The sequence below is a fragment of the Sphaerisporangium sp. NPDC088356 genome (genome assembly GCF_040685555.1).
Lineage (GTDB): Bacteria > Actinomycetota > Actinomycetes > Streptosporangiales > Streptosporangiaceae > Sphaerisporangium.
Genome location: NZ_JBFBIK010000008.1, coordinates 1 through 114,634, shown reverse-complemented (window position 1 = coordinate 114,634; position 114,634 = coordinate 1). Strand labels below are relative to the sequence as shown.

Below are 114,634 nucleotides of genomic sequence, written 5' to 3'. Positions count from 1 at the left end.
ACCAGGAGGCCTCCTTCCGCGCGCACATCGAGATCGCGAAGCGCACGGGCAAGGCGCTGGTGATCCACGACCGCGAGGCCCATGACGACGTGCTCCGCGTCCTGGCCGAGGAGGGGGCGCCGGAGGTGGTGGTGTTCCACAGTTTCTCCGGCGATGCCGGCATGGCCCGCCAGTGCGTCGATGCCGGATATTTCATGTCCTTCTCCGGGCCGGTCACGTACAAGAACGCCGCCAACCTCCGCGAGGCCGCCCGGGTGGCGCCGCAGGAGCTGATCCTCGTCGAGACCGACGCCCCCTACCTGCCGCCCACCCCCCACCGGGGCAAGCCCAACGCGCCCTACCTGATCCCGCTCACGATGCGCTGCCTCGCCCAGGTCAAAGACGTGGACGTCGACGACCTGGCCCGCGCGATCAGCGCCAACGGGGAGCGCGTCTTCGGTGCCTGGTGAACGGCGCGGCTCGTCACGGTCATGGTGAAGCCGGTGACCCAAAGTGCCGGTCATGTAACAGACTGGTTTCGGTGATCCGGTTGAGGCATCCGTAAGGCGGCGCTAGCGTCGTCAGCCGGTCTACCCCGAAGGACGCGCAGTGGATTCAGCACCGGCCCCGAGACCCGCCGCCCGGCGTGCCGGGTCGCGTCGCGCCCCCCGCCGCCCCTCTCGCCTCCGCTCAGGCCTCGTGGCCGGCATCCGCTCGCCCTGGACCGGCGTGGTCTGCGCCGTCGCGGCGGGGGTCTCGTTCGGGCTGCTCACCGGGGTGGTGCTGACGAAGGAGGTGCGTCTCGCCGTCGACGGCGGCGAGACGACGGTCCGCACCTTCGGCGCCACCGTGCGCGACGTGCTCGCCGACGCGAAGGTCCCGGTCGGCCCGGCCGACAAGGTGTATCCCACCCGGTCGGCGGAGGTGCGCGACGGCACCGCGATCGTCGTACGGCACGCGAGGCCGCTGGTCCTCACCGTGGACGGCAGGAAGAGCACCCACACGGTCACCGCGCTCAACGTGGGCGAGGTCCTCCAGCAGTTCCACCTGACCGGCCGCCGGGCGACGCTGTCGGCGTCCAGGATGCGGCAGATCCCGGTGTCGGGCTTCTCGCTGGACGTCCGGACCCATCGCCGGGTGACCGTCGTCAGGGGCGGCGTACGGCTGGACGCGGTGACCACCGGCCGCACGGTGCGGGCCGTGCTCGCCCAGCAGAAGATCACCCTGGCCAAGGGTGACAAGGTGCGCCCGCCGATGGGCGCCTTCCCGGAGGACAGCGAGGTGATCCGCATCATCCCGGCCGCGCCTCCGGCCCCGGTCCACACGGTGGCGGTCAGCCCGTCCGTCGCCTCGCTCAACTGGACCGCGCTGGCGCGGTGCGAGACGCTCGCCAACCCCAAGTCGTTCAATCCGCGCGGGCCCTACTACGGCATGTACCAGTTCAGCCTGCCCATGTGGCAGGCCGTGGGTGGCAGCAAGACGCCGCTCGACTGGTCGGCGCCCGAGCAGACCTACCGGGCGCAGCTGCTCTACCAGAGGGTCGCCGGCCGGTGGCGCGGCCAGTGGCCCGGCTGCGGCGCCCGCCTGTTCACCCGCTGACGCGCCGGCCGCCACCCCCGGAAGGCCTCCTGCCGATCGCCTGAGCCGGCAGCCGCTGACGGACGCGGTCAGCCGCTGACGGACGCGGTCAGCCGCTGACCGAGGCGCCGAAGTCGGCCGGTGAACCTTCGGGCACGGCGGGCACTCCGCCGCGTCCGGGCACCAGCAGCCGGGTGGGGCTCCCTTCCCGCATCACCGCGACCGCGCCGCCGGGAGACGAGCGCTCGTCCGGCACCCCGGCCAGCAGGCCCGTACCGGCGGCGAACGGGTCGGTGGCGCCGAAGGAGGCGACGGACCAGCCGAGGTGGTCGTGGGCGTGCGGCTCGTCCAGCCGGGCCGCCAGGGCGTCCCCTTCGCCGCTCAGAAGCACCCCACTGATCGCGCCCGCCTCCGCCCCGCCACCGGAGTCGAACGGGCTGCCGATGGCCAGGTAGAGGGCCTTCGGCGCCGCGAGCATGGCCAGCGACCAGCCGAGGGCGGCCTTCGCCTCGGCGGGCCGGCCCTCCAGGCCCTTGGCGCCGAGCCGGATGGTCCTCGCCGGCTGGAGTTTCCCGGACTGGTCGGCCTGGAAGGTCTGCACCAGGCCGGAGTCCGCCACTCCTGCCACGTCGGCGAGGGGAGCGCTTGCCGCGAGGTACGGCTTGCCGCCGAACTCCGCGTAGGCGAGGGCGTAGCCGTACCGGTCACCCACGTGCTCCTTGACGTCCTTGACCGACTCCGGGATGCCCCACTTCACGCTGGTGTAGGTCTCGCCCGCCTCGGCGACGTCGAAGATGACCTCCACGGCTCCGGTGTCCGCCTTGCCGGAGTCCGCGCCCTGCTTGCCCACCCCGTCGTCGTTCTCGTACGGCGTGCCGATCGCGAGGTCGGCGGCGCGGGCCTGTCCGCCTAGGTGGCCTAACACCAGCGACCAGCCGAACATGTCGCCTTCCTCGCTGTTGCCCACGACGCCCTCGCCCTCCTGGGTGACGCGCTTGGGCGTGCGGGGCCCGATGTCCGCCCGAGCGGGGTACACGTAGACCGCGCCCGCGTCGCCGGTGCTGTCGGCGTCCTCGTACGGCGCTCCGACCGCGATCACGCCTCCCGGGCCGTCCTTCGGCCCGGCGGCCGCCAGGGCCCAGCCGAAGTGCGCGTTCACCTCCGGCTGCGGGGGCGGGAGCTTCTCGACGGCCTTGGGAGGCACCCGGCCGCCCTTGGCCCCGCCATGGATCACGTACACGGCTCCCGCGCCGGCCGTCCCGTCGGTCTCCGCGTAGGGGGCGCCCACGACGACGTCCAGGCATCCGTCGCCGTCGACGTGGGTCGTGCGGACCGTCCAGCCGAAGGCGGCACCGGCGCCCGCGTCGGGCGCGGTGACCACGAAGCCGCCGCCGCTCCCGTCGGCGGGCAGGATGTGGACGGCCCCGGCCCCCGGCACGCCGGCGGCGTCCGCCAGCGGGTCGCCCACGGCCACGTCGTCGCGGCCGTCGCCGTCGAAGTCGGCGGCGCCGGCCTTGGAGCAGTCGGCCGCCGCGTCGGCGCGCGAGGGGGCCGCCCCGGTCAGGGACGCCGCCAGGAGCCCGGCGACCAGCGGGGACACGAGAAGCGAGCGCCACGTCACAGCCGTACCTCGATCGTCTTTGTGTCGGAGACCCGCAGCTTGAGCACGGCCGCGTCGCGTGCCGGGGGCACGTCGTAGACGAACACCCCGTCGACCTTGTCGCCGGGGTAGAGGGTGTCGGGCACGGCCGTGGAGGACGGGTCCACCTCGTGCTCGCCGCCCCGGTCGTCCACCAGGACCGGCGGTTCGGTGGGGGGCGTGGCGGAGGCGCCGCCAGGGTTCATCAGGGTCCACCCGATCACGCAGAAGCGGCCCTTTGATGGCGTGGCATTCTCGTAGGAGGTCAGCCCGCACCTGGCGGGCCTCGGGATGACGAACTGCGCGTCCTCGATGAACGAACCCGTCGTGAAGCGCCTGCCCACGTCGGTCTCGGGCACGGCGGGGGTGGTGACGGCGGCCGCGCCGGTCGCGCGGACCTGTGAGCGGCCGTAGAGCACCATCGCCAGCACCCCGCCCGTGACGACGAGCCCCGCGAGCACGGTCAGCGCCGGCAGCAGCCACCTGCGGGACCTTCTCGGCGCCTCCTGCTGCGGGGCGGGCACGAGGGACGGCACCGTGGCGGCGGTCGTGCCGGCCTGAGGATGGGTGTCGTCCGCCCGCGCGCCCGGGAAGGGCGGGTCTTCGAGCACGGAGGTGGCCGGGACCCGGGTCTCCTGAACCGGAGCACCGGGCGGGGAAGCCTCGGGGGAGGATGCGACTTCGGGGCCTGAGGCCGTCCCGGCTTCGAGGCCGGAGGGGATCTTAAAGGTTTCAGGGGTTTCTGGGCGAGAGGGGGTCCCAGGGGCTTCGGGGTGGGGAGCGGTCCTGAGGTGGTAGGCGAGGCCGGGGAGCGACATACCCGGCTGGGTGTCGTCGGTGTCGGGCCCGCTGCCGGAGTCCCAGCCGGGGTCGTTTTCTGAGGCCCTGTTGGAGACAGCGTCGGAGGCCCTGTCGGAGGCTCTGTCGGAGGCCCTGTCGGGTGCGCTGTTGGACGCGCTGTTGGACGCGCTGCCGGGGGCCGTTTCTGTGAGGGCGGCGGCGACGTTCGCGGGGGGCTCCCACGACGCGCTCAGCATCTCGGTGGCCACGAGCGTCGGAGGATCCGCCGATGACACCGGCGAGGGAGCCGGGCCCGGCCGCGCGATGTCGCCGCCCACCAGCGCGATCAGCAGATCCTGCGCGGAGGGCCTGCGCCGGGGATCGGGATCGGTGGCCAGCCGCACCAGCCGGTCGAGTGGCGCGGGCAGGGTGCCGAGGTCGGGCTTGCCGGTCAGCACGCGTGATGCGAGGGTCATCATGTCGCCGCGCCCGTACGGATGCCGCCCGTTGCCGGCGTAGGCGACCAGGCACCCCCAGGCGAAGACGTCGGCCGCGGGGGAGATCTCCTCGCCGCGCACCTGCTCGGGGGCCCACCAGCCGGGACTGCCCAGCAGCTCGCCGGACTTCGTGACCCCCTGGGTCGCGTCCAGGGCGCGGGCGATGCCGAAGTCGATCACGCGGGGGCCCGACATCGAGAGGATCACGTTGGCGGGCTTGAGGTCGCGGTGCACCAGGCCCGCGACGTGGATGGCCGCGAGGGCCGCGGCCACGCCGAGGGCGACGCCGTGCAGTGTCCCGGCCTCCAGCGCGCCGTAGCGGGAGATCTGCGCCGACAGCGGCGTACCCGCGATGTACTCGGTCACCATGTACGGCCGGCCGTCGCCGGCGTTGCCGTTGTCGAGCACCTGCGCCGTGCAGAACGACGCGACCCGGCGGGCGTTGGACACCTCGGCGTGGAACCGCATGGCGAAACCCTCGTCCACCGTGAACTCGGCCTTGACCACCTTGACGGCGACCGGTCTCCCGGTGGGGGCCTCGGCGAGGTACACCGTGCCCATGCCGCCCTGACCGAGTCGGCCGAGTAATCGGTACGGCCCGATCCGTGGTGGATCAAACGGTTGTAACGGTTCCGTACCGGCACGGTCCACTGACGACGCCTCCTCGCTTCCGGGCCCGGCCAAACTACCCATGCCCACTTTCCTCCCGCTTGAAGATCGGTTACGGGTGGTAGGGCGCTTGAGGTGTTCAGTCACCTTCCGCTGGAGACCATTCGGTGCGGGACACTGGGTGGATGGGGAGTTCAATTGTTAGTCTGCTCGGTCCAGTAGAAATACGTAATCTGGCGGACAAGCTCGATCTTCGTCCGACCAAGCGGCTCGGGCAGAACTTCGTCATCGACGGCGGCACTGTGCGGCGCATCGTCAGGGTGGCCGAGGTGTCGTCCGAGGACGTGGTGATCGAGGTCGGTCCGGGGCTCGGGTCCCTCACTCTCGCACTTCTCCCCGAGGTCCGTCAGGTGATCGCGGTCGAGATCGACCCCGTCCTCGCCACCCAGCTCCCGCTGACGGTCGCCGACCGCGCCCCGTCGCTGGCCGACCGGCTCACCGTCGTCCAGGCCGACGCGATGCGCGTACGGCCCGGCCAGCTCGGACGGGCGCCGACGGCGCTGGTGGCCAACCTGCCGTACAACGTGGCCGTGCCCGTCGTGCTCCACCTGCTGGAGGTGCTGCCCTCGCTGAGCAGAGGGCTGGTGATGGTCCAGTCCGAGGTGGCCGACCGCATGGCCGCGGGCCCCGGCTCCAAGGTGTACGGCGTGCCGTCCGTCAAGGCGGCCTGGTACGCCGACGTGCGCCGCGCCGGCCCGGTCGGCCGCACCGTCTTCTGGCCGGCGCCCAACGTCGACTCCGGGCTCGTGGCGATGTCCCGCAGGGAGCCGCCGGAGACCACCGCCTCCCGCGAGGAGGTCTTCGCGGTGGTCGACGCGGCGTTCGCCCAGCGCCGCAAGACCCTCAGGGCCGCGCTGGCCTCGTGGGCGGGCTCGGCCGCCGCCGCGGAGGTGGCGCTGCGGGCGGCGGGCATCGACCCGTCGGAGCGGGGGGAGCAGTTGCGCGTCGAGGACTTCGCCAGGATCGCCGAGAACCGTCCCTGATCTCCGAGGGCGCTACCCGGCGACGGCGGCGCCGAAGTCGGCCCCCTGGACGCGGCCCGGGAACGGGGTGATCCTCCCGTCGCCCGGGCGCAGCATCCGGGCGTCGCCGCCTGCCTGCGGGGCGAGCGCGACCGCGCCGATCCTCTCCCTGTCGGGGACGCCGATGACCAGCCAGCCGCCGCCCGCGCCGCTGACCGACCAGCCGAAGTGGTCGTAGGTCTGCGGCGTCTTGGCCCTGATCAGGCGGCCGGGCGGCCAGGGCAAATCCTGGCCGCCGCTCGTGTCGGCGAGGTCGGGTTCCGCGAGGGGGATGACGTGGACCGCGCCGGTCTCCGGGTGCGTGCCATCGCCGTCGAACGGCACCCCCACGACCAGGTCACCTCCCGAGAACGCCAGCGAGAAGCCGAACGCGTCGTGCGGCTCGGAGACCTCCGCGACCCCGTGGACGCCCTGCCACAGCGTCCCGGCGGGCTGCGGATCCTGCCCCGGACGGCCCCGCCGGATGAGCTGGACGACCCCGGCGTCCCGGGTGGCGGCCGGGTCGGCGTGGGGAGCGCCGGCCGCGAGGAAGCCCACGCCGGTCTTCTCCCCGTAGGCGAGGGAGTACCCGAACAGGTCGCCCCCCTGGGCCGGCACCCGCTGGGTGAGCTCGGACAGGTTCCATCCTGTGCCCCGGTAGCCCGTCCCCGCCCCGGCGTCGTACAGGACCGTCACCGCTCCGGCGTCGGGCATGGCCGTGGCCGCGCTGTCGGTGTCCTCGTACGGCGCACCGACGGCGAGGTCCGGGGCGGGCCCGCCGCCGAGCGCGCCGAGGGCGACCGACCATCCGAACAGGTCACCGGCCTCGCCGTTGCCGGGAACGCCGGGCGACTGCTGGGTGACCCGGCGGGGCGCCTGCGGCCTGCGGCCGTCGGCGCCGCCGAAGCCGTACAGGTAGACCGCGCCGGAGTCGGGGACGCCGTCCGCGTCCTCGTACGGCGCGCCCACGGCGAGGAGGCCGGAGGCGACGGCCAGCGACCAGCCGAAGTGCGCGCCGTTGCGCTGCTCGGGCGCGCGCAGCTCGACGCGGCCCGCGTTCGTACGGCCGAAGCCGGGGCCGCCCCAGTAGACGTGGACATTGCCGGCCCCGGGAACCGAGGTGGCGCCGCCGCCCGCGCCCTCCGCGGCGGAGCCCGTCCAGTAGGGGCTCGCGACCACCAGGTCCAGGCAGCGGTCACCGTCGATGTGGCCCGCGCGGGCGACCCAGCCGGCCAGGCCGCCGCCGCCGAAGGGCGTGCCGCGCACGCCGGGGAATCCCTCGCGGGTGCCCCGCAGGAAGAACAGGTGCCCCCCTCCGGCCCACGTGCCGGGAGGGTCGCCGAGCGGATCGCCGACGACGACGTCGTTGAAGCCGTCGCCGTCGAAGTCCGCCGTGCCGGCGTTCGCGCAGCCATCGGCGGCCGAGCCGTACGCCGAGCCGTACGCGGGGGCGGCGCCCAGGGTGCCCAGCAGGAGGGCCAGTGCCAGCAGGAGCCGTCTCACACGCGTACCTCGATGCTCTCGCCGCCGCTGATGACCTGTCCCACGAGGGCTACGGCGAGCCGCCCTTCGGGGACGGCGTACTCCCCGCCGAAGGCGAGCACCTGCCCGGGCTGGATGTCCACGGCCCCACTCCCGGGCACCGGGCCGGCGCCCGGGGGAAAGTGGTCGTCGGCGCGGATGACGCGGGTGACCTTGTGCCGCCGGGCCTGGTCGTCGACGAGTTCGAGGAAGCCGGCGAGCTTGATCGGCGTCCCGCCCATGTTCATGACGAACCAGTAGGCGCGGCACGACCGCAGGTCCGCGATCCGCTCACCGTCCAGGTCGAGCGGCTTTCCGCAGTCGGGTGGCTGGTGGACGACGATCTGCAGGCCCTGGTCGCCGACGAGGATCCGCCGCCCGACGTCGTTCGCGCGGATGGGGGTGTCCGCCTCTCCGTTCCACGTCGCGGTGCCCGTGGCCGTAGGGTCCCACCGGGCCACCACCGCGGCGGCGGACACGGCCAGTACGGCGGCCAGCGCGACGAGCGCCCACGTCCTCCGCCTCCTGCGCGGCCCGCGCGGTCGCTCGCCGGGGGCTTCCGGACGGGCGCGCAGGTTGTCCGGAGGCTCCCACATCGCTTCCATGACGCGGGTCGAGGGGCCGTCCGAGGCGGTGTCGCCTCCGATGAGGGCGAGCAGGAGTTCCTGCGCCGTTGGACGGGCGGCGGGGTCGCGGTCCAGGGCGCGCGCGACCAGGCGGTCGAGCGGCTCGGGCAGGCCGCGCAGCTCGGGCTCCTGGTGCAGGATGCGGTAGGCCACCGTCATCGGGTCGGCCTCGCCGAAGGGGTGGCGCCCGCTGCTCGCGTAGGCGACCAGGCATGCCCAGGCGTAGACGTCCGTCGCCGGGGTGACCGGGCGTCCGTCGATCTGCTCGGGGGCCCACCATCCGGGCGTGCCGACGACCTCGCCCGTCAGGGTCGGGCCGGTGAGGCCGTCCAGAGCGCGGGCGATGCCGAAGTCGATGACGCGCGGCCCGGTCGTCGAGAGGATCACGTTGCCGGGCTTGAGGTCGCGGTGGACCAGCCCCGCCGCGTGGATCGCGGCGAGCGCGGCGCAGACGCCGAAGGCCAGGCCGACCAGCGGGGACTCCTCCAGCGGGCCGTACCTGGTCACCTGCGTGGACAGCGGGGTGCCGGCGATGTAGTCGGTGGCCATGTACGGGCGGCCGTCCTCGGCCACGCCGTCGTCGAGGACCCTGGCCGTGCAGAACGACGCCACCTTGCGCGCGCTGGCGACTTCCGAGTGAAACCGTGCCCTGAACCCGGTGTCCTCGGTGAACTGCCGCTTGACGACCTTGATCGCCACCTGCTGCCCCGTGGCGGACGTGCCCAGGTAGACCGTGCCCATGCCGCCCTCGCCGAGCCGTCCGGTCAGCGTGTACGGCCCGATCTCGGCGGGATCGCCCTTCTCCAGAGGGGAGGCGATGTTCTGGCCGTCGATGGATGCTCTCCTTCACGTCACCCCGAAGCCCCGCAAACGCTCACCGTATCGACCTTTGTCCTCGTATCGGGGACATGTCGCTTATCCAAGATGCTGAGCGGCGTTCGCCGGATCGGGCCGGGCAGAGCATTACGATCGGGTTCCGTGACTTCCGTGACCGTCCGCGTGCCCGCCAAGGTCAACCTCCAGCTCTCCGTGGGCCCGCCGCGCGACGACGGCTACCACGACCTGGTGAACGTCTTCCACGCCGTCTCCCTGTTCGACGAGGTCACCGCCTCGGACGACCTGTCGGTGCTCCCCGGCGACCTGGTCGGGGGCGTCGTCTCCGAGCGGGTCACGGTCATGGTGGGCGTCGAGGGCGAGTCCGCCGACCAGGTGCCCGTCGACGCCGAGAACCTCGCGGTGAAGGCCGCCTTCGCCCTGGCCGAGCGCGCGGGACGGCCGGTGAGCGCCCGCCTGCTGATCCGCAAGGCCATCCCCGTCGCGGGCGGCATGGCCGGGGGCAGCGCCGACGCCGCCGCCGCGCTGGTGGCCTGCGACGAGCTGTGGGGGCTCGGCCTGCCCCGGCAGGAGCTCATGGAGATCGCCGCCGGGCTCGGGAGCGACGTGCCCTTCGCCCTGCTCGGCGGCACGGCCGTGGGCACCGGCCGGGGCGAGATGCTCGTGCCCGCCCCGGTCACCGGGCGGTTCCACTGGGTCTTCGCGCTCGCGGAGGGCGGCCTGTCCACCGCCCGGGTGTACGCCGAGTGCGACCGGCTGCGCGAGGCCACAGGAGAGCAGGTCGGATGGCCCCAGGCCGACGAGGGGCTCATGGAGGCTCTGAGCGCGGGAGACGCCGCGACGCTCGGCAAGGTGCTCTCGAACGACCTGCAGCCCGCCGCGCTGATGCTGTCCCGCCCGCTCGCCCGCACCCTCGAAGCCGGACGGGAGCACGGCGCCCTTGGCGCGCTGGTCTCCGGATCCGGCCCCACCTGCGCCTTTCTGGCCGAGTCCGAGGCCCATGCGGCCAGCCTCGCGATGGTGCTGGAAGTGGCGGGCGTCTGCCGCTCGGCCGTCACGGCCCACGGTCCGGTACCCGGAGCGACGATCGTGGATCCCCGGCCCTGAGTTCCGCATGGCACGGCGCGCATGGGCGGCCGATAGGCTTTGAGTGCGATGAATCTGGTAAACCTCGAATCCGTCTCCCATGCCTACGGGCCGAAGCCCCTGCTCGGTGACGTCTCCCTCGGCATCGAGGCGGGCGACCGCATCGGCGTCGTCGGGCGCAACGGCGACGGCAAGACCACCCTCATCTCCGTGATCGCCGCCACGGTCAAGCCCCACGGCGGCCGGGTGACGCACACCCGGGGCCTGCGCATCGGGTTCCTCTCCCAGCGCGACGACCTCGACCCCGCGCACACCGTGCGGCAGGTCGTGCTCGGAGACCGCGCCGAGCACGAGTGGGCCGGCGACCAGGCCGTCAGGGAGATCCTGGCCAACCTCCTCGGCGACATCGAGCTGTCGGCGAGGGTCGGCGAGCTCTCCGGCGGCGAGCGGCGGCGCACGGCCCTCGCGCGCATCCTGATCGAGGAGCACGACCTGGTCATCCTCGACGAGCCGACCAACCACCTCGACATCGAGGCCATCGCCTGGCTGGCGGGCCACCTCTCGGCCCGCAGGTCCGCCCTGCTCGTCGTCACCCACGACCGGTGGTTCCTCGACGCGGTCTCCACGCGCACGTGGGAGGTCGTCGACGGCACCGTCCAGCGCTACGAGGGCGGCTACGCCGCGTACGTCCTGGCGAAGGCCGAGCGGGCGCGCGTCGCCCAGGCCACCGAGGAGCGCCGCCAGAACCTCATGCGCAAGGAGATCGCCTGGCTGCGCCGCGGCCCGCCCGCGCGCACGTCCAAGCCCAAGTTTCGCATCGAGGCGGCCCAGGCGCTGATCGCCGACGAGCCTCCCGCGCGCAACACCGTCGAGCTGGTGAAGTTCGCCTCCGCCCGGCTCGGCAAGACCGTCTACGATCTCGGCGACGTCACCCTGCACGCCGGTGGCCCCGGCCAGGGCCCGCTCGTGCTCGACCGGTGCACCTGGCAATTCGGCCCCGGCGACCGCGTCGGGCTGATCGGGGTCAACGGCTCGGGCAAGTCGTCGTTGCTGCGCCTGCTCGCCGACTCGGTGAAGCCCGACTCCGGCAAGGTCGTCAGGGGCAAGACGGTGCGGCTGGCACACCTGTCGCAGGAGCTGGCCGAGCTCGACCCCGGCCGGCGCGTGCTGGAGACCGTCGAGGAGATCCGCAAGTTCATCCAGGTCGGCAAGCGCGAGTGGACCGCCTCGCAGCTGCTGGAGCGGCTCGGCTTCCGCGGCGACGCCCAGTGGAAGGTCGTCGGCGACCTGTCGGGCGGCGAGCGGCGGCGCCTCCAGCTGCTGCGGCTGCTCATGGACGACCCCAACGTGCTGCTGCTGGACGAGCCCACCAACGACCTCGACATCGAGACTCTCAACGAGCTGGAGGATCTTCTCGACGCCTGGCCGGGCACGCTGATCCTCGTCAGTCACGACCGCTATTTCCTTGAGCGGGTGACCGACCGCTGCGTGGCCCTGCTGGGCGACGGCAGCCTGTCGCTCCTGCCCGGAGGCGTCGACGAGTACCTCCAGCGCCGCTCGTCGGGCGCGGCCCTCACGGCGCGTGCCGGCTCGTCGGCGTCGGGTGCGGCTCCCGCCGCCGAGGCGCGCGAGGCGGCGCCCTCGGGGCCGTCCGCCAAGGAGCTGCGCGAGTCCCAGAAGGAGCTGTCCAGGCTCGAGCGCCAGCTCGACAAGATCAGCGGGCGCGAGGCCACGCTGCACGCCGCCATGGCCGACTCGGCCTCCGACTACGGCAGGCTGGCCTCCCTCGACGCCGAGCTCAAGGATCTGCGGGCGCAGAAGGAGTCCATCGAGCTCGAATGGATGGAGCTCGCCGAGAGGCTCGGCGAATAGCTCCTCAAGGGCAGGAGCCGTTCGCGCGAGTGGGTCAGGCGCCGTTCTCGGCGGAGTCGAAGGGCACCAAGATCGTGCGGAGCAGCGCGGCCAGGGTGCGCTGGTCGCTCGGGTCGATGCCGGCGAGCAGGTCGCGCTCGCGCCGGAGCAGGTCGGCGAAGGCCTCGTCGACGCGCTCACGTCCAAGGTCGGTGAGCGACACCAGCACGCCGCGCCGGTCCTCCGGGTCGGGGCGCCTGCGCACCAGCCGGGCGGCGGCGAGCCGGTCGATGCGGTTGGTCATCGTGCCCGAGGTGACCAGGGTGGCGCGCAGCAGGGCCCCGGGGCTCAGCTCGTATGGCTCGCCGGAGCGGCGCAGCGTGGTCAGCACGTCGAACTCCCAGGGCTCCAGGCCGTGCTCGGCGAAGGACGCCCGGCGGGCGCGGTCGAGGTGCCGCGCGAGCCGGGACACCCGGCTCAACACCTGGAGAGGCGACACGTCGAGGTCGGGACGCTCCTGCCGCCAGGACATGACGAGCTGATCCACCTCGTCCCGCACGGAGTCTTCGGCGGCCCCATCGTTTCGGCGCGTCGTCATGCGGTCGAGTCTATCTCTCTTGACATCGAGACATCTCTGGTTATAAGACTTATCTTGATGTCAAGAGATATTTGGGACCCCACGGTATACGTCCGGTACGCCGACGAGCGTGCCCGCCCGTTCTTCGAGCTGGTCGGACGCGTCCGCGCCGAGAGCCCCGACTACGTCGTCGACCTCGGCTGCGGCACGGGCGAGCTGACCGCCGAGCTCGCCCGCCGCTGGCCGCGCGCTGCCGTCCACGGCGTCGACTCCTCGCCCGCGATGATCGCCAAGGCGCCCGAAGGGCCTGCCTTCAGCGTGGGCGATGTGCGTTCCTGGCGCCCCGAGCGCCCCGTCGACGTGATCGTCTCCAACGCGCTCCTGCAGTGGGTGCCCGAGCACCGCGAGCTGCTTCCGCGCTGGGTCGCCGATCTCGCCCCAGGAGGGTGGCTGGCCTTCCAGGTGCCGGGCAACTTCGACGCCCCGAGCCACAAGATCGTGAGACGGCTCTGCCGCACGGCCGCCTGGGAGGACGAGCTGGGCGACCTGGTGCGCCACGACCCCGTGGACGGCCCCGAGGGCTACCTCGCGTTGCTCGCCGGGGCCGGGTGCGAGGTCGACGCCTGGGAGACGACCTACGTCCACCTGCTCCAGGGTGAGAACGCCGTGCTCAACTGGATCATGGGCACGGCCCTGCGGCCGATGCTCGACCGTCTCGGGCCCGGCGACAGGCGCGAGGCGTTCCTGGCCGACTGCGCGCGGGAGCTGGGCGAGGCCTACCCGCGCGAGCCGTACGGCACGGCGTTCCCGTTCCGGCGCGTGTTCGTGGTGGCGCGCTCACCGCGGTGAGCGACGTGGTCACCTTCGTGCCGGCGCGGTCATCCCGGTGAGCGCGAAGGACTCACTTGAGGACGCGTAGCCAGAGGTTAGTCGCCCCCGGCGCCTCGCTCAGGCTGAGGCGTTCGAGCTTGATGTTGGTGCCGCCCGGGTGGTCGAACAGCCGGACGCCGTCGCCGAGCAGGACCGGCGCGATCAGCACGAGGATCTCGTCCAGCACCCCCGCTTCGATGCACTGCCGGGCGACGCCGGCCCCGAGGACGTTGACGTACTTGTCACCCGCGGCGGCCTTGGCGGCGGCGACGCCGCTGTCGAGGTCGCCGACGAAGGTGACGCCCGGCACCTTGATGTCAGGAGCGTGGTGAGTGAGCACGAACTGCGGTCCGTCCCAGCCCCCGCCGAACGGCTTGCCTTCCTTGTCGGTGCCCCTGTGGGGGTCGTCCCCGCCGAAGGTGCGGTTGCCGACGAGCAGGGAGCCGATCTGCTCGATGACCTCGCCCACCAGCGGATTGGGCCCGAGATGCTCGGTGAGCCACGACATGTCACCACCTGGGCCGGCGATGAAGCCGTCCAGCGACATGGTGACCGAATACATCAACTTACCCATGATCTGACCTCCGTCGAGGAGTGGTTTCCGGCTGACCCCGTTGAGACGGAGGATCGCGCGAAAACTCATCGGTGCGCCGGTGGCAACGCCGCGGCCAGGCCGAACGCCGGGAACAGGCCGGGATCGTGGAAGGCCGTGAGCTCCGCGACGCGGCCGTCCTCGACGCCCAGCACGACGATCGCGAAGGCGCGGTAGGCGGGGTCGCCGGGGCCCCGCACGTAGGACGCCACGGCCGGCTGCCGGTTGGCCCCCGTGGGCACCATCCGGAACCGGCCCACATAATGGGGCGAGCCCGGGTCCCAGCTCTCCGCCAGCGTGGCCACGACCGCCTCGCGCCCCTGGAACCACATCAGGTACGGCGGCATCGTCGCGCGCACGTCCTCGGCGAGCAAGGCCGCGACCCCGGCGACGTCGGCACGTTCGACCGCCTCCATGTACCGCCGCAGCACCGCCCGCTCCTGGTCGGTGGGTTCCGCCGACGGCGCCCACTCCAGGCGGCGCTCGGGCAGGTGCTCCCTCAGCGTCGCGCGGGCCCGTTGCAGTGCGCTGTTCACCGACGCCACGCTGCCGGAAAGCAGCGCCGCGGTCTGCTTCGCCGGCCAGCCGAGCACGTCGTGCAGGATCAGCACCGCCCGCTGCCTCGGCGGCAGATGCTGGATCGCCGCCAGGAACGCCAGCTCGATCGTCTCCCTGGCGACCGCGACCGTGTCCGGCCGCGCCTCGCTCGGCGCGGCCGGCTCCCACAACCGGTCGGGGAACGGCTGCAGCCAGGCGATCTCGGTGTCGGGCGGCAGCGGGACGTCCGGATCCGACGGCGCCGTCACGTGGTGCGGGAGCACCCGGCGTGCCCGGCCGTCCAGGGCGTCGAGGCACGCGTTGGTCGCGATGCGGTAAAGCCAGGTCCGCAGCGTCGAGCGGCCCTCGAAGCCGCCGATGCTCTTCCACGCGCGCAGGAACGTCTCCTGCACCAGATCCTCCGACTCTTCGAACGAGCCGAGCATCCGGTAGCAGTGCACCCTCAGCTCTCGGCGATGGCGCTCGACGAGCGCGGCGAACGCGGATTCGTCGCCCGCTCGCGCGGCGGCCACCACCACATCGTCCTCACCAACCGCCAACGATCACCCTCCGTCCGTGCCTGCACCATCCCTCGTTCAGCTGAAAGTGACATTATGGTCGAAAGTAGGCTGGCTGCGGGGTAAGCATGGCGATCGAGATCGAAGACAAGTTCGATGTGCCGGCGGAGTTCGAGACTCCAGAGCTCAGCGGGGTTCCGGGTTGCGCGGAAGCGGTCGATCTGGTGAGCCACCGGCTGACCGCCCTCTACTTCGACACGGCCGATCTCAGGCTCGCCGCGCGGGGGATCACCCTGCGCAGGCGGCGTGGCGGCGAGGACGCCGGCTGGCATCTCAAGCTGCCGAAGGCCAAGGGCGTCCGCGACGAGATCGCCCGCCCGCTGACCAGGAGTGCCAAGATCGTGCCACGGGAGCTGGCCGACCTGGTCCACGCGTACACCAGGGGCGAGCCGCTCGTCCCGGTCGCCGAGCTGGAGACCCTCCGCAAGGTGACCAGCCTGCGTGACGCCGACGGCCGTCCGCTGCTGGAGGTCGCGGACGACCACGTCAAGGGCACGGTGTTCGGCGAGGACCGCCACGTCGACCGCTGGCGCGAGGTGGAGGCCGAGATCATCGGCGGGGACGCCGACGTGCTCAAGCGGGTCGGCAAGATCCTGCGCAAGGCCGGCGCCACGCCGGCCGGTTCGGCGAACAAGCTCGCCCGCCTTCTCGGCCCCCGCATCCCGGTCACGGCGATCCCCGACCTCGACGAGGGTACGGCCGGCCGGGTCGTCGTCGACTATCTGAAGTCCCAGGTGACCGCCCTGGTCGCCCAGGATCCGCAGGTGCGGCGGGCCGCCCCCGACGCGGTCCACCAGATGCGGGTGGCGAGTCGCCGCCTGCGCAGCGCGCTGCAGTCCTTCTCCGGAGTGATCGCCGAGACCTCCGGCCTCCAGGACGAGCTGCGGTGGATCGCGAACGCCCTCGGCGAGGTGCGCGACCTGGAGGTCATCCGCTGGCGGTTCGCCGGGCACCTCGACACGCTCGACCCCGACCTGGTCGTCGGCAGGATCGGCACCCGCCTCGGCGACGACCTGGCCGAACGCGAGCGGGAGGCCCTCGCGCGCGTCACCGAGGTGATGAGCGGGGAGCGCTACTTCGCCCTGCTCGACAGGCTGGACGCGCTGGTCGCGAACCCGCCGCTCACCCCGCTGGCCATCAAGGACGCGGCCAAGACCCTCGCGAAGGTCGCCGGCAAGAGCTGGAAGCGCGTGGTCGGCAAGTACGACAAGGCCCAGGCCATCGAGGACGCCGAGCAGCGCGAGATCGCCATGCACGGCGTGCGCAAGGCGGCCAAGCGGGCCCGCTACACCGCCGACGCGCTCAAACCCCTGCTGGGAGACCAGGCCTTCGTGCTGGCCAATCGCGCCAAGGCCGTACAGGAGGTGCTCGGGCTGTACCAGGACGGCATCGTGGCCCAGCAGATCGTGCTGGAGGAGGCACAGAGGGCGCGGGAGGCGGGCGAGGACACCTTCACCTACGGGCTGCTCCTCGGCATCGAACGCGCCGAGGCCGATCGCTCCCACTCGGAGTTCCCCGCGGTCTGGGCCGACGTCACCGGCTCCTGAGGGACCGAGACTCCGGCCGACGTGGTCGCGGTGCTCAAGGAGGCCCGGGTCGACGTCCTGGCCGGCTAGGTGAGGTAGCGCTCCACGGCCACGATGTGCCCGCCGGTGTGGTGCAGCACCGCGATCGCGCCCTTGCGGAGGTGGGTGTCCTCAGCGTGGCCGTCGAAGCGGTGCTCGCAGATGCCGGTGATCAGCTCGGGCAGCACCTTGCCGTGGCCGCACACCGCCGTCGGCCTGCCCTCGTCCAGGATGGACAGCACCAGCGACAGCGACAGCGAGGTGTCGTACTCGGTCTCGGTCAGCAGCCGCTCCGTGCGGATCTTGAGGACCTCCCTGGCGGCGTACGGCAGGAGCGTCTGGACGCACCGCCTGCTCGGCGAGCTGACCAGCGACGTCGGCCGGTACCCGTACAGCAGGTCGGCGATGGTCCTGGCCTGCGCCTCGCCCGCCTCGTCCAGGGGGCGCAGGTCGTCGTCGCCGCTCCAGTCCTGCCGTGTGCCGGCGTAGCCGTGCCTGGCCACGACGAAGGGCGTCGTCTCCAGGGGCGCCGCGCCGAACGCCCGCAACAGCCCGGCGTCCCACTCGTACGTCAGCCGGGCGCGCGCCTCCTGGACGGGCAGCCAGACCATCGCGTCCACCTCGTCGGAAGGCTCCTGGGCCACCTCCTCGATGGCCCGCGCCACCCAGTAGTCGACCCGCTTGAGCCGCCCGCCCTTCATGTAGTGGACGGGGGGCAGGTGACGTCCGAGCGCGACGCTGAGCCCGGTCTCCTCGGCCACCTCGCGCAGGGCGCCCGCGATCACGTGCTCGCCGGGCTTCAGCTTGCCCTTCGGGAAGGACCAGTCGTCGTACTTCGGCCGGTGGACCACGGCGACCTCGGGGTCGCGGCTGTCGCCCCGCCACACCACCGCTCCACCGGCGCGGACGATGTCGGTCGGGTGCACATGGCATTCAGTCATCGATGGACCTCCACCGCCGGGTTCCGACCAGATGGGCCTGGAGGTCGATCAGGGGCTCGCCGTTCTCGCCGAGGTGGTGGCGCACCCACGTGCCGTCGCCGTTGAGCCACCAGCTGCTGGTGGTGTCGGCCATGGACAGGTCGAGGAGCTCTGAGAGGTACGTGCGATGCTGCGCGCTGCTGACCTTCACCAGTGACTCCACCCGGCGTTCGATGTTACGGCGCATCAGGTCGGCGCTCCCGATCCAGATCTCCGGGCGCCGGCCGCCGCCGAACTCGTAGATCCGGGAGTGTTCGAGAAATCGTCCCAGAATGCTCCTGACCCGGATGTTCTCCGACAAACCTGAAACGCCCGGCCGGAGCGTGCACACGCCTCGTACGACGAGGTCCACGGGCACGCCGGCCCTCGACGCCGCGTACAGGGCGTCGATCAGCGGCTCGTCCACCAGCGAGTTGGTCTTGATCCGGATCCGGGCGGGGCGGCCGGCCACGTGGTGGGCGATCTCCCGCTCGATCCTGGTCATCAGCCCGCCGCGCATGGAGTGCGGGGCGACCAGCAGCCGCCGGTAGGCCGAGTGGTGGGAGTAGCCGGTCAGGTGGATGAACAGGTCGGTGAGGTCCTCGCCCACCAGCGGGTCGGCCGTGAGCAGGCCGAAGTCCTCGTACTGCCGGGCTGTCTTCGGGTTGTAGTTGCCCGTGCCGATGTGGCAGTACTGGCGCAGCTCGCCGGAGGGCTCCTGCCGTACGACCAGCGCCAGCTTGGCGTGGGTCTTCAGGCCCAGCACGCCGTAGACGACGTGGCAGCCCGCGCGCTCCAGCTTGCGCGCCCAGGTGATGTTGGCGTGCTCGTCGAACCTCGCCTTGATCTCGACCACGACCACGACCTGCTTGCCGGCCTCGGCGGCGTCGATCAGCGCGTCCACGATGGGGGAGTCGCCGCTGGTGCGGTAGAGCGTCTGCTTGATGGCCAGTACGTTCGGGTCGGCCGCCGCCTGCTCGATGAACCGCTGCACGCTCGTCGAGAACGAGTCGTACGGGTGGTGGACCAGGATGTCGCGCTCACGCAGGACCGAGAAGATGTCGTCCTCGGCGTGGACGGCCTCCGCCGGGACGAAGGGCGTGAAGTTCAGCTCGCCCCGGTCGAGGTCGGCGATCGCGTGTAACCCCGTCAGGTCGAGCGGGCCCGGCAGCCGGTAGATCTCGTGGTCGGACACGTCCAGCTCGTCGACCAGGAGGTCCAGGACCGCCCGGCTGATCGTGTCCTCCACCTCCAGCCGGACGGGCGGCCCGAACCGCCTCATCAGCAGTTCCTTCTCCAGCGCCTGCATGAGGTTCTCGGTGACGTCCTCGTCCACGTCGAGGTCCTCGTTGCGGGTCACCCGGAAGACGTGGTGCTCGACCACCTCCATGCCCTTGAAGAGCTGGCCGAGGTGGGCGGCGATCACATCCTCCATCGGGACGAATCGCTCCCTGGAGGCGGAGACGAAACGGGGGAGCTGTGAGGGGACCTTGACGCGGGCGAACACGGTGTGCCCCGTGCTGGGGTTGCGCACCGTGACAGCGAGGTTGAGTGACAGGCCCGAAATGTAGGGGAACGGGTGGGCGGGGTCCACGGCCAGCGGGGTCAGCACCGGCCTGACCCGCTCGCGGAACAGCTTGCGCATCGCCGTGCGCTCGTCCCTGTCGAGGTCGTCCCAGCGCACCACCTCGATCCCCACGCTCGCGAGCTGGGGACAGACCTGCTTGTGGTAGGCGGCCGCGTGGCGCTGCGCGAGGTCGTCGGCGATGGCGGCGATCCTGGCCAGCTCCTCGCGTGGCTTGAGCCCGCTTTTGGTGCGAAGCAGCAGGCCAGTCGCCATGCGGCGTTTCAGTCCCGCGACGCGTACCCGGAAGAACTCGTCGAGGTTGCTGGCGAAGATGGCGAGGAAGCGCACCCGTTCCAGCAGTGGCACAGCAGGATCTTCGGCAAGCTCCAGGACCCGTTCGTTGAAGTGGAGCCAGCTCTCCTCACGATTGAGGAAGCGCTCCTGGGAAACAGGTAGGTCGTCGTGTCCTTCAGGGGTCGGCGGCACGATCTCGGCGGACATATGTCCAAAATGCCCTACTTAATTGAACGGCAAGTTAACTTTTTAGCAACGACGGTTTTACTTACTCGGGCTTGCCGAGTCGTCGCCCTGCCACCGTTCCCCGCCCTGCGCCTGCTCCGGCCCCGCCACCAGCTCGGCACGTTCCACCAGCGGGACGCGTTCAACCAGCTCGACGCGCTCGACCAGCTCCACCCGCTCGGCGCTCTCTGCGGCGAGCCGGGCCCTGCGCGCGGTCTCCCGCTCGGCCTGCTTGGCCTGCTGCTCCAGCAGCTTGAGCTCCTGTGCGCGGAGTTTCTCCTGGTCGCGGCGCCCCTCAGCCAGCAGCCGCTCGCGCTCGCGCTGCTCGCGTGCCCTGAGCTTCTCCTGCTCGCGAAGCAGCTTCTCCTGCTCGCGCTGCTCGCGCGCGCGGATCTTCTCCTGCTCCTTGAGCTCCTTCTCCCGGGCCTTCTCCTGCTCCTTCAGCTCCTTCTCGTGAGCCTTCTCCAGGTCCTTGAGCTCCTTCTCGGTGGGCCTGGTCAGGGTCCGGAGCTCGATGACGGGGGGAGCCTCGATGCGGCCGCCCCGCGTGGAGGCGGCGGTGAGGCCGGGATGCGGCTCCAGCCCCGTGAGACCGTTCCAGGCGAGGTTGACCAGGTGAGCGGCCACTTCCTCCCGGTCGGGCTTGCGGGCGTCCAGCCACCACTGGCCGGTGAGGGCCACCATGCCGACGAGCATCTGCGCGTACATCGGGGCGAGCGTGGGCGCGTACCCACGGTCGGCGAACTGGTCGGCGAGCACGTCCTCGACCTGGCTGGCGATGTCGCTGATGAGGCTCGCGAACGTGCCGGTGCCGGAGGCCGCGTGGGAGTCGCGCACCAGGATGCGGAAGCCCTCGCTGGACTCCTCGACGTACTGCAGCAGGGCCAGGGCGGCGCGTTCGAGGCGGATCCTCGGATGGCCGGCGTTGAGCGCGAGGCCCACCAGGCTGAGCAGCCGCTGCATCTCCCTGTCGACGACGACGGCGTAGATGCCCTCCTTGCCGCCGAAGTGCTCGTAGACGACCGGCTTGGAGACCTTCGCGCTGGCCGCGATCTCCTCGATGGAGGTGCCGTCGAACCCCTTCTCGGCGAACAGGGTGCGGCTGACGCGGATCAGTTGTTCCCTGCGCTCCTTACCGGTCATGCGTACGCGCGATCGCGGTTCGGTCATGGGTCTAATAATGGCTGGCGCGGTGGACACGGCAACCGCCAACGTCCCAGTTTGCCCAGCTATATCGAGATTTGAAGGGTCAAGCACGGCCGATATGGGGGTTCGGGCCGCCAGCCGGCGGCCCGACATTGGGGCGGAGTCACCCAAGCCGCTTCGCCGCCAGACGCTCAGGGGTCGGCCACCTGACGTCGGTCGCCCAGCCGGCCTGCTCGAACCACCGGATCACGCGGGCGCTCGGGTCGAGCTGTCCCTTGAGCGCGCCGTGACGGGCCGAGGTCGGGTCGCAGTGGTGCAGGTTGTGCCACGACTCGCCGAAGGACGGGATGGCCAGCCACCACACGTTGCGGGACTTGTCGCGGACCTCGAAGGCCTCGTCGCCGAACACGTGGCACACCGAGTTGATCGACCAGGTGACGTGGTGCAGCAGGGCGATGCGCACCAGGCTGGCCCAGAAGAACGCGGTCAGCGCGCCGGTGAACGACCAGGTCACCAGGCCGCCGATCACCGCGGGCAGCACCAGGGACGCGAACACCAGCTGCGGGAAGGCCTTGTGGATGCGGGCGACGTCCTTGTCGTTCATCAGGTCCTTGGCGAAACGCTCCTGGTTCGTGCGCTCGGAGGAGAACATCCAGCCGATGTGGGCGAACAGCAGGCCCTTGGTCAGCGCCTTCCAGTCGTTGCCGAAGCGCCACGGGGAGTGCGGGTCGCCCTCCTTGTCGGAGTACTTGTGGTGGCGCCGGTGGGTGGCGACCCAGTCGATGACGCCCATCTCCAGCGACATGCTGCCGGCGATGGCGAGCACGATCTTGAGCGGGCGGTTGGCTTTGAAGGACCCGTGCGTGAAGTAGCGGTGAAGACCGACGGTGACGCCGAGCCCGGTGAAGACGTAGAAGAACGCGGTGATCGCGACGTCGCTCCAGCTGAGGAAGTGTCCCCAGGCCATGGGCACGGCGGCGATCAGTGCGAGGAACGGGAGCGTGACGAAGATGACCAGGAGGACACGTTCGAAGTTGCTCTTGGGGTCGGGCTCGAGATCGGGCCGGGGGGGCGGCGGCGTCGAACGGTCTACGACGACGGTCATGGGCTACCTCACGTGATTCTCGACGAAAGTACTGACGATCTGTAGCTACGTAACCGTAACCTACGCCATCGTAAGTTAGGAATCCCTAAGCTTGAAATGTGGAGAAGATGACGCTTCGAGCGTCATCCGGTGGCGGTTCCATGCCTTGCGCATTCATGCCCGTATCTGTTAGAGGAACGCGCGCGGCAGGCCAAAAGGCTGGCCGAGATGTCCCAAGGATGCGTTCCCGGCAGGGCCGCGCACGTACGCTGACCAGGCGTCCGGCGGGCTCTGTGGTGAGGACGCCTGGCCGCGTGGGGGTCTCGCCCTGTGGGATGGCGGGAAATGCGTTGAGCGGCAAGAGGCTCTGGTGGGTATCCTTGTCACCGCGGTTTGGGAAGTTCCTCGAATCGATCCGGCGTGGGGTAATTGGCAGCCCACCTGCCTTTGGAGCAGGGTTGTCCTGGTTCGAGTCCAGGCGCCGGAACTTCTGTCCGCACATGGCGCGCGCCGCCCGCGCCCGAGAGAGTTCAGGCCTCTTCGCCGAGGGGGCTGGATCGGTCCGGGGAGGCGGCAGGTATTCTCACGGTGTCGGGCGGATGGCCGTGCGGTGCCTGGGTAGTGGCCGTGCGTCATATCCCGCACCGTCATGTCTCAGCCGCGACGCCGAGGGAGCCTCAGTCCGTGAGTGTGCCGCGCCCGGCAGCCGTCATCGTCCTCGCAGCCGGCGAGGGAACCCGGATGAAGTCCAGCAAACCCAAAGTCCTCCACGAGCTGTGCGGTCGCGCCCTTGTCGACCACATGCTCACCGCCGCGAGAGGCCTCGCGCCCGAGCGGCTGATCGTCGTGATCGGCCACGCGCGCGAACAGGTCCAGGCCTACCTCGCCGCAACCGGCCCCGATGCCCACGCGGTCGTCCAGACCGAGCAGAACGGCACGGGCCACGCCGTCCGCACCGTCCTTGAGTCGGTCGGCACGATCAACGGCACGATCCTCGTGACCTACGGCGACACGCCGCTGCTGCGCACCGAGACCTTGGCCGAGCTGCTCGCCACCCATGGGGCCGAGGGCAACGCCGTGACCGTGCTCACCGCCGAGGTGCCCGACCCCACGGGGTACGGCCGCATCATCCGCGACACCACGGGTGCCGTGCTGGCGATCGTCGAAGAGAAGGACGCCTCGCCAGAACAGCGGGTGATCAAGGAGATGAACTCCGGCGTCTACGCCTTCGACGGGCTGCTGCTGGCCGACGCGGTGAAGCGGGTGTCCACCGCCAACTCCCAGGGTGAGGAGTACCTCACCGACGTGCTGTCGATCCTGCGGGAGGACGGCCACCGGGTCGGCGCGTACGTCGCCGGCGACCACGTCGAGGTCGAGGGCGTCAACGACCGCGTCCAGCTCGCCTTCGCCCGCACCGTCCTCAACACCCGCATCCTCGAAACCCACATGCGCGCCGGGGTCACGATCGTCGACCCCGCGACGACCTGGGCCGACGTCGAGGTGACCATCGCGCCCGACGCGGTGATCCAGCCGGGCACCCAGCTGCACGGACGTACCGCCATCGCCTCGGAGGCCGTGGTCGGGCCCGCGACGACCCTCACCGACACGGTGGTGGGCGCGGGGGCCGTGGTGCGCAACTCCGTCTGCGAGGGGGCCGAGATCGGCGACGGGGCCTCGGTGGGCCCGTTCGCCTACCTCAGGCCCGGCACCGTGCTCGGCCGCAAGGCCAAGGCCGGCACCTATGTCGAGATGAAGAACGCCCGCGTCGGCGAGGGTTCCAAGGTGCCGCACCTCACTTATGTGGGCGACGCGACCATCGGCGAGGGCACCAACATCGGCGCCGCGAGCATCTTCGTCAACTACGACGGCGTCGAGAAGCATCACACGACCGTGGGCGACCACGTCAGGGTCGGCAGCGACAACATGCTGGTCGCCCCGATCACGATCGGCGACGGGGCCTACACGGCCGCCGGCTCGGTCATCACCAACGACGTTCCCCCGGGGGCGATGGCGGTGGGCCGGGCGCACCAGCGCAACATCGAAGGGTGGGTCGCGCGCAGGCGCGCGGGCACCGCTTCGGCGGAGGCCGCGCGGCGCGCGACGGTCCCGGTCGATCAGGCGGCACAGGCCGGCATGGCTCAACAGGGCAAGCGGGCCGATCAGGCCGCGCGGGCCGGGGAAGAACAGCGGGGGAGCACCGAATGAACCAGCGTGGCGAGCGAACCGAGAGGCACGGTGACTCGCGGGCGTGCCAGGCGAACCGCCAGGCGAGGAGGGGAGCATGAGCGGCAAGAAGACGACCGGCGAGAAGCACCTGATGTTCATCTCCGGCCGGGCGTATCCCGAGCTCGCGGAGGAGGTGGCGCAGCACCTCGGCATGGACATCACCCCTACCAAGTTGCACGACTTCGCCAACGGTGAGATCTACGCCCGCTACCTCGAATCCGTACGGGGCAGCGACGCGTTCGTCATGCAGAGCCACACCGAGCCGATCAACAAGTGGATCATGGAACAGCTGATCATGGTGGACGCCCTGAAGCGGGCGTCGGCCAAGCGGATCACCGTGGTCCTGCCGTTCTTCGGCTACTCCCGCCAGGACAAGAAGGGCCGTGGCCGCGAGCCGATCACGGCGCGGCTGATGGCCGACCTGTTCAAGACCGCGGGCGCCGACCGGCTGATGTCGGTCGACCTGCACACCCCGCAGATCCAGGGCTTCTTCGACGGGCCTGTGGACCACCTGTTCGCCCTGCCGGTGCTCCACCGCTATCTCAGCTGCAAGCTCGACCCGGCGACCACCACGATCGTGTCGCCCGACACCGGCCGTGTGCGCCTGGCCGAGCGCTGGGCCGACCAGCTCGGCACCGCGGTCGCGTTCATCCACAAGCGCCGCGACCTCGACGTGGCGAACCAGGTCAAGGTGCACGAGGTGGTCGGCCAGGTCAGGGGCCGCACCTGTGTGCTGATCGACGACATGATCGACACCGGCGGCTCGATCTGCAAGGCGGCCGACGCCCTGTACGAGCAGGGAGCCACGAACATCATCGTGGCGGCCACCCACGCGATCTTCTCCGACCCGGCCGTCGACCGCCTGAAGAACTCCCGCATCTCCGAGGTGGTCGTGACCAACACGCTGCCCATTCCCGAGGAGAAGCGGTTCGACAAGCTGACCGTGCTGTCGATCGCCCCGCTGATCGCCCGCGCCATCAGCGAGGTCTTCAACGACGGCTCCGTGACCAGCCTCTTCGAGGGCGACAGCTGACCGGGAGCCGAACATCTCGCCCGTACGGCCCGTGACCGCCCGGTCAGGGGCCGTACGGCTTTCAGTACAAGGGGCTCTCTTCGGGCGGGTAGTCTTTGAGGGTTGTTCGCGCTCGTAACGCCTTCCGCTAGGGCGGGTGAGGGTGAGCGCCTTCCATTCCTGAGCCTCCCTAGGAGATACGCCGTGTCCGAGGTAAAAATCGCCGCCGAGCCCCGCACCGAGTTCGGCAAGGGCGCCGCGCGCAAGATCCGCCGCGAGAGCAAGGTTCCCGCCGTCCTGTACGGCCACGGCATCGAGCCCAAGCACCTGACCCTTCCGGGTCACGAGCTGCTGCTCGCCCTTCGCACGCCCAACGTGCTGATCCGCCTCCAGGGTGAGGGCGTCAACGAGCTGGCGCTGCCCAAGGGCGTCCAGAGGGACCCGATCAAGGGGTTCTACGAGCACGTCGACCTGCTCCTCGTGAAGAGCGGCGAGAAGGTCACCGTCGACATCCCCGTCACCCTGACCGGTGACATCGCGCCGGGCGGCCTGCTCGACCAGCAGCTCGTCTCCGTCTCCGTCGAGTCGGAGGCCACGCACATCCCGACGGGTGTCGAGGTCGACATCGAGGGCCTGCAGATCGGCGACGTCGTGACCGCCGGCGACCTGAAGCTGCCGAAGGGCACCTCCCTCATCGCCGAGCCGGAGACCGTCGTCCTGCAGGTCATCAACGTCCCGACCTCCGCCGAGACCGAGGAGGCCGCGGAGGCCGAGTCCACCGGGTCGGCCGAGTAGTTTCCCGTATCGTCGGCAGGGCAGCCAGGAGGCCGGTCACCGGTCACCGGGCTGCCCTGTTCGGTCTGAAGGACATTCGAAGGCGCTGAATGTGGAACGGAGAGGTCTGTCGTGGACCGCTGGTTGATCGTCGGGCTCGGCAACCCCGGGCCGGAGTACGCCGGTAACCGGCACAACGCCGGGTTCATGGTGCTGGACGAGCTCGCGGCCCGGGTGGGCGGCCGGTTCAAGGCGCACAAGGCCCACGCCGAGGTCCTCGAAGGGCGCCTCGTGGGCGCTCCCGCCGTGCTGGCCAAGCCCCGGTCGTACATGAACCTCTCCGGCGGGCCCGTCAAGGCGCTGGCCGACTTCTACAAGGTCGCCCCGGCGAACGTCATCGTGGTCCACGACGAGCTGGACATCCCGTACGGGGCGCTGCGCGCCAAGCTCGGCGGGGGCGACAACGGGCACAACGGCCTGCGGTCGATCAGCAAGTCGCTGGCCACCAAGGACTACCTGCGGGTGCGCTTCGGCGTCGGCCGCCCGCCCGGCCGCATGGACGCGGCCGACTTCGTGCTGCGCGACTTCGCCACGGCCGAGCGCAAGGAGCTGCCGCTGCTGGTCGACCGCGCCGCCGACGTCGCCGAGTCGCTGATCGTCTCGGGTCTTGAGGCCACGCAGAACACCTTCCACCCCTCCGACCTGAAGCCGGTGAAGCCGCCGCGCTAGGCCCGCGCTTCGCGGAGTTTCTCGATTTCCCCAAGATTCTCTCATGGTGGCGCTAGCATCCCTCACGGACAGTGTCCGATCGGTTACGGGAGGGTGCCTGGTGGACGGCGAGCGGTCGGCGGTCACCGTCCAGAGGGCGCCTGCGGCTCCCGCCTCCACCGCCTTACCCGGACGGCCGTCCCTGCCAGGGTGGGCCCGGCGCTACCGCCTGCAGGCCATGGCCGCCGATCTCGGGTGCGGTCTGCTCGCCGGGGGAGCCGCCCTGGTCGTGCGCTTCGGTGAGGTCACCCCGTATGTCGCCCCGTACCTCCTGCTCAGCCTGGTCCTGCCGGTGCTGTGGGTCGCCATGGTGGGGCTCAACCGGGCGTACGAGGCGCGGCTCATCGGGGTCGGGTCCGAGGAGTTCCGGCGCATCACCCAGTGCGGGTTCTTCCTCATCGCCGGAGTGGCGATCACGGCGTATGTGACCAAGACCGATCTCGCCCGAGGGTACGTCGTGCTGGCGCTCCCGCTGATGACGGTCCTCACCCTCTCCTGCCGGTACGGGCTGCGCTGGAGGCTTCACGTGATGCGGGCCAGGGGGCAGTGCATGCGGCGGGTGGTGGCGGTGGGCCACCGGGCGTCCGTCGGCGATCTGGTCCGGCTGTTCCGGCGCGAGCCGTACCACGGCATGGAGATCGTGGGAGCGTGCCTGCCCCGCGAGGACGTCATGGAGGACGTGCAGGGCGTCCCCGCGCTGGGCGACTTCTCCGACATCCCCCTGGTGGTCTGCCAGGCCGCGGCCGACACCGTGGCCGTGCTCGCCTGTCCGGAGCTCGACGGCACCGCCCTGCGCCGCCTCGCCTGGCGGCTGGAGAAGACCCGCACCGACCTCGTGGTGGCCCCGGCGCTCATGGAGGTCGCCGGGCCGCGCACGACGATCAGGCCGGTGGCGGGGCTGCCGCTCCTGCACGTGGAGCATCCCGAGCTGTCCGGGGTCCGCCAGTTGCTCAAGAACCTTTTCGACCGCGTGGTCGCGGCTGTGGCGATCGCCGTCCTCGCGCCCGTCCTCACCGTGCTGGCGCTGGCCGTACGGGCCACGAGCCCCGGGCCGGCGCTGTTCCGGCAGACCCGGGTCGGCAGAGACGGGGTGGAGTTCACCATCCTGAAGCTGCGCACGATGAGCCGCGACGCCGAGCGCCACAAGATCCACCTCGTCAGCGACCGGGACGGCCTGCTGTTCAAGATCAGAGGCGACCCCCGCATCACCCCGCTGGGCGGCTGGCTGCGGCGCCACTCGCTGGACGAGCTGCCGCAGCTCCTCAACGTCCTGCTCGGCCACATGTCGCTGGTCGGGCCCCGGCCCCCCCTTCCCGACGAGGTGGCCGGGTACGGTGACGACGTCAGGCGGCGGCTGGTCGTCAGGCCGGGCATGACGGGTCTGTGGCAGGTGAACGGCAGATCCGATCTTTCCTGGGAGGAATCGGTACGGTTGGACCTGCGTTATGTCGAGAACTGGTCTCTCATGCTGGATCTTCAGATCCTGTGGAAGACCTGGTCCGCCGTGGCACGCGGCTCGGGTGCTTACTGACCCGGCCGCGGGAACTCGGGTTCGGCATCAGGAAGGGCAACGTGACGATACGCGACGACCACGCGCTGGCCAGGGATCTCGCGGCCGAGGCGGGTGAGAGGCTGCTCGCGCTGCGCTCCCGCCAGGGGTTCGACGATCCTGTGGCGCTGCGCGAGGCGGGTGACCGTGAGGCCCACGCCTATCTGGCCGAGTCGCTGTCGCGCCTGCGGCCGAGCGACTGCGTGCTCTCCGAGGAGGGCACCCGCGAGGAGCGGCTCGACCCGCGCCGCCAGTCCGCCGACCGCGTGTGGATCATCGATCCGCTCGACGGCACGCGGGAGTTCGGCGACAAGGGGCGCGCCGACTGGGCCGTCCACGTGGCCCTGTGGCAGCGCGCACCCCGTTCATCCGGGTCCGGTGGCGATACCGCCGCGTCCGCGCGGGGAGACCTCGTCGCGGGGGCCGTGGCGCTGCCCGCCCAGGGGGTGACGCTCTCCACCGTCCAGCCGCCCGCACTGCCCGCGCCGCCGTCCGGCGGCCGTGAGGGCAGGGTTCGCATCGCGGTCAGCCGCACCCGGCCGCCGGAGTTCGTCAGGAAGCTGGCCTACCTCGTCGGCGCCGACCTCGTGCCGATCGGCTCGGCGGGCGCGAAGATCGCGGCGGTGCTCACCGGGCAGGTGGAGGCGTACGTGCACGCCGGAGGCCAGTACGAATGGGACTCGGCCGCGCCCGTGGCCGTGGCCCAGGCGGCGGGAGCCCACGCGAGCAGGATCGACGGCTCCCCGCTGATCTACAACCAGGGCAACCCCTCGTTGCCGGATATCCTGGTCTCCCTACCGGATCTGGCGCCAACGTTGCTCGCCGGCATCCGCGACGTGCACCGTTAGGGCAAGACTCCCGGAGGAAGAGCAGATGCTTCAGAGCGACTACACGACGTCGCAGCTTGACGTACTCGAAGCCGAGGCCATTCACATCATGCGTGAGGTCGCGGCCGAGTTCGAGCGCCCCTGTCTTCTCTTCTCCGGCGGCAAGGACTCGATCGTCATGCTGCGGATCGCCGAGAAGGCGTTCTGGCCGGCGCCGATCCCCTTCCCGCTGATGCATGTGGACACCGGGCACAACTTCTCCGAGGTCATCGAGTTCCGTGACCGGCGTGCCGGCGAGCTGAACGCCCGCCTCGTCGTCGCGTCCGTCCAGGCGTCGATCGACGCGGGCCGGGTGGTCGAGGAGACCGGCCGCCGCGCGAGCCGCAACCGCCTCCAGACCACCACCCTGCTCGACGCGATCGAGGAGCACGAGTTCGACGCCGTCTTCGGCGGCGCGCGGCGCGACGAGGAGAAGGCCCGCGCCAAGGAGCGCGTGTTCTCCTTCCGCGACGACTTCGGCCAGTGGGACCCGAAGAACCAGCGTCCCGAGCTGTGGAACCTCTACAACGCGCGCATCCGCAAGGGCGAGCACATCCGCGTCTTCCCCCTGTCCAACTGGACCGAGCTGGACATCTGGGACTACATCCGGCGTGAGGACATCGAGATCCCGTCGATCTACTTCGCGCACACCCGCAAGGTGTTCGAGCGCGACGGCATGCTGCTCGCCGACGCCGACGTCGTCAACCGCGACGAGGATGAGCCGACCTTCGAGACCGTCGTGCGCTACCGCACCGTGGGCGACATGACGTGCACCGGCGCGGTGCAGTCCGACGCCGCCACGGTGGACGAGATCATCGCCGAGATCGCCGCCACCCGCATCACCGAGCGGGGCGCGACGCGGGCCGACGACCGCGCCTCCGAGGCCGCCATGGAGGACCGCAAGAAGGAGGGCTACTTCTGATGCCCCTTCTTGTTTCCGTCCCGGGTCCGTTCCCCCGCCGCGCCGGCCGTACAACCGATGGAGAGCAGTACTGATGGACATCCTGCGTTTCGCCACGGCGGGTTCGGTCGACGACGGCAAGTCGACCCTCATCGGACGCCTGCTCTTCGACTCCAAGGCGATCTTCGAGGACCAGTTGGAGGCCGTCGAGCGCACCAGCCGTGACCGCGGCACCGAGTACACCGACCTGTCGCTGCTCACCGACGGCCTGCGGGCCGAGCGCGAGCAGGGCATCACGATCGACGTGGCCTACCGCTACTTCGCCACGCCGAAGCGGAAGTTCATCATCGCCGACACCCCGGGCCACATCCAGTACACCCGGAACATGGTCACCGGCGCCTCCACGGCCGATCTCGCGGTCGTGCTGATCGACGCGCGCAAGGGCGTGGTCGAGCAGTCCCGCCGCCACGCCTTCCTCACCACGCTGCTGCGGGTGCCTCACCTGGTGCTCGCGGTCAACAAGATGGACCTGGTGGACTACTCCAAGGATCGCTTCGAGGAGATCCGCGAGGAGTTCACGGCGTTCGCGGCCAAGCTGAACGTCTCCGACCTGACCTTCATCCCGATCTCGGCGCTGCACGGCGACAACGTGGTGTCCCGCTCGGAGAACATGCCGTGGTACCAGGGCACGTCGCTGCTGCACCACCTGGAGAACCTCCACATCGCCTCCGACCGCAACCTCGTCGACGTGCGCTTCCCCGTGCAGTACGTCATCCGTCCCCAGCGGGCCACCGACCCGGCCTTCCACGACTACCGTGGGTACGCCGGCCAGGTCGCGGGGGGCGTGATCAAACCCGGTGACGAGGTGATGCACCTGCCGTCCGGCCTGTCGACGCGCGTGGCCGCGATCGACACCTTCGACGGGCCCGTCGAGGAGGCCTTCGCGCCGATGTCCGTCACCCTCCGCCTGGAGGACGACATCGACATCTCGCGCGGCGACATGATCTGCCGCCCCAACAACAGGCCGCAGGTCGCCCAGGACCTCCAGGCGATGGTCTGCTGGATGACGGACGGCCTCAAGCTGGGCCCGCGTTCCAAGCTGGTCATCAAGCACACCACGCGTACGGCTCGCGCGCTGGTGCGCGATCTGCACTACCGGCTCGACGTGAACACCCTGCACCGGGACGAGGCGGCCACATCCCTCGGGCTGAACGAGATCGGCCGGGTGTCGCTGCGGGTCACCCAGCCCCTGTTCGTCGACGACTACTCAAGGAACCGCCTCACCGGCGGTTTCATCCTGATCGACGAGACCACGAACGGCACCGTCGGCGCCGGCATGATCGTCGACGCCCGCTGAGAACCGCCGGTGCCGGGCATGGTCGTCTAAGCCCGCTGAGGACTGTCGGTGGCGGGTGGCAGACTCGCTCGGCATGACTGACGATGTGCGGCTGAGGGCCGTCGACGAAGCCGACCTGGAAGTGTTCCTGGAGCAGGAGCACGACCCGGAGGCCGTGCGGCGGTCCAAGTTCCCTCCCCGGGAGCGAGAAGCCTTCATGACCCACTGGACCACGAGGATCCTCGGCAATCCCACGGGACTGGTGCGGGCGGTCATCGTCAACGGCGAGCTCGCCGGCAACATCGCGTCCTGGTGGGAGCAGGAGCGGCGCTTCACCGGCTACTGGTACGGCCGCGCGTTCTGGGGCCGGGGCATCGGCAGCACGGCGATGATGCTCTTCCTAAAGGAGGAGAAGACCCGCCCGCTCTACGCCGATCCCTACGTCGGTAACACCGGCTCGGTGCGGCTGCTGGAGAAATGCGGTTTCCAGCGCACCGGCACGATCGAACACGGAGAGGACGAGCACATCATGCTCGTTCTGACCGAGAGCTAGGTCTGGCCGTACGGCGGGTCGCGAAGTCAGCGATTTCCGGACGTTTCAGAAAGCGGCCCGTCCAGGCACGGCATAGCGGACGCGTCGAGCAGGGGCTCACCGTTGAGCGGCGGGCTGGCTGGGATCTCGCACCAAACGGTCCATCCCGACCCCTCGGGGTTGGAACAGAAGTCCCACCGCCCACCCGAGAGCATGTCGACAATGGCAAGCCCTCGCCCACCCTCCGCAAGCAGAAACCCCGGCTCCGTACGGACGCGAGCGCTTCCGGCCGCGCGTTCGGTAGAGGCGAGCGGGGCCTTGGCTGTGCGTTCTGTGGGTTCGGCGGTGAGGGCCGTACGCACGCGCTCGGCTGCCGATTCGCTTTGAACGCGTGGGCTTTCGGTTGCCAAGCCCGTGTCCCGGACCTCGACGCGTAGACGGTCGTCGTACGCCGACAACCGCAGGACGAGTGGCTTGGACACCGCGCGCCCGTGGGCCCCTGCGACCTGGTGCCGGGCGTGCCTGAGGGCGTTGGTCACCAGCTCGGAGACGGCCAGCCGTACGGACTCGTACGCCGGATGCTCCGTCCCGAGCCAGTCGCGGACCTCGGCACGGGCGCGCGACGCGGATTCGGGGTTGCTGGGCAGGCAGAGCTCTCTGAGCGTATCCGGCGCCATTGGTATGCCTTTCCCGGTCGGTTCCGGTTGAATTCCTGTTTCGCCCCGGCCCGTTGACCGAGGCGCCGCCGTGACGTTGAGCGCGGCCCTCATACGGTCGCAAACAATCGGGGGAGTGAAAGGTTTATTCGTGTTCGCAATGTGTTCACAATCGCGTGAACCCTCTCGACCGGCTTTGTGAATGCCCAGCATGATGGCCGTGACGTGGTATCAGGCGGCACGAGAGGAGCCCGGAGGTGACCGTTACCCTGGAGTCGGATCCGTCCATATCCCCGCGTATTCAGTTCGGGACAGAACTACGTAAATTCCGACTTTCCGCAGGTTTCTCACAGCGGAAACTCTGTGATGCGATCCACATCCTGGACGAGAGCGTCCTCCACCGTCCCATCGCTGGGTCGGAGGTGATGAAGGGCCAGTTCGAGCACCTTCTGCATATCGGCGAAAACCCTCGTATATCCCTTCAGGTGCTTCCGTACAGCGCATGTAGCGTGGTTGGGTTGATGGGTGGTTTCGTCGTCGCGGACATGCCCAAGGGAGCGCCTCCTGCGGCCTACATTGAGTCTCAGAGCACGGAAGACCGAGTGAGCGAGCGGTCGGATGAAGTGAAAGGTCTAGCACTCAGGTACGACGTGATCCGAGTGGACGCCCTACCACGTTCTGAATCACTTAGCATGATCAAGAAGACGATGCGGAGATGGACGACGTGACTGAGGAACTTCGAGGCGCCGAGTGGCGCAAGTCGACTTTTTCCGGCGACGACGGAAGCAACTGTGTCGAGATCGCCCGCCTGTCCGGTGGGTGGCGGGGTGTGCGTGACAGCAAGGATCGCGGTCGTCCCGCGCTTGTCTTCAGCTCAGTGGAGTGGGCCACCTTCCTGGCCCACCTCAAGGCCGACCACTCCGCCTGACCCCGGCATCCCCTAACCGCTTCACCGAAGTCCTCCGAACACACATTCCCGGAGGGCTTCCCGTCACGGAGACGATGCGGACGGAGATGGACAACGTGACCCAGGAACTCGCCGAGGCCCGGTGGCGCAAGTCGGCTCATTCGGGAAGCGATGGAAGCAACTGCGTCGAGGTCGCCCACCTGCACGGCGGACGCCGGGCCGTACGTGACAGCAAGGACCGCAACGGTCCGGCCCTCGTCGTCACCCCCGAGGAGTGGACCACTTTCCTCACCCATGTGAAGACCGACCGTCCCGTCTGACCGACGGATCGCATAGATACATAAGCGGCCCTTCGGGTTACCCCGGAGGGTCTCTCCACTTCAGATCCGTTGGAGCGGGCTACCGTCCACGACGCCCGCCTGCGATCCATCGCACACCTCCTGTCGCGACCGGGAGGAAGTTATGCTGGCTCACGTACGCCCCGGGTATCGCCACTGCTGCGCATGCGACCCGGGGCAAGCTTTTCTCGGCAAGTGCCTGCTGCGCGCCCCTGATCCGGGCCTCGCCTCGGGGTTGTGGGCCACGGAATTCCCAGCAGCCTCACCGCTTCTCGCGCAGCCGCGAACGTACCGCGGTCGGTGCTCTGGGTGTCAGGGCCGCGGGTGCAGCACCGCGATCGGGATGACCCGGCCGGACTTCTCTTGGTATCTGCTGAAGAACGGTGCGCGGGCGAGTACCACGCCGGCCCACAGGTCGTCCCGCTCGGTCCCCTCGGTCACCCGGGCGTCGACGTCGTGCTCCTCGCCGCCGAGTTGGATCCGCGCCCATCCGGCCGCCCTGAGGTTCCCAATCCACTGCGGGTTGTTCTTCATGCCACCGGCGGACCCGATGACCACATAGCCGCCATCGTGCCGGAAGCACGCGACCGCAACGGTACGGGGCGTGCCCGTCTTGCGGCCGGGCACGGTCAGCAGCAGGAGCGGGAGACCTTTCGCGGTACCGCCGACGCGGCCGTTTGTTCGACGGTAGAGCCACACGGCGGCCGCCGTGCTCGTCCGCATGGCACTCTTCAGCGCCGGGTGCATAGCGCCGGGCGGTACGCCGCGGACCCGCCGGATGTAGCGGGCGTAGCGCCGTTGGCCCACCAGCCGCCACATCACGCGGGCGGGCGGCGGCAGTTTGCCGAAGAACAGGTCGCGGTCGGTCGCCGTCGCGACCTCCAGCATCTGGCCGACCATGATCGGCATCGCGCTGCGCGGGAACTTGTCGAAGGACTGCCGCCCGACTTCCTCCCACTCCGCGACGGTGAGATGGTCGCGTACCAGCGGGAGGATGTGTGCCTCCTCCTCGTCCAGGTGCTCGGCGAGCGCGTCGGACAGCCGGGTGAGCGTCGCGGCCAGTTCACGCCCTAGCGCCGCGGTCGGGTCGCTACGCCACTGTTGGAGCAGGCGCCGCGCGTGCTCACTGGACCCGGCGACGACCTCGTGCTGGCCCTGCATCCGGTGCACGAGCTCGGCCTGTGGTTGCGCGCGCTCCAGGAGCCTTGGCCACAGGTACTCGTCCTCGGTGCTGTGATGGTAGTGCAGGGCCGTGAGGGTGAACTCGAGGTGTTCGGCGATGTTCGCGGCCCGCGGGGTGTCGCCGGCCGGTGCACGCCGTACCAGGTCGGCGAGGAGCCGGAACTCTCGGCGGAAGATCCGGTGGATGACCACCATGTCGTGGGTGTCAGGTACGGCGTTGGTCATGGCGTCCTCGTTCGTGTGCGGTCGCCTGCGGGGGTGAGACACGGCATGATGCGGTCGAAGGTGAGCCCTGCCCGCCGGCACGCCTGCTCGACCGACGCCGGTGACCCGGCCGCGAAAAGGCAGAAGCCGACCTCGTCCCCGGGTACGAACACCGTCAGCAGGAGGTCGATCACGGTGCCTTCGGCCGTCATCTCGTCGATCGAGCGGCCGATCGTGTGTGCCGCCTGTTCCAGTAGCTCACCGGTTACGTCCGAGCGGTACCACTCGACGAGGTAGTGGGACAGGTCGGGCGTTGGCGGTCGGCGCATGGGTTCACGCTAGATCGACGATTAACGCGAAGAATCAGGTGTTTCCCTATGGGGCGCGGCGGCCATCCGGTGACCGAGTTCGGCGCGCGAGCGGATGCTCAGCTTGCGGTAGACGCGGGCAAGGTTGGCCTCGACGGTCTTCGCGCTGATGAACAGGGCTGCGGCGACATCGCGATTGGTCATGCCGGTCGCGGCCAACTCGGCGACCCGCCGTTCTGACGGGGTGAGCTCAGTGCCGCCGGAGTGGCCGGCGCCGACGCGTTCGAGGTCGGCCCGGGCGCGCGCGGCCCACAGCGGGGTACCGAGCTCATCGAAGACGCGTACCGCGTCCTGCAACGCCGTAGCGGCCGCCCGCTTGAGCCGGCGCCGTCGTTGGATTCGGCCCAGGACCAGCTGGGTACGGGCCCGCTCGAACGGCATCGGCAGCCGCTCGTGCTCGGCCAGGCTCCGCTCGGCCGCATCGGACGCCGCATCGAGGTCTCCTCGTGCGGCCAGCAGCAGGCTCCGGCAGCGGGCCCCGAGCGCCAGCGCCCAGGCGCGGTCAAGCCGGCGGCCGTTGCGTTCCAGTTGCTCCACCAGCGCCGCCGCCTCGTCCAGCCGTCCCACGGCGATGAGGGCCTCAGCGGCGTCGGGCGCGAACGGGGCGGCCGTCGGTTCCCCGTACCCCATAGCCGTCGCGGCGCCCACCAGCGGGCCCAGCGTCGCGGCCGCCGCCTCGTAGTTCCCGAGCGACACCTCCAGGAAGCCCAGGGTGATCGTCGGCCACACGGTGACCGCGAGACAGCTGCCCCGCTCAAAGATCACCAGCGCCTCGCGGGCCGCCCGGCGAGCCTCGTCGGTTCGGCCGGCGTAGGCGGCGACGGTGGCGTGGGTCGACAGTGCGACCGCGAACGGCAGGCCGGTGCCCAGTTGCCACGCCCGTTCCAGCGTGTCCTCAGCGATCAGGTGCGCCTCGGCCAGGTTTCCCCGCCAGCACTCGACGATCACGTGGTGGAAGGCGCCGAACATCAGGTCGCTTTCCTCGCCGCGGTCCAGGCAGCTCCGGCGCAGCGCGACCAACTGGTCCCGGGCCTGGTCGAGCCGGCCCGTCCAGCCGAGCAGCAGGCTGCTGATCAAGCTCGGACGCAACATGATCGGGGCGGGTACGTCGCGGTTCTCCAGTTCGAGGGCGCGCCTCAGGGTCGGCTCGTCGAGCCCGCCACCGCTCAGAAAGCGGATCATCACCGCTCCGGCGAGCGCATTGGCCAGCAGGCCGGGATCGCCCAGCCCTTCGGCGTCGGCCACCGTGCTGCCGGTCAGCTGGTTAGCGTCTGGAATGCGACCGAGGTTGACCAGGACGTAGAGCAGCTCGATCAGGATCCGGACGCGTAGCCACCGGTCCGTACCGGTCTCGTCGAGCGCTCGCTGCAGGTAGCTCGCCGCCTCGCGGTAGTCGTCATCGTGCAGCCGTAACGTGGCGAGCAGCCGCAGCGCCTCGGCCCGCAACCGACCCGGTGCCAGAGCCGCGACCACCTCCTCCAGCATGGTGCGGGCCCGCACAGGGTCGCCCGCGTCGAAGTGGTGCTGGGCCGACCGGATCCGGCGTTCGGGGGCGTCCGCTCCGAGCTCGACGGCCAGGTCGAGCAGTTCGGCGGCGGCGGCCGGCGCACCCCGTCGCCGAGCCCGGTCGGCGGCCTCGTCGAGCGCCGCCGCGGTCTCCTGGTCGGCCCGAACCGCTCCGAGCGCCAAGTGGCGGGCCCGCTCCTCAAGGTCGACCGGGCCGGCCGCGAGCCGGCGGTGCATCGCGCGTCGGTCGCCCGGCGACGCGGCCGCGTAGACGCCGGCGGCGAGCAACGCATGGGTGAATTGGACGCGATGGCCGTCGAGGCGGATCAGGCCGGCCCGCTCGGCGTTTTCGAGCAGCCGATCGACCTCGCCGGAATCGATACGCACCGCGAGTTGGACAGCCTCAACCGTCGGATCGGCGAGCGCCGCGACCGCGAGCAGCGCCTGCTGGACGCCGGCCGGTATCCGCCCGACACGGTCGCGGACGAGATGGGCCAGGTCGGTCGACAGCGGCCACACCGGACCGGACGCGCGGCCGTCCCCCACCGTCCGGGCGAGTTCGAGCGCGTAGAACGGGTTGCCGCCCGACACCTGCTGGACGCGAACCATCGCCGGCCGGGGCAGCGACTGCCCGAGCCGTGCCCGGATCACCCCGTGTAGCGCACCAAGGCTCAACGGCCCCACCCGCAGATGCCGCATGCGGTCGGGATCCGGTAGCCGGACGAGCGGACCCGGATCGTCGTGCTCCCCGATCCGTAGCGCCGCCAACACGCCGACCGGTGAGCGCAGGCGGCGCACCGCGAACCCGATCGCCTGGACACTGGAGGTGTCCATCCATTGCAGGTCGTCGATCGCCAGCAGAACCGGTCCGTCGTCGGCGAGCCGCTCCACGATGGACAGCAGCGCGGCGCCGGTGGCGCGGCGATCCGGGGAGGCGGCCTCGGGGTCGGACCGCAGCAGGACGACATCGATCGCCCGGCGTTGTGGATCCGGCAAGCTTCCCAGTACGGCGGCGGGCAGATCCCCAAGCAGGTCGGCCAGCGACGCGTACGACAGCTGCGTCTCCACCGCCGCAGGGCGGCACGCCAGGATGCGAAAGCCACGCCGCCGCGCCTGCCCAACCGCGCCGACCCACAGCGTCGTCTTGCCGATGCCGGGCTCCCCTTGGAGCACCAGCCCCGCCGGGCCGGTGGACAACGAGTCGAGGAAACGCGTGACGATCCCCAACTCGGCCTCCCGCCCGATGATCCCAACGCTCATCGCATCAGCGACGTTCTCTTCGGATACGTCAAACACCACCTCGAAGACAACGGCGACCGCCAACTGCGGGGCCGCATCTACCGGCAAACAGCGTCGTGTGCAAATTCTTAGCATCCTCGCTGAGCGGCCCGAATGCTACGGCTACTCTCGCCGACGAACTATTCGGGCTGAGTCCGCTCGGCGGCTTCAGCTCTTTGGTAATCGAGGCGAGGCGGAGCGGGGGACCTGCAGATCCACCCGATCACGCTACGACAGTTCGGGCATCAGCTCGCGAATCGGCTCTAAGTCGAGCTTCTCTGGGGGAGACGGAAGCAACTGTGTCGAGATTGCCCTGCTGTCCAGCGGGCGCCGCGCCGTGCCTGATAGCAAGGACCGCGGAGTGGGGCGCCTTCCTTGACCACCTGAAGGTCGATCATTTCTCCTGATGTCGGCACACCGCTCTGACCGCGTTTCCACTCTGGCTCGTACGGGGGCGGCGGTACTCCCGTGCGGGTTAGGCTGAGCCCATGACCGCTGAGCCGCTGCATGATGCCAGGGACGACCCGGCGGAGATCTTGCGCATCCTGCCCGAGATGTGGCATGAGCAGTTCCTCAGTGAATATCACAGAGCCTTGGACGCCGCCCATGAGGTCTGGCGGTTCCATCAGCTCCGTGACCTCTTGCATGTGTGGCGTCTGCGGGCGGCGGCCTTCTCCAACCCGGACTTCGAGAGTGCGGCTCAGGCCGCCCGCGAGCGGCGCTCAGAGGAGTTCGTCCCAGCGGAGAACGTCATCCCCGGCTGGAGCGAACGCCTGTGAGCTATCGCGTGGAGTTCCACGTGTCGGCTCTGGTGCAGCTCAAAGGTCTCCCTGGTGAAGCGTTCGACGCTTTGGTCAAGCGCGTTGCGGATCTGGTCGACGCGCCATGGGACGCTCAGGTGCTCTACCCAGATGAGCCGGAGTTCCGGCAGACGCTCTTCGGTGACTTCGGCGTGTTGTTCTTCCAGATCGACGAGAAGGTCGAGCTGATCCGGATCTTCAACGTGACCTGGGCCGGCTGACATCCGCCGGGTGGGTGCCTTCCGTCCGTAAGGGCTCGGCCTTGAAGCGACCGGCGGCGTCAGGCGGTGAGTTGGCGGATGGTGGTATGGATCTTGTACGTGCGCAAGTCACCGCGTACGCGCAGGAACCGGGTCGAGGTTGCCCACTTGCGTGGTGGCCGCCGGGCCGTACGCGACAGCAAGGACCGCAACGGCCCCGCCCTCGTCTTTACCCCTGTGGAGTGGACTACCTTCCTCGACCACCTGAAAACGGACTTAACCGCCTGACCATGGACATGTGATCCTTGAGAAGGGGGCGACTCAGGAGGCCGGATCGGCGAGAATCCTCCTGCGGAAGGCCCAAAAAAGGCGATGGGGAGCGGCCCGTACGGGCGACTCCCCTGCCTAAGTCTCACTGAGAGTAGTTCCCCGCCGGGCCTGATCACAACCGAACACGCGACATCCAAGTCTCAGGCTTTTGGGACTTGTCCATCACTGACCCCATCAGGAGAGCTGGCGGGTGATGGTGGGGTCGGTGATGGTGGTGTCGTTGGCCAGGAGGAAGGCCTTGGAGAGGATGACGGACAGCATGCCGCCGTCCTCTTCGAAGGGCAGGAACACCGTCTTCGCCGCGCGGTCGGCGCCGGGGACGATGCAGAGGTAGGCGTCGTTGGGCTCCATCAGGATGTTCCCGGAACCCAGGTGGATCTTGTACGTGCGCAGGTCTCCGCGTACGCGCAGGAACCGGTCGGTCAGCTCGGCCCGGTCGGCGATCTTCAGCCGTGGCAACAGGCGCGCGAGCGCGTCCCTGCGGGTGCGGGCGGTCTCGGTGAGCTCGCCGAAGCCGTAGGAGTGCCAGTACTCCTCGTGCCCGCCGATCGCCTGCTGGTCGAGCCCGGCCGAGGTGACCCCCACGGCGAGGTCGGCGTCGCGCAGCACCTCGGACAGCACCAGAGGCGGAACCTCGGTCAGCGGTATGCCGTCGCGGGGGAGGAGGTAGCCCGCCCGCTCGTTGTGGCCGCGCGCATCCTCTGGCCGGTGGTAGAAGTGGAGCTCCTCGCTGAGGCAGAACGACGCCGTGCCCCACTGGTCGGCCTCGGCGCCGGAGGTCACGCGCATCCCCCAGCGCGCCCGCCACCCGGACAGCTCCTTGAGCGCCTCGCCCTGGTCTCCGTTGCACTCGTAGTCCCAGTGGCCGATGGACAGGCCGGTCCAGCCGCGCTGGGACAGCAGCGCCTTGGCCTGGCCGTAGCGCAGCACATGGCCGGCGAACCGGTTGGAGTAGGTCGCGGTCCGCTCCTCGGCGGGGGTGAGCAGGTAGACCTCGCGGAAGGCCTGCTTGAACGGCTGGCGCACCCCGGCGTCCAGCAGGTGGTCACGCCAGGCGCGCACGTCCTCGGCGGTCTCCCGGATCGGGTGCCACAGTAGTACCGGGGTGTCCGGCCGGAGTTGGATGCGGCGGCCCAGGGGATCGGTGAGCTCCCACCCATTGCCCATCTTGACCGGGATGCCCGCCGGGCCCTGCAGGATCTGCCAGATCAGGGTGCGCGCGTACGGGCCCGTGACGGGGTGGTCGAGGAAGAACTCCTCGACCTGGCGCCAGCGCCACATCCGCCCCGTGATCAGGGCCCGCTCCAACCGGAACCGCTCGGCCGGAAGCGCCTGCTTCAGCTCCTTGAGCGTGGTCTTCAGCTCCGCCAGCGCCGGCTCCTTGCGGATCGACTGCGGCGCCGACTTGACCGCCTTGCCCGCAGCGTTGACGAACTGGAGGGCGGGACCGTCCACGCAGAGCCGTACGAGACAGTCACCGATCTTCTCCTCGCGCACTCCCTCCGGACCGAGCCCGAAGGCCGGCACCGTGCGGTCGAGCAACTGCTCCGGAGACAGCTTCGCCTGTTCCGCCACCACGTCCAGCGTGCGGTTCACGTTCGTGAGCACCGACTTCTTGCGGACCTTGGCCTGGACGCGGGCGAGCTGCGCCACGGTGTCGAGCCCGCCCCTGCGCGCCACGGTGCCCACGGCGGCATTGGCCAGCATCTCGCTCCGGGAGTTGGCCCCCGAACCGCCGATTCCCGTTCCGGTCGTGACGGCGATGTCTCCCAGGAGTGAGGTGACCCACGGCTCGTCGATCAGCTCGCACGTCCAGACCATGCCGCGCACGGGTATGGCCGTGCGTTCGTGCAGGAAGACGGTCTCCCGCCACTCGTAACCGTTGTCGGCCCGGCGCTCGATCGTCTTCTCCCGGCGCGCGGCGACGAGGCCGAGAAGCTCGCGGACAAGACCGGCCGCCTCGGCCGTCAGCAGCGTCTTCGCCGTCTTGAGCCACCTGACGCTGGGCCTTGCGGACCGTGCGGTGTTCCAGTGGCGCAGCAGAGGCAGCACGGCCGGATCTGCCAGCCTCGGGCCGTACTTCTCGGCCAGGAGACAGGCGAAGTCGTCGCAGTCCCACAGCACGTTACGCACCGCCCCGGCCGGGCCGTTCTCGGCCGGTTCGGTCAGGATGTCGTCGAGCTGGTCGTGCAGCGCCTCCCAGACCGGCTTGTGGTACCGGCGGAACCAGCCCGGCGTCCATTCGAGAGTCCGGCGGCGCTCGGAATAGCTCAGGCATCGGACGGCGGCCAGCGGGATGCGGTACAGCTCCGGGTAGTTCGTGTGCCGCCAGGTCATCAGCGCGTTGGCGGCTCCCCAGAGGAAGCCGACATCCTGGACGGTCCACGGAATATCGCTCTCCGCGACGAACCGCACTGCGCGCAGGACGCGCTCCTCGTAGTCGCCACCACCATCGAGGCCCTTGGCGAGCCGCAGCTGTGTCCAGCGGCCGAACACCCGCCGGTCGTGATCATCCGAGACATCGACCAGGTCGTGGAGGGAGGCATGCCCCGCCTCGAAGGCGCCGTCGAAGCGGCCGAAAGCGCCCAGGACCGATTCATCGAGATCGCGGACCCAATGGTCGTGAGCAGACGGGAAGTCGCTGATGACGCCCATGTCAGCCTCCGACCAACGGGACGAGCTTGATGAACGACACGACGGAATCGGTGATCAGATCGATCTCCTCGGAGAGGTCGACGATCTGGCGGTCCCCGATGAGCAGCAGGAACCCGTTGCGCTGGAACGCCTGATCGGCGATGTCGGCCTGCCGCTCCCAGTCGATCCAGCGTCCGGCGCCCATACGGTAGCCGTTCAGCTCCACCTCGGCGTCCACCGGGCGGACCAGGCCGTTGTACGTGGCGGTGGGCGCGGCGTTGTACCGGGCGACCTCCTCGCGCACGCGGAGTCGTACCAGCTCGCGTGCCGAGATGCTGTCTGGAAGATCGGGGAGCGCGAACTCCTCTAAAGGCCTGCCCGTGGCAGTCTCATCCCGGAAGGTGACCGTGGCCATCCCATGTCTCCATTGGTGAAGGATCATCGTGATGGGCCAATGAGTATCAACCTGCTCCGACAGAACGGCATCCTTCGATCGTGAGCCTGGCGGGAGTAGCGATGGACGACCTTTCGATGCTTCGCGACCTCGGCCGCGACCTGGAGCACGAGCCGCCCGCCACGCTGGCCCACCAGCGTCATGGCCTGCTCGGCATGACCGCGGGCGAGGGGTCCCGCCGGGGCCTGTCCGGGGCGAGTTCCCGCCGGGGCCTGTTCTTCCCTGGCAGCCGTATCGCGAGGACCCCAACCGCTTGGAATGGAAGCCACCCGAAGCAGCCCAGCTCTTCGCCAAGCTCAAGCATGACTGAGAGTGACCGACAGAGGCAGGGGTCCACTCCGGCCCTGCTCGGCCTATTGCCTGGATTATGACGATTCGTTTAGCCAGTGACGGGCAGGCGACCTTCCCGGCTACATGCCTGTCTTGAGTGGTCATGTCATCGGCAGGAAGCAACCCGGTGCCCCGGTCGCACGGGAGCGGGGAGGGAATGACGCGCCCGGCCCAGCCAGTCCACCGCCCAACGGGTGCCGGGTTGTTGGTAGATCCTTTGTGGTTCCAGCACCTGGCGATTACTCTCTGTGTTAGCTTCGGCACGTTTCGTGTTGGCTGTTCTCGGGGGTCCAGTGGCTGTTCGTGTGATCTTCCTAGGTGGGCTGGGGCGCAGCGGCACGACCCTGCTTGAGCGGCTGCTCGGTGAGGTCCCCGGCGTCGCGCCCCTTGGTGAGGTGGTTCACCTGTGGGAGCGTGGTGTCGGCGCCCACGAGCCGTGCGGGTGCGGGGAGCCGTTCACCGCCTGTCCCTTCTGGCGCAGGGTCGGCATCCGGGCGTTCGGGGGATGGTCGCCCGGCCTCGCCGACCGCGTGCTCACGCTGCGGCACAGGGTCGACCGCACCCGCCACATCCCCGCCATGGCGGCACGGCATTGCCGCGTCGGCCTCAGCGGTTACACCCGGGCGTACTCGCGGGTCTACGAGGCGGCGGCGCAGATCGCCGCGTGTCCCGTGGTGGTCGACTCCAGCAAGCACGCGTCCCTGGCCTTCTGCCTGAGCACCTCCCCGGTCGTCGACCTGAGCGTCGTCCACGTGGTCCGAGATCCCCGCGCGGTCGCGTACTCCTGGCGCCGGCAGGTCAGAAGACCCGAGGACGGCACCCCGATGACCCGCTGGCGGCCCTTCCGCACCTCCGTTCACTGGGTCGTGCAGAACCTCGCCTTCGAGCTGCTCGCCCGCAGAGGCGGCACCGTGATCCGCATCCGGTACGAAGACCTGCTGGCCGATCCCCGCGCGGTCCTGTCCACGTTGCTGGCCCGCCTGGGGTTCGGTGAGGCCGACGGGGGTGGCCTGGCGTTCCTCCGTCCCGGCCTGGCCGAGCTGTCGGTGGCGCACACCTGCGCCGGCAACCCGATGCGGTTCACCGCCGGGCCCCTGGAGCTCAGCAGGGACGATTCCTGGTGCGACCGCCTGTCCCGCCGCCACGGGTGGCTGGTCACCGCGCTGACCTGGCCCCTGATGATCCAGTACGGCTATCGCGTACGCGATCGGCAGGCACCGGAAGCGACCACCTCCCCATGGCTCGCAGCAGGGCTTCCCGCCTCGGAATGCAGATGAGCCCGACCGTCGGCGTGGTCGTTCCCACGCGGGGAGACCGTCCCCATCTGCTCCAGGCCGCGGTGCGCGCGGTGCTGGCCCAGCGTCATCCGGGCGGGGTCGACGTCGTCGTGGTGGTCGACGGTGACCAGGTGGAGCCGGTGGTGGTCCAGGTCGCCGATGTCGTCGCCGAGGCCCAGGGAAGGGTCCGCGTCCTGCCCAACCGTTTCAGCCCCGGGCTGCCCGGCGCTCGCAACACCGGCATCGCCGCGCTCGCCACCGACCTGGTGGCCTTCTGCGACGACGACGACATGTGGCTGCCTGGCAAGCTCGGCGCCCAGCTCGCCGCGCTCGCCGCCGACCCGGCCGCCGAGTTCGCGGGCTGCGCCATCGAGGTCGAGTACGACTCGCGGCGCGTCCCCCGGCTCGCCGGCACGAGCCAGGTCACAAGGCAGCACCTCACCCGCTCCCGCATGGTGATGGTGCACTCCTCGACGTTCCTGTTCAGGCGCGGGTCCATATGGCCCGACGAGAGCGCCCCGGCCGGGCAGAACGAAGACTGGGATCTCGCCCTTCGCGCCGCCGGTCGCCATCCCCTGGCGTACGTCGACCGGCCGCTGGTGCGGGTCCGCTGGGGAGCCTCCGTGTACGTGACGCGGTGGGCCGACCGCATCGCGGGCCTTGAGTGGATGCTCGCCCGGCACCCCTACCTGGCCGCCGACCCGCGCGGCGCCGCGCGGATCTACGGCCAGCTCGCCTTCCACCACGCCGCGCTGGGACGCCGCCGCGAGGCGGGCCGCTGGGCCGTTCGCGCGTTCGCCGCCCGCTGGGGGGAGCCCCGCGTCCCGCTCGCGCTGGCCGTCGCGCTGGGCGTGGTTTCCGCCCGCGCGGTGCTCAGCGCTCTGCACACCCGAGGGCATGGCATCTGATGGCACCTCGGACACAGACCCGTGAGGGCGCCGCGCTCGCGACCATCGGGAGCCGCCCCCGAGTGACGGTCGCGGGCGTCGAGGTCGACGCTCTCACGGAGGGGGAGGTGGTAGGCCACGTGATCGCCGCCCTCGCGCGGGGGGAAGGCGGGCACGTGGTCACCCCCAACGTCGACATCTGCCGCGCCTGCTCGCGCGACCCCGAGGTACGGGCGCTCGTCGCGGGCGCCGACCTCGCCGTTCCCGACGGCATGCCGCTGGTGTGGGCGTCCAGGCTGCTCGGCACGCCCGTGCCCGAGCGCATCACCGGTGCCGACCTGATCTGGTCGCTGTCGGAGGCGGCGGCGTCCAACGGCTTTCCGGTCTACCTGCTCGGCGGGCCGCCGGGTGTGGCCGTCCACGCGTCCGAGGTGCTGGCCGACCGCTATCCGGGCCTGTGCGTGGCGGGCGTCGTCTCCCCTCCGCAAGGGTTCGAGACCTCGGAGGAGGGCCTGATGGCCGTTCGTGAGGTGCTGCTCGCGGCGCGTCCCCGCCTGGTGTTCGTGGGGCTCGGCTTCCCCAAGCAGGACCGTCTGATCGCCGCCCTGCGCGCCGATCTGCCCGGGGCCTGGTTCGTCGGCTGCGGGTCGGCCATCGCCTTCACCGCCGGGTCGGTCCGCAGGGCTCCCGAGTGGATGCGACGCTCAGGCCTCGAATGGCTTTTCCGTCTGGCCGCCGAGCCCGGACGGCTCGCGCGGCGCTACCTCGTCGACGACCTTCCCTTCGCACTTCGCCTGCTCACCGTTTGCTTCCTGAAGCGTCTGATCACCGGCTATCGGGGGCGTGACAGCTCCCGGATCCGGGTGATCTCCTCCGGAGTGAGCCGGTCGCGGTGGCGGGTGAGGGCCCGGCGCGAGTCCATAGGCCGGTAGGCCGTACGCGACAGCCCCGTCCACAAGAACCCCGCGTCCCTCTCCGGGGCATTCCCCGCCGTGCAGGCGCGTTCGATTCGTCGTTCGGCCGCGGGTGACCAGGTGAGCCCGCACCACGCGTACAGGTCGCGGTAGCCCTTCACCGGGTCGGCGGCGAGGTCCTCGTACCCCGCCAGGCGGATGGACGGGTGCCGCCCGGCCAGGTCCTCCGCGACGGATCGCGCGACGTTCCACAGGGTGGCGGCCTTGGCGAGGCGGTCCTGCGAGCCGACGAGCGGGCGCAGCGCCTCGACGCATGGGTGGTCGCGCACGAGAAGCGGCTGTTCGAGCAGCTCGTGGAAGTAGACGGTCCACCCGAGCCGCTGCCAGCTCGCCACGAAGGACACCGGGTCACGCACCAGCAGGACGACGCGGCAGGCCAGGCGTTCGGCGAACCAGCCGGCCGAGAACAGCGCGAACGGGTCGTCGAGCAGCGCCCGGCGCCCTCGCAGCCTGCCCAGGGTGAACGCGGCGGCGTTCTTCGTCAGGCGTGCCAGGTCGCCGGGCGACCGGTTGCGGCGCAACTCGGCGGCGTAGCGGTAGCGAAGGGCCACGGTGTCGGCGAAGGCGCGCAGCCAGGGCCCCTCGTTGTCGCGGCAGATGTACTGGAACCGGTGGCCGACCGTGGCGTTCAGCACCCCGGGGGACCGGCCGGGCGGGCGCTCCGGGTTGAGCGGCTCGTTGACGTAGACCACCTCGCCACCCGCGGCGAGCATCTTGCCGGCCCAGCTCGTGCCGCTCCTCGGGAGCCCGGTGACCAGGATGGGCCCGTGGTTCACACGGCCTCTGACCAGGATGGGCCCCTCCTTCACGTGGTCTCCTCGACGCGTCATGTGGCCTCCTCGGCGAGCCAGGGCCGCAGGGAGGGCAGGCTGTGGACGCCGAACGGGCGCAGCTCGTACCGGCGGGCGATCTGGAACAGGGGAAGCAGGTTCTTGGCGAGGACCCCGCCGGACCAGCCGAGGACGGCGCCGAACGCGCCGTGGGCGGGCACCAGGACGACGTCCAGGGCCGTGGTCACCGCGATCGCACCGAGGATGTTGACCATGCTGGACGCGGTGTGCCCGGCGGCGATCAGCACGACGTCGGCCATGCCGCAGGCCGTCGCCAGCATCATGGTCGCGGCGAGCACGGCCGCCACGGCGGCTCCGTGCCGGTAGCCGTCGCCGAACACCCGCAGCAGCCATGGCGCGAGCGCGGCGTACCCGAGCCACAGGGGCCAGGTCAGGGCGATCAGCCACATGGTGGTGGTCTGGTAGAGCTTGCGGGCGAGGGAGAGATCGCCCTCCGCGAGCGCGCGTATGAGCCGGGGTTGCACGGCCTGGGTGAGCCCTTGGTTGACGAGCTGGCCGACCACCTTGAACCGCGTGGCGGCGGTGTACAGCGCGGCCTCCTCCGGCCCGGCGAGCACCGCCACGATCACGATGTCGAGCCGCTGGAACACCGCCTGCACCGCGCCCCCGAGTGCCCGAGGCCCCACATAACGCCAGAACTCCCCCGCCGTCCCCCCGACGTACGGTCCCGCCGTTCCGGGGATGTCCGGTCCCGTGGTTTCCCCGGCGTCGGATCCTCGGGTCCCCGTGACGTACGGCTCTGCGGGCATGCGACGGCGTAACCAGAGGGCGCTGAGGATCAGTACGGGCAGGGCGGGCACGGCCCAGGCGGCGGGGAGCGCCCAGCTGAGACCGGTGGCGGCGCCTGTCAGGGCCACGGCCCCCACGAGGACGAGCTGCGCCCCGGGCTGGAGCACCCCGCTCAGCAGTGCGGTCGGGCGCATCGACCCGAAGCCCCTGGTCGCGCAGACCAGGACGTCGGCACAGACGATCACCGGAAGCGCCACCCCGAGCACCCGAAGCGCCGAGCCCAGCACAGCCGTGACCGAGCCGGACGCGGCCGTGACCGCGCTGGACGCGGTGCCGGTCGCGGCGGAGCCGGACGCGGCCGTGGCATGGGTGGGGACCAGGGCTGCCGCGATCGTGTCGGCACATACGATCACGATGACCGCCGTGACGATGGACAGCACGATGACGGGCACCAATGCTGTACGGAAATATCGGGATATGTCCTGCTGGCCGTGTCTGCGTGACCGGGCGATGAAGTAGATCAGTCCGTTGCCCGAGTCGAGCCGGAGGATTCCCGCGACCATCAGGCAGAGCGTCGTCGCGGTGAAGAGGGCGCCCGCCGTGCCGGTGTGGAGTCCCCGGGTCAGGGCCACCACGATCAGGAACTGCGAAGCCGCATTGACCACCGCCCCGGCGAGCCCCGCCACACCCCCCTTGACCAGCGAACCGGCTCCGCCCACCAGTGCACTCGGACCGCCTGCCGGTGGAACGGCGTCGTCCGCCGGTGGCACCACGCTTCCTGGCGGGGAGGCGCCGTCTGTTGGGGGCATCGTGTCTTCGCCGGTCATCTGCGCCAGGAAGGTTCGCAGGCCAGCCATGGCTGAAGTCGCTGGTCCCAGGGGGTGAAGTGGTCGGACAGCGCGTCGCGCAGCGAGGCGGGCATGTCCGCGGGCCGGGGGCGGGCGTTGTGACGTTCGAAGACCGGGTCGCCGAGGCGGGGCAGTCCGAGGAACTCCAGCACCTCGTCGTACACGCACTCCGGCGAGGTGAAGAACCGCCCGCTGTCGACCACCAGGATCCGGCCCCGGCCGAACAGAGGCTCCAGCCGGTCGAGCTGCTCGGTGTACCGGCCTCGGGCGAGGTAGGCGTGGTGGCGGTGGGCATGGCTGATCGCGTACGGCTGCTCGCACAGCCGCTCCGCCTCTCCGGCCAGCCGGTGGGGCTCCAGGTCGATCGCACGCTCGAACGACGGCTCGGTCTCGAAGCCGCGCGCCACCTCGTGCGCGTGAGCCGAGTAGGCCCGCTCGACCGGGTCGCGTACCAGCACGATCAGCTTCGCGCCCGGCAGGTCACAGGCGATCCGGGAGGCGGCCAGCGGGTGGAACACGTAGTACGGCGAGGACTCGAAGGCGAGGGGGCGCATGCCGTACCTGCGCTCCAGGCGGTGGGCGGTGGCCTTCAGCGGGAAGTGCGCGCGGTACCACGACATCCCCTTGCCGTACGCCATGTCGAAGTAGTGGACGCCCTTGCGGAGCACCGGTTTGAGCATCAGCGGATGCTGGGCCAGGGCACGGTACAGGGACGTAGTGCCGCTGCGCTGCGCCCCCACGATCAGGAACGACGGCAGGAGGCGCCCGCTGACGGTCAGCCGCCCCGCCGTATGGGAGACGGCGTGGGCGGACAGCTTCACGGTGCGGTTCATGGCAGGACCTCCTGGTGATCGACGAGGGGATTGAGCCATTGGGAGGGAGGTCCGAGCGGCTGGTGGCCGTCCCGCTCATACCGGTCGGCCAGGGCGATCAGGTAGCGCACCGCCGCCTCCCGCGCCTCGCCCGCCGACAGCCCGAAGGGCGCGAGCGTCCGTACGGCCTGCGCCAGGCACGCCTCGGCGGCGACCGGGGGTGGCATCCGGCGCAGCGCCCGCTGGAAGAAGTGGTGAAGTGCGTCGAAGCCCAGGGGCACGCCGGTGGCGAAGCGCTCCCAGTCCCAGACGAACAGGCGGCCGTCGGGCGAGGGCGCCATGTTCCACGGCGAGAAGTCACCGTGCCAGGCATGGTCACCGCGCGCGCCGGGCTCCGGTGAAAGGCTCCCCGGGAGCGGGCGCGCGTCCCGCCGGTCGGCTCCCGCGTCCTGCCGTGCGGCCCCCGCGTGGTCCGCGAGCGCCGGTCCGAGCGTGGCGATCTCCGCGACCGCACTGTTGAGCAGGGACGGTGAGACCCGGCCCTTCCGCACCGACAGGGAGAGCGAAACACGGCGGCCCACGGGGAGGAATCGGTCGCGGCCCACGGGTAGGAACGAGGACACCCGGCCACGTCTCACCGGCAGGGGGGACAGGACCAGCACTTCCAGGCCGTTCCACACCCCGTGGTGCAGGACGGCGGGGCTCACCACGACCTTCAGGGGCGTGGCCGCCAGCTGGGCGAGCGTCGCGCTCTCATGCCGGACCAGCGCCCGCGAGCGGTCGGAGTCGCCGATCTTGACGAAGGCGAGCCGTTTCCCGGTGGCCCCGTGGATCTCCAGCACGGGTTTGCGGTTGACGCGCAGGGCCGGCCGTACGTGGGAGGTGGCCCTCACAGGCTCCCCGAGCACCTCGCTGAGGTAGCCCTCGATCGTGCCGGGCCCCTGGGGCAGGCGCCGTCGCCCTGGCAGCCAGCGCGACCGGGGCACGAGGCGGCGCGGCAGAAACCTGCTCGGCACCAGCGCGTACGCGGCGTGGGGGAGGCGGCCCGCCGGACCTGGAACGGGGCCGGGTGCGGGGACTCCAGCCAGGTTCACGTCCGAACCAGAGTCGAATGAGGACCCTGAGGGTTCGGAGGAAGCGTGGACGGATGTCGGGCCAGAGGCACCGTTAGAGGGCGGGGCCGAGGTGAGGGACGGCGCGGAGGGGTAGAGCAGGGGGATCACCTCGTTGAGGTAGTGGAGGCGGGCGCGGTAGTCCCTCATGGGCGTCCCTCCACCGCTGGGACGCCGCCGCTCTGCCCGTTGCGCCAGAGCAGCGCGAAGGAGATCAGGTAGAGGCTCAGCGCGGTCACCAGGCCGTCGTAGACGAACATGTAGAGCAGCACGAGGATCATCACGAGCGTGCCCGCCTGGCCGATCGGCGTGCGGTCGCGCCAGAAGCGGCGGATGGCCCCGGTGAAGAACGCGACGTACAGCGCCGCCCCGGTGAAGCCCTGAGTGATCAGCAGCAGCCAGATCTGCCCGTCGCTCCCGAGCGGCGGATGCCCGCACTCGGCGCACCAGCCGGTCCTGCCCGTCGTGATCGTCTGGTAGTTGCCGAAGGCGTTGCGGGTGTTGCCGTACCCGATGACGGGGGAGTGGGTGGCCGCCTCCAGCGTGCTCGCGACCGTGAACGCCCTGATGGCGTTGCTGTGCGGGCTCTCCAGGCGCTGGGCCACGATGGTGTTGAGCGGGCCGGCGACGAACACGAGCGCCGCCGCCGCGAGGGCCGCGCCGATCACCAGCCCGGTGCGGGGACGCGCGCGCATGAGGACGTACGCGACGGCGACGGCGAGGCCGATCCACAGGCCCCGGTTGAGCGAGTACACGATCGGGATCGTGGCGAGCCCGGCCACGACCACGCACAGGACCCGCCGCACCCGCCCGCCGTAGGTCCACCAGCCGACGACGAACCAGATCAGCAGCACCGAGACGTTGCTGCCCCAGGCGTTGGCCCACTCGAACGGCGCCTCCGGGCGCGGCGAGGCGTGCCCGAGCACGTGCTGGACCTGGGCCGCGGTCGGGTGGATCAGGTTGCGGACGAAGGAGTTGCCGCTGATCCACTCCGGCAGCAGCATCTCCAGGGGCGAGGTGAACTCGAAGCGGGGGGCGATGACGCCGAGCAGCCCTCCGGCCACGGTCGTGACGAACAGCACGCCGAGCATGCGCACCAGCGTGCGCTGCGGCAGCTCCCGCTCGGTGAGGTTGCCCAGGTAGAGCACCATGACCAGCAGGGCCACGTAGAGGGCGAGCCGCATCACGTAGCCGAGGACGCGGCCGGTGCCGAGCTCGCCGTACGTGCCGGGGGGCGTGTCGCCGAGCATCAGCGCGCTGACGAGGTAGCCCGCGAGAAGCAGCATCCACAGGCCCATGCCCTTGGGGATCACGATCGGCCGCCGCCGCCAGAGCACGTACGCCATGGGCAACGCGACGACGACGATCGACAGCCCGCCGAAGCCCAGGGCCCACCAGAGGGGGTACCCGACGAGCAGCGCGGCGATCGGCCAGGTGACGGGGGGCGGCATCCTCAGGGCCGCCGCGCCGTGGGGTCGTACGGGCGGCATCCTCAGGACGCCCGGGCCGCCGGGGCGTTCGGGTGGCGGCGGGGTGGGGAGGGGTGACAGTCGCACGATGCCCGTGCCGCGTGGTGGCGGGGTGGCGGCCGGGGGCCTCACGAGGCTCGGGCCGGGGGGTCGGTCGGGTGGCGGCGGCCGTGACCGTGGTGGGACTCGCCGCGCGGCAGCGCGGCGGGCGGGGACAGCAGGATCACGCCCAGCGCCGCGGTGTCGGTGCGCCGGAGCTGCCGCACGGCCTGGGCGAGCTGCTTTGAGCGGGCCGCGCGGCTCTCGACCACCAGCAGCGCGGCGTCGGCCCGTGCCGCCTGGTCGGTGCGCACCCAGATCGGCGCGAGGCCGGTCAGCGCCACGCGCAGGTCGTCGGCGATGGGCTCGGGGTCGGTGCCCGGCGACACGCTCCGTACGAGCAACTCGCCGCCGTCGCGCAGGTGCCGCGCGACGGCGATGGCGAGCTCGCGCAGCTCGCGGGCGTTCTCGCCCTCGCACAGGACGGGGAGCCCGCTGAGCCGCTCGACGTCGGCCGCCGTGCGTAGCCGCGTGTCGAAGCGGTCGCGGACCATGGCGGCCCCGGCCCCGGCGAGCAGGCCGAGGAACAGCCCGCTGCCGAGGTAGAGCGACGGGCTCGGCTGGGCGGGCGAGGTGGGCGGACGGGCGTCGCTGATGACGCTGCCCGGGGTGATCGCGACGGTCCTGAGGGTGTCGTACTTCACAGTGAGGTTGTAGACCTGCTTGCTCAGGACGTTCTGCCGCTGGGCGGCGATGGTGCGCGCCGCCGAGCCCGGCACCGTGCGGGGCAGCCCCGTGACGGTCGTGCCGAGCGCGGCGTCGACCTCGCGGAGCTTCCCCGCGAGCACCTTGAGCTGTGCGTTGAGCGCGTGCTTGGCCGTCGCCTCGCGGTTGGCGAGGTACGCCTTGGCGAACGCCTGGGCTCCGGCGGCGGCGGTGACCGGGTCACGGGCGGTGTACGACACGGCCAGCACCGCCGAGTTGGGCGGGACGGTCACGGTGACCTGGTCCCTCAGCGTGTCGGGGTCCTTGACCTTAAGGGCGCGCGCGGCGCGGGAGGCGACGACGGCCGAGCGGGCGACCTGGGCCTCCGTGTCGAGGTTGAGCGGCTCGCGCTGGCGCTGGCTCGTCTGGTTGGTCTGGTCCTGGACGCCGGTGGCGGACACCAGCACCTCGGCGGTCGCCGTGTAGGACGGCGGGGTCAGCGCGAGGGCGATGCCGCCACAGCAGAGGCCGGCGAGCAGGAACCCGGCGAGCGCGACCCGGCGCCGGAGCAGCATCGAGCCGAACTCGGCGAACTCGCGCCCGGTGGCCGGGCCGGGGACTGAGGACGCCGGGTGGCTCATGGAATCGGCAGGCCTCTCGGTGCGGGGTTGTTATGCATATCTGTCCCTATAAGTCGCATGTGTTTCTCGGAATCGTCGTCTATGGACGGCGATCCCCGGAACAGATCCAGTGAACTATAGGCACAACCCAAGATTCCTCGATCGCATACGGGAGTTTTTGGGGGTGGCGAATCCGCCAGGCTGGCGCGCAAAAGCGGATATTTCCATAATTAGGAAACCCCAGCTCGGTGGCGGCTCCCGAGTTTCCGGCGGCCCGGCTCCGATTAGTGGGAAGGTGAATACCAGCCTTCTGGGGTAATTGATTAGAAGGGGGTTTGACCGCCTTGCGCAGACTGACGGGAATGTGGGTTTTCGGGATGGGGATCGTCGCGGGCTGCGGGCTGATCGTTTACGCCGTGTCGTCGGTGCGGCCCCATCAGGAGGTCGCGACCGGAGACCGCGCGCCCGCCCTCGACATGACGGTCCCGAGCGGCGCCCCGGGCTGCGTCGCCACGGCCAAGCTCATCCCGAGCTGCGGCGCGTGGTGGGGCGTGGCCCCGGACGTCTTCGGCGGCCGGCCGCCGTCGCTGGCCATCGCCGCCGCCGAGGAGCGCATGGGCCGCAGGGCCGACATCGTGCACGTGTACCACCGGGGCGGCGACCCGTTCCCCACGCCCGAGGAGCGGCAGCTCGCCAAGAAGCGGCTGCTGCTGATCAACTGGAAGCCGTCCGTCCACGACACCTGGGCCGAGATCGCCGACGGCGCGATCGACGCCCGCATCGACCGGGTCGCCGAGCGGATCAGGCACAGGCTGCGCGTACGGTTCTTCCTCACCATCCACCACGAGCCCGAGAACGACGTACGCGCGAGCCCGGGGTCGGGGATGACCGCGGAGGACTACGCCGCGATGTACCGCCACGTGGTGCTGCGCCTGCGCGAGCGCGGCGTCAGGAACGCCGTCATGGTCATGACCTATATGGGCGCGCCCAACTGGGCGACCAAGCCGTGGTTCGAGCACCTCTACCCTGGCGACGACGTCGTCGACTGGATCGGCCTCGACCCGTACGCCGACCGCCGGGTGAGCGACTTCGCCAATCTGGTCGACAAGACCCGTGGTGACCACGCGAGCTGGCCCGGCTTCTACCGCTGGACACAGATGCGCTTCCCCGGCAAGCCGATCATGGTGGCCGAGTGGGGGGCGTTCGAGCGGCACGACGACCCGGGCTTCAAGGTCACGTTCTTCAACTCGGTACGCCGCCAGATCAGGGGATATCCGCAGATCAAGGCCTTGGTCTACTTCGACTCGCCGCGCGCGCCGCGGGGCGACACGCGCTTCGACTCGACCGTCCCGGCCGCGCGCGCCTTCACCGAGCTGGCACGCGCGCCGTACTTCAGCTCGACACCCGTCCCCGACCACTGACCGCCGGCGGGCGTACGCGCCGGCAGCCGTACGGTCAGCGGATCCAGCCGCCCGAGGTCAGCACGCCCAGCACGGAGTCGACGGTCCTCTCGACCGCCATGCCGGTCGTGTCGAGGGTCAGGTCGGCGTCGTCGGGCTCCTCGTACGGGTCGGAGATGCCGGTGAACTCCGGGATGAGCCCCGCCCGCGCCTTGGCGTACAGCCCCTTGCGGTCGCGGCGCTCGCACTCCTCCAGCGGCGTGGCCACGTGCACCAACACGAAGTCGGCGCCCACGGCCTCGACCATGTGGCGCACCTCGTCGCGCGTCGCCGCGTACGGGGCGATGGGCGCGCAGATGGCGAGGCCGCCGTGCCGGGCGACCTCGGCGGCGACGAAGCCGATGCGGCGGATGTTCAGGTCGCGGTCGTGCTTGGAGAACGTCAGCCCCGCCGAGAGCTGCCGCCGCACCACGTCGCCGTCCAGGTAGGTGACGGTGCGGCTGCCGCGTTCGAGCAGCGCGTCGTGCAGGCCGCGGGCGATCGTCGACTTGCCCGATCCGGACAGGCCGGTGAAGAAGACCACCAGGCCGCGCCGGTGCGGGGGCCCGGGCAGGGTGATGGGCTCGGGCCCCGCCAGGTGCTCGTCGGCGCCGTAGGCGGTGGCGATGTGCTCGCGGAGCTCCAGGTCGATCTCGGGCTCGCGGGGGGCGAGGGGGACCACGACGACCTGGGTGCCGGACGGGAGCCGGTCGCGTGCCTTGAGCGCCGCGCGCACGACCGCGGGGCCGCCCTCGCCGAAGGCCAGGGGGAGCAGCAGGATCGTCGCGTCCAGCTCGCGGGCCGTGGCGGTGATCTCGTCCAGGTCGTCCAGCGGGCCCCGCATGGTGACGCCGAGGACGGGACGGTCGCCCAGTTCGGCGCGGACCTGCGCCGGGGGACGCCGCAGCCGCGCGAAGGGGCCGTGCTCGGAGGCGCCCAGCGACTTCACCGGGCCGGCCACCAGGCCATCTGCCGTGCGCTCTGTCACGGTGACCGAGGCGATCGCGGCGCCCTCCGGGTCGCGCAGCGTGAGCTCCTGCCCGGCGGACACGGGGTGGTCGTGCGGCAGCATCAGCGTGACCGGATCCGGCCACGGCGTGCCGTCGGCCAGGCGGCCGTTCTCGACGACCGAGGCGACGTCGGCCGACCCGAGGAAGCCCGTGAGAGGGTCGAAGGCGCCGGAGAGCAGCAGCTCCAGATCGGCGAGCTCGCGGGCGTCGGGCACCCAGTCGGGGGTCCACTCGGGGTTCGCCGTCATCTGCTCCACATTTCCCACTGGGCCAGGATATTTACGGTTGGCGGGATGCCTGGCCTGGCTCGTCCCGCGCGGCACCCTACCTTTCCACTCTCTGCCCCGTCCCCGCGCGGGAAGCCGTACGCGCAAGCCGCACTTGCAAGCGGCATCGGAAAGCCGCTCGGGAAGCCCCTGAGGTCGGGAGGCATAGCCAAGCGGAGCCGACCGCGTCCTAGAGGCTGACATCGACCCTCTGGAGGTGATCGTGGACGTTGCCGAGGAGCGACGTTTCCGCGAGTTCGTGTCGGCGAGCTCGCCGGCGCTCATGAGGCTGGGGTTCCTGCTCACGGGCGGGGACCAGCATGCGGCCGAAGACCTGCTTCAGACGGTCCTGGCCAGGACCGCCGCCCGCTGGTCCCGTATCGGCGAGCCCGAGGCGTACGTGCGGCGCGCGATGTACCACCAGCAGGTGAGCTGGTGGCGCCTGGCCTCCCGGCGGCGGGAGACCGTGGTGGCGCGAACCCCTGACGTCGCGGGACGCGACGACACGCACACGGCCGACCTGAAGGTCGTCCTGCGCCACGCGCTGGGCCGGCTCACCGCGCGGCAGCGTGCCGTGCTGGTGCTCCGCTACTTCGAGGACCTCCCCGAGGTTGAGGTGGCGCACATCATGGGCTGCTCGGTCGGAACGGTCCGCAGCACGGCGCACCGTTCGCTCGCCCGGCTGCGCGCCGTCGCGCCCGAACTCGCAGATCTCCGCCTGCCCGACCACCCTTTTGAGGAGGCCAGCTCGTGAAGCTGGAAACCCTGCTGCCGGAGACGTTCCGGGACTGGGCCGAGGAGGTCCGGGTGCCCCATGATCTCGCCGACCGGGCCCTGCGGGGGCGGCCCCGGCGTCCGATGATCACTGTGTCGCTCGCCGCGGGGGCGACCGCCGCCGTCGTGGTCGCGGGCGTGCTCGTCCCCAGGCTGGTCCCCTCGGAAGCCCCGGGGGGCGGTGTGGCCGTCGCGGTGGATCCCTCACCGGGTGAGAACTCTGCCGCGTCCATCCCCGAGGACGTGCGGGCACCGGGCTCGGTGCTGGCGGACACCGAGAACCCCCTGCCGAAGAAGCTGATCGCGGCGGGAAGGGTCGCCGTGTCGGCGTACTTCGTGTGGTCGCGGGAGAAGATCGGCGACAGGAGCGACCGCCTTCGCTACACGTGGTACCTCTATAACCCCGGGACCGGGACGTACGGGCAGACCGACTGGGCCATGCTCGACGTGGCGCCGGGCATGAAGCTCGCGGCGGTGCTGGAGCGCGACCTGCCCGCCCGCCGGATCGGCCTGGTCGACATGGCGACTTCGGAGATCGTCAAGTGGGTCGACCTCGATCACCCCGTGGCCGACGTCTCCTGGTCGCCCGATGGCACCAAGCTGCTGGCCACGGCTTATGACCGGGATCCCACGATCCGCACCCACGTCTCCGCCGACGGGAACAGCTCTCAGATCCCAGACCCCGGGCGCACCGGCTTCCAGGTGGTCGACGTGGCGTCGGGCCGGGCGTCGTTCCACCCCGTGTCCGCGCAGAAGGACGCCGGCCGTTTCTGGATGTCGGGCTCCGCCTTCCAGTGGTCCGATGACGGCACGCTGGTCTGGGACCGCGACGAGCTGAAGGGGGGCCGGCTGTACTACGACCTGGACGGGCGGCGGCACGACGACGCGCCGAAGGACGTGCTCACCCTCGAGCGGGCGGGCGTCTCTCCCAACGGGGTGCTGTACGCCGATGTAGGCGCGCCGCCGGGCCCGGAGACGACGGTCAGGGATGTCGCCACCGGCAAGGTCGTCGGCAGGCAGAAGATGCTCCAGCTTCTCGCCTGGGCCGACGACCAGCACCTGATCGCCCTCGGCTGCGCGGGAGCCTGCGAGAACGAGTTCCACAACGGACTGGTGCTGGTCAGCATCGACGGGAAGACGAAGGTCCAGCTCTCAGGCAACCGCGAGAACACCCAACGCCCCGGAAGCTGGGAGCCCCTCTTCACCCGCCGCTGAACGACCGGCGGGTCACCCGCCGTAGTCCGGCGCCGGTATCGCCGTACCACGTCCCGCCGCCTCGGTGCCGTTGGCGGGGTGTGGGGTGGTGGAACGGGTCTTGGCGTCAGGGCGCTGGTGGGGGGTCTGGGGTGGAGGCTGGTGGGCGGTGGGTCAGATCAGGCGGGCGAAGTGGTTCTGGGGTTTGCGGATCACCAGGGTGACCTCGTCCCTGGTGGATGGGAGGCGGTCGCCCGACAGCTTCCCGACCACCTGGCAGACGCCGCGTACGAGCTTGGCGTGCGGGCCGCGCAGCGCGGGACCCGACGATCCGGAGTAGTCCTCGGCGATCATCAGCCCGCGCATCAGGCAGTACGAGTGGATGCCCTCGCGTGAGGCCACCTGCTCGTAGATCGCCGGGAGCGGGCCGACCGCGCCACGCGGGGCGAACCGTGACCACAGCAGCCGGCGCGGCCAGCCCGGCAGGAAGCGGTCGCAGAAGCCGTACGCCGAGGAGCGGTCGCGCATCCGGATCAGCAGGAGGCCGCCGGGGCGCAGGGCGTTGACCATGCGGTCGAGGACCAGCTCGGCGTGCCGCACGCGCTCGAGCAGGAAGGCGACGTGAACGACGTCGAACGTGCGGGGCAGCAACGGCGCGGCGCGCAGGTCGCCGAGGAACCTCGCGTCCAGGTCGCCGCGGCGCGTGACCGAGGCGCGCAGCACGGGGAGGTCCTCGTCGATGCCCGTGATGCGGGTCTCGACCCGCTCGACGTCGACGGTGTCGCCGCGCCCGCATCCGGCGACGAGGATGTCGAGCCGCCGGCCGAGCTGCTCGGTCCACAGCTCACGGATCCGGTGACTGAACACGTCGCCTTGGGTTGCGGGCCACCATCGAACCTCAGACATGTGACTCAGGGTAGTCATCAAAACTCCTTCGGTAGTGGATTTACTTTACGAAAGGGCCGTTCTTCACCGCCGGAGCCCCGCCATGACGAGGCCGGAGCCCCCTTCGTGTCGAACAGCGGGCGGGGGTACTTTCACCACAAGTCCGTGTCGATCGGTCGGAGGGGTGGTTCTCGGCATGGCGGGGCCGAGGGGGAAGTAGCCTTGTGGTAATCCCGGTGATTCGACGAACCCGGGATCGCGCGTGTCGCCGTACACATCGCCGTACGGAGTGATCATGGCCGTGTACCGGCGCGCGCGGTGGGTCGCCACGTGGGTGTCAGAAGCCGAGCAGGCGGTCCGCGAGGCGAATGAGAAGGCGTGCGTGACCATGTGGGGGCATTTCTAAAATGAGTCTTTCCGGACTGCTCGACCTTGTCGTCGCCGAACCACAGCTGGCCGGGGCCCTGGAACGCACAGGTGAGGACGTCAACCTGATCGCGCCGCCGGCGCTGCGGCCCTTCGCGGTCGCGGCCCTGGCACGCCACCGGCCCGTCCTCGCCGTCACGGCCACCGCGCGCGAGGCGGAGGATCTCGCGGCGGCGCTCACCGGCCTCGTCGGGGAGCACGCCGTCGCGGTCTTCCCGGCCTGGGAGACGCTGCCGCACGAGCGCCTGTCGCCCCGCAGCGACACGGTGGGCCAGCGCCTGGCCGTGCTGCGCAGGCTGGCCCACCCCGTCCAGGGCGACCCCGCCGCCGGCCCGCTGAGCGTCGTCGTGGCGCCGATCCGGGCGGTGCTGCAGCCGCTGGTCACCGGGCTCGGCGACCTGGAGCCCGTACGGCTGCGCTCGGGCGACGACGCCGACCTCGAAGAGGTGGTCGAGCGCCTGGTGGGCAACGGCTACCACCGGGTCGACATGGTGGAGAAGCGCGGCGAGGTCGCCGTGCGAGGCGGCCTGCTCGACGTGTTCCCGCCCACCGAGGAGCACCCCCTGCGCCTGGAGTTCTGGGGCGACACGATCGAGGAGATCCGCTGGTTCAAGGTCGCCGACCAGCGTTCGCTCGAAGTGGCCGAGGGCGGCCTGTTCGCCGCGCCCTGCCGCGAACTGCTGCTCACCGAGGAGGTCAGGGAGCGGGCGAGCGATCTCGGCGAGCTGCACCCGGCGCTCAAGGAGATCCTCGACCAGCTCGCCGACGGCATCCCGGTCGAGGGCATGGAGGCGTTCGCGCCCGTGCTGGTCGACGGCATGGATCTCCTGCTCGACCACCTTCCCGCCCGCGCCGCGGTGTTCGTCTGCGACCCCGAGCGGATCCGCGGCCGTGCGATCGAGCTGGTGCACACCAGCCAGGAGTTCCTCGAAGCGTCGTGGATCAACGCGGCGGCCGGGGGCGAGGCCCCGATCGACCTCGGGGCGGCGGCGTTCCGCAGCCTTCCCGAGGTGCGCCACCAGGCCCGCGAGCTGGGGCAGCCGTGGTGGACCATCGCGCCGTTCGCGACCACCGACCACGCCGAGCCGACGGGCCGCGTGGCAGCCTCCGGCAGGCCGGACGTCCCCGACGACGAGGTGTACGGCGAGAGCGAGATCGTCGAGCTGTCGGCCCGCGAGGCCGAGTCGTACCGTGGCGACACCCAGCGCGCACTCGGAGACATCAAGGGGTGGCTCGGCGACGGGCGCGCGGTCGTGCTGCTCAGCGAGGGGCATGGCCCCGCGGAGCGCATGGTCGAGCTGCTCAAGGGGGTGGACGTCGCCGCCAGGCTGGTTCCCGCTCTCGACAGCGCCCCCGGCAGGGACGTCGTCAACGTCACCACCGGCCGCGTCGAGCACGGCTTCGTCAGCGACACCGTGGCCGTCCTCACCCACCTCGACCTGGTCGGGCAGAAGGCCTCCACCAAGGACATGCGGCGCCTGCCGTCCCGCCGCAGGAACATGGTCGACCCGCTCCAGCTCAAGGTCGGCGACTTCGTGGTGCACGGCCAGCACGGCGTCGGCCGCTACATCGAGATGGTCCAGAGGGCCGTCCAGGGCGCGACGCGCGAGTACCTGGTGATCGAGTACGCCAAGGGCGACCGGCTGTACGTGCCGACCGACCAGCTCGACGAGGTCACGCGGTACGTCGGCGGCGAGTCCCCCACGCTCAACCGCATGGGCGGCGCCGACTGGGCCAAGGCCAAGTCGCGGGCGAAGAAGGCCGTCAAGGAGATCGCGGGCGAGCTGATCCGCCTGTACAGCGCCCGCATGGCCTCGCCCGGCCACGCCTTCGCCTCCGACACCCCGTGGCAGCGCGAGATGGAGGACGCCTTTCCCTACGCCGAGACCGGCGACCAGCTGGAGGCGATCGACGAGGTCAAGCGTGACATGGAGCGTCCGGTCCCGATGGACCGCCTGATCTGCGGCGACGTCGGCTACGGCAAGACCGAGATCGCCGTGCGGGCCGCGTTCAAGGCCGTTCAGGACGGCAAGCAGGTCGCCCTGCTCGTTCCGACCACGCTTCTCGTCCAGCAGCACCTGTCGACCTTGGGCGAGCGGTTCGCGAGCTTCCCCGTCGTGGTCAAGCCGGTGTCGCGGTTCCAGACCGACGCGGAGGTCAAGGCGACCCTCGAAGGGCTGAGGGACGGCGGCGTCGACATCGTGATCGGCACACACCGGCTGCTCAACCCGGACATCCGGTTCAAGCAGCTCGGCCTCATCATCGTCGACGAGGAGCAGCGCTTCGGCGTCGAGCACAAGGAGACCATGAAGCACATGCGTACGCAGGTGGACGTGCTCGCCATGTCGGCGACGCCCATCCCGCGCACGCTGGAGATGGGCCTCACCGGCATCCGCGAGATGTCGACCATCCTGACCCCGCCGGAGGAGCGGCACCCGATCCTCACCTTCGTCGGCCCGTACGACGAGAAGCAGATCGCGGCGGCCGTGCGGCGCGAGCTCATGCGCGACGGCCAGGTGTTCTTCGTGCACAACCGGGTGTCCTCGATCAACAAGGTGGCCGCCCGCATCCGCGAGCTGGTTCCCGAGGCACGGGTGGCGGTCGCGCACGGGCAGATGAACGAGCAGCAGCTCGAGAAGATCATGGTCGGCTTCTGGGAGCGCGAGTTCGACGTGCTCGTCAGCACCACCATCGTCGAGTCCGGCCTCGACATCCCCAACGCCAACACCCTGATCGTCGACCGCGCGGACAACTACGGCCTGTCGCAGCTCCACCAGCTCCGCGGCCGGGTCGGCCGTGGCCGCGAGCGCGGCTACGCCTACTTCCTGTACCCGCCGGAGGCGCCGCTCACCGAGACGGCCCACGAGCGCCTGGCGACGATCGCCCAGCACACCGAGATGGGCGCCGGCATGTACGTCGCGATGAAGGACCTGGAGATCCGCGGCGCGGGCAACATCCTCGGCGCCGAGCAGTCCGGCCACATCGCGGGCGTGGGCTTCGACCTTTACGTCCGGATGATGGCCGAGGCCGTGCAGGAGCAGAAGGCCAAGCTCGCCGGCGAGGAGGTCGTGGAGGACCGCGCGGACGTCAAGGTCGAGCTGCCGGTCAACGCGCACATCCCCCACAACTACGTCACATCCGAACGGCTGCGCCTTGAGGCTTACAAGCGCCTCGCCGCCGTTGGGTCCGGCGCCGACATCGTGGCCGTCCGCGAGGAGCTCGTCGACCGGTACGGGCGTCCGCCGCAGGAGGTGGACAACCTGCTGGAGGTGGCCCGCTTCCGGGTCCACGCGCGCAAGGCGGGGCTGAGCGACGTGGCCTTCCAGGGGCAGCACATCAGGTTCTCCCGGGTGTCGTTGCGGGAGTCGCAGCAGGTGCGCCTGGACCGGTTGTACCCCAAGGCGATCTACAAGGTGGCCGCCGAGACGCTGCTCGTGCCCGTGCCGAAGACCAAGCCGATCGGGGGCCAGCCGCTGCGCGACCTCGATCTGCTCAAATGGTGCACCGACCTGGTCGAGGCCATGTTCCTCGAACCCGCCAGGGCCGCGGGCACTCGATGACCGTTCTCCCGCGCGGTTTGAGTAGAGTAGCCCGCGTCTGTCGAAGGGACCGCTAGTGAAGTCGAATCGTGTGCGCGTGCTGCCGGCCGTCGCGGCCGCTGTGCTTGCCGGTGTCGCGCTGACCGCCTGTTCCTCGCCTGTGCAGGTCGGCACGGCGGCGACCGTCGGGAGCAGCCGCATCACCAGTGGCGAGCTGGACGCCGAGGTCACCGAGTACCAGTCGGCGCTGAAGCAGGCCAAGATCACCGAGGCGCAGCTCCAGATCCCGTCCATTCCGCGGGCCGTGCTGCTGCAGATGATCTCCATTCGCCAGTTCGAGCAGTTCGCGCAGCGCAACGGCGTCACGGTGACCGAGCGCGAGGTCGCCGACTTCCTCACCGAGCAGGGCGGCATCGAGAAGATCGGCCCCGCGGCGCTCACCAAGGGCGTGCCCCCCTCTGAGACCAACGACTGGGTCCGCACCGCGCTGATCTACCAGAAGTCGCTGAAGAAGTTCGGCGCCAACCTGGCCGACCAGGCGTCCGTCCAGACCGCCCAGGTGAAGCTGTTCGGGCAGATGGACACCATCCCGGTCAAGGTCTCCCACCGCTACGGCACCTGGGACCCGCAGCAGGGCCTCGTCGAGGAGGCCCGGTTCGGCAAGCCCGCCGCGGGCACCGAGGCGGCACCCCAGCCGGATCCCGCCGCCGGCCAGTGACATGACCCTCGTCGTCGTCACGACCTCGCCCAGAGTGGCCCCCGGCCTGCTGAGCGGGCGGGCGTGGGCGGTCCTCGGCTCCGGCCGGGTGCTCACCGGGTCCGGCGACCATCCGCTCCTGCCCTACCTGGCGGAGGAGGGGATCCCGGTCGAGGTGGTGACGCCAGACCCGGTCGCCATCGCGCGCGAGAGCCTCGACGGCACGATGGTCTGGCTCGCCGCGCAGGACGGCGATGAGCCGTTCATGCGCGCCGTCGGCCGCGCCGCGCTCGACATGGAGGACCCGCCGGTCATCGAGCTTGTCCCTGGCTCGTACGACCTGCCGGGCGCCCGCCTGCTCGACCTCGTCGCCGTGATGGACCGGTTGCGCCGCGACTGCCCGTGGGACGCCAAGCAGACCCACGAGTCCCTCGTGCCCTACCTGCTTGAGGAGTCGTACGAGGTCCTGGAAACCATCGAGGACGGCGACTACGCCGCCCTGCGCGAGGAGCTGGGCGACCTGCTCCTGCAGGTGATGTTCCACTCCCGCGTGGCCCGGGAGCGCTCGCCCGACGACGGCGGCTTCGACGTGGACGACGTCGCGGGCGGCATCGTCGACAAGCTGGTCCGGCGCCATCCCCACGTGTTCTCGGACACCGTGGTGAGCGGCGCCGAGGAGGTCAGCGACAACTGGGACACCATCAAGGCCGCCGAGCGGGCCGCCAAGGGCTGGGAGTCGCTGCTCGACGGCGTCCCCATGGGCCAGCCCGCGCTGTCCCTCGCCCACGGGCTGCAGAGCCGCGCGGAGCGCGCGGGAGCCCCCGACGCCCTCGCGCGTGCGGTCGGCCAGGGCATCGGCCGCGAGCTTTTCGACCTCGTACGGCGGGCGCGCGCCGCCGGCCTCGACCCCGAGGCCGAGCTCCGCGCCGCCGCCCGCGCCTACCGCGACCGCGTCCGCACCTGGGAGCGGTCGGATCAGAAGCCGTAGGGTCTCCGCCGGTTCCCGGGAGGGGGCCGCGTGTTTCCCGAGTGTGGACGGCGGCTGTTGGCGGCGTGTTCACGGGAGGCACAGCCGTACTGGCCGGTAGGGACCGATAGGCTCATGAGGCAAACCGTCCGCAACCGCATCGCGCACGACGGCGCGGTGGTGGGTTCCGGGGGCCCGTCCCCGGGCTGACAGATCTAGGAGCGCTTCGTGGCTGCCATCGAGGCCGTTACCGCCCGCGAGATTCTCGACTCCCGTGGGAACCCCACGGTCGAGGTAGAAATCCTGCTCGACGACTACAGCACCGGCCGCGCGGCGGTCCCGAGCGGTGCGTCCACCGGCCAGTTCGAGGCCGTGGAGCTGCGTGACGGCGACGAGCGCTATGGCGGCAAGGGCGTCCAGAAGGCCGTTCTCAACGTCACGGACGAGATCGCCGACGAGATCATCGGCTTCGACGCCGAGGAGCAGCGTCTGGTCGACCAGACCATGATCGACCTCGACGGCACGCCCAACAAGGGCAGGCTCGGCGCCAACGCCATCCTCGGCGTGTCCCTGGCCCTGGCCAAGGCGGCGGCCGACAGCGCCGACCTGCCGCTGTTCCGCTACGTCGGCGGCCCGAACGCCCACGTGCTGCCCGTGCCGATGATGAACATCCTCAACGGCGGCGCGCATGCCGACAGCAACGTCGACATCCAGGAGTTCATGATCGCGCCGATCGGCGCCGAGACGTTCTCCGACGCCCTCCGCATGGGCACCGAGACCTACCACGCGCTGAAGGGCGTGCTCAAGGAGAAGGGCTACGCCACCGGCCTCGGCGACGAGGGCGGCTTCGCGCCCAACCTGCCGAGCAACCGCGACGCGCTCGACCTGATCCTCGTCGCCATCGAGAAGGCCGGGTACGTCCCGGGCGAGGACATCGCGCTGGCGCTCGACGTGGCGGCGAGCGAGTTCCACTCCGGTGGCGTCTACACCCTCGACGGCAAGGGCCACAGCTCTGACGAGCTGATCTCCTTCTACGAGGACCTCGTCCGCTCCTACCCCCTGGTCTCGATCGAGGACCCGCTCGACGAGGAGGACTGGGAGGGCTGGAAGGCCCTGACCGCCTCCCTCGGCGACAAGGTCCAGATCGTGGGCGACGACCTGTTCGTCACCAACCCCGAGCGCCTGGAGCGCGGCATCCGCGAGGGCGCCGCGAACGCTCTGCTGGTGAAGGTCAACCAGATCGGCACGCTGTCGGAGACCCTCGACGCCGTCGACATGGCCCACCGCAGCGGCTACCGCTGCATGATGAGCCACCGCTCCGGCGAGACCGAGGACACCACGATCGCCGACCTCGCCGTCGCCACCAACTGCGGCCAGATCAAGACCGGCGCCCCCGCGCGGTCCGACCGCGTCGCCAAGTACAACCAGTTGCTCCGCATCGAGGAGCTGCTCGACGATGTCGCCCGCTACGCGGGTCGCGGAGCTTTTCCGCGTTTCCGGGGCTAGTTTTCTCCGTACGGCTTGCGCACTTTTGCGCGCAAGCCGTACGGACCGGGGAGGATCATGAAGAAACGACCGCAGCTGACGGGACGTGCCGCGATCCTCGCGGTGGTCGTGTGCGCGATCGCCATGAGCCTTGCCTATCCTGTGCGGGAGTACGTCGCACAGCGGCGCCAGATCGCCCAACTGGAGAAGCAGCAGGCTCAGGCGCTCAAGGACCTTCAGGAGCTCGGAGAGCGCAGTAAGCGGCTCGACGACCCCGCGTACATCAGGCAGCAGGCCAGGGCCCGGCTGCACTACTGCGGCGTCGGCGAGAAGTGCTACGTCGTGCTCGACCTCTCCAAGAAGGCGAAGCGGCCCAAGGCGGGGTCGCCGCCTCAGGCCAGAGCCCCGTGGTACCAGACGCTCTGGGAGTCGATCGAGGCCGCGGACCGCGGCACCGGCCAACGGGCCGAAGCGGGCCGGACCCCGGCTCCGTGACGTCTCAGCCGGTCGGCCTGAGGTTCGCTGTCCGTGGTGGGCCTCGGGCCGGTGGTCGGCTGGGCGTTGGTCCGTGATGGTTTTTCAAGGGGAGTGGACGACAGTGGAACCGGCTGACATGGCCGCGGTGGATCGCGCCGTAGTGGGCGCGGTGGATCCGGCCGACGTGGCGGCCGTGGAACGGCAGCTCGGCCGGCCGCCCAGGGGGCTGCGGGCCGTGGCGCACCGGTGCCCGTGCGGGCTGCCCGACGTCGTGGAGACGGCTCCGAGGCTCGCCGACGGCTCCCCGTTCCCGACCTTGTACTACCTGACGTGCCCGAAGGCCGCCTCCGCCATCGGCACACTGGAGTCCTCCGGGCTGATGAAGCGGATGCAGGCCAGGCTCGCGGAGGAGCCCGACCTTGCCGAGGCGTACGCGAGGGCCCACGCCGACTACGTCGAGCGGCGGGACAAGGTCGCGTCGGAGGACGGGCTGGAGCCGCTGCCCCGCGACATGCAGAGCGCGGGTGGCATGCCCAACCGGGTGAAGTGCCTGCACGCGCTGGTGGGGCACGAGCTCGCCGTACCGGGAGGCAACCCCCTGGGCCGTGAGGCTCTCGACGCGCTGCCCGAATGGTGGTGCGATGGCCCTTGCGTGGAGCCCGCCGACTCCGGTGTCCACGAACGCGGGGAGGCTCGGGATCAGGCCTCCGAGACCCCGGATGTCCCCGAGGTTCCAGAGGAGGACGTGTGACGATGCCGATCACGTTGGTGCCGGTGAAGGTCGGGCCCGTGGCATCGGTGCCGGCGAGCGTCGCGGGGGTGGGCGCATGACGCGCGTGGCCGCGATTGACTGTGGTACGAACTCCGTCCGTCTCCTCATCGCCGACATCTCCGGAAACGAGCTGTCCGAGGTCGAGCGGCGCATGGAGATCGTCCGCCTCGGCCAGGATGTCGACAGGACCGGGCTGCTCGCACCCGAGGCCCTGGAACGCACGTTCACCGCGATGCGCGGCTACGCCAAGCTGATCAGGGAGCACGGCGCCTCACGGGTGCGCGTGGTCGCCACCAGCGCCACCCGCGACGCTGCGAACCGCGCCGACTTCGTCCACGGAGTCCGGGAGATCTTCGGTGTCGAGCCAGAGGTGATCACCGGGTCCGAGGAGGCGCACCTTTCGTTCCTGGGTGCCACCACGGGGCTCACCGGTGTGGAGACCCCCGTCGTGGTCGTCGACATCGGCGGCGGGTCCACCGAGTTCGTGCTCGGCTCCACCGACGTCGAGAGCGCGATCTCCGTCGACATCGGCTGCGTGCGCCTGACCGAGCGCCACCTGTCGTCCGGCGCGACCTCGGACACCGTGGCGGCGGCCGCCGCCGACATCGAGGCCGCGCTCGACCGGGTGTCCGCCGAAGTGCCGGTGGCACGGGCGCGCACCATCATCGGCCTGGCGGGATCGGTCACCACGGTCGCCGGAATCGCCCTCGACCTGCCCGCGTACGACCCGGAGCGGATCCACGGCGCAAGGATCCCGTCCGCGCAGGTGCACCAGGTATCCCAGCGGCTGATCGCCATGACCCACGACGAGCGGGCCGCGATCCCTGTCATGCACCCCGGCCGGGTGGACGTCATCGGCGCCGGAGCGCTCATCCTCGACCGCATCCTCAGCCGGTACGGCTTCGCCGAAGTGGTCGTCAGCGAACACGACATCCTCGACGGCATCGCGCACAGCCTGTCGCCCGGTGGCGAGCTGTAGAACGTCCCGGGCACTGGCTCCGGCCTGGCACGATCGATGGTATGAGTTTCGTTCCCCCTGGTAGCGGATGGCCCGAGGATCCCGCGGAGCCGGGCACTCCTGTGGCGCACACCCCCGTCGAGGTCCGCGATCTCGCCCGGTCGAGCCGCACTCTCGCCGAGCTGACCGCCCGGCAGTCGGTGTGCCGGGCGTGCCCGCGTCTGGTGGAGTGGCGCGAGGAGGTCGCGGACGTCAAGCGGCGCTCGTTCATGGACCAGACGTACTGGGGCAGGCCCATCGCGGGCTGGGGTGAGGAAAAACCGCGCGTTCTTATCGTGGGGCTGGCCCCGGCGGCCCACGGGGGCAACCGTACCGGCCGGGTTTTCACGGGCGATCGTAGCGGTGACTGGCTGTTCGCGTCGCTGTACCGCACCGGGCTGGCGGCCCTTCCGACCAGCACGCACGCGGGTGACGGCCAGCGGTTGCTCGGCGCGCGCATGGTCGCGGCCGTGCGGTGCGCGCCGCCGGCGAACAAGCCGACCATCGAGGAGCGCGCCACCTGTTTCCCCTGGCTGGCCAGGGAGCTGGAGTTGGTCGCCGATCCTGTCCGCGTCATCGTCGCGCTGGGAGGGTACGCCTGGCAGGCGATCTGGCCGGCGCTGCGCGGGGCGGGGTACACGCTGCCGAAGAGCAGACCGCGCTTCGGCCACGGGGCCGAGGCAGAGATCTCGTACGGCTCGGCACCGGTCCGGCTGCTGGGCTGTTATCACCCGAGCCAGCAGAACACGTTCACCGGCAGGGTGACCGAGCCGATGCTCGACGCGATCTTCACGCGTGCGGTGGAGCTGGCCGGTTGAACCCGGCAAGCCGTCGAGTGAAGTCCGTCACTAGACGAAAGTTTCATGAAAATTTCCCGCGAAATCCACCCCCAAGATGAACAAAACCGGAAATAAGGTCATAGTTGCCAGTTGGAGGATTGGCGCTGATACCCTCTCGTGACGTACCCTTGTGAATGGTTTCACAAGCGACCATGCCACGAAGGGGCACCCAGGTGAACCAGCAGGCCAAGCACATCCTCATCGTCGGCGGAGGGTACGTCGGTCTCTACACGGGGCTGCGGCTCCAGCGCTCCCTGCGCCGCGAGCTGAAGTCCGGAAGTGTCCGGATCACGGTCATCGACCCGCAGTCCTACATGACCTACCAGCCCTTCCTCCCTGAGGCCGCGGCGGGCAACCTTTCCCCGCGCCACGTCGTCACGCCGCTGCGCCGGGTGCTGTCCAAGGTCCGGATCCTCAACGGCAAGGTCACCAAGGTCCATCACGCCAACAAGTCCGTGACGTTCCAGCCGGCCTCCGGCCCGAGCGAGGAGATCGCGTACGACGTCGTCGTCATGGCGGCCGGCTCCATATCGCGCACGCTGCCCATCCCGGGGCTCGCGGACGCCGCGATCGGGTTCAAGACGGTCGGTGAGGCCATCGCGCTCCGCAACCGCGTTCTCGCCCTCTTCGACCGGGCGGACTCCACCGACGACGAGCAGGTGCGCAGGCGGGCGCTCAACTTCGTCGTGGTCGGCGCCGGTTTCGCCGGCGTCGAGGCCCTGGCCGAACTGGAGGACATGGGCCGGGACGCGGTGAAGTACTACGACACCCTCGATGAGAAGGACCTTCGCTGGGTGCTCGTCGAGGCCAGCGACCGCATCCTTCCCGAGGTCGGCCCCGAGATGGGCAAGTGGACCCTGGATGAGCTGCGCAAGCGGGGCATCGAGGTCAAGATGCAGACCCTTCTGAAGTCCTGCGAAGGTGGCCACGTGGTCCTCTCGGACGGCGACACCTTCGAGTCGGCCACGATCGTGTGGACGGCCGGGGTCAAGGCCAGTCCCGTGGTCAACGCGGGTGACCTGCCCCTCGACGAGCGCGGCCGGATCAAGACGTCCACGAAGCTCACCGTCGTCGGCGTCACGGGCGCCTTCTCGGCCGGTGACGTGGCGGGCGTTCCCGACGTGACCAACCCGGGCCAGTACTGCGCGCCCAACGCGCAGCACGCCGTGAGGCAGGCCAAGGTGCTCGCCGACAACATCGTGCGTCACCTGCAGGGACGTCCCCTGGTCGAGTACCGGCACAAGTACGCGGGGTCGGTCGCGGGGCTCGGCCTCCACAAGGGCGTGGCCAACGTCTACGGCGTCAAGCTTCACGGATTCCCTGCGTGGTTCATGCACCGCACCTACCATCTGTCCCGGGTGCCTACGTTGAACCGCAAGGTTCGCGTGGTGGCCGACTGGACGCTCGCCCTGTTCTTCAAGCGGGAGACCGTCTCACTCGGTGAGATCGAGTCCCCCCGTGACGAGTTCAAGGCGGCGGCCGCCACAGGCTGATGGGTTAGGTACGGCTCGCGCCGCAATGCTTGGGCGCGGGCCGTACTGTTCTCTTAAGGCCTAACAGGGGTGACGTGGTGAATTTGGGCTACTTGAGCGGTCTGTTGTTCATTGCCCGAGTCACGGGGGCGCGTGACGTATACCGTTATCTTGCGTACTACGGAAGGAAGAGCAGAGACGTGGGCTCTGACCCGTTACGCAAGTGTGGTCCGTTACGTATGATTACGGCGCCCCCGTAGCCCAATGGCAGAGGCAAACCCCTTAAAAGGGTTCCAGTGTGGGTTCGAGTCCCACCGGGGGCACCTCTGCCGACTATATGAAACGGCCCCGCTGGCAGTAACGCACTCGCACACCTATATCCTTGTCGGTTCGCCTCCGGTCGCGAACGTTTATCGCTACGGTCCCGATCGGGTCAAGCACCGGGGTCGCTTCACCGCTTACGCGAATCGTTACCATTCCGTGCCACTTTCCCATCAAGGCCTAACCGGCTTCTTCCCTCATCGGTCCCGCGTGGCCGTCTCGGCGTACGAGGCGAGCATGGATGCCGTGTCGTGGTCCGCCGGCAGGAAGGCCTCCAGCTTCAGCTCCGCCAGCGTGACGTCCACGGCGGTGGCGAAGGTCGTGGCCACCATTCACGGGCGGCCGGCGGAGACCTTCTGAACCGGCCCTGTGGCCGGTAAAGGGGCCGTGGCAGTATCCGCCTCCACGCCCCGAAGGAAAGGGTTTACTTCTGGACACGGATGGAAAAAACCCTCCGGCGCCGGGTTATCGGGCAGGACGGAACCCGCCTCCCCCGATGGCCGGTCACGCCGCGCGGCACGTCGCAGGGGCGTCACCGCCTCCACAGGCCTCCCGGCAGGGATGATCCAAACGCGATCTGAGGGCGGAACTCGGACGCGTGCCTGGTCGTTGTATCCGTTGCCGCTGGATCTCGGTGTGCCGGGGTCTCACGGTGAAATACGGCAGGGCCATCCTGACCGCCAGAACAGATGTAAAGCTATGTGCTACAGGCGGCACTCCCTGTGAGGCTCGACCGAACAGGCTGATCGCAGGTCGCAGTGGAGGCAGTGATGCAGAGCAGGAACCCGGTCCTGAACAAACTGGGGCAGAACAATCGTCAGACCTGGGGCGGTCCGGCGGCCAGCCCCGAGTACTTGCAGAACATGTACAACGCCCCGTCGTACGCTCCGCCCACCGCGACGCGGCCGATGACGATCGACGATGTCGTCGTACGCGGGTTCATCACGCTCGGCACCCTCGTGGTGACCGCGGCTCTGGCGTGGTACTTGAACCTCGGCATGGCCATCGCCGTCCCCGCGGTGATCGTCGGCCTGGTGCTCGGCCTGATCGTCTCGTTCCGGCAGAGCACGAACCCCGCGCTGATCCTCGGCTACTCCGTGGCGTACGGCCTCGCCATCGGCGTGATCAGCAAGATGTACAACGACGTGTACTCCGGCATCGTCTTCCAGGCCGTCCTCGGCACGATGGTGGCGTTCGCGGGCGTGCTCTCGGTATACGCGCTGAAGATCTTCCGGCCGACGCCGAAGTTCACCAAGTTCGTCGTCGCCGCCGGCTTCGCCGCGGTCGGGCTGATGCTCCTCAACTGGATAGTCAGCATCTTCACCTCCGGCGGTCTCGGCCTGCGCAGCGACAGCCCCATGGGCTGGATCTTCAGCGTGGCGATGATCCTGCTCGGCTGCTTCTTCCTGCTGCTCGACTTCGACGCGGTGGAGAAGGGCGTGCGTGCCGGCGTCCCCGAGAAGTACTCCTGGCTGATGGCCTTCGGCCTCACAGTGAGCCTCGTCTGGCTCTACCTGGAGATCCTCCGGTTCATCAGCTACTTCTTCAACAACGACTAGATCCTCGGCAGGAGAACGCCGGATTTCGGTCCGCCGTTTCACTGTGGCATGGCCGTGGACCCGTTGGGTAAGCCCACACACAGCGACTAATGATCTACCTCGTGTAAGAGAAGGCTGGCCATTCAGGGCTTGCCATCACGGGGCTGGTGATGCAGTGTCAAGCAAAAGAGGCTTCACTCATGGAGGTGCCCATGTCGTTGAACCACTCACCGGAGACGCAGAACAAGCTGATTGCCAGGGTTCCGGACATCACCGGACGCGCACTCCCAGAGTGGTTCCAAGCCATCGACAACGGCCCGGCTTTCCTACGGTGCGACGAACGAGCCAACTGGCTCGCCGACGAGCACGGGCTGACCCACGGCTACGCCGCGGCGATCGTGATCGAGCACGAGCGGCAGCGCCGTTCCCGCATGGGCTTCATGTAAGCCCTGCACGTCCTAGCGCGCCCACGTCATCCAGGATGACGTGGGCGCGATCCTGTTGCCACGACATGGACCATGGAGATATGGATCTCGACAAGGCTCGTGAGTTCATCAGGAACAACCACCGCGCGGTGATGCTGACCTGGCATCCCAGCGGCCGCCCGCAGACCACGCCGGTGGGCGTCGGCATTGACGCTGACGGCCGCCCCCTCATCAGCACGAGTGAGACCGCGGTCAAGACCCGCAACCTTCGCGCCAACCCCAACCTCACGCTGTGCGTGACCACCGACGCCTTCATCGGCGAGTGGATCCAGATCGACGGAACCGCAGACATCCTGTCCGTCCCCGAGGCCGTAGAGCCCCTGGTCGACTACTACCGGAGCATCTCCGGCGAGCACCCCGACTGGGATGACTACCGCGCGGCCATGGTCCGGGACCGGCGCGTCCTCATCCGTGTCGACATCACCCGCGCCGGTCCCAACGCCCACGGCTAGTTCAGGCGCTCGAGCACCATGGCCATGCCCTGGCCGCCGCCGACGCACATCGTCTCCAGGCCGATCGCCTTGTCGTGGAAGCGCAGGCCGTTGATCAGCGTGGAGGTGATCCGGGCACCCGTCATGCCGAACGGGTGCCCGACGGCGATGGCGCCACCGTTGACGTTGAGCCGGTCGAGGTCGATGCCGAGCTCCTGGTACGAGGGGATGACCTGGGCGGCGAACGCCTCGTTGATCTCGACGAGGTCGACGTCGCCGATCGACATGCCGGCCCGGCGAAGCGCCTGACGGGACGCCTCCACCGGTCCGAGGCCCATGATCTCGGGGGACAGGCCGGTGACGCCGGTCGACACGATGCGGGCCAGCGGCGTGATGCCCAGCTCGGCCGCCTTCACGTCGCTCATCACGATCACCGCGGCGCCGCCGTCGTTCAGCGGGCAGCAGTTGCCGGCCGTGACCGTGCCGTCGGGCCGGAAGACCGGCTTGAGCTGGGAGACGGCCTCGTAGGTGGTGCCGGGCCTCGGCCCGTCGTCCTTGCTGACCACGGTGCCGTCCGGCAGGGTCACCGGCGTGATGTCCTGCTCCCAGAAGCCGTTGGCCAGGGCTTTCTCCGCGAGGTTCTGCGAGCGGACGCCGAACTCGTCCTGCTCCCTGCGGCTGACGCCCCTGATTCCGGCGACGTTCTCGGCGGTCTGGCCCATGGCGATGTAGACGTCGGGCAGCTGTCCCTCCTGGCGCGGGTCGTGCCACTCGGGGCCGCCGCCCTGGGCGCCCGCGTCGGTGCGGGTCTTGGCGTCCAGGAACAGAGGATTGGTGGTCTCGGGCAGCGAGTCGGAGCTGCCCTTGACGAAGCGGGAGACGGTCTCGACCCCCGCGGAGATGAACACGTCGCCCTCGCCGGCCTTGATGGCGTGGAACGCCATGCGGGTGGTCTGCAGCGACGAGGAGCAATAGCGGGTGACCGTGGTGCCGGGAACGCCGTCGAGGCCGAGCAGCACCGAGACCACGCGGGCCATGTTGAAGCCCTGCTCGCCGCCCGGCAGGCCGCAGCCCAGCATCAGGTCGTCGACGTCGTTGGGATCGAGCTGAGGGACCTTGTCCAGCGCGGCCTTGATCATCTGAGCGGTCAGGTCGTCGGGACGTATGTCCTTGATCGACCCCTTGAAGGCTCGGCCGATCGGCGAACGTGCGGTCGCGACGATTACTGCCTCGGGCATTTGGCTCTCCTGGGTTCGTGGCAGGGCTCCCTCAGCGGAGGTTACCGTGCGGTAGCGCGGATGCCACGCCCCGGGGCACCAAGAAACAGAACTATGTACGGCAAGGGCGGGCAGGGCCTCGCGAACGCGTCACGAGGCCCTGCCCGACGTCGGAGCGGCGTCAGCCGTACATGCCGGGAGCGGTGCCGGTGGTGTCCCGCACGCCGTGCAGGGCGCCCTTCTCGTCACGCCAGAGGCGCCAGCCGTCCTGGCTGCCGGTGAACCACGCGGGCGGGACGCCCGGAGCGCCGGGCACGCGCTTGCCGGTCGCCAGGTCGAACTCGCACAGGGAGGCCACCGAGTAGAAGCCCTGGGGCTGCCCGGCCAGCGGCAGCGGCTTCGGGTCGGTGACGCAGAACGACCAGCCGCGCTGGTCCTTCACCGGGGCGGCCCGCCCGGAGGGCAGGTCGAACGCGGAGCCGGAGCCGTTGGGTTTGAGGAAGTCGAGCCTGCCCATGTCCTTGGGGAAGGCGAGCCACCAGCCGGTGCCCGGCACCTGGTCGGCGGCGATCTGGCCGATCACGCGGCCGGACCCGGGGTCGAGCCGGGCGAAGCCGCCGTACTGGCCCCGCTCGTCGATGGGCCGCACCACGGGCGCGAAGCCGGGGCTCCCGCTCGGATAGACGCGTACGACCGAGGGGCGCAGCCAGTTGACCGTGCCGTTCGCGAGCTTGACCGAGAAGAGGCCGAAGGCCGAGGTCTTGTTCTTCTTCGGGTTGGTGTACGGGGCGACGTAGCCGACGAGGTTCTCCCCGGCCGTGCCGAAGGCCCAGCCGCCCGACAGGTCGATGCCGGTGCTGAGGGCCTGCTCGACCGGCAGCTGCCAGACCGGCGCCCCGGACTTCAGGTCGTGGGCCGACAGGACGGGGTGCTTGGCCATGCGGAGCATGACGACCCTGGACGGATCGGACCACTCCACCTCGCTGATGCCGGGAAGCTTCCACAGCAGCTTGCCGGTGAGCGGGTCGAGCACGACCATGCGGGCCGAGGCCAGTGCGGTGTTCTCCGACATGCACAGGTAGGGACCGCACCGCTGCGGGCCGAAGGTCGACTGGACGGGCCTAGACCACTTCCGCTGCCCGGTGCGCGCGTCACGGACGATCAGCGTCGCGTTCCACCTGCCCCGCTTGGCGGGGTCGATGGCGGCGATGACGCCCTGGCCCTGGCCGGTCTCGATCGCCGCGGGCGGCTGAACCCCCATGCCTGGCAGGCGCCCGGCGATCGTCGCGGGATGGGCCCACAGCCGTTTTCCGGCCGTCAGGTCGAGCGCGGCGGTCTCCAGCGTGCCGTCCGGCTTCAGCGAGGTCACGGCGGCCACGCCGGCGGCCACGGTGGCGCGGCTGACGGCGTTCACCTCGCCGTTGAGCCAGGTCGGATGGGTCTCCTCGATGGCCGCCTTGCTGCTGGAGCAACCAGCCAGGGCCAGGACCCCGGCAAGGGCCCCGGCAAGGGGCAGGGCCGGTTTCGCTAGAGGCCGGATCACGGGCATTCCACTCCAATGCGGACAGAGTGACGACCGCGTCGCGGAGGGTGGCCGGATTCAGGCGCTGCGAGGCATCGTCCCTGGCCGGCGGCGAAGTATCGTGGCCCACCTTCCCTGGGGGCCGGTCGCTCGGCCGGCGACGCGGGTCGCGGTGACCTCGGTGCCGGACTCCTCCGCGGCGATGGCCGCCGCGAGGTAAATCGATTGCGATCCCTCGCCACGCTCGGGTCCAGGCTCGGGCCACAACCCCAACGCAGCGCATACAGAAGGTAGCACTACGTAAGCGGACTGTTGGTAACCTCGCGCAGATGGGTGGTATCGATCAGGTCCGAACATTTCGCCCGGATATGAGGCGAATTCCGGGCCGAGGATGTCCGCGAACGCCACCGTGCGGCCGCCCTCCTCGATCACGGCGACCGTCTGCGCCGCGGCGAGCTGGCGACTCCACCGCCGCGTGACCCAGCGCAGCGGCTGGCCGATAGGCCTGATCGTGCCGAGGTCGGGGCACGTGCCCACGACGACCTCCGCGCCCGCCTCACGCAGGCGCCGCACCGCCTTCTGCAGGTGCCGCACGGCCTCGGCCGGTTTGGTCTTGGTGGTGACGTCGTTGGCGCCAACGAAGATCACGGCGATGTCGGGGCCCGTCTTGAGTGCCCGGTCGACCTGGAGGGTGAGGTCGGCCGACGCCGCGCCCGACCTGCCGAAGACGTCGAGCCGCACGGGGCGCTCGGCGATCGCGGCCAGGCCGTTGGCGAGCAGCACCGCGGGGGTGGTGGAAGGGTCGGTCATGCCGAGGCCCACGGAGGTGGAGTCGCCGAGCATGACCAGTTTGATGGGCTCCACCGGCCCGTCGCTGTTACTCGGCCACCTCCCGTAGATGCCGTCGGAAGCGGGTGCTTCCATGCCGTGCGGTTGGCCGACGATCCTTCTCGCGAGCATCGCCTCGGCCATGAGCAGGCCGTAGACGGCCGCACCGAGCGCGGTGACGCCCCCGCTGCCCAAGGCGGCCGCGGTCGCGATACGGCGGGCAGCCCGTGCGGTTCCCGGCGTCCACATCACTACAGTCGTCCTTCCTGATCTCTATACATTCGTCGTGGTTCCCGTCGTGGTTTCAGTGGTCATATGACTGGTTTGTAGCTGGATTCACGCTCTCATCACGGTGCTGAACCATATGATCGCGGCCGTTCTGATTCGCGGTGCCGCGACTCGCGGACGCCTGTCCCTTGAGGTGGTAGTCGTGACGGTACGGTGAGGAGTTGAACCCGCCGGACACCAGATCACCCATCGGATATCCGGCATCGACAAGCTGACAAAGCTTCGGCAAATGAGGTGTTATTCCCGGTGCGCGTACACGACTCGCTCATCGAGCTCATGGGCGACACCCCGCTCGTACGGCTCCGCAAGGTCACGGCCGGCGTTTCCGCGCAGGTCCTGGCGAAGGTCGAGTACTTCAACCCGGGCGGCTCGGTCAAGGACCGCATCGCGCTGCGCATGGTGGAGGCGGCCGAGCGCTCCGGTGAGCTGCGTCCCGGCGGCACGATCGTGGAGCCCACATCCGGCAACACGGGCATCGGGCTGGCGATCGTGGCCCAGGACAGGGGTTACCGCTGCCTGTTCGTCGTGCCCGACAAGGTGGCCCAGGACAAGATCTCCGTGCTGCGCGCGTACGGCGCCGAGGTGGTCGTGTGCCCGACCGCGGTCTCGCCCGATCACCCGGAGTCCTACTACTCGGTCTCCGACCGGCTGGCGCGCGAGATCCCGAACGCCTGGAAGCCCGATCAGTACTCCAACCCGGAGAACCCCGCCAGCCACTACCAGTCGACGGGGCCGGAGATCTGGGACCAGACCGACGGGCGGATCACCCACTTCGTCGCGGGGGTGGGCACCGGCGGCACGATCAGCGGCACCGGCCGCTACCTCAAGGACGTCTCCGGGGGCCGCGTCCAGGTCATCGGCGCCGACCCGGAGGGCTCGGTCTACTCCGGCGGCTCCGGGCGGCCGTATCTGGTCGAGGGCGTCGGCGAGGACATCTGGCCCGCCACGTACGACACCACGGTCGCCGACCGGATCATCGCGGTCTCCGACAAGGACTCCTTCGGGATGACCCGTCGCCTGGCGCGCGAGGAGGCCCTGCTCGTCGGGGGCTCCTGCGGCATGGCGGTCGTGGCGGCGCTGAAGGTGGCGGCCGAGGCCGGGCCCGACGCCATCGTGGTCGTCCTGCTGCCGGACGGCGGGCGTGGCTACCTGTCCAAGATCTTCAACGACGACTGGATGGCCGACTACGGCTTCCTGACCTCCTCCAGCGAGGAGGGGCTGGTCGGCGACGTGCTCGGCCGCAAGTCGCCCGGCCTTCCCGAGTTCGTGCACACCCACCCGCACGAGTCGGTGAGCACGGCCATCGCGATCATGCGCGAGTACAGCGTGTCGCAGCTCCCCGTCATGAAGGAGGAGCCCCCGGTCATGGCGGCCGAGGTGGTCGGCTCGATCGTCGAGCGCGACCTGCTGGAAGCCCTTTACCGCGGCAAGGTGCGCGGAGGCGACCCCATCGAGGAGCACATGTCGGCGCCGCTCCCCATGATCGGCTCGGGCGAGCCCGTCTCGGTGGCCATCGAGGCACTGGAGAAGGCCGACGCCACGGTCGTCCTCGACGACGGCAAGCCGATCGGCCTGATCACCAGGCAGGACCTGCTCGCCTTCCTCGCGAGCACGGCGAGCGCTTAGAACGACACAGCCTCGCGAGCGCGTAGAGGACACAGCGCTTAAGAACACACAGCCTGTGGACAACTTGTGAAGATCTGAGGCCGGGTGCGGAGCCGGAAGGCGTGGCACCCGGGTTCAGAGGCGGGCCGGCTCGTAGTCGGCGGGAAACCAGGCGCGGACCTCCCACGCCCCTTCCGGGGTGGGGCCCGCGACCAGGTCGCCGCCGAGGGCCTTGACCCGCTCGGACATCCCCACCAGCCCGAACCCGCCGCCCAGCCTGGCGACGCGCGGGTCCGAAGGCGATCTGTAGTTGCGCACGCGCAGCAGCACCCCTCGCTCCGCCTGCCTCAGGTCGGCCCGCACCCAGCCGGTGCCGGGCGCGTGCCGCCGTACGTTGGTCAGGGACTCTTGCAGGACGCGATGCAGGGTGGTGAGCACCTCGGGTGCCAGCGCGGACTCGCTGAGGCCCTGACCGACGTCGAACGCGACCTGGGGCCCGCCCGCCGAGAACCTCTCGACGAGCACCCACAGGTCGCTGAGCGTGGTGCCGGCGTTGCGGGACGCGTCGTCGCCGGCCCGGAGCACCCCGACCAGGCGGCGCATGGAGCCCGTCCGGCCGAAGAAGCCGGCGAACAGCGACACTCCGGCGGACATCGCCATGAGCAGGACCATGCCCTGGACGCGGAACCGGTCGCGCAGCAGATATGCCCCGATGCCGAGGAGCCCGCACAGCGGTGCGGCGAACTGCGCCTGGCCCATCGCGATCGCGATCGCCGTGTCGCCGAGAAGGAGCAGTACGAGCCAGCCGACCAGCGCTATCTCGCTGAGTCGCTGGATCCAGTACACGAGCCCATGGCTGTCCCTCACGGACATCGAGCGTAATCCGAGCGCCGCAGGACGGGGATCGGCCATTCGGACGAGCCACCAGCGGACGGACGTTCAAAGCCAGGTGCGCGTCCGGCCGGTGTACTCCCTCGTCTCGTCCTTCCGCCGTAGGCCCGAGGAGCGGTTTCGTCCTCCGGCAGGGGCGATAGCGTGGAGCCATGATTGAAGGCTTCGAGACTTTGGCCATTCACGCAGGCCAGGAGCCCGACCCGCACACCGGTGCGGTCGTGCCTCCCATCTACGCCGTGTCCACGTACAAGCAGGACGGCGTCGGCGGGCTGCGGGCCGGATATGAGTACAGCCGCTCGGCGAACCCCACCAGGAACTCGCTGGAGGAGTGCCTCGCGGCCATCGAGGGCGGGACGCGCGGGCTTGCCTTCGCGTCAGGCCTCGCCGCCGAGGACACCCTGCTCCGCACGGTGTGCAAGCCGGGCGACCACGTGATCATCCCGGACGACGCCTACGGCGGCACGTACCGGCTGTTCGCGAAGGTCCTCTCGCGGTGGGGTCTGCACTACGACCCGGTGCCGCTAGGCGACGTGGACGCGGTGCGCGCGGCCATCCGTCCCGACACCAAGGCGATCTGGGTGGAGACGCCCACCAACCCGCTGCTGGGGATCGCCGACATCGAGGCCCTCGCGTCCATCGCCCACCAGGGGGGCGCCCTGCTGCTGGTGGACAACACCTTCGCCTCGCCCTACCTCCAGCAGCCGCTGGCGCTGGGCGCCGACGTGGTGGTCCACTCCACCACCAAGTACATCGGGGGCCACTCCGACGTGGTCGGCGGGGCGCTGATCACCCGCGACCGCGACCTCGGCGACGAGCTGGCTTACCACCAGAACGCCATGGGAAGCGTCGCTGGCCCGTTCGACTCCTGGCTGACCATGCGCGGCATCAAGACGCTCGCCCTGCGCATGGAGCGCCACTGCGACAACGCCGAGCAGGTCGTCGACATGCTGCTCTCGCACCCCCGGGTCACCGAGGTGTTCTATCCGGGGCTGGCCGGTCACCCCGGCCACGAGGTGGCGGCCAAGCAGATGAGGCGGTTCGGCGGCATGGTGTCGTTCCGCGTCTCGGGCGGTGAGGCCGAGGCGCTGGAGATCTGCGACCGCACGAAGCTGTTCATCCTCGGCGAGTCGCTCGGAGGCGTCGAGTCGCTGATCGAGCACCCGGGCCGCATGACCCACGCCTCGGTCGCCGGATCGGCCCTGGAGGTGCCCTCCGACCTGATCCGCCTGTCGGTCGGCATCGAGACCGTCAGTGACCTGCTCGGCGACCTCAGGCAGGCTCTGGGCTCCTAGGGGGCCATCGGCGTGCTCAGGGGTTGAACCACACCATCAGCACCAGGATCACGAGCCAGATGAGGGCCATGACCGCCGCGAGGGTGGCGATGCGGCCGGTCTGCACCTTGGCGTCGTCTTCCGGCGTCTCGTTGGAGAGCACGCGAACGGCGGTGCTCTGGTCACGATCGATGATGACCAGCAGCACCGCCGCCACGATGAACAGCGTCATCGACACCGACAGGTATGGCTTGCTGATGTTCGCGCCGGCCAGAGCGAGGCCGAACAGGAACACGCCGAGGGTGAGGACGCCGAAGATGCGCGTGCTGCGGTGCAGGTAGCGCAGCACGCCGGCATCTCTGGCCCGGATGTATCGCGGGGTGAACATGGTGGCGGCGGTCAGCGGCCCGATCGCGAAGATCGCGAAGCCGATGTGCAGCCAGAGCAGAAGCTTGTCGAGAAACGACATGCGCTGAGGCTATCGTCTCCGTGATCGGCGGGGAACGATCCTCGGACGGCCGTACGAAATCATGAGCGCGGGCTCAGGGTTTCGGGACGTCCGTCGGCTCCTGTGCCGTCTCCGCGGGGGTCTCGGCGACGGGCGGCTTCGGGGGACGGTGCCGGTTGTTCACGGTGACCTCGAACATCGTCACCGTGAAGATCATGAGAAGGAGGAGAGCGACCGCCGCGAACATGGCACCCTCCTTCCGGGACGGGCGGGCCTCGCGGACCTTGGGTAAATCACCCTTTATGAATATCCTCCGAGATCGCATATGAATCGGCAACTGATTAACGCGCGGCTCGACAACCAGTATTGAATGTCCTTTACCGAAAAAGGCGCCGGAAGATGGACATACCCCCGCAAATCGCTATTCGGACCACGGTGTCTCAGCGGGTGCGGCGGGACCGCAGGAAGTCGCTGACGACGTACTCGCCGAGGCGGTCGGCGCTCGGGGAGAAGACCCGGCCGCCGTTGCGCCTGGCCACCTCGTCCACGAACTCCTTGAGCCGCTCGTCCGTGGCCAGCATGAACACGTTGATCGTCGCCCGCCGGCGGGTCATCTTGTCGACCTCCGCCAGCGTGAGCTCCAGCGTCTCGCGCGACGGCGGCCACTCGAACCAGTAACGGCCGTCCCGCATGAGGTGGGCGGTCGGCTCGCCGTCGGTGACGACGAGCACCACGGGCTCGAAGTCGGGGTGCCTGTCGAGGTGGCGGCCGGCGATCAGCAGCGCGTGGTGCAGGTTGGTTCCCTGGACCATGTCCCATTCGAGCCCGGCCAGCTCCTCCGCCTGCAGCACGCGGGCGTAGTTCGAGAAGCCGATGATCTGGACGGCGTCACCCGGGAACTTGGACGCGACCAGCGCCTGCAGGGCGAGCGCAGTCTGCTTGGCGGGGGCCCAGGTGCCCCGCAGGGCCATGGAGTACGACAGGTCGACCAGCAGGCACACGGCCGCCGCCGTCCGCCGCTCCGTTTCTGCCACCTCGAAGTCGTCCACCGAGAGCGACACCCGGCCGTCGCCGTTCGCGGGGCCGCCCCGCCGCACGCCGTTGACCAGGGTGCGGACCACGTCGAGGGGCTGCTCGTCGCCGAAGCGCCATGGGCGTGACGACCCGGTGAGCTCGCCGGCGGCTCCCGCGTCTCGCTGGTCGTGGTCGCCGCGGCGTCCGGCGTCCAGCGAGTCGAAGACCCTGCGCAGGGCGGTCTCGCCGAGCCGGCGCACGGCCTTCGGGGTGAGCTCCAGCTTGCCGCGCTGCCGCCGGAGGTATCCCTGCTCCTCCAGCTCGCGCTCGATCTGCTTCAGCGTCTCCAGGTCGTCGACCGCCGACCGGCCGAGGGCGCGGCGGATCGCGGCCTCGTCGATGTCGTCGAGCCGGGCTCCGGGATAGTCCTGGCGGAGCGCCTCCTCCAGCCGGCCGAGGTCGGCGAGCTCTTCCAGGGCGCTGACGGCGTCCCCCATGCCGAGGGGCTGGTCGCCGTTCATCCGCTCGGGAGTGTCCCACGCGAGGTCGGGGCGGCGGGCGTACAGGGCCTCGCCGAGGCGGGACATCTGCTCGCCCAGGCCCGCCTGCTCCAGCGTCTGGTTGATCAGGTTCTGCAGCTCCTCGCGCTGCTCCGGGGTCATGGAGGCGAGCATGCGCTGGGCCGCGGCGGACCTGCGGGCCAGGATGTCGACCAGCTCTTCGAGATTGCGGGGATTCTCCGGAAAGAATTCCCCATGCTTCTGCAGGAATTGGTCGAAGTCATCCTGAGTGTGCTGGCCTCGGGCGTCTTGGTCCAGCATGTCGTTCAGATCCGACATCATCTGCCGGACCCGTTCCATCGCCTCGGGATCGGGATTGGCGAGGGCCTCCCGCATGCCGCGGAACCGGCTGTCGAGGACCTCCCTGCGCAGCAGGTCGCGCAGTTCCTCGAACGTCTGGCGGGCGGCCGGGGAACGCCACTCGTACGAGCTCAGCTGCTGGACCGCGCCGGCGGTGTCGCTCGGCACCGCGTCGAGCTCCGACTCGCGTAGCCGCGCCTCGTCGGAGGGGTCGGGGAACAGCTCGGCCCGCTCCTGGCCGATGGCCTTGTCGAGAAGGGACCGTGCGCGTTCGAGCGTGCCGTCGAGGCTGCCGCGTTCGCGCAGCTCACGGCGGCGCTTGCGCACCTCGCGCAGCAGCTCGTCGAGGCCACGCCGGTTCTCGGCGCCGGGCAGGCCACGCCTGAGCAGATCGCGCAGGGAGTCCATCGGGCTGGTGCCGGAAAGGATCGCGTCGCCCATCTCGTCGAGCGCGGCGCGCACATCGTACGGCGGTGCCAGCGGATCGGGCCCGTCCTGGTACTCGCCGTATCGGTAGCCACTCATCTTTTGTGAGCCTAATCGTCGTGTGTCCGATGTGCGAGGGAACGCCAAGCCCCGCCTCCGCCGCGCGAGGCACGGCCGAAGGCGGCTGACCCGCAAGGGGAGGGCCGCCTTCGGCCTCGGCGGAGCGGGCGCTCAGGTGCGGTAGACGGCGCCTCCGTCGACCTCGTCCTTGGACAGGCGCCGCATGAGATAGAGCCCTTCGAGGGCGAACTCCAGCGCGGCGGCGGCGTGCCCGGGGGACTCGTCGCCCTCGCCCATGCCCACGGCGGACATGATCTTGGACAGGCCGTTGACGGGACCGATCTTGTGGAGCAGCTCGGTGGCCGGCGTCAGCTCCCCGGACTCGATCTGGACGCCCTCGGCGAACTTGTCCAGCAGCGCGGACAGGTCCATGCCGCCCAGGGTGCCCCGGAAGGTCTCCGCGGTGGCCCGGCGCAGCAGGTGGGCGAGCACCTCGACCTCGCGGCCCTCCTCGCTCACCTCGAACTCCACCTTGCCGCGCAGTGTCGGGACGATGCCGGGCAAATCGCACACCCTGGTCACCGGGCGCTCCTCGCCGGTCAGCGCCGCCCGGCGTACGGCCGAGGCGGCGGCCGACTCGGCGGCGGCGATGGCGAAGCGGGCCGAGACGCCGGAACGCGAGTCCACGGCCGTCGACTCGCGGACCAGGCGGGTGAACCTGGCGATGGTCTCCACGAGGTGCTCGGGCAGCTCGGCGCTCAGCCCGGCGGGCTCGCCGGCCACGCCGTCCGGGTCCAGGCCTCGCCAGTTGAGCCAGGCCTCCTGGCGGATCAGGTCGAGCTCGTCCTCAAGGGTCAGCGGATAGTGGGTGCGGATCTCGGCCCCGAACCGGTCCTTCAGCGGGGTGATGATCCGTCCCCGGTTGGTGTAGTCCTCGGGGTTCGCGCTGGCGATGAGCAGGAGATCCAGGGGCAGCCGCAGGTTGTAGCCGCGTACCTGGATGTCGCGCTCCTCCAGCACGTTGAGCAGCGACACCTGGATGCGCTCGGCCAGGTCGGGCAGCTCGTTGACCGAGAAGACGCCCCGGTTGGTGCGGGGCACCAGGCCGTAGTGGACGGTCTCCGGGTCGCCGAGCGTGCGGCCTTCGGCGATCTTGATCGGGTCCACGTCGCCGATCAGGTCGCCGACCGAGGTGTCCGGCGTGGCGAGCTTCTCGCCGTACCGGTCGTCGCGGTGCTTCCAGGCGATCTCCAGGTCCTCACCGCGCTCCGCCGCGAGCTTCACGCAGCGGACGCATACCGGGACGTATGGATGGTCGTTGATCTCGCAGCCGTCGACCACCGGAGTCCACTCGTCGAGCAGGCGGGTGATCGTACGGATGAGCCGGGTCTTGCCCTGGCCGCGCTCGCCCAGTAGCACCAGGTCGTGGCCCGCGAGCAGGGCCCGCTCGAGGTGAGGGAGCACGGTGTCGTCGAATCCGACGATGCCCGGGAATCTCGGCGTGCCTGAGCGTAATCTGTCGAGCAGGTTTTCGCGGATCTCCGCCTTGACCGTGCGATAGGTGTGTCCACTTTCGCGCAGGTCGCGGAGAGTGCGAGCTTGCGGCGTTTCACTTCGCGGTGTGGGCGATTCATGCACGGGAACGAGACTACGTCGCGCGGGGAGGATGCGGCAGCTTATACACATTTCGGATCTTGACCATTGCGTGACGCTATGCGCGCGTCGTTACTCCCGTAGTGGGGAGAATCCGGCCAAGAGGGGCAAATGGCCGACACGACGACTCGCGACGGAACAGAGGAGGCGAGGCGTGTGGCAGTGCTGACGAGCCGGTTCGCGGACGGTCTCGCCGTGGGCTCCGACCTGGTGGTGGCCGCGGAGACCGCCGTTCGCCAAGCCCTCTCCGGACTGTCGGGGCCGCCCGACCTGGTGTGCTTCTTCATCTGCGGCGAGGACCCCGAGGACGTCGCCCGCGCCGGGCTCCGCGCCATGCGCATGGCGCCGGGGGCACAGGTCATCGGGTGCAGCGCCACCGGGGTGATCGGCGACAGCCAGGGCGTCGAGCTGACCTCGGCGGTCAGCGCCTGGGCCGCGAGCCTCGGCGGCGCACGGGTCACGACCTTCGCGCTGGAGACCCTCCGCATGGAGGACCGCTTCGTGATCATCGGCCTGCCGGACCGAGGCGCCGACGACCAGGTGGCGATACTGCTGGCCGATCCGTACAGCTTCCCGACCGACGCCTTCGTGGAGCACTCGGCCGACGTCCTGGGCAACCTCCCGCTGGTGGGCGGGCTGGCCAACGGCATGCGGGGCCAGGGCTCGGTCCGCCTGTTCGCGGGCGGCGAGATGTACACAGAAGGGGCGATCGGCGTGATGCTGAGCGGCCCCCTCAACGTCAGCACCGTCGTCAGCCAGGGCTGCCGTCCCATCGGCCCCACCATGGTCGTCACCCGCTCCGAGGAGAACCTTCTGCTGGAGCTGGCCGGGCAGCCGGCGCTCGCCCGCCTGGAGGACATCGTCAGCGGCCTCGACGAGGAGGATCGGGAGCTGGTCGCCTCGGGCCTGCAGATCGGCATCGCGATGGACGAGTACGCCGAGAGCCACGAGCGAGGTGACTTCCTGATCCGCGGCATCCTCGGCATCGACCCCGAGCGCGAGGCCGTGGCCGTCGGCGACGTGCTCGACATCGGGCAGAGCGTCCGCTTCCAGGTCCGCGACGCCGCCACGGCCGACGAGGATCTGTACGAGGTGCTGGACGCCCACGTCGAGCAGCGCGGCCACATCGACGGCGCGTTGCTGTTCTCCTGCAACGGCAGGGGCTCGGCCATGTTCGGCAGCCCCGACCACGACGTGCTGGCGCTGCACGACACCCTGGGCCCGATCGGCATGGCGGGGTTCTTCGCCGCCGGCGAGGTCGGCCCCGTGGCGGGGCACAACCACGTGCACGGGTTCTCCGCCTCGATCCTCGTCTTCTCCAGCGGCGCGGGCCAGAAAGGCTCCGACGGAGGTCAGAAGGCCGCCCACGGGGTCTGAAACCCCCGCACGGCGATGATGCCCCATCCGCCCCGCATCGGGACGCGTGTGGCATGTGATCCTTGGAGGCGCGGCCGCCTCTCTCGGGCGCCCGCGTTCCTGTGATCGTTCGGGAAGACCTGGGAGGCGTGATCAGTGGCGCGTGACTCGGACGTCGTGGTGGCGGTCGACGTCGGTGGCACCAAGCTGGCCGCCGCGCTGGTCGACCGTGCCGGGGAGATCGTCGTCGCCGACCGCCTGGCCACCCCGCCCGGGGGCGACGCCCCCACGCTGTGGAAGGCCCTGGCCGGGCTGGTCGACTCCGTGCTCGAACGGGAGCCCGAACGTGAGGTGATCGGCGTCGGGGCCGGGTGCGGCGGCCCGATGGCCTGGCCCGAGGGCGTCGTCTCCCCGCTGAACATGCCGGGCTGGCGCGACTTCCCCCTGCGCGAGCGGCTGGCCGGGCGGTTCCCCGGCCTGCCCGCGCGCGTCCACAACGACGCGATCTGCGTGGCCGTGGCCGAGCACTGGCGTGGCGCCGGCCGGGGCAGCGGCGACATGCTCGGCATGGTCGTCTCGACGGGCGTCGGCGGCGGCCTGATCCTCGGCGGCCGGCTGATCGACGGCGGCACGGGCAACGCCGGGCACATCGGCCACGTCGTGGTGGACCCGGACGGCCCCGCGTGCGGGTGCGGGGGACGAGGATGCCTGGAGGCCGTCGCCCGGGGCCCCGGCCTCGCCGCCTGGGCACTCGAACAGGGCTGGATCCCCGGCAAGACCTCCGGCCGCCTCTCCGGTACGAAGGCTGAGGCCCCCACCACGGCCGCGAGGCCCTCCACCACGGGCGCGGAGAACTCTCGGACGGGCGCCCGCCCGGCAGGGACGTACGTCGAGGCCGCCGAGGCGACCGGGCGGCAACTGTCGGCGGACGCCGCCGCCGGGGACGAGATCGCCCTCGGCGCGATGACCCGCGCGGGCAGGGCGCTCGGCATCGCCATCGCGTCGGCCACCCACATGTGCGACCTCGACATCGTGACCATCGGCGGCGGCCTGTCGCAGGCGGGGCCGCTGCTGTTCGAGCCGCTCGAAGAGGCGCTGCGGGCGCACGCCCGAATGGACTTCGCCAAGCGTGTCCGCGTCGTCCCCGCCCACCTGGGTCAGGACGCCGGCCTCATCGGCGCCGCCGCCCTCGTCCTCGCCCCCGACCGCTACTGGACCGCTCTCTGAAGTCGCTGAAATCGCTCACAAGCGCAGCAAGCCCTGATGTAACGCTTTGTGGCTCTTCGTCCAAGCAGGAGGTAAGCACTCGGACGACGAAGGGAGCGAAGCAGGTGCGCCTCAGACAACCGGGGTTGGCGGAGATCGCCGACGATCCCGACGCCTTCGAAGCCTTCTACCGGCGCCACCGGGGAGCTGACGGGTCCCGGCCGAGCGCCGTGTCCATCGCCCGGTAGGGGCATCCCCAGCCGCTGGACTCATGGTGGGCCGGTGAGGGCGAGGGGAGGCGATGAGTGGGAGACTTCGGGCATGGCGCACCCTGAGGTGACCTATGACGACGTGGTCGCCGCCCGTGAACTGCTCAACGACGTGGTCATACGCACGCCGTTGCTGCATTCGCGGGTCCTGTCCGAGCTGATCGGCGGCCCGGTCTACCTCAAGTGCGAGAACCTCCAGCGGGCCGGCTCGTTCAAGGTCAGGGGCGCGTACGTCCGCATCGCCCGGCTGACCGACGAGGAACGTTCCCGGGGGGTGGTCGCGGCGAGCGCCGGCAACCACGCCCAGGGGGTGGCTCTGGCGTCGGGGCTGCTGGGCTGCAAGTCCACGGTGTTCATGCCCCACGGTGCGCCGCTGCCCAAGGTCGAGGCCACCCGCTCGTACGGCGCCGATGTGATCTTCGCGGGCACGACCGTCGACCACGCGCTGGCGGCGGCCAAGGAGCACGCCGAGGAGACCGGGGCCGTCTTCATCCACCCCTTCGACCACCCCGACGTCGTGGCAGGTCAGGGCACCCTCGGGCTGGAGATCCTCGACCAGCTCCCCGAGGTGGGCACGATCACGCTCGCGGTCGGCGGCGGCGGGCTCGCGGCGGGGGTCGCCCTGGCGGTGAAGTCCATGCGGCCGGGCGTCCGCATCGTGGGTGTGCAGGCCGAGCGGGCCGCCGCCTACCCCGCGTCACTCGCCGCCGGGCACCCGGTCGTGGTGGAGCCCGTGCCCACCATGGCCGACGGCATCGCGGTCGGGCGCCCCGGCGACATCACCTTTGAGATGATCCACTACCTGGTGGACAGCGTGGTCACGGTCTCCGAGGAGACGCTGTCGCGGGCGCTGCTGCTCTGCCTGGAGCGCACCAAGATGGTCGTGGAGCCCGCGGGGGTGGCCGGGGTCGCCGCGCTGCTCGACTGGCCGCACGCCTTCGAGCCGCCCGTGGTCGTGGTGCTCTCCGGGGGCAACATCGACCCGCTGTTGCTGTCGAAGGTGCTGCGGCACGGCCTGTCGGTCGCGGGACGCTACCTGGCCTTCCGGATCAGGCTCGCCGACCGCCCGGGAGCGCTCGCCACGCTCCTCAGCCGCCTGGCCGACCTCGGGGCCAACGTGCTCGACGTGGGCCACGAGCGCATGGACCCCCGGCTCCACCTCGACGAGGCGGAGGTGCTGATGCACCTGGAGACCAAGGGGCCCGTCCACTGCGAGGAGGTCCTCACCGGCCTCCGCCGCTACGGCTACAAGCTCATCTTCAGCTGAGCACCGGGCGCTGCGGCTTGTACAGCCAGGCGTCGAACAGGTCGCCCAGCTGCTTGCCGGAGAGCTTCTCGGCGAGCTGGACGAACTCGCCGGTGGTGGCGCCGCCGTACTTGTGCTGGTCGGTCCAGGTGCGCAGGAGCTTGAAGAACGTGTCGTCCCCGATGCGCTTGCGCAGGACGTGCAGCGTCATGGCGCCCCGGAGGTAGACCGAGTTGTTGAACAGGTCTTGCCGCTGGGCCACGCCGGGTGGGTACTTCCAGATGGGGGCGGTCTTGGCGGAGTAGTAGTCCTGGAAGGTCTTCTCGGCGCTGAGGCCGCCGTTGTGCTCGGTCCAGAGCCACTCGGCGTACGTCGCGAAGCCCTCGTTGAGCCACAGGTCCTTCCACCGGGTGATGCTCACGCTGTCGCCGAACCACTGGTGGGCGAGCTCGTGGGCGATGATGCTCTCGTCCGGTTCGAACCCTCCGTACATCGGCTTGGTCTGGTTCTCCAGGGCGTAACCGGTGGAGAAGTCGTCGATCACGCCGCCCGTGGAGGAGAAGGGGTACGGCCCGAAGACCTTCGACCAGTAGTCGGTCACCTTGGCGGAGGTGGAGTACAGGAAGTCGAGGTCGTGCCGGAACGCCGGGTCGGTCGCCGCGTACACCGGGATGCCATCGGGGGACTTGCCGGTCTTGACGTCGAACTTGCCGAGCGTGATCGTCGCGAGGTAGGTCGCCATCGGGTGGCCCTCGCGCCAGGCGAAGGTCGAGACGCCGCCGGAGGTCACCGGGTCGCCGCGCAGCTCGCCGTTCGCGATCACGGTGGTGCCGGCCGGGACCGTGATGTCGAAGTCGTACGTCGCCTTGTCGGACGGGTGGTCGTTGCACGGGAACCAGGTCTTGGCGCCGTTGGGCTCGCTGGTGACGAACGCCCCGTCCTTGGTGGGGATGAAGCCGTAGGTGCCGAGGTTCGAGGAGTTGCGGACGGGGTCCGGCTTGCCGGCGTAGTCGACGGCGACGTCGAACTCCGCGCCCTTGGCGATCACCGCGGCGGGGCTGATCGTGAGCTCGTCGCCTTCCCTGACGAACTTCGCGGGCTTGCCGTCGACGCTCACCGTTCGCACGGTGAACCCGTGCAGGTCGAGGTCGAACCGGGAAAGGTTCTGGACGGCCTTCGCCTTGACGCTCGCCGTGCCCGAGAGGTGCTTGGTAGGGGGGTCGTAGGCCAGCTTCAGCGCGTAGTGGCCGACGTCGTACCCCCCGTTGCCGTCAAGGGGGAAGTCGGGATCGCCGATGCCCGCCGCGCCGGGCGTGCCGGAGTCGGACTCGGCGTGCTGCGCGTTGCCGGCATCGGGCGCCGGGCTCTGCGTCGTCGCCCCGCTCGACGCGGTACAGGCGTTCAGTCCGAGGACGGTCGCGGACAGCATGGCGGCGGTCAGCCGCTTGGGCACCTTCAGCTGCATGTCGTGCAGCCTACGGGAGAAAGACCAGGTCATCAGGCATCTACGACAATGGTCGAGGCGGCTTTGTCATGCAAAGCCTGCTTCTTTCCGTCAAACAGGATCCACGCCACGTCGGCCAGACCCAGGCAACAGACCACGCTGAAGATCCCGTACACGGCCTCGCGGACCGCCGCCTGCCCCGGCGAGACGGGCTCCTGGGTGGGGTCCCGCACGACCCGAAGCCCGAACAGCTTCTTGCCCACGGTCTGGCCGCGCCAGAACGCCGTCAGCAGCCAGTAGTAAAGAAACCAGACGATCGCGACGGCGATGCCGTTGCTCGCACGGACCACCTCGTAGGCCCCGTCCGGCATCCGCTCGGCCACCGTGGAGGAGAACGGGGAGGTGATCAGTCCCACGATCAGAATGTCGAGGATGCCGGCGAACAGGCGCCTCCACCGGCCCGCGAGGGGCGCGGGTCCTGGTGATCCCATGCGTATGTGATCACCAGGATGTCCTCACCGCAAACAAGCGATCACAGGTTGCCGCGCCGGTCCTGCTCCCGCTCGATCGCCTCGAACAGGGCCTTGAAGTTGCCCTTGCCGAAGCCGAGCGAGCCGTGGCGCTCGATGAACTCGAAGAACACCGTCGGGCGGTCCTGCACGGGCTTGGTGAAGATCTGCAGCAGGTAGCCGTCCTCGTCGCGGTCCACGAGGATGTGCTGCCGCTTGAGCTCCTCGATGGGGGCGCGCACCTCGCCGATCCTCGCGCGCAGCGCCGGGTCGTCGTAGTACGAGTCGGGCGTGTCGAGGAACTCGACCCCGGCCGCGCGCATCTGCTCGACGGTCCTGATGATGTCGTTCGTGGCCAGCGCGATGTGCTGGACGCCGGGACCGCCGTAGAACTCCAGGTACTCGTCGATCTGCGACTTCTTGCGGCTGATCGCCGGCTCGTTGAGCGGGAACTTCACCTTGCGCGTGCCGTTCGCGACGACCTTGGACATGAGCGCGGAGTACTCGGTGGCGATGTCGTCGCCGATGAACTCCGCCATGTTGGTGAAGCCCATGACCCGCTTGTAGAACTCCACCCACTCGTCCATCTTGCCGAGCTCCACGTTGCCCACGCAGTGGTCCACGGCCTGGAAGTACCTCTTGGCCGGGGGCTCGACCAGCGGCGCCGCCGGCACGTAGCCGGGCAGGTAGGTGCCGCTGTAGTTCGACCTGTCGACGAGCGTGTGCCGCGTCTCGCCGTAGGCGGCGATGGCCGCCACGACGACCTTGCCCTGCTCGTCCTCGATCGTGTACGGCTCCGCCAGCCCGCGGGCGCCCGCGGCGATGGCGTGCGCGTAGGCGCCTTCCACGTCCGGGATGTCGAGGGCGAGGTCGATCACGCCGTCGCCGTGCTCGGCCACGTGGCGGGCGATCTCGGTGCCGGGCCGCACCGAGCCGCGCAGCTCGAAACGCGCGCTTCCGGAGGTCAGCACGTAGGCCACCTCGTCCCGGCTACCCGTCTCAGGCCCCTTGTACGCGACCAGGCGCATCCCGAAGGCCGAGGAGTAGTAGTGCGCCGCCTGCTTGGCGTTGCCTACCGCGAAGACCACCGAATCCATGCCGTGTACGGGAAATACATCGCTCATGAGGTCACTCTCAGACGAGGTGGCCTATATGTGCAAGTGTTACCCAAACAGGTAGGCAGATTGACTAGCGATCCTGCCGGACCAGGGGTAATCCTGTACAGCATGACGATTGACGAGCTGGACGTACGGCTCATCTCTCTCCTCGCCGCCGAGCCGCGCGTGGGCGTCCTGGAGGCGTCCCGGAGGCTGAGCGTGGCGCGGGGCACGATCCAGGCGAGGCTCGACCGGCTCGTGGAGAGCGGTGTGATCACCGGGTTCGGGCCCGACGTCGACCCGGCCGCCCTGGGGTACCAGGTGACCGCGTTCGTCACCCTGCAGATCCGGCAGGTCAGCGGCCACGAGCCGGTCGCGAGCCTGCTCGCGTCCATCCCGGAAGTGCTGGAGGTCCACACGATCACCGGTGGCGGTGACATGCTGTGCCGGGTGGTCGCGCGGAGCAACGCCGACCTTCAACGCGTCATCGACCTGATCGTGGAAGTCGAAGGGGTGGTGCGCACGTCCTCGGTGATCGCGCTGGACACACCGGTCGCCTACCGGGTGCTGCCCCTCGTGGCCGGCACTCCGCGTCACCGCGAGCGCTAGAGCCCGTATGCGGTTTCGTGCGAAGACGTGGCAATAAGCAGGTCTGTCCCGTACGCATAGCGGGAACCCGCGAGCATGTCCCATACGCGGACCTGGAAATCTGCGAGCCTGTGCAATGCGGAGATCGTGGGGCCACTAGATGAGCGGAGCACCGGTCTCTATCATCTAGTGTGGACGATCCGTCCAGCTTACGGGGGTTTGCTGGGCTGTAGATCGGGGGTTGGGCCGTGCGGGACGAAGAGAAGAAGCGCCGGTCGAGGCGTCGTCTTCTCCGCCGATTCCTCATCGCCGGTGGCATCGTCGTTCTCGGCATCGCCGCGATGGTGGCCGTGGTGTGGGTTCTGACGCCGATCCCCGACACCACCCAGAAGGACGCGACCGCGCAGGGCTCGCTCATCTACTACCGCGACGGCAAGACGGTGCTCGCCCGGCAGGGCGTGAACCGCAAGAACGTCCCGCTCGAAAAAGTGCCCAAGGTAGTGCGTGATGCGGTCATTTCCGTCGAGAACCGTACTTTCTACCAGGACCAGGGCGTGTCTTTGCAGGGCACCGCTCGCGCCATGTGGTCGACCGTGACCGGCAACCAGGTGCAGGGCGGTTCGACGATCACCCAGCAACTGGTGCGCAACTACTACAGCGGGCTCAGCCAGGAGCGGTCGGCGACGCGTAAGTTCAAAGAGATCATGATCTCGCTGAAGGTGGATCGCTCCAAGTCCAAGTCCTGGGTGCTGGAGCAGTACCTCAACACCATCTACTTCGGCCGGGGCGCCCACGGCATCCAGGCCGCCGCGCAGGCCTACTTCGGCAAGGACGTCAGCAAGCTGACCCCGTCGCAGGGCGCCTACCTCGCGGCCGTGATCCAGCAGCCGTCGCGCTTCGCCGCGCCCAAGGGCGCCGACCTGGACGCCGCCAGGGCCCGCTGGCAGGCCGTGGTCGACGCCATGGTGCAGACGCGCTCGCTCGACCCGTCCGAGGCCGCGACGCTGACCTTCCCCAAGCTCGCCAAGCTCAAGAACCCGCTCTCGCTCAACGGCCAGAAGGGCTACATCCTCGCCCAGGTACGGGCGGAGCTGAACCGCCGGGGCCTGTCCGACGAAGACATCCAGCAGGGTGGCCTCAAGATCACGACGACGTTCGACAAGGGGCTCATGGCCACCGCCGAGCGCGCCGTCGAGGAGACCCTGCCCTCGGACACCTCAGGCAAGGTGCGCACCGGCCTCGCCGCCGTCGACCCGAGCACCGGTGAGGTCGTCGCCTTCTACGGCGGCAAGGACTACACGGAGAACCAATACGACAACGCGTTCTCGGCGAAGGTCCAGGCCGGGTCCACGTTCAAGCCGTACACGCTGGCCGCCGCGCTGGAGAACGGGTTCGACCTGAACACGCGGGTCAACGGCAACTCGCCGATACGGGTCGCCTCGGCGAAGGACCCGATCCCCAACTCCGGCGGCACCTCGTACGGCGCGTCCATCGACCTGGTGGAGGCGACGCGCAACTCGGTCAACACCGCCTTCGTCGACCTTGCGCAGAAGGTCGGGCTCAAGAAGGTCGCCAAGGCGGCCGAGGCGGCGGGCATCCCGGCCGACCAGATCGCCAAGCAGAAGGACTACCCGACCTTCCCGCTCGGCACCGCGTCGGTCAGCGCCGTCCAGCAGGCCTCAGGATTCGCCACCTTCGCCGCCGACGGCATCCACAGGGAAGCGCACGTCATCCGCTCGGTCACCGACGCCAAGGGCCACACCAGCAAGTTCACCGCGACCGGCGTCCGCGCGTTCAGCGAGCAGACGGCCGCGGACGCGACGTACGCCATGCAGCAGGTGGTGGAGGGCGGCACCGGCACGGCCGCCCGGTTGTACGACCGCCCCGTGGCCGGCAAGACCGGCACCAGCGACTCCTCCAGCTCGGTGTGGTTCGTCGGGTACACCCCGCAGCTCTCGACCGCCGTGAACATGTTCCGCGACGACAACAAGACCGTGAGCGTCCCCGGGTACGGCGCGCTGTTCGGCGGCTCGCTGCCCGCGCAGGTCTGGCGCGCGTTCATGTCCGAGGCGATGTCGGGCAGGCCGGTCAAGGACTTCCCCGGCTCCACGTCGTACGACCCGTACTACAACGACTGGAACGGCGGCTTCAACGGCTGGGGTGACACCGGCAACAGGAACGGCTGGGGCGACAGGAACGACGGGACCCGCCAGGGTGACCCGCCTCCCGCGAGCCCGAACCCACGGCCGACCGACACCCCGTCCGCGCCGAACCCCGACCCCACCGGCAACCCCGACCCGAACCCCAACCCCAACGACCAACCCGACGGCACAGCCCCGCCACCCCCCGACACCCAACCCCTCGAACCCCCACCCCCACCCGGCTGACGCGAACCCACATCGTCGTCCCTCTCCATCGCTCTGCTGCTTCCTCGATCCTTGCGAGTGATTCGCCCGGACGATGTGCCTCTGTACGTAGTCCGTCATACCGGTCGGAGATCAGCTTAACGAGATCATTTTCCGCTGACACTTCACCTTTGCCGGCGCGCGCTGCGCACCCTGGGAGAAAACTCTGGACAGTCTCTCTGGCACATAGCAATTACGGTCGTGGCCCAATGGTAGCTGCATACGTTTCAGTCGCGGCCAAGCGGACTTATACCCCAAGAGGGCGGATAACCGTCGATGGTCTCTAGGAGCAGGCATAGCGGACGGCGAACCAAATGAACGAACTGGTGATTACTGCGCCCCGGCAGCAGTGAAGGTTTCTTGCCTCCACTCGAATCAGCAGCACCTCACGGCGCACGTGGATTCAGGCTGAGTCAGGTATTCGACTCATCGATGGAGCATGTGGAAGCGCGTTCGATCAGGATGGGCGGAAGCGCCAGGCGCACATTTGATGGCCCTTCTCCATCGATCTGGGCAAGCAACGCATCTACTCCCGCCACTCCGAGCTCCCAGAGGGGCATACGTATCGTGGTCAGCGGCACCGCGAGAAACTCGACGAGCGGGTCGTCGTCGCAGCACACCAGGGACATGTCCTCGGGCACACGCACTCCCGCCCTGGTGAGTGCCGCCAGGCCGCCGATGGCTTGATTAATGTTTGACACGAACACGCCGGTGGGGCGGTTCTTCTTCGCGAGGAGTTTTTTCATCGCATCGAAGGCGGCGCCTTCTTCGTACTCCGATCGCGTGGTTTCAACCGTAGTAACCCCCGCGGCCTTGATCGCCGTCATGAACCCGCGCGTGCGGCGACGCGCGGTGTCAAGTTTGTTCGGACCGGCCAAGTGGCCAAGTCGTCGGTGGCCGAGCTCTAACAGATGGTGTGCCGCGAGACGACCTGGCGCTTCCTCATCCATAACGACATTGCGGCCGCTTCTAGGGTGCGGGCGATTGACGAAGACGTGTGCGAGGTTTCTCTCTACCAGACGGGAGAGGAGCCCCTGGTCAAATTGTCCAGATGCAATCAGAAGGCCGTCGATTCGGCCAAACTCGACGAGCCGTTCGTATGCTTCTTGAGACTCGGACTGTCCCGTATCCTCAGCCAGCAGCACGACGACATTCCGTTCGAATGCGCGATGGAACGCGCCGCGAATTAATTCTGAGAAGGCCGGGTTTCGTAACGATGGCACGAGCAACCCGACGGCTCCAGTTGATGACAGTTTCAGGCCGCGCGCCAGCTGGTTCGGACGGTATTGCAGCTTCTCGGCCGCTTGGATGATTCTTCGTTGCGTGGAGAGGGGAACGCGCCCAAGCTCTCCGTTGAGCACCCTCGACGCCGTGGAAACGTGCACTCCAGCGACTTCTGCCACGTCTCGCAGGCGCGCAGGCGCGTTTCCGCTCACATCCACTCCTCTTAGACCATCTGCTGCATCACCCCGGACGAGCAGCGCCGGACGCCACAGGTTCCTGGCAAGCCGCCGCTCCACCTCATTCTTCCGCATGTTGCGGCAGAGATTCGAGCTTGCGACGCTCGGCGTCGCCGAAATCTTGCCATTGACCCTTTTCCAACCTGACGTCGCAGGTCACGGGTGCGTTGCAGATCGCCGGTCTGGATCCACATAAAAGTGAAGCCCCTGGTCGATGGGTTATCGACCTAGTACCAGGAGCTCCGGGTGCTGTTCTGTCGCGCTGCGCTGCCGTTGTCACGCCGGACCGTGACCTACCTGGCCGGAGTGATCCGCCGCCACCAGAATGCGATTTGGCTCCCGATCGCACAAGCTCAATCCCGGCCAATCGGCCATGCTGGTGCTAGTCCATCTGCGTAAGGGCGAGACGGTCCACCGGGGTCGCCGGCCGGGTTTGGCGTCGGCATCGCCAACGCTTGGCGGAATGACCGAAACCGTCACCCGCTTGCCAAGCGTTCACCCAAGCTGGACGAGGCCTTTGTCGCGCGCTCCGGGCGCGTCAGCATTTGAGGTCATGACTGGCCTCGATGAGTCATGCTTCGGCTGTCTCTGCCGTTGCGGTGTCGTCCGGTCCGGTGGCGAGAAATCTGTTCAACACGTTCGCCGTGATCGTCACGACACCCTTGTCGAGGTGACGCTCTGAGAGGCTTCCGGTCCATGCGATCGAGCCGACCGAAAACACGGCGCCGCCACTGGGCAGCTCGGCGAAGGTCACATCCGCATGGACTTCCGGATCCGTCTCCCCACCACCGAGACCCGGCAGTGTCATGGTCAACTCCTCGATGGAACGCTGGTACTGGTCGCTGTGGCCGAATGACGTCGCGAGAACCACCGTCTGAGGTGGCGCACCGAGCGTGGCGTCGAACCGGTCGATCTCGTCGCCGGCGGCGCCGCCGCGGACGGCGCCGACTGTGCCGAAGACCTCCCCGTCAACGCCGTCGAAGATCCAGCTGGTGGCCGGCTCGTAGCTCTGCTGCGTACGTCGGTAGGGAGACGACTTGTCCCATCCCTGAGCGCAGAACCCGACGCCTACCAGGGACTGAGGCGCCTGGCCACGGTGCCGCCAGAGTCCGCCAGGTCGCCCTGTACTGATGAGCACACCCTCGCCGGGAGCGGAGTCCCATGCTCGCACGCCCGCATTGCCCCGCCGAAGCTCGGTGATCAATGGGTCGTTCGAGTACACGCCCGTCACGTGATAGAAGCCATTGCCCCCGAGGTACATGAGCTTGCCGCCTTGGTCGAGATAACCACGGATCCCGTCAAGCATCTCCTGTGAGACGTACTCCGGGTGCGCCCCCGTGATCACGACGCGGTACTGCGACAGCATTTCCGACCCGCGCTGGTGAACTTCGAGGTCCGTTACGAGGTCGAACGAATATCCGTTATCGCGTAGCCACCGCAGGAGGTAAAGCTCTCCGGAATAACCACGTGCGGACTCGGTCAGCCACATCTCGTAGTCGGTCCGCATGGTCAGAATCGCTCGAGCGGCCGAACTGAAGAACACGCCGGATCCATCGGCGTGGGTATCGTACTGCGAACGACCGTACTCCGGATGGCCCGTGCGCAGCGGATCGCGGTCGTCGAGGGTGATGTCGGGCCGCAGTCCCGACACGTCGCCCTCGAACATGTGCTCATTCGCATAGGCGAGGTAGGTGAACACCGGCATGATCACCAGAATCGGCGCTGGCGGCTGAACAGGTACGACGGTGATCGGAATGACATCCGTGCTCTCGCCGTGACGCAGCCGGACCCCATACAGATTCGAGGCGAGTTGCGCAGGGAGCGTGGCGTCGAAGAGCGGCCGCCAGCCGACGTCCATCAGATCGTCGACGTGGAAGTGGGCGGCGGCGTACTCGTCTGGGGCCAGTTCGAAGTGGGTAACGTTCCCAGTCCACCTGACGCCGGTAACCCCTCGCGCAGGCAGGTTGACCGCAAGCGCCTCTGGGCTCCCCGCGAGTCCGGCCATGACGCTGTCGTTGCCCACGACGCCAAGTCCGAGCTGCCAGGCGCCGATGACCTCGGTGGGGTGCCGCAGCGGCATGCCGGTGTCTCCGGCGGCGCACTCGGCGATCTCTTGGTCGGATAGGACGCGGCGGATGAGGAACGGCGCCTCGATCTTTCCGTTGAATGTGTCACGCGCGCGCCCGCGCGGACCCGCACCGCTCGTTTCAACGAAGTCGATCTCACTCGCGGCGATAGCGAGACGGCGGGGGACGGCAAGGCTCCGTAGGCCTGGCTCTGCCGCGTTCGCCACCTCAACGGGTGCCGACCAGGAGTCGGCCTCCGACACCGACAATCTGGCGCTGTCACCCTGCACCTGCACCGCGACGAAGTACCAGGTCGCCCGTCGGACCGGAGTGTCCGCCGCACGGAGCTGGATGTCGAGCTCCTCGCCGTCGCGGGCGGTGAAGGTAAAGACCCCGTCGTCGATGGCCAGCCCCATCCCGGCGCCGTCTTCCCACCATCCCAAGATCGCCTGCGTGGTGCGGGACTCTGGACTTGTCGGGAAAACCCAGGCACCCCAGGTGAAGGCGCTCGGAAGTACGCCGTCGCCTACGCGGTCCGCCACCGCGAACGAACCGACGCAGTGCTTAGCCGGCGAGCACGTGTAGCTGCCGGCTGCATCCCATGGCACGCCGGCCCAGCCCTGCGATGTCAGTTCAACCAGGTCGACCTGAACAATCGCGTCGCCGGCAGGGCCGCCGGCCATCACCGTCATCCGATCACCTGGTGCGTACGACAACTTGTCCGTGTAGCCGAATACGCCGTCAATTGCCATTACTGACCTCGTCGCCTCTCTCTTCGATGACATGCTGTGGTGGCGCGGAGTGGTCTACTTGGTCACGAGACCGTCTTCGGCCGGGATCGGAGTGTTCTCCGCCTGCGGCGCGGCCGGCCGGACTTGCCGGTCCCGCACCAAGTCGAGCAGCGCCGTGAGACCACCTGCGGTGCCCTGCCGTTCGGCGGCAAAGTTCAACGCTGCGGCGACGACCAGCGCGAGCCCGTTTGCGATGTCCTGGTAGTAGTTCTGAACGTTCAGCAGAGTCAGGCCATTTTGGAGGATGACCAGGAAGAGCACGCCGAGTACCGCGCCGAACAGCGTTCCGCGTCCACCCTCGAACGCGACACCGCCGAGCAGTACGGCAGTGAGAACGGTGAGTTCGAAACCTACACCGAGCGTGCCGCCCGGGGCGGCGTCGAGGCGGGCCGCATCCAGCACGCCGCCGAGCGCCGCGGCACCGCCGGTGACGGCGAACGCGATCATCGGCAGCCGCCGGACGGCGACACCGGAAAGGAACGCCGCCTCACGGTTCACACCGATGGCATACGCATGACGTCCCCACGGCGTCCGATAGAGGAACACCGCGGCGACGACGAACGCGCCGGCTCCGAAGAACAGCGGGGCAGGGATGCCGAGGACATATCCCGCACCCAAGCTGCCGAAGCCAGCGGGAAAGCCGTTGGGGGTCTGCGGTGCGATAACCTGCGCGACGCCGCGTAGCGCCGTCAACATGCCGAGCGTGACGACGATCGGCGACCACCGTAGGAAGCCCACGAGCGTGCCGTTTGCCAGCCCGATCAGCACTCCCACAGCAACCGCCACCAGGACCGCTAGCAGCGGATTGACGTGGAACCTCACCATCAGCTCGCCGGCGACCACTCCGCCGACGCCCAACATCGAGCCAACCGAAAGATCGATCATGCCCATCAGCACGAGGATGGTCAGCGGGGCCGCCACCAGGGCGAGCACCGAACCCTCCAGCAGGATCTGGCGCAGATTATTCGGCGTGAGGAACAGCGGGCTCGCGACCGAGAAGCCGATGAGCATGACCACCACGCCGATCAGCAAGGCGGAGCCGACTAGCGCGCTCAGCAGCTTGGATCGCCCACGAGTCGCGGGCGCGGGACGATTCATCGATCGGTCTCCTTATTGGTTCGCAAGATTGAGCAGCTGGGCCTCAGTGAGGTCCGCGGCGGCGACTGTTCCCGTGATGGCACCATCGACGATCACGTAGGCGCGATCTGCGATGGCAACCACTTCCTCGACATCCGACGAGTTGACCAGGACCGCCATCCCCTCGTCCCGGGCCGCGCGCCGAAGTAGCGAGTAGATCTCCGCGCGGGCACCCACGTCGATTCCCTGGGTCGGCTCGTCGAGCAGTAGCACCCGCAGCTCTTCGCTGATAACAAGCCACCTGGCGAGTACGCACTTCTGCTGGTTGCCGCCGGACAGTAGCCCGGCGACGGCCCGGGGGTCGCGGGGAATTAGGTTGACATCGGCCGCGACGCGATCGAAAGCCTGACGCTCCCGTCTGGTGCTGCGCAGCCAGGCCCGGCTGACCCGCTGGGCCTTAGCGATGAGCACGTTTTCACTCATCGTCATCCCGGCGAACAGTGCGCGACTGCGCCGGTCGCTCGGCACCAGCGCGACACCCTTCCGGAGCGCATCCGACGGCGAGCGAGGCGCATACACGTTGCCGCCGAGAGCGATCTCTCCCGCCCAGTTGCGGCGCGCGCCCGCCAAGATGTCGAGGATCGCCGACCCGCCGGAGCCTAGCGGCCCGTAGAGGCCGACGATCTCGCCCGCTTTGACCTGCAGGTCGACTCCACGCAGGCCGTGACCGTCCAACCGCCGGACCTCGAGGCCGCCACTTGGCCGTGCTCCCGCCTGCGAGGCAGCGGCGGAATGCGCCTCGGCGGGGCCGTTCACCGCATGCGCGACGCCAGCGCCGCCCGATGTGGATCGCCCCGGCGCGATCGCCCGGAAGACGTCATCACGGTGCAGGTTCGCGGTGGGCTGTGACAGCACCACCTCGCCGTTCTTGAGGACGGTGACGTGATCGGCGATCTGCTCGATCTCGGCCAACCTGTGTGTCACGTAGATGATGTGCAGTCCGCGCGCGCGCAGGGCGGCAACCTGCTCGAACAGCTTCTCGACCTCACCATGGGTGAGCGCGGCGGTCGGCTCATCCAGGATCAGCACGCGTGGGCTGTGACGTTCGAGGGCTTTGGCGATCTCGACAAGCTGCTGGGTCCCCATCGAGAGTGTCGCCACGCGACGGTTGTGGATGCCATCAAGGCCCAGCTGGCTCAACGTCTCTGCCGCCTGGTCTCGCTGTTGCCCGCGGCGAACGAACAGGCCACGACGCTTTTCGTTGCCGAGGAAGATGTTCTCGGCAACGGTGAGGGCACCGACCAGGCTCAGGTTCTGGTGAATGGTGGCGATCCCCGCGGCGATCGCCGACCGCGGACTCTCCAACTGGAGAACGTCTCCGTCGAGCTCGATGCGTCCCTCATCGAGAGTGGTCGCACCGCTGAGCGCGCGAATGAGTGTTGACTTCCCGGCGCCATTGTGCCCGAGCAGTGCGTGAACCGTGCCCTCCGCCACATCCAGTGTCACACCGCCGAGTGCCTGAACTCCGCCGTAGCGTTTCATGGCGTTGCTCACCTGCAACATGGTTCCTCGCTAGCGCGTGTAGTCGCTGAGGTAGTCAGCGAGTTCCGGCGACCCTGCGGTGATCGCTACAGGTGCGATGCTCGCCACCTTGGGGGCCGTGGCCTTCTTCTCCAGCAGGTCCGCGGGGACGTCAACGATGGCGTGGCCGATGTCCCGGATACGCACCGCCACCGTGCACCGGTAGATGCCGTTCTTGGCCACGGTCTGCAGGCTCTCCTGCGTACCGTCCTGGCTGCCGATGTAGACGTTCGGCGCGTCCGGGGCGATGCCGTGCTGCAGGAACGCCTGGTAGGCGCCGAGGGCGACGTCGTCGTCGTAGCCGAGCACGACATTGACGTCCGGGTTCGCGGACAGGACCTGGCTGGTGATCGAGAGACCCTCGGCCCGTGTCGTCGCATTCTGAGTGCTGACGATCTTCGCTCCGGGAGCGGCCTGCGGGAAGACCGACATCAGGCCCTGGTTGCGCTGCTTGCCGACATCGAGGCTGTCGTTGCCGAGGATCAGCACCTTGGCCTTGCCATCGAGCTTCTGGTTCACGAAGTCGCTGGCGTTCTTCCCCAGCACCTTCCCGCTGTCGACGCCGGGGAACAGCACGGCTCCGTCAGAGTTCTTGAGCTGAACCGAGTAGGAGACGAAGATCTGGCCCTGCTCACGCGCACGCTTGCCGATGGACTCCATGGCCGTCGGCTCGAGCGGGAAGGCGACAATCGCCGGGAGCTGCTGCGCGACCCACGCCGAGACGCCGGAGGTCTGCTTGGCGAGATCACCGTTGTCGTTCGTGTAGCGCATTTCGTAGCCACGCTCCTTGGCGCGCTCCTCTGCGAACTTCTTCAGGTTGCCGTACACGGCAATGGTCGTGAACGGGAAGTCGAACCCGATGATTTTGCCCTTAGGGGCATCCGAGTTTCCGCTCGCGCCCCCGGAGTTGCTCGAGCAGGCGGCAAGCACACTCGGTACGGCGACCGCCGCACCGACGGCCCCGGCGGCGCGGAGGAACGAGCGTCGCGACAGATCGGTCGTCAACCCCGACACGATCCCACTCTGCTGAATGCGGTTCGGCACCTGGTACTCCTTGCTTGGTCACGCTAGTTATGGGTCGTGGTGTGACCCGATACAGGGGATTCCTGCCAGGCCGTATTAGATCCAGGCGTCGCAGCCCGTGAACAATCGTTTGCCCTCAAACGGACAAGCCGCCATCGCGCGGTCAGATGACTGTTGGTTTACTTGATCGTCATGGTCGGTCGCGGGACAGAATCCGCCGCGCGGTTGCCCACGTATCCGACTCCTCGAGTCGGATAGGTCGTGCGCGTCAGCGCGCGGGTACGTGGGCGATGACGTCGATTTCGACAAGGATGCCCATCAAGGCGCTCCCCACGGTTGTGCGTACCGGGCGGGGAGAATCGAAGAACGTCTTGTACACACGGTCGTACTCGTCGAAGTCGCTCAGATCAGCAAGGTGGACGGTGGCCTTCACGACATCGTTCAGCGTGGCACCCCCACTGGCCAGAATGGAGCTCAAGTTCTTCAGAGTCGCGGCGGTCTGCTCCGCGATGGTGACCCCCGTGACGACACCGGTTGCCGGATCAACCGGTCCCTGGCCCGAGACGAAGATGAGGTCGCCGACCCTGATGCCCTGGGAGTAGCCGCCGATCGGTTGCGGTGCGCCGTCGGTGCGAAGCTCTATCTTGTCCGTGCTCATACGTGTGACAACCTCGCAGTGACTCCACCGTCGACATACAGGGTGGTACCGGTGATGTAAGCGGACTCGTCCGACGCCAGGAAGAGGATGGCGTTCGCCACGTCCACCGGCAGCCCGACACGACCGAGTGGCTGAAGCTTCAGGACCTCGGCCACGGTGGACTCAACGTCTTCGACCTCGTCGAGCCACGCCTGCCACATCGCCGTCTCGATAATGCCGGGGCAGACCGCGTTGACCCGGACTCCCGCGGGTGCGAGATCGAGCGCCGAGCTCCTGGTAAGGCCGACTACGCCCGACTTGGCCGCCGCGTACGCGGCGAAGTTCTCGATCGTTGCGGAGGCGTGGAAAGACGCGACGTTAACGACGCTACCTGCGTCGCTCTCCCGCAGGTGCGGGGCCGCCGCCTTCATGAACAGATACACCGAGCGCAGGTTCACCGCCTGTACCCGATCCCACTCTTCGACAGCCGTCTCCTCGAGGCCCTTCGGTAGGGTCATTGCGGCGTTGTTCACCAGGACATCGAGGCGTCCGAAGGTATCGCGGGCCGCCTGGACGGCCTTCGTCACCGCCTTCTCATCGCTGACGTCCCCGCGGACGAACAACGCCGTGCCGCCGGCCGAGGTGATGTCGGCGGCAACGCGCTGTGCGCTCTCGTCGACATCAACGAGGAGGACGGAAGCCCCCTCCTCGGCGAGCCGCCGGGCGGTGGCCCTGCCAATCCCTTGTGCCGCACCGGTCACAATCGCGGCGCGTTGTGCGAGTCGCATGTACTTCCTTCCTGTATGCATCCCGACGACGTGCCGTCGGTGTACTGCTGAATTTCAGAACGCCAGAGCGTCCACGTCCCGGCGTAACTCGACGGCGCGCCGCGTGATCTCGGATGTGTCGAGCGGATGGGCCGCCGAACCGGTGAGGTCCGAGCCGAGTGATACCGCGTACGCGCCGGCCGCTAGGTCGGTCACATCGTCGTAGGAGTTTCGACGAATAACCGCGAGAAGGCGGTTTCCCCGCAGGAGGCCGCTCATCGCTCCGTGCTCTCCAGATAGGCCGCGAGATCACTCTCACGAGGGAACGTCTCGAAATCTCCGGTGCCCGCGCACACGGCGGCACCGCAGATCGCACCTACGCGTAGCGCCACCTGGGGATCATCACCGCGCTGACGGGCATGCAGGAATCCGGCGTTGAACGCGTCCCCTGCCCCGACTGCACTCTTCACCGTCGTGCGGAATACCGGCTGCTCGAAGAACGCACCCGTGGCATCAAGCATCGCGGCACCCTCCGCACCGCGCTTGAGCACGACCTCAACCGGTCCGGCTGCGGCCAGCTTCTCGACGAGCTCTCGGGTCGACCAGGATGCGTCGCCGTCCAGGAGCACCCTCGCCTCCCGCTCGCCGCCCAGGAAGATGTCGACGTACTCGAGCAGAGGACACAGCAGTTCGCGTGCGCGCTCACTGCCCCACAATCCGCTTCGCAGATTCGGGTCGAAGAGCGTCATGACCCCTGCCGAGCGGGCGATCTGCAACGCGTGTGTGACCGCACCATAGGCATTGTCACTCAGGAGCGCGGAGATACCGGTGACCAGCAGCGCCCTCGACTGTGCGATGTAGCCGGCGTCGATGTCGTCGGCGACCAGAGCCGAGGTAGCAGATCCTTCGCGGTAGTAGGTCGGATGAGCCTGGCCATCCAGCGCCAACTCTTCCTTGAAGTAGATGCCGGTCCGGCGCGTCGGATCCACGACGACGCGGCTTGTATCCACGGACGCTCCGCGCAGTGTCTCCAGCACGAAGGCGCCGAACTCGTCGTGGCCCACCCGCGAGATCAGGCCGGCACGTCCGCCGAGACGAGCCAGTCCCAGGAGGGCATTGCACTCTGCTCCAGCCATGGCGCGCTCGAAGCGCGGCGCGAATCGGAGCGGCCCGGGCCGGTCTGGGATCATCACAACGAGCGGTTCGCCAATGGCGACCAGGTCAAATTTTGTGGTCACGTCGTCCCCAGCGTGCCGTCGTAGGCGACCGCCCGCACCGGCGCGCCGTCAGCGCCGCTCAATCGAAGTGGAAGGGCCGAGAAAAAGACCTCGCGCTGCGTCAGACTGCGCAGGTTCGCCAGAGACTCAATGATCGCGATGTCGGCCGCGAGCATGACCTCGTGCATGTTCTTGAAATGCTCCTGGTGCAGACTGGGAATGTCGAGACCGACCAGCCACGCCCCGCCCTCGGCCAGCCACTCCGCGGCCTCGGGAGCGAGTGGTGGGTAGTCGACGAAGTAGTCCGGTTCGCCGAACCGTAGGTCCCAGTCGGTACGCAAGAGCACTCGGCACCCCTCGACCGCGGTCAGGCCCGCGTCACGCAGGTCAGCGACCGTTATCGGGTCCCGCGGCCGCTTGTATGACAGGTCGATCACCGTCGCGTCTCCGACGCACCGTTCGAGGGGCACCTCGTCGACCGTCCGACCGTTTGTCAAGAAGTGGGCGGGCGCATCCAGGTGCGTACCCGCATGGTTGCCCAGGACCACCGTGCACATGCGGAAGCCGGCCTCAGGCAACCGATGACTGTGCGCCACATAGACGGGGGGTGTTCCGTCGAAATGAGGCATGTCCGATTCGATGGGCAGCGACAGGTCTATCAACTGCATCGCTGTGAGAACCTCAGCCTTTCCTCTGTGGCGTGAGCGGTGGACGGCCCAGGGACGTCAGCTCGTCCGCCAACTGCCCGAGGTCCACGCCGATCACGCGCGGCGTGGTCACGCCGGCTGCTTCTATGTCCTTCAGTCCACTACCGGTGACGCAACAGACCACCGACTCACCGGCTGCGATGATGCCTTCACTTCGCGCCTGAGCCACTCCCGCCACCGCGATGGCGCCCGACGGCTCGCCGAATACCCCCACCTCGCGCGCAAGACGCCGGAGATACTCGATGGTCATGGCGTCATCGATGGCGACGCCCGATCCGCCGGATCGTCGGACCGCGGCCATAGTGATGTCGCCCTCGGCCTCGTATCCGTTGAGCGGGTCGGCCAGTCCCCCGACGATCGTCTCAGGTGTGCCCCAGGCGCTGACATGCTCCGCGCCGGTCCGGATCGCACGCACGATCGGCGCGCAGCCGCTCGGCTGGACTGCGAGCAGCCGCGGCGGCCGGACGTCGATGCCGAGCTGTGCGAGCTGCCGGTAGCCGGCCTCGATGCCGACCAGCAGTGGTCCCGCCCCGATCGGCACAACGATCCAGTCCGGCGTTCGGTCCGCGAACTCCTCCCACAGCTCGTAGGCGACCGTCTTGGAGCCTTCGACGGAGAACGGGCTGACGAACGTGGTGGTCACGTTCATGAAGCCCAGTTCAGCCGCCGCGGCCAGGGCGAGGCTGTACGCGTCGCTGTAGTCCCCGTCGACGCTGATCCAGGTCGCCCCGAAGACCTGGGCGGCCATGACCTTGTTCAGGGCGGCCTTGGCGGGGGCCAGGATCACCCCGGCGATACCGGCGCGGGCTGCGTATGCCGCAGCTGACGCGCCGGCGTTTCCCGTCGAGGCGCAGACCAGGCCGGCTGCGCCGTAGTCCACGGCGGCGCCAGTCGCAACCGCCAGGATGCGGTCCTTGAAGCTCCCGGTCGGATTCCGCGTCTCGTCCTTGATCCACAGATCGACTCCGAGCTCGGCACCGAGCCGTCCGGCCTCGAGCAGCGGGGTCTGCCCCTCGTGCAGGCTGACACGGTTCGGCGCCGAGACATCGGCCAGCGCGGATGCATACCGCCAGACCCCTCGGCCTTCGGTGTCGACGACCGGAGACGTGGCGTGGCCGACGGCGCGCAGGTAGCCGTCACAGCGTTGGCACCTGGTACGAGTGACCACCGGTTCGGCTGCCTGACAGTTCAAGCAGGCGAGTGCCGGCTGCGCCAAGCCGTCCTGCGCTGATCGTCCGTTCGGTAGGACGTAATCCGCGATCATGGTTTCCTCGGGAAAGATCTGGTCTACTTCCGGGCTGCGCTTCGGCACCGTCAATCGCTCGCCGGCACCACGCCTTCACCCGCGTACCGGGACGCGACGAGCTCGTCGATCTCTGCGATGACCTGCGCGGGCGGGACCGGGGCGAAGTTCTCGTCGAGCGCGTTCGCTGCACTGTCGAACAGCCGCTCTAGCCGGGGCTCCCCGGTGGAGATGCCGCTGACGATCGCCACGTAGCAGCGGTTCACGAAGAACTGCGCGCGCAGCGCGTAGATGGCCGTGTCGCCGACCTTGGCCTTGTGCCCGTCCGCGAGCACACCGTGGTAGTCGATGATCCCGCGCTCGACGAGAGGGAGGAAGTTGTCCTTCGCCTCGTCGAAGGTCGACCCGATGATGGCCTCGACCTGGTATTCGTGGGGGCCGCCGGACGTTTCGACGTAGGTCAGGCCGCCGCCAAGCGTGTACGCCTCGCCCTCCCAGTGGTGCATGACCTCGGACACGTAGACCTGGGCCGGAGTCTCGGCCAAGTCCTCGTAGGCGTGGGCGAGGCTCGATCCGAGCAGACCGATGCCGGGCTCGACATCGGTCACGCCGTGCTCAGCCAGCATCTTGAAAGTGGCGCAGTTGTTGAAGGCAGGCGCGTTTACACGGAGATCCTTCAGACCCAGCTCGCGCTCCAGGAGTGCTTTCGCACGGAGCATGGTGAAGAAGGTGTCAGTGGGCTTGGCGGCCGTCGCAGCCGGGGTCTGGTAGGTGATGTTGACGAAGGTGGTCAGGCCAATCACGGCAACGTTGGGCAGCTCGATGATCCGGCGAACGCCCTCGACGCAGTCCTCCTCGGTCCAGCCGCCGACCATTCCCTTGAAGAATTCATCGCCCGGCTTGTTGACCCGGACGTAAAGGTTCTGGTGACGGCCCTGCGCCACCGCGGCGTCCGAGACGGCTTTCGCTGCCTCGTAGGTGAATACCGTGATGACCTCAGGGTGCATCGCGACGATGTCGGCTACCTCATTCTTCGGCACGTTCGAGAGGTGGCCCACATGGCCCAGCGGCAGCCCGTACCGGTGGATGACACGCGCCTCGGTGGCCTCGACGGCGACCGTACTGTCGATGCCCTGCGCCAGCGCGACCCGCGTGATATACGGGTTACGGCCGTTCTGCTTGCTCATCAGATAGCTGCGGAGGTTGTGGCGCTTGGACTCCTCAGCCATCAGGCGCGCGTTCGCCGCGATCGCGTCGAGGTCGACCAGGTAGGTGGCGGCGGGAATGATGCCGCGCTGGTGAAAGTCGATCGCTGTGGCGACCATCTCGGGGTTGCGTTGGAGGACACGGTTCAGGAGCACGGGTATTCCTTTCGGTAGTAAGAAAGACGTCCATGTGGACGGATTTCAGCCGGCGACCTCGTCGAGGTAGTAGCTGTCTTTGGTGAACACCTCGGGCTTGCGCTTCGCCAGGACGGCGATGTAGCCGGCTCCGATGATGACAAAGGCGACGCAGGTGATCGTGATGCTCTGGCCGAGGGCGAAGCCCTGGTGCCACAGGACGTCGAAGTAGAACTTGTAGAACAGGTAGGCGTTCACGAGCACTGCCAGTACCGGCACAACGATGGTCGTGAACCAGCGGCCTCCGCCGTCGCGGCGATGGACGAGGAAGTTCCCGACCGCCGTGGCCGAGTACATGATCAGCCCGAAGAACATGGTCGCGCTCGCCGCCCAGGCGAAGAAGTTGAGGATGCCCACCACCGCCGCTCCGGCGAGGGTGCCGACAATTGCCACCACGAAGATGATGTGCAGGGCATTCCATGGGGTGCGGTGCCGCGGGTTCAAACGTGCGACGAAGTTCGGCAATATACCGTCACGGCCTTGCGCGTAGACGACCCGACTGGTGCTCATGGCGGCGGCCAGATACACGGCCGCGGCGGCGGTCATACCTGTGAAGTCGACGATGATCTCCCCGCTGCCCCACACCGCCTTGGCCATCGGCGCGACCGGTGTCAGGTTGCTCGCGATGGCGTCCTGGACCTCCTTCAATGGCAGAGCGAAGGACAACGCGTAGGTGACGATCAACCAGAAGACACCCACGAGCGCGACAGCTGCGATGGTGGCCTGCGGCAACTTGGCACGCGGCGTGTGGGTCTCCTCGGCGACGGTGCTCACCGCATCGAAGCCCGTGTAGGCGAACACACCGAACACGAGGGCAAGGAAGAACGAGCTCGAGCTGGTCGCGTTCCCCGGGTTGAGCGGTGCCGCGGTAAGCAGCCCTTCCTTGCCACGGACCACGAGAAGCGTCAGGGCTAGGACGAGCACCACGCCGGCCTCGAAAAGCAGCAGAATCAGTGCGGTCTTGGTGCCGACCTCGATGTTGCGGTACGCCGGCACGGCAACGAGTGCCGAGCACAAGATCACGCCGATGGCCCAAGTTCCGTAGCCGGTCGGAACGCTGAGCGCATTGAGGAATGCGTTGAAGAACAGGCCGAACAGCAGCGGCAGCGTGAGCGTGATCGTCAGGTAGTAGCCCAGCATCACCCAGCCGATCAAGCCCCCGACCTTGGGACGCATCAGGTTCCAGGTCCAGGTGAAGGCGCTGCCCGCAGCGGGCATCCGCGAGCTCACCATCGCATAGTTGGTGGCGTTCAGCATGGCGAGCAGGCCTGCAACCAGCCACACTGCAGGTGCCACGTTGCCGCTGGTGCCGACAACCGTCCCGATGTTTGCGTAGAGGCCCAACGCGGGCGATAGGAACACCGCACCGATGACTGCGGCGGCACCCCAACCGATGGCCGACCGCTTGAGACCGCCCTGCGACTCAGACGCAGATGCCGCGACTGCATGCTCTCCGCCGGGCCCGTTCGGCATGGGAGGCGTCCCTGCCGTTCGTCCGTCCGTCACTTGCCACCGCCTTTCTGGGCAAACGTTTGCCCAGAACCTAAGGTCCGTCCAGTTGAAGTGTCAATAGCCCCTACGTCGGCCGTTCGGATACGGAAGTGCAGCTAGGAGAGTGGACACTCCGGCTTGAGTGCACCCGGCGGTGAACAGGGACGCGACCGTGGCAAACCAGCCGAAGGCGTGGAACAGCTCGTCGCAAGCGAGCGCCGCGTCGGGCTCCGAGTCAGTCCCTGACCATCAAGGAGGAACTCGGCAACCGGATCGGCATGGCCTCGACGATCAGCCAGATCGGAGTGCTGTACACCGAGACCCGCCGGATCGCCGAGGCGGTCTCCTCCGACGCCGCGCAACCATGTAGGGCCATTCATTTGCCCAATACGTGTATTTCAGCAAAGGTCATCACATCTAGCGACGCGTAGCGGTCCCCACTCAAACTACTGGTGGCGACCATGCGGTCCCATTCTGCGCCCGGTGAGCAGGCAAGGAGCTCAGCCGCCCATTGTCTGACCGAACTCCGCGGCGGGAGCATCGTGGCCCGTCAGCGGCGGTCAAATCTTGTCACTTTGCATGTTGAGCAATCTGCCCACGAACCGTGTGCCACCCAACAACGGGCGCGATCACCACTCACAGAGGGTGATCCGGTCGGCGTCCAGGGTGATCACGGCCGCCATCGCCCTTTCGACTGGCCCTCCTGATGGCACTCCGGTCACCCCTTCCCACTAACCAGGCTCGTCTCGCGACGCGTCGGCGCAGCTAGACGAGCTAGGACGGGACCTCAAAGCACCCCGACTCTTAAGGGAGCAACCCATCCCCAGAAGGCGTGGGGCGGAATGATTCAGCAATATCAATTACGGTGATTGTTTTGGTTGCATGCCGAAGTCTCAGTCTTATAGGGACTAAATGCTGCGGCGTTGGCTTCGTCCGGGGCCTTCACCTCGGCGGCGAGCCTGCTGCGGATGCGTTGCACGGCTGCCTTGTTCGGTTTGACCAGCAGTTTGCCGTTACGGTAGCGGCGGATGTTGACCCGAAGCGGTCGCAGGGGACAAGGCCTACTCGTCCCGCGGCAACCGCAGCTACCTACGGAAACGCCACGTCAAGGCAGTCATCCCGGAGAAGAGGGACCAGGCTGCCAACCGGAAGAACAAGGGCAGCAAGGGAGGTCGGCCCGTCAGCCACGACGCCGACCTCTACAAGGAACGGAACACCGTCGAGCGCCTGATCAACAAGGCCTGGCGAGGCATCGCCACCCGCTACGACAAGACCCCCGCGAGCTACGCGAATCAGTGAGTGGCCGACCCCTGTAGCTCTCGGGTCAGGGCCGCGGGGGTGGTTACGGGGGCCTGGCAGGTGAAGTGGCGGCAGACGTAGGCGGCGGGGTGGCCGTCGACCAGGCCTCGGCCCTCCATCAGGGGGACGTCTCCGTCGCCCAGGGCGATGACCGTGCCGGGGACGCCGGCCATCAGGGCGGCCCGGTGCAGGGCGGTGGTGCGCGGGTCGTCCAGCGGGCCGGTGATCGCCACCTCGACGGGCCCGGCGAGCGCGGCCTCGGCGACCGCGAGGCCCCAGCCGGCGAACCTGGCGTGCTTGTCGGCGAGCACCGACACCGTGCCGATCGCCGCCTCGGCCGCTTCCCGGTGGCGCGCCGACCCGGTCAGGGCGCCGTACGAGAGCAGCGCGCCCGCCGCCGCGAACTGCCCGGAGGGCGTGGCGTTGTCGGTGGGGTCCTGGGGCCGCTGGAACAGCCGCTCGCCGTCGTCGGCCGTGTCGAAGAACCCTCCGGACCCGTCGGGGAACCGGTCGAGCACGGTGCCGAGCAGGGCGCCCGCCAGCTCGAACCACCGGGCCTCCCCGGTGACCCCGTACAGGGCGAGGAAACCTTCTGCGACGTCCGCGTAGTCCTCCAGGACTCCGGCGTTGGTGCCGGCGCGGCCGTCGCGCGAGGTGCGGGCCAGCCTGGAGCCGTCGAGGTGGACATCGGCGAGCAGTTCGGCGGCCGTACGGGCCGCGTCGACGAGGTCGCGGCGGTCGAAGAGCGCGCCCGCCTCGGCGAGGGCCGCGATGGCGAGCCCGTTCCAGGCGGCCACCACCTTGTCGTCCCTGCCGGGGCGCACCCGGGCCGCGCGGGCGGTGAGCAGCTGTGCGCGCACGTCGTCGAACAGCGCGCGGTCGGAGGGGTCGGAGAGCAGCTGGAGCACCGAGGCGCCGTGCTCGAAGGTGCCCGAGGGCGTCACCTCGAACAGCGACGCGGCCAGGGCGCCGCGCTCCTCGCCGAGCACCTCGCGCAGCTCCCCGGGCGTCCAGACGTAGAACTTGCCCTCCACGCCCTCGCTGTCGGCGTCGAGGGCGGACGCGAAGCCGCCCTCGGGGGTGCGCATCTCGCGGAGCAGCCAGTCGGCGGTCTCCAGGGTCACGCGCCTGGCCAGGGGGGACCCGGTGGCCCGCCACCAGTGGGCGTAGACCCGCAGGAGCAGGGCGTTGTCGTACAGCATCTTCTCGAAGTGGGGCACCAGCCAGGCGGCGTCCACGCTGTAGCGGGCGAAGCCCCCGCCGAGCTGGTCGTACATGCCGCCGCGGGCCATGGCGTCGAGGGTCTTCTCGGCCATCTCCATGGCCTCGGGCGTGCCGTGCCTGAGCAGGAACTCCAGCACCATCGACGGTGGGAACTTGGGCGCCCCGCCGAACCCTCCGCGGACGGGGTCGAACGTACGGGCGAGATCGCGTACGGCCTGCTCGGTCGTCTCGGCCGTCGGCAGGAGCCCTCCCGGCAGCGCGGAGCCCTGGCTGAGCGCCTCGACCACCTTGGAACCCTGGGAGAGCACCGCCTCGCGGTCCTCCGTCCACGCCTGGGAGACGCCGGCCAGGAGACGCTGGAACTGCTGCCGGGGGAAGTACGTGCCGGTGTAGAACGGGTGGCCCTCGGGCGTGGTGAACACGGTCATCGGCCAGCCGCCGTGCCCGGTCATGGCCGTGGTGGCGTTCATGTAGACGGCGTCCACGTCGGGACGCTCCTCGCGGTCGACCTTGACGTTGACGAACCGCTCGTTCATCATCTGGGCCGTCCCGGAGTCCTCGAAGGACTCGTGGGCCATCACGTGGCACCAGTGGCAGGCGGAGTATCCGATCGAGACGAGCAGCGGCACGTCCCTCCGGCGGGCCTCCGCGAAGGCCTCCTCGCCCCATTCGAACCATTCGACCGGGTTCTCCGCATGCTGGAGCAGGTACGGGCTCGTCGCGTCCTTCAGGCGGTTCATCGAGATCTCCCCCGGCGTACGCGGTGCGTACTTTTCTCGTCGCGTGAGGTGCGCAGAGCTGCGCGCCACCGTTACTACCCGCACGGTCCCCCTCACACTAGGCCGGGTCGCGCCCGCCGCGAAAACCAGCGGCGGGCGGGGGGGGGGGGGGCCCCCCCCCCC

Annotated in this window: 101 protein-coding genes, 2 tRNA genes and 1 pseudogene (1 of these 104 cut by a window edge); 52 read left to right on the top strand and 52 right to left on the bottom strand. The window is 69.4% G+C overall.

All coding sequences use genetic code 11. The annotated features are described in order from the left end of the window. Both AB0O34_RS05760 and AB0O34_RS05755 read left to right on the top strand, forming a co-directional pair. Positions 1-449: the 3' portion of a TatD family hydrolase gene (locus AB0O34_RS05760; protein WP_363913022.1), read on the top strand. Its footprint begins 403 nt before the window's first position; 449 of the gene's 852 nt are visible here — the last part of the coding sequence; its start codon lies beyond the left edge, outside the window; the stop codon is at positions 447-449. A 229-nt stretch (positions 450-678) separates the two neighbouring features. Continuing rightward, positions 679-1,578, top strand: a complete 900-nt coding sequence (locus AB0O34_RS05755; RefSeq protein WP_363913020.1) for a ubiquitin-like domain-containing protein — start codon at positions 679-681, stop codon at positions 1,576-1,578. Positions 1,579-1,666: 88 nt separating this feature from the next. Here AB0O34_RS05755 and AB0O34_RS05750 read toward each other — a convergent pair whose 3' ends face one another. Together AB0O34_RS05750 and AB0O34_RS05745 are read right to left on the bottom strand one after the other, a co-directional pair. Then, positions 1,667-3,178: a VCBS repeat-containing protein gene (locus tag AB0O34_RS05750; protein ID WP_363913018.1), complete on the bottom strand. Its 1,512-nt coding sequence runs from the start codon at positions 3,176-3,178 to the stop codon at positions 1,667-1,669. Further along, the gene (locus AB0O34_RS05745) at positions 3,175-5,166 is read right to left on the bottom strand and encodes a protein kinase (RefSeq protein WP_363913016.1); all 1,992 of its coding nucleotides are present in this window, start codon (positions 5,164-5,166) and stop codon (positions 3,175-3,177) included. The genes AB0O34_RS05750 and AB0O34_RS05745 overlap by 4 nt, the downstream gene beginning before the upstream one ends. Positions 5,167-5,267: 101 nt before the next feature. Between AB0O34_RS05745 and rsmA the strand changes: the two genes are divergently transcribed. Then, positions 5,268-6,125, top strand: a complete 858-nt coding sequence (rsmA, locus tag AB0O34_RS05740; protein ID WP_363913036.1) for a 16S rRNA (adenine(1518)-N(6)/adenine(1519)-N(6))-dimethyltransferase RsmA — start codon at positions 5,268-5,270, stop codon at positions 6,123-6,125. A gap of 12 nt (positions 6,126-6,137) precedes the next feature. Here the strand turns inward: rsmA and AB0O34_RS05735 are convergent, their stop codons facing one another. Beyond that, entirely contained in the window at positions 6,138-7,646 is a 1,509-nt protein-coding gene (locus AB0O34_RS05735) for a hypothetical protein (RefSeq protein ID WP_363913014.1), read from the bottom strand. After that, on the bottom strand, positions 7,643-9,058 hold the full coding sequence (locus AB0O34_RS05730) for a serine/threonine-protein kinase (RefSeq protein ID WP_363913034.1): 1,416 nt from the start codon (positions 9,056-9,058) through the stop codon (positions 7,643-7,645). Before AB0O34_RS05730 ends, AB0O34_RS05735 begins: the two co-directional genes overlap by 4 nt. A 219-nt stretch (positions 9,059-9,277) precedes the next feature. Here AB0O34_RS05730 and AB0O34_RS05725 point away from each other — a divergent pair, with 219 nt between their 5' ends. Both AB0O34_RS05725 and AB0O34_RS05720 read left to right on the top strand, forming a co-directional pair. Then, positions 9,278-10,231, top strand: coding sequence for a 4-(cytidine 5'-diphospho)-2-C-methyl-D-erythritol kinase (locus AB0O34_RS05725; protein WP_363913032.1), 954 nt, complete (start codon positions 9,278-9,280; stop codon positions 10,229-10,231). Between the two features lie 48 nt (positions 10,232-10,279). Next, positions 10,280-12,082 carry an ABC-F family ATP-binding cassette domain-containing protein gene (locus AB0O34_RS05720; protein WP_363913012.1) on the top strand — a complete coding sequence of 601 codons (1,803 nt, stop codon included), beginning with the start codon at positions 10,280-10,282 and terminating at the stop codon, positions 12,080-12,082. A 34-nt stretch (positions 12,083-12,116) separates the two neighbouring features. Here AB0O34_RS05720 and AB0O34_RS05715 read toward each other — a convergent pair whose 3' ends face one another. Beyond that, on the bottom strand, positions 12,117-12,659 hold the full coding sequence (locus tag AB0O34_RS05715) for a MarR family transcriptional regulator (RefSeq protein ID WP_363913010.1): 543 nt from the start codon (positions 12,657-12,659) through the stop codon (positions 12,117-12,119). Between the two features lie 57 nt (positions 12,660-12,716). On the opposite strand from AB0O34_RS05715, the gene AB0O34_RS05710 reads away from it, so the two are divergent. Next, positions 12,717-13,487 carry a trans-aconitate 2-methyltransferase gene (locus AB0O34_RS05710; RefSeq protein ID WP_363913009.1) on the top strand — a complete coding sequence of 257 codons (771 nt, stop codon included), beginning with the start codon at positions 12,717-12,719 and terminating at the stop codon, positions 13,485-13,487. A gap of 52 nt (positions 13,488-13,539) precedes the next feature. Here AB0O34_RS05710 and AB0O34_RS05705 read toward each other — a convergent pair whose 3' ends face one another. Together AB0O34_RS05705 and AB0O34_RS05700 are read right to left on the bottom strand one after the other, a co-directional pair. Next, positions 13,540-14,082 (bottom strand): dihydrofolate reductase family protein, encoded by a 543-nt coding sequence (locus AB0O34_RS05705; RefSeq protein ID WP_363913007.1) that lies wholly within the window; start codon positions 14,080-14,082, stop codon positions 13,540-13,542. Between the two features lie 65 nt (positions 14,083-14,147). Then, positions 14,148-15,197, bottom strand: coding sequence for a sigma-70 family RNA polymerase sigma factor (locus tag AB0O34_RS05700; protein WP_363913005.1), 1,050 nt, complete (start codon positions 15,195-15,197; stop codon positions 14,148-14,150). An 86-nt stretch (positions 15,198-15,283) separates the two neighbouring features. Between AB0O34_RS05700 and AB0O34_RS05695 the strand changes: the two genes are divergently transcribed. After that, positions 15,284-16,762, top strand: a complete 1,479-nt coding sequence (locus AB0O34_RS05695) for a CYTH and CHAD domain-containing protein (protein WP_363913003.1) — start codon at positions 15,284-15,286, stop codon at positions 16,760-16,762. 65 nt (positions 16,763-16,827) lie between these two features. Here AB0O34_RS05695 and AB0O34_RS05690 read toward each other — a convergent pair whose 3' ends face one another. The 4 genes from AB0O34_RS05690 to AB0O34_RS05675 form a co-directional block, all read right to left on the bottom strand. Further along, the gene (locus AB0O34_RS05690) at positions 16,828-17,721 is read right to left on the bottom strand and encodes an NUDIX hydrolase (protein ID WP_363913001.1); all 894 of its coding nucleotides are present in this window, start codon (positions 17,719-17,721) and stop codon (positions 16,828-16,830) included. Continuing rightward, positions 17,714-19,807, bottom strand: a complete 2,094-nt coding sequence (locus AB0O34_RS05685) for an RNA degradosome polyphosphate kinase (RefSeq protein ID WP_363912999.1) — start codon at positions 19,805-19,807, stop codon at positions 17,714-17,716. Before AB0O34_RS05685 ends, AB0O34_RS05690 begins: the two co-directional genes overlap by 8 nt. A gap of 57 nt (positions 19,808-19,864) precedes the next feature. Further along, the gene (locus tag AB0O34_RS05680) at positions 19,865-20,995 is read right to left on the bottom strand and encodes a TetR family transcriptional regulator (protein WP_363912997.1); all 1,131 of its coding nucleotides are present in this window, start codon (positions 20,993-20,995) and stop codon (positions 19,865-19,867) included. A gap of 139 nt (positions 20,996-21,134) precedes the next feature. After that, positions 21,135-22,076 (bottom strand): acyl-CoA desaturase, encoded by a 942-nt coding sequence (locus tag AB0O34_RS05675; RefSeq protein ID WP_363912995.1) that lies wholly within the window; start codon positions 22,074-22,076, stop codon positions 21,135-21,137. Positions 22,077-22,469: 393 nt separating this feature from the next. Between AB0O34_RS05675 and AB0O34_RS05670 the strand changes: the two genes are divergently transcribed. From AB0O34_RS05670 to AB0O34_RS05625, 10 genes are all read left to right on the top strand, one after another. Then, a tRNA-Gln gene (locus AB0O34_RS05670) sits at positions 22,470-22,542 on the top strand. Positions 22,543-22,739: 197 nt separating this feature from the next. Next, entirely contained in the window at positions 22,740-24,260 is a 1,521-nt protein-coding gene (glmU, locus tag AB0O34_RS05665; RefSeq protein WP_363912993.1) for a bifunctional UDP-N-acetylglucosamine diphosphorylase/glucosamine-1-phosphate N-acetyltransferase GlmU, read from the top strand. A 76-nt stretch (positions 24,261-24,336) separates the two neighbouring features. Then, positions 24,337-25,314, top strand: a complete 978-nt coding sequence (locus AB0O34_RS05660) for a ribose-phosphate diphosphokinase (protein ID WP_363912991.1) — start codon at positions 24,337-24,339, stop codon at positions 25,312-25,314. 183 nt (positions 25,315-25,497) lie between these two features. Further along, entirely contained in the window at positions 25,498-26,088 is a 591-nt protein-coding gene (locus AB0O34_RS05655; RefSeq protein ID WP_363912989.1) for a 50S ribosomal protein L25/general stress protein Ctc, read from the top strand. A gap of 111 nt (positions 26,089-26,199) precedes the next feature. Continuing rightward, the gene (pth, locus tag AB0O34_RS05650; RefSeq protein ID WP_363912987.1) at positions 26,200-26,796 is read left to right on the top strand and encodes an aminoacyl-tRNA hydrolase; all 597 of its coding nucleotides are present in this window, start codon (positions 26,200-26,202) and stop codon (positions 26,794-26,796) included. 217 nt (positions 26,797-27,013) lie between these two features. Continuing rightward, positions 27,014-28,366: a sugar transferase gene (locus AB0O34_RS05645; protein WP_363913030.1), complete on the top strand. Its 1,353-nt coding sequence runs from the start codon at positions 27,014-27,016 to the stop codon at positions 28,364-28,366. Between the two features lie 41 nt (positions 28,367-28,407). Then, positions 28,408-29,232: a 3'(2'),5'-bisphosphate nucleotidase CysQ gene (locus AB0O34_RS05640; RefSeq protein ID WP_363912985.1), complete on the top strand. Its 825-nt coding sequence runs from the start codon at positions 28,408-28,410 to the stop codon at positions 29,230-29,232. A gap of 25 nt (positions 29,233-29,257) precedes the next feature. Next, complete coding sequence (gene cysD / locus AB0O34_RS05635; RefSeq protein ID WP_363912983.1) at positions 29,258-30,172, top strand: sulfate adenylyltransferase subunit CysD; 915 nt, start codon at positions 29,258-29,260, stop codon at positions 30,170-30,172. A gap of 73 nt (positions 30,173-30,245) precedes the next feature. Further along, positions 30,246-31,508, top strand: coding sequence for a sulfate adenylyltransferase subunit CysN (cysN, locus tag AB0O34_RS05630; RefSeq protein ID WP_363912981.1), 1,263 nt, complete (start codon positions 30,246-30,248; stop codon positions 31,506-31,508). Between the two features lie 73 nt (positions 31,509-31,581). Continuing rightward, the gene (locus AB0O34_RS05625) at positions 31,582-32,040 is read left to right on the top strand and encodes a GNAT family protein (protein WP_363912979.1); all 459 of its coding nucleotides are present in this window, start codon (positions 31,582-31,584) and stop codon (positions 32,038-32,040) included. A 26-nt stretch (positions 32,041-32,066) separates the two neighbouring features. On the opposite strand, the gene AB0O34_RS05620 is transcribed toward AB0O34_RS05625, so the two are convergent. After that, positions 32,067-32,696, bottom strand: a complete 630-nt coding sequence (locus AB0O34_RS05620) for an ATP-binding protein (protein WP_363912977.1) — start codon at positions 32,694-32,696, stop codon at positions 32,067-32,069. 236 nt (positions 32,697-32,932) lie between these two features. On the opposite strand from AB0O34_RS05620, the gene AB0O34_RS05615 reads away from it, so the two are divergent. The 3 genes from AB0O34_RS05615 (at position 32,933) to AB0O34_RS05605 (ending at position 33,902) form a co-directional block, all read left to right on the top strand. After that, the gene (locus AB0O34_RS05615; protein WP_363912975.1) at positions 32,933-33,403 is read left to right on the top strand and encodes a DUF5753 domain-containing protein; all 471 of its coding nucleotides are present in this window, start codon (positions 32,933-32,935) and stop codon (positions 33,401-33,403) included. Beyond that, on the top strand, positions 33,391-33,603 hold the full coding sequence (locus AB0O34_RS05610) for a DUF397 domain-containing protein (RefSeq protein WP_363912973.1): 213 nt from the start codon (positions 33,391-33,393) through the stop codon (positions 33,601-33,603). The genes AB0O34_RS05615 and AB0O34_RS05610 overlap by 13 nt, the downstream gene beginning before the upstream one ends. A 74-nt stretch (positions 33,604-33,677) precedes the next feature. After that, a complete protein-coding gene (locus AB0O34_RS05605) occupies positions 33,678-33,902 on the top strand; it encodes a DUF397 domain-containing protein (RefSeq protein WP_363912971.1) in 225 nt (74 codons plus the stop codon). Between the two features lie 330 nt (positions 33,903-34,232). Here the strand turns inward: AB0O34_RS05605 and AB0O34_RS05600 are convergent, their stop codons facing one another. Genes AB0O34_RS05600 through AB0O34_RS05590 form a run of 3 tightly spaced genes read right to left on the bottom strand, consistent with a single transcriptional unit; the run spans position 34,233 to position 38,503 of the window. After that, the gene (locus AB0O34_RS05600) at positions 34,233-35,327 is read right to left on the bottom strand and encodes a nitroreductase/quinone reductase family protein (RefSeq protein ID WP_363912969.1); all 1,095 of its coding nucleotides are present in this window, start codon (positions 35,325-35,327) and stop codon (positions 34,233-34,235) included. Beyond that, positions 35,324-35,635, bottom strand: coding sequence for a hypothetical protein (locus tag AB0O34_RS05595; protein ID WP_363912967.1), 312 nt, complete (start codon positions 35,633-35,635; stop codon positions 35,324-35,326). The genes AB0O34_RS05600 and AB0O34_RS05595 overlap by 4 nt, the downstream gene beginning before the upstream one ends. Positions 35,636-35,656: 21 nt before the next feature. Next, entirely contained in the window at positions 35,657-38,503 is a 2,847-nt protein-coding gene (locus AB0O34_RS05590; RefSeq protein WP_363912965.1) for an AAA family ATPase, read from the bottom strand. On the opposite strand from AB0O34_RS05590, the gene AB0O34_RS05585 reads away from it, so the two are divergent. The 4 genes from AB0O34_RS05585 to AB0O34_RS05570 all read left to right on the top strand — a co-directional run bounded on the left by AB0O34_RS05585 (position 38,424) and on the right by AB0O34_RS05570 (position 39,746). Continuing rightward, positions 38,424-38,837 (top strand): DUF397 domain-containing protein, encoded by a 414-nt coding sequence (locus AB0O34_RS05585; RefSeq protein WP_363912963.1) that lies wholly within the window; start codon positions 38,424-38,426, stop codon positions 38,835-38,837. The genes AB0O34_RS05590 and AB0O34_RS05585 overlap by 80 nt on opposite strands. Before the next feature lie 109 nt (positions 38,838-38,946). Further along, on the top strand, positions 38,947-39,237 hold the full coding sequence (locus AB0O34_RS05580; RefSeq protein WP_363912961.1) for a DUF6247 family protein: 291 nt from the start codon (positions 38,947-38,949) through the stop codon (positions 39,235-39,237). Continuing rightward, positions 39,234-39,479, top strand: coding sequence for a hypothetical protein (locus AB0O34_RS05575; RefSeq protein WP_363912959.1), 246 nt, complete (start codon positions 39,234-39,236; stop codon positions 39,477-39,479). The genes AB0O34_RS05580 and AB0O34_RS05575 overlap by 4 nt, the downstream gene beginning before the upstream one ends. A gap of 78 nt (positions 39,480-39,557) precedes the next feature. Continuing rightward, positions 39,558-39,746: a DUF397 domain-containing protein gene (locus AB0O34_RS05570; RefSeq protein ID WP_363912957.1), complete on the top strand. Its 189-nt coding sequence runs from the start codon at positions 39,558-39,560 to the stop codon at positions 39,744-39,746. Positions 39,747-39,962: 216 nt separating this feature from the next. Here the strand turns inward: AB0O34_RS05570 and AB0O34_RS05565 are convergent, their stop codons facing one another. Together AB0O34_RS05565 and AB0O34_RS05560 are read right to left on the bottom strand one after the other, a co-directional pair. Further along, positions 39,963-42,443 (bottom strand): DUF4132 domain-containing protein, encoded by a 2,481-nt coding sequence (locus AB0O34_RS05565; protein ID WP_363912955.1) that lies wholly within the window; start codon positions 42,441-42,443, stop codon positions 39,963-39,965. Between the two features lies 1 nt (position 42,444). Beyond that, positions 42,445-42,837, bottom strand: a complete 393-nt coding sequence (locus AB0O34_RS05560; RefSeq protein WP_363912953.1) for a hypothetical protein — start codon at positions 42,835-42,837, stop codon at positions 42,445-42,447. A gap of 674 nt (positions 42,838-43,511) precedes the next feature. On the opposite strand from AB0O34_RS05560, the gene AB0O34_RS05555 reads away from it, so the two are divergent. Genes AB0O34_RS05555 through AB0O34_RS05545 form a run of 3 tightly spaced genes read left to right on the top strand, consistent with a single transcriptional unit; the run spans position 43,512 to position 46,302 of the window. Beyond that, positions 43,512-44,483 carry a sulfotransferase domain-containing protein gene (locus AB0O34_RS05555; protein WP_363912951.1) on the top strand — a complete coding sequence of 324 codons (972 nt, stop codon included), beginning with the start codon at positions 43,512-43,514 and terminating at the stop codon, positions 44,481-44,483. Next, complete coding sequence (locus AB0O34_RS05550) at positions 44,480-45,391, top strand: glycosyltransferase (RefSeq protein ID WP_363912949.1); 912 nt, start codon at positions 44,480-44,482, stop codon at positions 45,389-45,391. The genes AB0O34_RS05555 and AB0O34_RS05550 overlap by 4 nt, the downstream gene beginning before the upstream one ends. Beyond that, the gene (locus AB0O34_RS05545) at positions 45,391-46,302 is read left to right on the top strand and encodes a WecB/TagA/CpsF family glycosyltransferase (RefSeq protein ID WP_363912947.1); all 912 of its coding nucleotides are present in this window, start codon (positions 45,391-45,393) and stop codon (positions 46,300-46,302) included. Before AB0O34_RS05550 ends, AB0O34_RS05545 begins: the two co-directional genes overlap by 1 nt. Here the strand turns inward: AB0O34_RS05545 and AB0O34_RS05540 are convergent. The 6 genes from AB0O34_RS05540 to AB0O34_RS05515 all read right to left on the bottom strand — a co-directional run bounded on the left by AB0O34_RS05540 (position 46,203) and on the right by AB0O34_RS05515 (position 53,550). After that, entirely contained in the window at positions 46,203-47,174 is a 972-nt protein-coding gene (locus AB0O34_RS05540; RefSeq protein WP_363912945.1) for a sulfotransferase, read from the bottom strand. The genes AB0O34_RS05545 and AB0O34_RS05540 overlap by 100 nt on opposite strands. Then, complete coding sequence (locus AB0O34_RS05535; protein ID WP_363912943.1) at positions 47,171-48,781, bottom strand: polysaccharide biosynthesis C-terminal domain-containing protein; 1,611 nt, start codon at positions 48,779-48,781, stop codon at positions 47,171-47,173. Before AB0O34_RS05535 ends, AB0O34_RS05540 begins: the two co-directional genes overlap by 4 nt. Next, positions 48,748-49,605: a sulfotransferase gene (locus AB0O34_RS05530; protein WP_363912941.1), complete on the bottom strand. Its 858-nt coding sequence runs from the start codon at positions 49,603-49,605 to the stop codon at positions 48,748-48,750. Before AB0O34_RS05530 ends, AB0O34_RS05535 begins: the two co-directional genes overlap by 34 nt. Then, positions 49,602-50,678, bottom strand: a complete 1,077-nt coding sequence (locus AB0O34_RS05525) for a hypothetical protein (protein ID WP_363912939.1) — start codon at positions 50,676-50,678, stop codon at positions 49,602-49,604. The genes AB0O34_RS05530 and AB0O34_RS05525 overlap by 4 nt, the downstream gene beginning before the upstream one ends. A gap of 164 nt (positions 50,679-50,842) precedes the next feature. Continuing rightward, complete coding sequence (locus AB0O34_RS05520; RefSeq protein ID WP_363912937.1) at positions 50,843-52,252, bottom strand: O-antigen ligase family protein; 1,410 nt, start codon at positions 52,250-52,252, stop codon at positions 50,843-50,845. A 41-nt stretch (positions 52,253-52,293) separates the two neighbouring features. Then, on the bottom strand, positions 52,294-53,550 hold the full coding sequence (locus AB0O34_RS05515; RefSeq protein WP_363912935.1) for a Wzz/FepE/Etk N-terminal domain-containing protein: 1,257 nt from the start codon (positions 53,548-53,550) through the stop codon (positions 52,294-52,296). A gap of 356 nt (positions 53,551-53,906) precedes the next feature. Here AB0O34_RS05515 and AB0O34_RS05510 point away from each other — a divergent pair, with 356 nt between their 5' ends. Then, positions 53,907-54,950: a glycosyl hydrolase gene (locus AB0O34_RS05510; RefSeq protein WP_363912933.1), complete on the top strand. Its 1,044-nt coding sequence runs from the start codon at positions 53,907-53,909 to the stop codon at positions 54,948-54,950. A gap of 34 nt (positions 54,951-54,984) precedes the next feature. On the opposite strand, the gene cysC is transcribed toward AB0O34_RS05510, so the two are convergent. Then, positions 54,985-56,226, bottom strand: coding sequence for an adenylyl-sulfate kinase (gene cysC, locus AB0O34_RS05505; protein ID WP_363912931.1), 1,242 nt, complete (start codon positions 56,224-56,226; stop codon positions 54,985-54,987). A gap of 241 nt (positions 56,227-56,467) precedes the next feature. Here cysC and AB0O34_RS05500 point away from each other — a divergent pair, with 241 nt between their 5' ends. Both AB0O34_RS05500 and AB0O34_RS05495 read left to right on the top strand, forming a co-directional pair. Then, complete coding sequence (locus AB0O34_RS05500) at positions 56,468-56,998, top strand: SigE family RNA polymerase sigma factor (protein ID WP_363912929.1); 531 nt, start codon at positions 56,468-56,470, stop codon at positions 56,996-56,998. Further along, positions 56,995-58,233 (top strand): hypothetical protein, encoded by a 1,239-nt coding sequence (locus tag AB0O34_RS05495; RefSeq protein WP_363912927.1) that lies wholly within the window; start codon positions 56,995-56,997, stop codon positions 58,231-58,233. The genes AB0O34_RS05500 and AB0O34_RS05495 overlap by 4 nt, the downstream gene beginning before the upstream one ends. 153 nt (positions 58,234-58,386) lie before the next feature. On the opposite strand, the gene AB0O34_RS05490 is transcribed toward AB0O34_RS05495, so the two are convergent. Further along, positions 58,387-59,079, bottom strand: coding sequence for a class I SAM-dependent methyltransferase (locus tag AB0O34_RS05490; RefSeq protein WP_363912925.1), 693 nt, complete (start codon positions 59,077-59,079; stop codon positions 58,387-58,389). Positions 59,080-59,359: 280 nt separating this feature from the next. Between AB0O34_RS05490 and AB0O34_RS05485 the strand changes: the two genes are divergently transcribed. The 11 genes from AB0O34_RS05485 to AB0O34_RS05435 all read left to right on the top strand — a co-directional run bounded on the left by AB0O34_RS05485 (position 59,360) and on the right by AB0O34_RS05435 (position 71,091). Beyond that, a complete protein-coding gene (locus AB0O34_RS05485) occupies positions 59,360-59,503 on the top strand; it encodes a hypothetical protein (RefSeq protein ID WP_363912923.1) in 144 nt (47 codons plus the stop codon). Position 59,504: 1 nt separating this feature from the next. Continuing rightward, positions 59,505-63,083 (top strand): transcription-repair coupling factor, encoded by a 3,579-nt coding sequence (gene mfd / locus AB0O34_RS05480; RefSeq protein WP_363912921.1) that lies wholly within the window; start codon positions 59,505-59,507, stop codon positions 63,081-63,083. Between the two features lie 55 nt (positions 63,084-63,138). Then, positions 63,139-63,780, top strand: coding sequence for a SurA N-terminal domain-containing protein (locus AB0O34_RS05475; protein ID WP_363912919.1), 642 nt, complete (start codon positions 63,139-63,141; stop codon positions 63,778-63,780). A 1-nt stretch (position 63,781) separates the two neighbouring features. Beyond that, the gene (locus AB0O34_RS05470) at positions 63,782-64,747 is read left to right on the top strand and encodes a MazG family protein (protein WP_363912917.1); all 966 of its coding nucleotides are present in this window, start codon (positions 63,782-63,784) and stop codon (positions 64,745-64,747) included. Positions 64,748-64,954: 207 nt separating this feature from the next. After that, on the top strand, positions 64,955-66,232 hold the full coding sequence (gene eno, locus AB0O34_RS05465) for a phosphopyruvate hydratase (RefSeq protein ID WP_363912915.1): 1,278 nt from the start codon (positions 64,955-64,957) through the stop codon (positions 66,230-66,232). A 57-nt stretch (positions 66,233-66,289) separates the two neighbouring features. Beyond that, a complete protein-coding gene (locus AB0O34_RS05460; RefSeq protein WP_363912913.1) occupies positions 66,290-66,706 on the top strand; it encodes a septum formation initiator family protein in 417 nt (138 codons plus the stop codon). 118 nt (positions 66,707-66,824) lie between these two features. Further along, positions 66,825-67,439, top strand: coding sequence for a DUF501 domain-containing protein (locus AB0O34_RS05455; protein WP_363912911.1), 615 nt, complete (start codon positions 66,825-66,827; stop codon positions 67,437-67,439). A 76-nt stretch (positions 67,440-67,515) separates the two neighbouring features. Beyond that, positions 67,516-68,439 carry a Ppx/GppA phosphatase family protein gene (locus AB0O34_RS05450; RefSeq protein WP_363912909.1) on the top strand — a complete coding sequence of 308 codons (924 nt, stop codon included), beginning with the start codon at positions 67,516-67,518 and terminating at the stop codon, positions 68,437-68,439. 41 nt (positions 68,440-68,480) lie between these two features. Next, on the top strand, positions 68,481-69,275 hold the full coding sequence (locus AB0O34_RS05445) for a uracil-DNA glycosylase (RefSeq protein ID WP_363912907.1): 795 nt from the start codon (positions 68,481-68,483) through the stop codon (positions 69,273-69,275). A 155-nt stretch (positions 69,276-69,430) separates the two neighbouring features. Continuing rightward, a complete protein-coding gene (locus AB0O34_RS05440; RefSeq protein ID WP_363912905.1) occupies positions 69,431-70,789 on the top strand; it encodes an NAD(P)/FAD-dependent oxidoreductase in 1,359 nt (452 codons plus the stop codon). A 229-nt stretch (positions 70,790-71,018) separates the two neighbouring features. After that, positions 71,019-71,091 (top strand) — tRNA-Leu (locus AB0O34_RS05435). Positions 71,092-71,286: 195 nt separating this feature from the next. Here AB0O34_RS05435 and AB0O34_RS05430 read toward each other — a convergent pair. Continuing rightward, positions 71,287-71,421: a hypothetical protein gene (locus AB0O34_RS05430; protein WP_363912903.1), complete on the bottom strand. Its 135-nt coding sequence runs from the start codon at positions 71,419-71,421 to the stop codon at positions 71,287-71,289. A 438-nt stretch (positions 71,422-71,859) separates the two neighbouring features. On the opposite strand from AB0O34_RS05430, the gene AB0O34_RS05425 reads away from it, so the two are divergent. From AB0O34_RS05425 to AB0O34_RS05415, 3 genes are all read left to right on the top strand, one after another. After that, entirely contained in the window at positions 71,860-72,648 is a 789-nt protein-coding gene (locus AB0O34_RS05425) for a Bax inhibitor-1/YccA family protein (RefSeq protein ID WP_363912901.1), read from the top strand. 191 nt (positions 72,649-72,839) lie between these two features. Then, the gene (locus tag AB0O34_RS05420; RefSeq protein WP_358551373.1) at positions 72,840-73,073 is read left to right on the top strand and encodes a DUF4287 domain-containing protein; all 234 of its coding nucleotides are present in this window, start codon (positions 72,840-72,842) and stop codon (positions 73,071-73,073) included. 80 nt (positions 73,074-73,153) lie between these two features. Next, entirely contained in the window at positions 73,154-73,564 is a 411-nt protein-coding gene (locus AB0O34_RS05415; protein WP_363912899.1) for a PPOX class F420-dependent oxidoreductase, read from the top strand. Here AB0O34_RS05415 and AB0O34_RS05410 read toward each other — a convergent pair. The 3 genes from AB0O34_RS05410 to AB0O34_RS05400 form a co-directional block, all read right to left on the bottom strand. Beyond that, positions 73,561-74,781 (bottom strand): acetyl-CoA C-acetyltransferase, encoded by a 1,221-nt coding sequence (locus tag AB0O34_RS05410; RefSeq protein ID WP_363912897.1) that lies wholly within the window; start codon positions 74,779-74,781, stop codon positions 73,561-73,563. The genes AB0O34_RS05415 and AB0O34_RS05410 overlap by 4 nt on opposite strands. 160 nt (positions 74,782-74,941) lie before the next feature. Next, entirely contained in the window at positions 74,942-76,309 is a 1,368-nt protein-coding gene (locus AB0O34_RS05405) for a hypothetical protein (protein WP_363912895.1), read from the bottom strand. Between the two features lie 51 nt (positions 76,310-76,360). Next, positions 76,361-77,359 carry an SGNH/GDSL hydrolase family protein gene (locus AB0O34_RS05400; protein WP_363912893.1) on the bottom strand — a complete coding sequence of 333 codons (999 nt, stop codon included), beginning with the start codon at positions 77,357-77,359 and terminating at the stop codon, positions 76,361-76,363. Between the two features lie 285 nt (positions 77,360-77,644). Between AB0O34_RS05400 and AB0O34_RS05395 the strand changes: the two genes are divergently transcribed. Beyond that, positions 77,645-79,024, top strand: a complete 1,380-nt coding sequence (locus AB0O34_RS05395) for a cystathionine beta-synthase (protein WP_363912891.1) — start codon at positions 77,645-77,647, stop codon at positions 79,022-79,024. Between the two features lie 114 nt (positions 79,025-79,138). Here AB0O34_RS05395 and AB0O34_RS05390 read toward each other — a convergent pair whose 3' ends face one another. After that, positions 79,139-79,876, bottom strand: coding sequence for a hypothetical protein (locus AB0O34_RS05390; RefSeq protein WP_363912889.1), 738 nt, complete (start codon positions 79,874-79,876; stop codon positions 79,139-79,141). A gap of 170 nt (positions 79,877-80,046) precedes the next feature. Between AB0O34_RS05390 and AB0O34_RS05385 the strand changes: the two genes are divergently transcribed. Beyond that, on the top strand, positions 80,047-81,189 hold the full coding sequence (locus AB0O34_RS05385; protein ID WP_363912887.1) for a cystathionine gamma-synthase: 1,143 nt from the start codon (positions 80,047-80,049) through the stop codon (positions 81,187-81,189). Between the two features lie 16 nt (positions 81,190-81,205). Here the strand turns inward: AB0O34_RS05385 and AB0O34_RS05380 are convergent, their stop codons facing one another. From AB0O34_RS05380 to AB0O34_RS05365, 4 genes are all read right to left on the bottom strand, one after another. Further along, positions 81,206-81,637 carry a hypothetical protein gene (locus tag AB0O34_RS05380; protein WP_363912885.1) on the bottom strand — a complete coding sequence of 144 codons (432 nt, stop codon included), beginning with the start codon at positions 81,635-81,637 and terminating at the stop codon, positions 81,206-81,208. Positions 81,638-81,710: 73 nt separating this feature from the next. Continuing rightward, complete coding sequence (locus AB0O34_RS05375) at positions 81,711-81,863, bottom strand: hypothetical protein (protein ID WP_363912883.1); 153 nt, start codon at positions 81,861-81,863, stop codon at positions 81,711-81,713. A gap of 193 nt (positions 81,864-82,056) precedes the next feature. Continuing rightward, positions 82,057-84,015, bottom strand: a complete 1,959-nt coding sequence (locus AB0O34_RS05370; protein WP_363912881.1) for a hypothetical protein — start codon at positions 84,013-84,015, stop codon at positions 82,057-82,059. A 132-nt stretch (positions 84,016-84,147) separates the two neighbouring features. Beyond that, positions 84,148-85,440 (bottom strand): sigma 54-interacting transcriptional regulator, encoded by a 1,293-nt coding sequence (locus AB0O34_RS05365; protein WP_363912879.1) that lies wholly within the window; start codon positions 85,438-85,440, stop codon positions 84,148-84,150. A 345-nt stretch (positions 85,441-85,785) separates the two neighbouring features. On the opposite strand from AB0O34_RS05365, the gene AB0O34_RS05360 reads away from it, so the two are divergent. From AB0O34_RS05360 to ilvA, 3 genes are all read left to right on the top strand, one after another. After that, entirely contained in the window at positions 85,786-87,006 is a 1,221-nt protein-coding gene (locus tag AB0O34_RS05360) for an FIST N-terminal domain-containing protein (protein WP_363912877.1), read from the top strand. Positions 87,007-87,141: 135 nt separating this feature from the next. Then, entirely contained in the window at positions 87,142-88,212 is a 1,071-nt protein-coding gene (locus AB0O34_RS05355; RefSeq protein WP_363912875.1) for an ROK family protein, read from the top strand. A 300-nt stretch (positions 88,213-88,512) separates the two neighbouring features. Beyond that, positions 88,513-89,727, top strand: coding sequence for a threonine ammonia-lyase (gene ilvA / locus AB0O34_RS05350; RefSeq protein WP_363912873.1), 1,215 nt, complete (start codon positions 88,513-88,515; stop codon positions 89,725-89,727). Here the strand turns inward: ilvA and AB0O34_RS05345 are convergent. The 3 genes from AB0O34_RS05345 to hppD are packed head-to-tail and all read right to left on the bottom strand — an operon-like array spanning position 89,720 to position 92,783. Next, on the bottom strand, positions 89,720-91,171 hold the full coding sequence (locus AB0O34_RS05345) for a M1 family metallopeptidase (RefSeq protein ID WP_363912871.1): 1,452 nt from the start codon (positions 91,169-91,171) through the stop codon (positions 89,720-89,722). The two genes, ilvA and AB0O34_RS05345, sit on opposite strands and share 8 nt — an antisense overlap. Positions 91,172-91,203: 32 nt before the next feature. Then, complete coding sequence (locus tag AB0O34_RS05340; protein WP_363912869.1) at positions 91,204-91,641, bottom strand: RDD family protein; 438 nt, start codon at positions 91,639-91,641, stop codon at positions 91,204-91,206. A 41-nt stretch (positions 91,642-91,682) separates the two neighbouring features. Then, positions 91,683-92,783: a 4-hydroxyphenylpyruvate dioxygenase gene (gene hppD / locus AB0O34_RS05335; RefSeq protein WP_363912867.1), complete on the bottom strand. Its 1,101-nt coding sequence runs from the start codon at positions 92,781-92,783 to the stop codon at positions 91,683-91,685. A 102-nt stretch (positions 92,784-92,885) separates the two neighbouring features. Between hppD and AB0O34_RS05330 the strand changes: the two genes are divergently transcribed. Together AB0O34_RS05330 and AB0O34_RS05325 are read left to right on the top strand one after the other, a co-directional pair. Then, a complete protein-coding gene (locus tag AB0O34_RS05330) occupies positions 92,886-93,365 on the top strand; it encodes an Lrp/AsnC family transcriptional regulator (RefSeq protein WP_363912865.1) in 480 nt (159 codons plus the stop codon). A 227-nt stretch (positions 93,366-93,592) separates the two neighbouring features. Further along, complete coding sequence (locus AB0O34_RS05325) at positions 93,593-95,731, top strand: transglycosylase domain-containing protein (RefSeq protein WP_363912863.1); 2,139 nt, start codon at positions 93,593-93,595, stop codon at positions 95,729-95,731. Between the two features lie 431 nt (positions 95,732-96,162). On the opposite strand, the gene AB0O34_RS05320 is transcribed toward AB0O34_RS05325, so the two are convergent. The 14 genes from AB0O34_RS05320 to AB0O34_RS05255 form a co-directional block, all read right to left on the bottom strand. Continuing rightward, positions 96,163-97,284: a LacI family DNA-binding transcriptional regulator gene (locus AB0O34_RS05320; RefSeq protein WP_363912861.1), complete on the bottom strand. Its 1,122-nt coding sequence runs from the start codon at positions 97,282-97,284 to the stop codon at positions 96,163-96,165. A gap of 496 nt (positions 97,285-97,780) precedes the next feature. Further along, a complete protein-coding gene (locus AB0O34_RS05315; RefSeq protein WP_363912859.1) occupies positions 97,781-100,027 on the bottom strand; it encodes a N,N-dimethylformamidase beta subunit family domain-containing protein in 2,247 nt (748 codons plus the stop codon). Positions 100,028-100,081: 54 nt separating this feature from the next. Further along, a complete protein-coding gene (locus AB0O34_RS05310) occupies positions 100,082-101,164 on the bottom strand; it encodes an ABC transporter permease (RefSeq protein WP_363912857.1) in 1,083 nt (360 codons plus the stop codon). A gap of 12 nt (positions 101,165-101,176) precedes the next feature. Further along, the gene (locus tag AB0O34_RS05305; protein ID WP_363912855.1) at positions 101,177-102,706 is read right to left on the bottom strand and encodes a sugar ABC transporter ATP-binding protein; all 1,530 of its coding nucleotides are present in this window, start codon (positions 102,704-102,706) and stop codon (positions 101,177-101,179) included. 9 nt (positions 102,707-102,715) lie between these two features. Next, positions 102,716-103,768: a sugar ABC transporter substrate-binding protein gene (locus AB0O34_RS05300; protein ID WP_363912853.1), complete on the bottom strand. Its 1,053-nt coding sequence runs from the start codon at positions 103,766-103,768 to the stop codon at positions 102,716-102,718. Positions 103,769-104,015: 247 nt separating this feature from the next. After that, entirely contained in the window at positions 104,016-104,405 is a 390-nt protein-coding gene (locus tag AB0O34_RS05295; RefSeq protein ID WP_363912851.1) for a Rid family detoxifying hydrolase, read from the bottom strand. After that, entirely contained in the window at positions 104,402-105,172 is a 771-nt protein-coding gene (locus tag AB0O34_RS05290; RefSeq protein WP_363912849.1) for an SDR family NAD(P)-dependent oxidoreductase, read from the bottom strand. The genes AB0O34_RS05295 and AB0O34_RS05290 overlap by 4 nt, the downstream gene beginning before the upstream one ends. A 54-nt stretch (positions 105,173-105,226) precedes the next feature. Then, positions 105,227-105,430 carry a hypothetical protein gene (locus AB0O34_RS05285; RefSeq protein WP_363912847.1) on the bottom strand — a complete coding sequence of 68 codons (204 nt, stop codon included), beginning with the start codon at positions 105,428-105,430 and terminating at the stop codon, positions 105,227-105,229. After that, positions 105,427-106,389 carry a sugar kinase gene (locus AB0O34_RS05280; RefSeq protein ID WP_363912845.1) on the bottom strand — a complete coding sequence of 321 codons (963 nt, stop codon included), beginning with the start codon at positions 106,387-106,389 and terminating at the stop codon, positions 105,427-105,429. The genes AB0O34_RS05285 and AB0O34_RS05280 overlap by 4 nt, the downstream gene beginning before the upstream one ends. After that, positions 106,386-107,036 carry a cyclase family protein gene (locus AB0O34_RS05275; RefSeq protein ID WP_363912843.1) on the bottom strand — a complete coding sequence of 217 codons (651 nt, stop codon included), beginning with the start codon at positions 107,034-107,036 and terminating at the stop codon, positions 106,386-106,388. The genes AB0O34_RS05280 and AB0O34_RS05275 overlap by 4 nt, the downstream gene beginning before the upstream one ends. Before the next feature lie 13 nt (positions 107,037-107,049). Next, complete coding sequence (gene thrC, locus AB0O34_RS05270; RefSeq protein ID WP_363912841.1) at positions 107,050-108,387, bottom strand: threonine synthase; 1,338 nt, start codon at positions 108,385-108,387, stop codon at positions 107,050-107,052. A gap of 2 nt (positions 108,388-108,389) precedes the next feature. Then, complete coding sequence (locus AB0O34_RS05265) at positions 108,390-109,643, bottom strand: alanine racemase (RefSeq protein ID WP_363912839.1); 1,254 nt, start codon at positions 109,641-109,643, stop codon at positions 108,390-108,392. Positions 109,644-109,724: 81 nt separating this feature from the next. Continuing rightward, positions 109,725-111,191, bottom strand: a complete 1,467-nt coding sequence (locus AB0O34_RS05260; protein ID WP_363912837.1) for an APC family permease — start codon at positions 111,189-111,191, stop codon at positions 109,725-109,727. A 253-nt stretch (positions 111,192-111,444) separates the two neighbouring features. Beyond that, positions 111,445-111,585 carry a hypothetical protein gene (locus AB0O34_RS05255; protein ID WP_363912835.1) on the bottom strand — a complete coding sequence of 47 codons (141 nt, stop codon included), beginning with the start codon at positions 111,583-111,585 and terminating at the stop codon, positions 111,445-111,447. Between the two features lie 665 nt (positions 111,586-112,250). Here AB0O34_RS05255 and AB0O34_RS05250 point away from each other — a divergent pair. Continuing rightward, positions 112,251-112,496 (top strand): annotated as a pseudogene (locus tag AB0O34_RS05250) (transposase); the annotation flags it as partial. Between the two features lie 5 nt (positions 112,497-112,501). Here AB0O34_RS05250 and AB0O34_RS05245 read toward each other — a convergent pair. Beyond that, entirely contained in the window at positions 112,502-114,472 is a 1,971-nt protein-coding gene (locus AB0O34_RS05245; RefSeq protein ID WP_363912833.1) for a thioredoxin domain-containing protein, read from the bottom strand. Positions 114,473-114,634 lie beyond the last annotated feature (162 nt).

Bases quoted from the DNA above. Each gene is read 5' to 3' on its own strand.
- AB0O34_RS05745 (WP_363913016.1), bottom strand. From the start codon at position 5,166: ATGGGTAGTTTGGCCGGGCCCGGAAGCGAGGAGGCGTCGTCAGTGGAC.
- rsmA (WP_363913036.1), top strand. From the start codon at position 5,268: ATGGGGAGTTCAATTGTTAGTCTGCTCGGTCCAGTAGAAATACGTAAT.
- AB0O34_RS05720 (WP_363913012.1), top strand. From the start codon at position 10,280: ATGAATCTGGTAAACCTCGAATCCGTCTCCCATGCCTACGGGCCGAAG.
- AB0O34_RS05715 (WP_363913010.1), bottom strand. From the start codon at position 12,659: ATGACGACGCGCCGAAACGATGGGGCCGCCGAAGACTCCGTGCGGGAC.
- AB0O34_RS05710 (WP_363913009.1), top strand. From the start codon at position 12,717: ATGTCAAGAGATATTTGGGACCCCACGGTATACGTCCGGTACGCCGAC.
- AB0O34_RS05705 (WP_363913007.1), bottom strand. From the start codon at position 14,082: ATGGGTAAGTTGATGTATTCGGTCACCATGTCGCTGGACGGCTTCATC.
- AB0O34_RS05695 (WP_363913003.1), top strand. From the start codon at position 15,284: ATGGCGATCGAGATCGAAGACAAGTTCGATGTGCCGGCGGAGTTCGAG.
- AB0O34_RS05690 (WP_363913001.1), bottom strand. From the start codon at position 17,721: ATGACTGAATGCCATGTGCACCCGACCGACATCGTCCGCGCCGGTGGA.
- AB0O34_RS05685 (WP_363912999.1), bottom strand. From the start codon at position 19,807: ATGTCCGCCGAGATCGTGCCGCCGACCCCTGAAGGACACGACGACCTA.
- AB0O34_RS05680 (WP_363912997.1), bottom strand. From the start codon at position 20,995: ATGACCGAACCGCGATCGCGCGTACGCATGACCGGTAAGGAGCGCAGG.
- AB0O34_RS05675 (WP_363912995.1), bottom strand. From the start codon at position 22,076: ATGACCGTCGTCGTAGACCGTTCGACGCCGCCGCCCCCCCGGCCCGAT.
- AB0O34_RS05660 (WP_363912991.1), top strand. From the start codon at position 24,337: ATGAGCGGCAAGAAGACGACCGGCGAGAAGCACCTGATGTTCATCTCC.
- AB0O34_RS05645 (WP_363913030.1), top strand. From the start codon at position 27,014: ATGGCCGCCGATCTCGGGTGCGGTCTGCTCGCCGGGGGAGCCGCCCTG.
- cysD (WP_363912983.1), top strand. From the start codon at position 29,258: ATGCTTCAGAGCGACTACACGACGTCGCAGCTTGACGTACTCGAAGCC.
- cysN (WP_363912981.1), top strand. From the start codon at position 30,246: ATGGACATCCTGCGTTTCGCCACGGCGGGTTCGGTCGACGACGGCAAG.
- AB0O34_RS05625 (WP_363912979.1), top strand. From the start codon at position 31,582: ATGACTGACGATGTGCGGCTGAGGGCCGTCGACGAAGCCGACCTGGAA.
- AB0O34_RS05620 (WP_363912977.1), bottom strand. From the start codon at position 32,696: ATGGCGCCGGATACGCTCAGAGAGCTCTGCCTGCCCAGCAACCCCGAA.
- AB0O34_RS05610 (WP_363912973.1), top strand. From the start codon at position 33,391: ATGGACGACGTGACTGAGGAACTTCGAGGCGCCGAGTGGCGCAAGTCG.
- AB0O34_RS05605 (WP_363912971.1), top strand. From the start codon at position 33,678: ATGCGGACGGAGATGGACAACGTGACCCAGGAACTCGCCGAGGCCCGG.
- AB0O34_RS05600 (WP_363912969.1), bottom strand. From the start codon at position 35,327: ATGACCAACGCCGTACCTGACACCCACGACATGGTGGTCATCCACCGG.
- AB0O34_RS05595 (WP_363912967.1), bottom strand. From the start codon at position 35,635: ATGCGCCGACCGCCAACGCCCGACCTGTCCCACTACCTCGTCGAGTGG.
- AB0O34_RS05585 (WP_363912963.1), top strand. From the start codon at position 38,424: ATGATCCCAACGCTCATCGCATCAGCGACGTTCTCTTCGGATACGTCA.
- AB0O34_RS05580 (WP_363912961.1), top strand. From the start codon at position 38,947: ATGACCGCTGAGCCGCTGCATGATGCCAGGGACGACCCGGCGGAGATC.
- AB0O34_RS05570 (WP_363912957.1), top strand. From the start codon at position 39,558: ATGGTGGTATGGATCTTGTACGTGCGCAAGTCACCGCGTACGCGCAGG.
- AB0O34_RS05565 (WP_363912955.1), bottom strand. From the start codon at position 42,443: ATGGGCGTCATCAGCGACTTCCCGTCTGCTCACGACCATTGGGTCCGC.
- AB0O34_RS05560 (WP_363912953.1), bottom strand. From the start codon at position 42,837: ATGGCCACGGTCACCTTCCGGGATGAGACTGCCACGGGCAGGCCTTTA.
- AB0O34_RS05550 (WP_363912949.1), top strand. From the start codon at position 44,480: ATGAGCCCGACCGTCGGCGTGGTCGTTCCCACGCGGGGAGACCGTCCC.
- AB0O34_RS05545 (WP_363912947.1), top strand. From the start codon at position 45,391: ATGGCACCTCGGACACAGACCCGTGAGGGCGCCGCGCTCGCGACCATC.
- AB0O34_RS05540 (WP_363912945.1), bottom strand. From the start codon at position 47,174: ATGACGCGTCGAGGAGACCACGTGAAGGAGGGGCCCATCCTGGTCAGA.
- AB0O34_RS05535 (WP_363912943.1), bottom strand. From the start codon at position 48,781: ATGGCTGGCCTGCGAACCTTCCTGGCGCAGATGACCGGCGAAGACACG.
- AB0O34_RS05530 (WP_363912941.1), bottom strand. From the start codon at position 49,605: ATGAACCGCACCGTGAAGCTGTCCGCCCACGCCGTCTCCCATACGGCG.
- AB0O34_RS05515 (WP_363912935.1), bottom strand. From the start codon at position 53,550: ATGAGCCACCCGGCGTCCTCAGTCCCCGGCCCGGCCACCGGGCGCGAG.
- AB0O34_RS05510 (WP_363912933.1), top strand. From the start codon at position 53,907: ATGGGGATCGTCGCGGGCTGCGGGCTGATCGTTTACGCCGTGTCGTCG.
- cysC (WP_363912931.1), bottom strand. From the start codon at position 56,226: ATGACGGCGAACCCCGAGTGGACCCCCGACTGGGTGCCCGACGCCCGC.
- mfd (WP_363912921.1), top strand. From the start codon at position 59,505: ATGAGTCTTTCCGGACTGCTCGACCTTGTCGTCGCCGAACCACAGCTG.
- AB0O34_RS05470 (WP_363912917.1), top strand. From the start codon at position 63,782: ATGACCCTCGTCGTCGTCACGACCTCGCCCAGAGTGGCCCCCGGCCTG.
- AB0O34_RS05460 (WP_363912913.1), top strand. From the start codon at position 66,290: ATGAAGAAACGACCGCAGCTGACGGGACGTGCCGCGATCCTCGCGGTG.
- AB0O34_RS05455 (WP_363912911.1), top strand. From the start codon at position 66,825: ATGGCCGCGGTGGATCGCGCCGTAGTGGGCGCGGTGGATCCGGCCGAC.
- AB0O34_RS05450 (WP_363912909.1), top strand. From the start codon at position 67,516: ATGACGCGCGTGGCCGCGATTGACTGTGGTACGAACTCCGTCCGTCTC.
- AB0O34_RS05445 (WP_363912907.1), top strand. From the start codon at position 68,481: ATGAGTTTCGTTCCCCCTGGTAGCGGATGGCCCGAGGATCCCGCGGAG.
- AB0O34_RS05440 (WP_363912905.1), top strand. From the start codon at position 69,431: ATGGTTTCACAAGCGACCATGCCACGAAGGGGCACCCAGGTGAACCAG.
- AB0O34_RS05430 (WP_363912903.1), bottom strand. From the start codon at position 71,421: ATGGTGGCCACGACCTTCGCCACCGCCGTGGACGTCACGCTGGCGGAG.
- AB0O34_RS05425 (WP_363912901.1), top strand. From the start codon at position 71,860: ATGCAGAGCAGGAACCCGGTCCTGAACAAACTGGGGCAGAACAATCGT.
- AB0O34_RS05420 (WP_358551373.1), top strand. From the start codon at position 72,840: ATGTCGTTGAACCACTCACCGGAGACGCAGAACAAGCTGATTGCCAGG.
- AB0O34_RS05415 (WP_363912899.1), top strand. From the start codon at position 73,154: ATGGATCTCGACAAGGCTCGTGAGTTCATCAGGAACAACCACCGCGCG.
- AB0O34_RS05410 (WP_363912897.1), bottom strand. From the start codon at position 74,781: ATGCCCGAGGCAGTAATCGTCGCGACCGCACGTTCGCCGATCGGCCGA.
- AB0O34_RS05405 (WP_363912895.1), bottom strand. From the start codon at position 76,309: ATGCCCGTGATCCGGCCTCTAGCGAAACCGGCCCTGCCCCTTGCCGGG.
- AB0O34_RS05400 (WP_363912893.1), bottom strand. From the start codon at position 77,359: ATGTGGACGCCGGGAACCGCACGGGCTGCCCGCCGTATCGCGACCGCG.
- AB0O34_RS05390 (WP_363912889.1), bottom strand. From the start codon at position 79,876: ATGTCCGTGAGGGACAGCCATGGGCTCGTGTACTGGATCCAGCGACTC.
- AB0O34_RS05385 (WP_363912887.1), top strand. From the start codon at position 80,047: ATGATTGAAGGCTTCGAGACTTTGGCCATTCACGCAGGCCAGGAGCCC.
- AB0O34_RS05380 (WP_363912885.1), bottom strand. From the start codon at position 81,637: ATGTCGTTTCTCGACAAGCTTCTGCTCTGGCTGCACATCGGCTTCGCG.
- AB0O34_RS05375 (WP_363912883.1), bottom strand. From the start codon at position 81,863: ATGTTCGCGGCGGTCGCTCTCCTCCTTCTCATGATCTTCACGGTGACG.
- AB0O34_RS05370 (WP_363912881.1), bottom strand. From the start codon at position 84,015: ATGAGTGGCTACCGATACGGCGAGTACCAGGACGGGCCCGATCCGCTG.
- ilvA (WP_363912873.1), top strand. From the start codon at position 88,513: ATGGCGCACCCTGAGGTGACCTATGACGACGTGGTCGCCGCCCGTGAA.
- AB0O34_RS05345 (WP_363912871.1), bottom strand. From the start codon at position 91,171: ATGCAGCTGAAGGTGCCCAAGCGGCTGACCGCCGCCATGCTGTCCGCG.
- AB0O34_RS05340 (WP_363912869.1), bottom strand. From the start codon at position 91,641: ATGGGATCACCAGGACCCGCGCCCCTCGCGGGCCGGTGGAGGCGCCTG.
- hppD (WP_363912867.1), bottom strand. From the start codon at position 92,783: ATGAGCGATGTATTTCCCGTACACGGCATGGATTCGGTGGTCTTCGCG.
- AB0O34_RS05330 (WP_363912865.1), top strand. From the start codon at position 92,886: ATGACGATTGACGAGCTGGACGTACGGCTCATCTCTCTCCTCGCCGCC.
- AB0O34_RS05320 (WP_363912861.1), bottom strand. From the start codon at position 97,284: ATGCGGAAGAATGAGGTGGAGCGGCGGCTTGCCAGGAACCTGTGGCGT.
- AB0O34_RS05315 (WP_363912859.1), bottom strand. From the start codon at position 100,027: ATGGCAATTGACGGCGTATTCGGCTACACGGACAAGTTGTCGTACGCA.
- AB0O34_RS05310 (WP_363912857.1), bottom strand. From the start codon at position 101,164: ATGAATCGTCCCGCGCCCGCGACTCGTGGGCGATCCAAGCTGCTGAGC.
- AB0O34_RS05305 (WP_363912855.1), bottom strand. From the start codon at position 102,706: ATGTTGCAGGTGAGCAACGCCATGAAACGCTACGGCGGAGTTCAGGCA.
- AB0O34_RS05295 (WP_363912851.1), bottom strand. From the start codon at position 104,405: ATGAGCACGGACAAGATAGAGCTTCGCACCGACGGCGCACCGCAACCG.
- AB0O34_RS05290 (WP_363912849.1), bottom strand. From the start codon at position 105,172: ATGCGACTCGCACAACGCGCCGCGATTGTGACCGGTGCGGCACAAGGG.
- AB0O34_RS05285 (WP_363912847.1), bottom strand. From the start codon at position 105,430: ATGAGCGGCCTCCTGCGGGGAAACCGCCTTCTCGCGGTTATTCGTCGA.
- AB0O34_RS05275 (WP_363912843.1), bottom strand. From the start codon at position 107,036: ATGCAGTTGATAGACCTGTCGCTGCCCATCGAATCGGACATGCCTCAT.
- AB0O34_RS05265 (WP_363912839.1), bottom strand. From the start codon at position 109,643: ATGGTCGCCACAGCGATCGACTTTCACCAGCGCGGCATCATTCCCGCC.
- AB0O34_RS05260 (WP_363912837.1), bottom strand. From the start codon at position 111,191: ATGCCGAACGGGCCCGGCGGAGAGCATGCAGTCGCGGCATCTGCGTCT.
- AB0O34_RS05255 (WP_363912835.1), bottom strand. From the start codon at position 111,585: ATGGCCCTACATGGTTGCGCGGCGTCGGAGGAGACCGCCTCGGCGATC.
- AB0O34_RS05245 (WP_363912833.1), bottom strand. From the start codon at position 114,472: ATGAACCGCCTGAAGGACGCGACGAGCCCGTACCTGCTCCAGCATGCG.